Genomic DNA, 113,670 nt, shown 5'->3' with positions numbered 1-113,670 from the left:
GCATGATTCCTGCGGTTGGCCGGGGGATCGCAAGGGATGTGCCGATGTTGAACAGACGAGCGCTTCTGAAGGGGACGGCCGGCTTTGCCGTGCTCGGTCTTTCGCTCGACGAAGCCTCGGCGAAGACGGCTACGCGCGGCTCGATCGACGCCACGGAGCTTGGCGTGCAGCCGAACGCGCCGGACGACCAGAGCAAGGCGTTCATCCGAATGCTTGCCGAGGCCAGCGAGCGCAACGCGCCGGTGTTCCTGCCGCCGGGAAACTATGTCGTGTCCAACCTGACCTTGCCGGCCCGCGTCCGGCTTTCCGGCGTGCCCGGCGCCTCGCGCATTATCTACGGCGGCAACGGCCATTTGCTGACCGCCGAACAGGCGGAGCATATCGAGCTCACAGGGCTGGTCTTTGACGGCGCCAACAGCTCTCTGGCCGACGATACGCAAGGCCTGCTCGACCTGCGTCGCGTCGCCCATCTTGCCATCGACAATTGCACGGTCACCGGCAGCGGCAAGCACGGGCTGGCGCTGGAGCATGCGGCTGGCCGTGTCGAACGCTGCGACATATCGGGTGCCGCGGACGCCGGCATCTACTCCGTCGAGGCCGCCGGCCTGGCGATATCCGGTAACACGGTCTCCGACTGCGGCAATGGCGGCATCCTAGTGCACCGCTGGCAGCAGGCGGAAGATGGCACCATCGTCAGCGGCAATCGTGTGCAGCGCATCAGTGCGCGCAGCGGCGGTACCGGCCAGAACGGCAACGGCATCAACGCCTTCCGCGCCGGCAATGTCTCCGTCACCGGCAATACCGTCTCGGACTGCGCCTTCTCCGCGATCCGCGCCAACAGTTCCAGCAATCTCACGATGACCGGCAACACCTGCTCGCGTTCGGGCGAAACGGCGCTCTATTCCGAATTCTCCTTCGAAGGCGCCATCATCGCCAACAACATCGTCGACGGTGCGGCCAACGGCATCTCGATCGTCAATTTCAACGAGGGCGGCCGCATGGGCGTCTGCTCGAACAACATCGTGCGCAATCTCTCGACCACAGGCCCCTACCCCGCCGATGCGCCGGGCTTCGGCGTCGGCATCAGCGTCGAGGCCGACACCACGGTCAGCGGCAACGTCATCGAAAACGCGCCGCTTTACGGCATGCAAATCGGCTGGGGCGCCTACATGCGCAATGTGGTGGCGACGGGAAACATCATCCGTCAGGCCGGAACCGGCATTGCCGTCACCGTGGTCGAGGGCGCGGGAAACGCCATCATTTCCGACAACGTTATCGACGGCACCAAGAACGGCGCCATCATCGGCCAGCGCTGGGCCGAACCGGCTACCGGCGACCTCGCAAAATCAGGCGATAGCGGCTATGCGCATCTGACGGTTGAACGCAACCGCGTCAGCTGAGCGCCGCTGTCGGGCGTAGCGAGCCAACCTTGGCACCGATACGGCTTTCGATGGCCGGATTTGCCTGTTCGGTGAGACTTGCGGCCAGCGCGTCGTCGGCGCTTAGAAGTTTTGCGAGCACTGCAGCAATCATCACCTCGGCGGCGCGGCCGGCACCGTCGTCGCATTTCAGCGCGATGCCAAGGCCAAGCTCAGGAACGGCAGCGCAATAGACACCTTCGGCGCCGGTCTTGACGAAGATGCGGCCGGGCGCCGCCTGCATCAGCGCTACATCCGCCTTGCCCGTGCCGGCAACCAGGAAAGGCTCGGCCATGCAGGCCGACAGCAGACGCTTGGCCGCCTTGGCGCGTTCAGGGCCAAAGCTCCTGCCTGTCGCCATGCGGGCAAAGCCCAGCGCAAAGCTTTTCAGCGGTACGGCATAGGTCGGGATCGAGCAGCCATCGGTTGCCCGGTCGTCGGCATCGTGGGCAGCGCCGGTCACCGCCTGCATGGCGTCGCGCACCATCTCCTGCAAGGCATGTCCAGCCTTGACGTAGCCCTGATGGCCAATGCCTGCGTGCACGCAGGTGCAGAGAAAGCCGGAATGCTTGCCGGAGCAATTGTTGTGCAGCGCGTTCGGCGAACCGCCGGCGCGCGCCAGTGCAATCTCCGCACCATGGCTCGACGGCCAGTGCGCGCCGCACTCCAGCGCCGATTTGTCGAGGCCGGCCTTGGCCAGCATCGCTTGCGCCAGTTCGACATGCGCCGGCTCACCCGAATGCGAGGCGCAGGCCAGCGCCAGTTCGCGGTCGCCGAAGCCATACGCATCGGCAGCGCCCGTTTCGACCAGCGGCAGCGCCTGGATCGCCTTCACCGCGGAGCGCGGAAACACTGGTCGCGCCGTATCGCCGATCTCCAGGACAGGCTTGCCGTCACCATCGAAGATCGCGACAGCGCCGCGATGGGCGCTCTCGACGATCGCGCCGCGCAAGACTTCGACCAGAACCGGATTTGTCATGTCACCTCCCAGAAATGCAGGGCGGTTTATCTGATCCGGTCGAGAATGGAAACGTAGTTGGCGACCGCCGCGCCGCCCATGTTGAAGATGCCGCCGAGCTTTGCACCGGGCACCTGGATGCCGCCGGCTTCGCCGGTCAACTGCATGGCGGTCAGCACATGCATCGACACGCCAGTGGCGCCGATCGGATGGCCCTTGGCCTTCAGCCCGCCCGAAGGATTGACCGGCAGCCTGCCGTCCTTTGCCGTCGTGCCGTCCAGCGCCAGCTTCGCCCCCTCGCCGGGCTTGGCCAGGCCCATCGCCTCATATTCGATCAGTTCGGCGATGGTGAAGCAGTCATGCGTCTCGACGAAGGAGAGATCGTCGATCGTCACGCCGGCCTTCTTCAAGGCCTGGTTCCAGGCCTGTTCGCAGCCTTCGAACGAGAGAATGTCGCGCTTCGACATCGGCAGGAAGTCCTGGACATGTTCGTTGGCGCGGAAAGCGACGGCGCGGCGCATCTTCAGCGCCGTCGATGTGTCTGTGAGGACAAGGGCGGCGGCGCCGTCGGAGACCAGCGAGCAGTCGGTGCGCTTCAACGGACCCGCAACGAAGGGGTTCTTCTCGCTTTCCTGACGGCAGAACTCGTAGCCAAAATCCTTGCGCATCTGGGCGTAGGGATTGTCGACGCCATTTTTGTGGTTCTTGGCGGCGATCATTGCCAGCGCATCCGACTGGTCGCCATAGCGCTGGAAATAGGCCTGCGCGATCTTGCCGAAGACGCCGGCGAAACCGGCGGGCGTGTCGCCGTCCTCCGGCAGATAGGACGCCTTGAGCAGGTTCTTGCCGATTTCGGGACCGGGCGTCGTCGTCATCTGCTCGGCGCCGACCACCAGCACGACGCGGGCAGCATTGGCGTCGATGGCGCGGATGCCTTGGCGGACCGCGGCCGAGCCGGTGGCGCAGGCATTCTCAACCCGGGTCGCCGGCTTGAAGCGTAGCCGGTCGTCGGCCTGCAGCACCAGGCTGGCGGTAAAATCCTGCGGGGAAAAGCCGGCGTTGAAATGGCCGAGCACGATCTCGTCGACCTCGTCCGGGCCGATGCCGGCATGGTCGAGCGCGTCGACCGCAACCTTGGTGATCAGGCCTTCCAGCGTCTCGCCTTCGAGCTTGCCGAAGCGCGAATGCGCCCAGCCAACGATGCATGCGGTCATGGCGGTCTCCATCCTTGGCGCCAGCCTAACATGTGGGCTCAAATGGCGCACTTCGCCTTTATTGTTCAAATATAAACAATCCCTCGAGCGTCGAAAAGGGCCGCAAGCCGACAATCGCTTGGTGCAGGCGGCAATCGAGTCGATTTTTTGTTGATTGACGGATCAATAAAAAATAATCATGCCGGCCAGGAGCCGGGAACAACAATGCCGAAAGTCGGAATGGAACCGTTGCGCCGCAAGGCGCTCATCGACGCGACGATCTCCGCGATCGGCGAGCGCGGCTCGCTGGACGTGACCATGTCGGAGATCGCCGGGCGCGCCGGCGTGTCCTCGGCGCTCGCCCATCATTATTTCGGCGCCAAGGACGAACTGCTGTTCGCCACCATGCGGCACATCTTGGCCGAGCTGACGTCAGACATGCGGCGCGCTCTGCAATCCGCCGCCACGCCGCGCGACCGCGTCTCGGCCGTGGTCTCCGTCAACTTCTCCGACATCCAGTTCCAGTCGGAAACCATCGCGGCATGGCTCGCCTTCTATGTCGAGGCGCAGCAATCCTCGGCCCTGCGCCGGCTGCTCAGGGTCTATGCACGGCGGCTGCATTCCAACCTGATGAGCGGGCTGACCGGCATACTGCCGCGCAACGAAGCCGACCGCGCCGCGGAAGCGACCGCGGCACTGATCGACGGGCTCTACATCAGGCGCGCGCTGAAGGACGGCGTGCCGGATGCGGCGACCGCGATCGCGCTGGTCGAAGACTATCTCGAAATCAAACTCGGCGGGCGGCAGACACAGTGACAGGCTCAGCGACACAAAGGCGACCCAACATCCTGATCGTCATGGTCGATCAGCTCAACGGCACGCTGTTTGCGGACGGGCCGGCGGATTTCCTGCATGCGCCACATCTCAAGGCGCTGGCTGCGCGGTCGGCGCGCTTTGCCAACAATTACACGGCATCGCCGCTCTGCGCGCCGGGCCGCGCCGCCTTCATGAGCGGGCAATTGCCGTCGCGCACCCAAGTCTACGACAACGCCGCCGAGTTCGCCTCGTCGATCCCGACCTATGCGCATCATCTACGCAGCGCCGGCTACTACACCTGCCTGTCGGGCAAGATGCATTTCGTCGGACCCGACCAGTTGCACGGCTTCGAGGAGCGGCTGACCACCGACATCTATCCCGCCGATTTCGGCTGGACGCCAGATTACCGCAAGCCCGGCGAGCGCATCGACTGGTGGTATCACAATCTGGGTTCGGTGACCGGCGCAGGCGTCGCCGAGATCAGCAACCAGATGGAGTATGATGACGAGGTCGCCTTCCACGCGGTGCAAAAACTCTACGATCTGGCACGTACCTCCGATGATGCGGCGAGCCGGCCCTGGTGCCTGACCGTATCCTTCACGCACCCGCATGACCCCTATGTCACACGGCGGCAATATTGGGATCTCTATGAAGACTGTCCGGCGCTGGAGCCGGACGTGGAATTTATCCCCTATGCCGACCAGGACCCGCATTCGCAACGGCTCTACCGGGCCAGCGACTACGACAGTTTCAACATCACGGCGGAGCAGATCCGCCGCTCGCGGCGCGGCTATTACGCCAACATCTCCTATCTCGACGACAAGGTCGGCGAGCTGGTGTCGGTGCTTGAGCGCACGCGCATGCTGGACGACACAATCATCCTGTTCTGCTCGGACCATGGCGATATGCTTGGCGAGCGCGGCCTGTGGTTCAAGATGAATTTTTTCGAAGGCTCGGCGCGAGTCCCGCTGATGATCGCCGGCAATGATATTCCGGCCGGACTGGTCAACGCGCCGGTCTCCAATCTCGACGTGACGCCGACGCTGTGCGACCTCGCCGGTATCGACATCTCGGCGATTGCGCCGTGGACCGACGGCCAGTCGCTGCTGTCGCTGCTTGCGGGCACGAAACGCGACGCACCGGTGCTGATGGAGTATGCCGCCGAGGGCTCCAACGCGCCTTTGGTGGCGATCCGCGACGGCCGCTACAAATTCATCCACTGCGAGATCGACCCGCCGCTTCTGTTCGACCTCGAAGCCGATCCGCGCGAACTGACCAACCTCGCCGCCGATCCGGCGCATGCCGATCTGGTGGCTGCTTTCACCCGAGCCGTGCGGGCGCGCTGGGACATGGCCGCCTTCGATGCGGCCGTACGCGCCAGCCAGGCGCGGCGCTGGGTGGTCTATCCGGCGCTGCGCAACGGCACGCACTACCCCTGGGAATTCCAGCCGCTGCAAAAAGCGTCCGAGCGCTACATGCGCAATCACATGAACCTCGACAATCTCGAGGACCAGAAACGCTTTCCGCGAGGCGAATGATGACCATTGTCCCCTCCCTCGACCATCTCAGACAGGCCTATGCCGTCACATCGAAGGCGACGCAAATCACGCCTTTGCTTGAATCGGCAGCCTTGGCCAAAGAGACGGGTGCGGCGCGCGTCTTCATCAAGCCGGAATCGCTGCAATGGGCCGGCTCCTTCAAGGTGCGCGGCGCCTATTGGCGGCTGAAGCGGCTGTCGCCTGAAGAAGCCAGGAAAGGCGTCGTCGCCTATTCCTCGGGCAATTTTGCGCAAGGGCTGGCGGCTGCCGGCCAGGCGCTCGGCATTCCCGTCACCATCGTCATGCCGATCGACGCGCCAGCCGCCAAGCGCGATGCCACGGCGGGCTATGGGGCGCGCGTCGTGCTGACCGATCATGGCGACCGCGCTCGTGAAGAGGTCGCGGCGGCCAAGGCGCGCGAGATTGCCGAGACCGAGGGGCTCGCCTTGCTGCACCCGTTCGACGATCCCGAGATCGTTGCCGGCCAGGCCGGCGCCGGACTGGAAGCGCTTGAGCAGCTTGAGGCGAAGAGTGCCAGCGCCGACCTCCTGTTCTGCTCGGTCGGCGGCGGCGGGCTGATCGGCGGCGTCTCGCTCGCCTTCCACTATCTGTCGCCGGAAACCGAGATCATCGGTGTCGAGCCGGAAGGCTTCAACGGCATGGGAGCGTCATTGGATCACGGCGCCATCGAAACCATGCCGATAGCGCCGAAGTCGATCTGCGACGGGCTGATGTCGCGGCGGCCGGGCGATGCGCCCTTCGCGGCGGTCAAAACTGCAGGTGTACGCGGCATCACCGTCGACGACGCCTCGGTGCGCCGCGCGATGAAGATTGCCTTCGAGCGGATGAAGCTGGTGCTGGAGCCGTCGGGCGCCGCATCGCTGGCGGCGCTGCTCGGCGGCAAGGTGAATGTGGCGGGTAAAACCGTCCTGGTTGTGGCTACCGGCGGCAACGTTTCGCTCGCCGATTTCATGGCGCATATGAACAATGCTTGAAGCAGATTTCGTCATCATCGGCTCCGGCTCGGCCGGCTCGGCCATGGCCTACCGGCTGTCGGAAGACGGCAAGCATTCGGTGATCGTCATCGAGTTCGGCGGCACCGATATCGGCCCGCTGATCCAGATGCCGTCGGCGCTGTCGATCCCGCTCAACATGAGCCTTTACGACTGGGGCTTCGCCAGCGAGCCGGAGCCGCATCTCGGCGGCCGCGTGCTGGCGACGCCGCGCGGCAAGGTGATCGGGGGTTCGTCCTCGATCAACGGCATGGTCTATGTCAGGGGCCACGCGCGCGACTTCGACCACTGGGCCGAAGAGGGTGCGACCGGCTGGGGGTTTGCCGACGTGCTGCCCTACTTCAAGCGGATGGAAGACAATGACGGCGGCGAGGATGGCTGGCGCGGCCACGGCGGCCCGCTGCACGTCCAGCGCGGCCCGCGCAAGAATCCGCTCTACGGTGCTTTCGTCGAGGCCGGCCGCCAGGCCGGGTTCGAGCTGACCGATGACTACAATGGTTCGAAGCAGGAAGGCTTCGGGCCGATGGAGCAGACCATCCGCGGAGGCCGCCGCTGGTCGGCAGCGAGTGCCTATCTGAAGCCGGCTCTTAAACGGCAGAATGTCAGCGTGGTCAAAGGTTTCGCCCGCCGCGTGATCATCGAGAATCAACGCGCCGTCGGCGTCGAGATCGAAGCTCACAAACAGATTCAAGTCGTTAAGGCGCGACGTGAGGTGATCGTCGCCGCATCGTCGATCAATTCGCCCAAGATCCTGATGCTTTCCGGCATCGGCCCGGCTGCGCATCTTGTCGAAAACGGCATCCAGGTGGTGGCGGACCGGCCCGGTGTCGGCCGCAATCTGCAGGATCATATGGAGCTCTACATCCAGCAGGAATCGACACAGCCGATCACGCTGAATTCGGTTCTCAACCCTTTCTCCAAGGCGCTGATCGGGGCGCAGTGGCTGTTCTTCAAGACCGGCCTCGGCGCCACCAACCATTTCGAGGCGGCAGCCTTCGTGCGCTCCCAAGCCGGCGTCGACTACCCCGACATCCAGTACCATTTCATTCCGGCGGCGGTGCGCTATGACGGCAAGGCGGCAGCGAAGTCGCATGGCTTCCAGGCGCATGTCGGGCCGATGCGTTCGAAGTCGCGCGGCTCGGTGACACTGCGCTCGCCCGACCCGAAAGCGACGCCGGTGATCCGCTTCAACTACATGTCGCATCCAGACGACTGGACCGAGTTCCGCCACTGCATCCGGCTGACCCGCGAGATCTTCGGCCAGAAGGCTTTCGACAGTTTTCGCGGCGAGGAAATCTCGCCGGGCTCGCACGTCCAGTCGGACGAGGATCTCGACGCCTTCATCCGCGATCATGCCGAGAGCGCCTACCATCCGTGCGGCACCTGCAAGATGGGCCGCGCCGATGATGTCATGAGCGTGGTCGATCCGGAGTGCCGTGTCATCGGTGTCGACGGCCTGCGTGTCGCCGACTCCTCGATCTTCCCGCGAGTCACCAACGGCAACCTGAACGCGCCGTCGATCATGACCGGCGAGAAGGCATCCGACCACATTCTCGGCCGCACGCCGCTGGCGCCGTCCAACCAGGAGCCCTGGATCAATCCGCGCTGGCAGGTCGCGGATCGATAGGGCATTGTCCCAGCGAAAATCATTGGAGAAGAGCATGCGCGCCCAGCCAACGGCATCGCACTATGTCAACGGCCGCTACATCGAGGACGAAGGCGGCGCGCCGTTGCCGGTGATCTATCCGGCGACCGGCGAGGTCATCGCCACGCTGCATTCGGCGACGCCGAATGTGCTGGAGCTCGCCATCGAAGCAGCGCGCGCGGCACAACCGGCCTGGGCGCGGATGAAGCAGGTGGAGCGCGGCCGCATCCTGCGCCGCGCCGCCGACATTCTGCGCGCCCGCAACGCCGATCTCGCCCGCATCGAGACGCTCGATACCGGCAAGGCGATCCAGGAGACGCTGGTGGCGGACGCGCCCTCGGCTGCCGATTGCCTCGAATATTTCGGCGGCGCGGTCGCCGCCTTCAACGGCGAGGCCATCGATCTCGGCGGTCCCTTTGCCTATACGCGCCGCGAGGCGCTTGGCGTTTGCGTCGGCATCGGCGCCTGGAACTATCCGATCCAGATCGCCGGCTGGAAATCCGCCCCCGCACTCGCCATGGGCAACGCCATGGTGTTCAAGCCGTCGGAAAACACGCCGCTGTCGGCGCTGGCGCTGGCCGAGATCTACTCGGAGGCCGGCCTGCCCGACGGGCTGTTCAACGTCGTGCAGGGCTATGGCGATGTCGGCGCCGGCCTCGTCGGCCACGATGTCGTTGCCAAGGTTTCGGTGACCGGCTCGGTGCCGACCGGCCGCAAGGTGCTATCGCTTGCCGGCTCGAAGATGAAGCACGCGACGATGGAGCTCGGCGGCAAGTCGCCGCTGATCGTCTTCGATGATGCCGATCTCGAAAACGCCATCGGCGGCGCCATGCTCGGCAATTTCTATTCGACCGGACAGATTTGCTCGAACGGCACGCGCGTGTTCGTGCAAAGCGGCATCCATGACCGCTTCGTCGACCGGCTGGTCGAGCGGACGAAAAAGATCCGCATCGGCGATCCGCTCGATCCCGAGACGCAGATGGGCCCGCTGGTCAACAAGGCGCAGCAGGAGAAGGTCGTTTCCTACATCAAGGCCGGCCAGCAGGATGGAGCAACCCTCGCCTGCGGCGGCAATGTGCCGTCGCTGCAAGGGTTCGATGGCGGCTTCTTCGTCGAGCCCACGGTGTTCACCGGCGTCACCGACAATATGCGCATTGCGCGTGAGGAGATTTTCGGGCCGGTGATGAGCGTGCTGAAATTCGACGGCGAAGACGAGGTCATCGACCGCGCCAACGACACCGAATTCGGCCTTGCCGCCGGCGTGTTTACTCGCGACCTGCAGCGTGCGCATCGGGTAATCGCCGAGCTGCAGGCTGGCACTTGCTGGATCAACGCCTACAATCTGACACCGGTGGAAATTCCCTTCGGCGGGGTGAAGCAGTCCGGCATCGGGCGGGAAAATTCGCTGGCTGCGCTGGCGCTCTATTCGCAGCTGAAGGCGGTGTATGTCGAGACGGGGGATGTGGCGAGCCCGTATTGAGAAGGCGATTGGCGAAAGCCGAAGTGACGGCTGATCCCCCCCCTTGCGGGGGAGATGGCCGGCAGGCCAGAGGGGGGTGTGCCGGATCGCCAACCTTTGGTCTAATCTTCGAGTAGCTGAGACGTCGGCGGGACAGCACCCCTCTCTGCCTTGCCAGGCATCTCCCCCGCAAGGGGGGAGATTAGCAGCTTCAACGCCTCACCCCTTCTGCGCCGTTCCATCCAGATACTGCGTCAGCGCGCAGACCAGGTGATAGAAGATGCTCGCCGGCACATCACTCGCCAGCGAACGGCCGCGTTCGTCGATGCGGTCGATCCACAGGCCGAGCGGGGCCGGGTCGATGTGCCAGCGGAACAGACGGCCGACGCGCGCCTCGATCTCGGGCTTGAGGTCGGGGCCGCCCGAACCATCCAATGCAATCGCTGCCTTGATCGCTTCGGCCTGTGGCCAGCTGCGCGAGACAAGGTCGAGCGGCAGGCCCTGTCTTGAGACCGCGCCGTAAGCAAGGCCGGTGGCGCGGTTGAGGCCGTTGGCGATGGCCGAGGCATAGAGCTTGCGGGCAAAAGTGCTCAGCTCGCTCTGGCCGCTGCGGGCGGCGAAGTCGGTGAGCAGCGAGGCCCATTCGAAATGGTGGCCGGGCTCGGTCCAAGTGCCCTTCTCGCCGGCAGCCGGTTTCCAGCCAGCGTCGAAATACTCGCCGAGCGTCCAGCTCTCGGCGTCGAAGAAATGGCTGCGGAAGAGGTCGATGATGCGGGCGGCGCGGCGCAGATAGGTGCGGTCGCCTGTCGCCTCGTACCAGGCGAGGAAGGCTTCGAGCAGATGCATATGCGGGTTGGAGCGCCGCTCGCCCTCGCCGTCCGACGTTTCGAGAAAGCCGGTCATGCGGCTGTCCTCGAGATGCGCATCGAGGAAGGAAAAGGTTTCCTCACCCAGCCGCAGCGCCTCCGGGTTACCGCACATATGCGCGTGCGCCAGCGCCAGCAGCACGCAGGAATGGTCGTAGGCGTCCTCGGTGGTGTCGGCGACGGAACCGTTGACGTTGAGCGTGCGCACCCAGCCGCCTTTTTCGGTGCGGCCCTTGCCGGCCATGAAGGCGATGCCATGGGCAATCAGGCGATCCGCCGGACCGTCCCAGCCGCGCGCCTTGGCGACGGCGAAGGCATAGACCTGCCTGGCCATGGTGCGCATGCGCTTGGGCTTCATCAGCGGCTGGGCATCGAAGCCGAGCGCCTCATGAAAACCGCCATGGCGCTCGTCGACGCCTGCCGTCGACCACAGCGGCAAGGTCTCCTCGAACAACCAGTGATGCACACGCCGCCGCCAGGCGCCGCTTTCGATGACGCGATCATGCGCCGGCGTGAATCGTGTTTCCAGCCGTCCCGATTTTTCCAGCTGCTCGACGATCTTCTTCACATGCTGGCTGTGGCTGACCGGCGCGACGAAGGTGGCGTCCGCCGTCGAGACGATGGCGACATCCTTCATGCCGATCGCCGACAGCAGCCGGCCATCGCTTCTGATGTAGGAGTTCTCGCAGTCGATGGCGACGACATCGCCGACAAGCACATTGCCCTTGGCGTCAGCGGGGCCGACATCGAGCAGCGACTGCCAGGAGCCGAGATCGTTCCAGCGGAAGCCGGCCGGCACCATGGCGATATCCTTGGCCCGTTCCATGATGGCGTAGTCGATCGAGTTCGACGGGATGGCGGCGTAGAGGTCCAGCGGCATATAGAGGCCGGACAGATCCGACGTCGCCGCTTTGTAGGCGGCTTCGGTGGCAAGCCAGATATCCGGCTGGAAGGCCGCGAAGGCGTCGCGCATGGCGCCGGCGCGAAACAGGAAGATGCCGGTGTTCCAGTAAAAGGTGCCGGCTTTGAGGTAGCTCTGCGCGGTGGCGAGGTCGGGCTTTTCGACGAAGCGCGAGACATCGAAGACGCCACCGCTTTCGGCTGCAACCTCGATATAGCCGTAGCCGGTCTCAGGCTGCGTCGGCTTGATGCCGAACACCACCAGCCGGCCGGCAAGGGCTGCCTTGCTGCCCGCCTCGACGCTCTGCCAGAATTGCTTGGGCGTGGCGATCTCGTGGTCGGACGGCACGACCAACACCAGACTGTCGCCATATTCGGAGAGCGTGCGCAGGGCGGCCAGCGCGACGGCGGCGGCGGTGTTGCGCCCGGTCGGCTCGAACAGCGGGCCGCCGCCTGAAAGGTCGAGGCCGGCAAGGTCGGCATGGACGCGCTCGGCATGGCGCTCGGCGGCGATCAGGAAGATCGGCGTTTCGCCTTCCGGTCGCGCCGTCAGCCGGCGCAGGGTCTTGGCCAGCATCGAGCCGTCGCCGGAAAAATCGTGGAACTGCTTTGGATTGTCCTCACGCGACAGCGGCCACAGCCGCGAACCGACGCCTCCACTCATGACAAAACTGACAATGCGCTCGGTCATTCGCGTCTCGTGCTCAAGGGTTGTTGGTCGATTGGGTAGCACGCATGCCTTTAAGCCGTGTTTACCTGGCTGGAAATCCGCTCGGCTGCCAGCTCGATGAAGGCCTTGACCACGGGCGAAAGGTGGCGGCTGCTCGGATAGAGGACATGCAGACCGCTGGCCGGTGTTGTGTAGGCCTTGAGAACACGCTGCAGGCGCCCGTCATTGATCGGTCCTTCGACGATCGCCTGGGGCAATTGGGCGATGCCAAAGCCTGCGAGCGTTGCCGCGACGACCGCCTGCATTTCATTGGCGGCGAAGCGCCCGGCCACAACAATCATTTCCTGCCCACCTGGCCCGTCCAGCACCCAATGAGCGCCTGAAGCCGTAGGGCCTGCGATGACACATTGATGGTGCGTGAGGTCCGTCGGGCTTTCCGGCATGCCGTACCGGGCGAGATAGTCCGGGCTGGCACAAAGCAGCCTGTGCGCGGAGCCGAGCTTGCGGGCGATCAGCGTCGAATCCTGGAGCGCACCGGTGCGGAAAGCGAGATCGATACCGTCCTCGACCAGATTGAGCCTGTCGTCGGTCAGGCGGAGCTCGACCTTGGTCTTTGGATACATTGCGAGGAAGTCGACGACGGCGCCGATAAGGAAATGGCCGCTAAAGCCGACCGGGGCCGAAATGCGAATCGTGCCCGACGGCTCCGCCCTGGTTTCGGCAAGACGCAGATTGGCTTCCTCGATCGTCCGCAGCGCCTGGCTGCTCTGCTCGTAATAGAGGCGCCCGGCATCCGTCATGTTGAGGCTGCGCGTCGTGCGCTGCAGCAGGCGGACCCCCACCTCGCGTTCGAGCGCGGCAATGCGGCGGCTGACTGTCGTCTTGGGCATGGCCAACAAGCGCGCCGCAGCCGTGAAGCTGCCAGCTTCGACGACGCGCGCAAATACGACGATGTCGTTGAGGTCGAGCATTGTATCCAAAAACGGGACGATGTTTTCCAATTATAGGTAATAATGCATCAATGCGACAGACCCTAATTCTACTCCAGCGAACAAAAAGGAGCAGACGAGATGATCAGCAAACGAAGCATTCTGGTGACCGGCGCTACCGGCCAGCAAGGCGGCGCCGTGGCGCGCGCCCTGCTGTCGAAAGGAAATCGGGTGAAGGCGCTGACGCGCAAGCCAGACAGCGAAGCCGCTCGGCATTTGGCGGCGGCGGGCGTCGAGGTGGTGGCCGGCGATCTCGCCGATGGAGCCTCCGTCGTGAGGGCCGCCGGAGGCGTCGACACCATGTTCCTGATGGGCAACAGCTATGAGGCCGGCATGGAAGAAGAAACCCGGCAAGGGATCCTTGCCGCCGATGCGGCGAAGGCTGCCGGCGTCGGGCATCTGATCTATTCATCAGTTGCCAGTGCAGACAAGAAAACCGGCATTCCGCATTTCGACAGCAAGTATCTCGTCGAAAAACATGTCGTCGAGCTCGGCATCCCCTACACGATCAGCGCGCCGGTTGCCTTCATGGAGAATGTCGTCGCGCCATGGTCGATCAGCGCGCTCAGCCAAGGCACTTATGCCTTCGCGGTGCCGCCGAAGCGGCCCCTCCAGCTGGTCGCTCTGGCTGACATCGGCGCCTTCGTTGCGGCCTTGGCAGAGCGGCGAGAACAGGTGTTCGGCAAGCGCTTCGATTTCGCCGGGGACGAACTGTCGGGTGACGACGAGGCGAAAATCCTGTCGCAGGCCATTGGCCGCCCGATCCGCTATCAGGAAATCCCGATCGCCGTGGCACGCCAGCAGAGCGCGGACGCCGCGCTGATGTTCGAATGGTTCGACCGCATCGGCTACGACGTGGACATCGGCGCCTTGCGCAAGGAATTCCCGGAGGTCCGCTGGCACAGTTTTGCCGATTGGGCACGAGAGTTCGATTGGAGTGTGCTTGGGCAGGCATCAGCGGCGGCCAACCGCTGATCCTAAAAGGTCTGGTTGTAGGCGCCGACATCCGGGCTGCGGCGCAGCACGGCATCGACGGCCTCGAACATCTGCCGGCGACGGTCGGACGATACCGGGCTTTCGACGACCACGACAAGCTCCGGCTTGTTCGACGACGCCCGCACCAGGCCCCAGGTGCCATCCTCGGCCACAACGCGTACGCCGTTGACGGTGATCAGATCGGCGATCTTCTGGCCGGCAAATGTTTCGCCAACGCGCTGCATCGCCTGAAAATCCGCAACCACCCGCTCGACGACGCCGTATTTCACCTCGTCGGCGCAATGCGGCGACATGGTCGGCGTGCCATAGGTCAGCGGCAGCGCGCGGTAGAGGTCGGCCATCGAATTTTTCGGGTTGCGGTCGAGCATCTCGCAAATGGCTATTGCCGTGATGAGACCATCATCGTAGCCGCGGCCGATCGGCGGGTTGAAGAAGAAATGGCCCGACTTCTCGAAACCGGCGACGGCGCCGAGTTCGGCGACGCGGCGCTTGATGTAGGAATGACCGGTCTTCCAGTAGTCTGTGCTCGCGCCATTGGTGCGCAGAACGCTGTCGGTGTGGAACAGGCCCGTCGACTTGACGTCGACGACGAAGGTCGAGCCGGGATATTGGCTAGAGATGTCCCGCGCGAGCATGACGCCGACCTTGTCGGCAAAAATCTCGTTGCCCTCATTGTCGACCACGCCGCAACGGTCGCCGTCGCCATCGAAGCCCAGTCCGACATCGGCACCGGTCTCCAGCACCTTGTCGCGGATGGCGTGCAGCATCTGCATGTCCTCCGGGTTCGGGTTGTAGCGCGGAAACGTGTGGTCGAGCTCGACGTCGAGCGGGATGACCTCACAGCCGATGCGCTCCATCGCCTGCGGCGCGAAGGCACCGGCGGTGCCGTTGCCGCATGCGGCCACAACCCTGAGCTTGCGCGCGATGCGCTTGTTGCCGACCAGATCGTCGAGATAGGTCTCGCGAAAACCGGAGACGAAATCGTAGGAGCCGCCGCCGGCAAGATCGAAATCGCCCGACAGCACGATCTGTTTCAGCGCGCTCATCTCCTCCGGGCCAAAGGTCAGCGGCCGCGCCGCGCCCATCTTGACCCCGGTCCAGCCGTTTTCGTTGTGCGACGCCGTGACCATGGCGACGGACGGTGTGTCGAGGGCGAACTGGGCGAAATAGGCCATCGGCGACAGTGCGAGGCCGATGTCTTTTACCTTGGCGCCCGCAGCCATCAGGCCGGACACCAGGGCCAGCTTGATGCCGAGCGAATAGGCACGGAAATCGTGGCCGGTGACAATGTCTGGCCCGGCGCCAAGACGCCGAATCAACGTGCCCAGACCCATGCCGAGCGCCTGGACGCCGATCAGGTTCAGCTCCGGCGGCTGCGCGGAGCCGGGGTGACCGAACCACCAGCGCGCATCGTATTCGCGAAATCCCGACGCCTTGATCAGCGCTGCGGTTTCGAATTCGAAGCTGTTGGGCCGGGCGTCACCTACGATTTTCAGGGGCAAGACAGCAGAGCTCCAGATGGCGAAAACACGATTTGTCGAGGCTGCTCCCTAGCACGCAAGGCTTTAAGCCGGGTTTATCCGCGGCGGGAAATTCAAGCTTTGCGGCAATGCCCGACGAAAGCCAACGAAATGCGACAGAAGCGCTGCCATTGCCGCTTGCAGGAACGAAGTACGGCAGCTATAAGCCCGCGGTCTGGTCACGGAGTGTAGCGCAGCCTGGTAGCGCACCTCGTTCGGGACGAGGGGGTCGCAGGTTCAAATCCTGCCACTCCGACCAGAAAAAACAGACACTTAGGTGTTTGTTTCTCCCGACACCCCCACAAGATAGCTCAAGGGCAAATCCGCCGCATCGGCGTCCGGTGTCGGCATGGTATTTTGACGCGACAACCATCTGCGCTACCTCGATAATAGGACTGCCGCCGAAACAGCGGCTGGGAACGAGGTGTGCGGAAGATGAATTTGTTGATTTCGAGCGCAGGCCGGCTGTCAGCGCTGCTTGTTCTGTCCCTGGCGGCAGGTTGCTCATCGCTGGGTGGTACGGTCAACGCGGCGAAATACGACAGCATGACCTGCGCTGAGCTCAACACTGCCGTCGGCGATATCGCGCGCGAGATCTCGCAAACCGCCATCACCCGCGGCAAGGTTGCCAACACCAGCGTGCCGAACTGGCTGCTCGGCGGCGCACGCGTGAAGACCGCTGTCGCCAACCGGGAGACGGCCAGGATCGAAAAGCTGAAGCAACAACAAGATGCGCTCGTCGCGACAAGAGCCAACCGGTGTTCGACGTCGACAGGATAGCCGAGCTGCGTGGTTTAGGTTCGCCCGACAAGTCCGATCAAGCGCGCCGGCGCATCCATTCAGTCCTCGTCAACCAGCTGATCGACAGGCACCCCCAGCGCGCGCGACAGTCGCAGCCATAGTCCGACATCACCGCCGCGCTTGCCGTTCTCGATCGCTGACAGCATGTTTTGTGAAATGCCGACTTCCGCCGCCAGGGCCGTCTGAGTCTTGCTCCTTCTCCCCCGCCAGAAAGCTAGCGGCGATGCGGCATTGGTAAAGGCGAGAGCCTCCTCGGCGGTGAAGCCAGGAGCCTCGCCGGCCCTGTAGCTCGCCACCTCGCGGGCACGCGCAGCCCGGTCTCGCAGCGCATCGAGCTCTGCACGCGGCAGGACCGCCATTTCGTCGCCCTTGGGCGTGGTGAAGTAGTGGATGCTCATTGCCGCTTCCTATTCGCGCGGCAAAAATATCCCACATTGCGATATCTTGATCAACAATAATCTCATAGTGAGGTATCCCGCAACCTCAAGCACTCAACCGAAACCGCGTGACATCGATCGCTGCAGCCATCAGCGTCTGCGTGTAGCCCGCCTGTGGGTTGCTGAAGATCTCTTCGGTCGGGCCTTCCTCGACGATCTTGCCCTGTTTCATGACGATGATGTAGTCGGCCATGGCGCGCACGACCGCGAGATCGTGGCTGATGAAGAGATAGGACAGTTCGTGGTCGGCCTGCAGCTTGCGCAGCAGTTCGACGATCTGTTTCTGCACCGAGCGGTCGAGGGCCGAGGTCGGCTCGTCCAGCACCACCAATTTGGGCTTCAGGATCATGGCGCGCGCAATGGCGATGCGCTGGCGCTGACCGCCGGAGAATTCGTGCGGGTAGCGGTTGCGCGCGTTGGGATCGAGGCCGACCTCGAGCAAGGCCTCGACCGCGCGTTGATCGCGCTGCTTGCCTGACAGGTTCGGCTCATGCACCAGCAGCCCTTCGGTGATCACCTGGCCGACGGTCATGCGCGGCGACAGCGAGCCGAACGGATCCTGGAAGACGAGTTGCATCTCGCGCCGCAGCGGCCGCATCGCCTGGCGGTCGGCGGTGGAAATATCACGGTCGCCGAAGCGGATGACGCCATCGCTCGGCAAGAGCCTGAGCAGCGCGCGGCCGAGCGTCGATTTTCCCGATCCGGATTCGCCGACGATGCCGATGGTCTGGTTGCGCTTCAGCCGGATCGAAATGTGGTCGACGGCGCGTAGCAGTAGTGGATCACCAGCAAGGAAGCCGCCGCCGATCTTGAAGGTCACCTCGACATTACGGCCCTCGAGCAGCACCGGCGCATTGGCCGGCGGCGGCGACTTGGTGCCGGTCGGCTCGGCGGCGAGCAGCATTTTCGTATAGGCATGCTGCGGGTTGGCGAACAGCGCTTCGGCCTCGCCCTCCTCGACCACCTCGCCATAGCGCATGACATAGACGCGGTCGGCGAAGCGTCGGACGATGCCGAGATCGTGGGTGATGAAGACGATGGCCATGCCGAGCTTGCGCTGCAGTTCGGCGAGCAGCATCAGGATCTGCGCCTGGATGGTGACGTCGAGCGCCGTCGTCGGCTCGTCGGCGATCAGGATGTCGGGATCGTTGGCCAGCGCCATGGCGATCATGACGCGCTGGCGCTGGCCGCCCGACATTTCGTGCGGATAGGATTTCATCCGCCGCTCGGGATCGGGGATATGCACCAGCCTGAGCAGCTTGAGCGCCTCTTCGCGCGCCTCGGCCGTGTTCAGCCCGCGATGTTTTTGGATCGGCTCCATCAGCTGGTTGCCGATCGAATAGAGCGGATCGAGCGAGGTCATCGGCTCCTGGAAGATCATGCTGATCTTGGCGCCGCGCACCTTGTTGAGATCGCTCTTGGTCATGGTCAGCAGATTGCGGCCGCGATAGTCGACATGGCCCGTCGCCTCGCCGTTCGAAGCGAGCAGGCTCATCGCCGCCATCATGGTCTGGCTCTTGCCGGAACCGGATTCGCCGACCACGGCAACCGTCTCGCCGGCATTGACGTGGATGTTGATGCCCTTGACCGCTTCGACGGCGCCGTCGAGCGTGCGGAAGCGGACGCGAAGGTCCTTGACGCTGAGGATCGTTTCGGGAGCAGCAGCCATCTAGCGGTCCTTTGGGTCGAGCGCATCGCGCAGGCCGTCGCCGACGAAATTCAAGGCAAACAGCGTCGAGACGAGGAAGAAGGCCGGAAACAAAAGCAGCCAGTTGGCGGTGCCGATGTTCTGGGCGCCGACCGAGATCAGCACGCCCCAGCTGGTCATCGGCTCCTGCACGCCAAGGCCGAGGAAAGACAGGAAGCTTTCCAGGATGATAACCTGCGGCACCAGGAGCGTCATATAGATCACCACCGGTCCCAAAAGATTGGGGATGACATGGCGGATCAGGATGCCGCGCTGGCCGATGCCCATGGCCTCAGCGGCCTGGACATATTCCTGGCGGCGGATCGACAGCGCCTGGCCGCGCACGATGCGCGCCATGTCGAGCCACAGCACCGCCCCCACCGCCAGGAACATCAGCACGAAGTTGCGACCGAAGAACACCACCAGCATGATGACGAAGAAGATGAAGGGCAAGGAATAGAGCACGTCGACGATGCGCATCATCACCTCGTCGATCTTGCCGCCGGAAAAGCCTGCCGTAGCGCCGTAGAGCACGCCGATGACCACGGCGACCAAGCCGGCCAGCAGGCCGATCGCCAGTGAGATGCGCCCTGCCATCAGCGTGCGGGACAGCAGGTCGCGGCCGGTGTTGTCGGTGCCGAACAGGAAATATTGCTGCTTGACTGACGCAGTCATCGTCAATTCGAGCCCGTCGGGCGATTTGCTCTCAATCTTGGTATCATCGAAGGCATCGGAGCGGTCGAGATAGCGGATGTTGCGCTCGTCGATCGGCTTGGTCGAGGTAACGGTTACCGTGACGCGACTGCCGTCCTGCTTCCACTCCTTGAGATCGACGCGCATGCGCTTGATCGCGTCGATGAGCGCTGTCTCGATCATGTCGGGCTTCGGATAGGCTGAAAAGCTTGGGGGCGTGCGCACATAGTCGGCATAGATGGTGGTGTATTGATGCGGCACCAGCCAAGGGCCGAACACGCTGATGACAGCGATGAAGGCCAGGTAATAGAGGCTGAACATGGCGGCGCGGTTGGCCTTGAGCCGTGCCCAGGCATCGCCCCAGAGCGAGCGGCCAACGACGGCCGGCGGAGCGGCGGTGGCTGCGATATCAGTCATAGCGCACCCTCGGGTCGACGACGGCGTACATGACATCGACGATCAGGTTGAAGATGATGGTGAACAGCGCGACCACCACCACCGTTCCCATCACCAGCGTGTAGTCGCGGTTGAGCGCGGCAACAACGAAATGGCGACCGACACCGGGAATGGAGAAGATGGTCTCGACGATGACCGAACCGGTGAGCAGCGCCGCGGCCGCCGGACCGGTGAAGGAAACGATCGGCAGGATGGCGCCGCGCAGCGCGTGCTTGACCACCACAGACCAGTCCGACAAGCCGAGTGCGCGCGCCGTGCGGATATGATGCGAGCGCAAGCTCTCGATCATCGACCCGCGCATCAGGCGGGCGACGATGGCGATCTGCGGCAAAGCGAGCGTCAGCACCGGCCCGACCTTGTTGATGAAGGCGCCGTCGCCCCAGCCGCCGATCGGCAACAGTTTCCAGCTCAGGCCGAAGGTTAGCTGGATGATCGGGGCGATGACGAACGTGGGGATGGTGCTGCCGGCGGTCGCCAGCGCGATCACCGTATAGTCGCCCAGCTTGTTCTGGTTGAGCGCGGCAACGATGCCAAGCAAGGTGCCGAGCATAAGCGCCAGGACCAATGCCGACGAGCCCAGTTGGATGGAGATGGGCAGGCCTTCCCTGAACAATTCGGTAACGGTGAAGTCCGGCATATTATAGCTCGGCCCGAAATTGCCGCGCAAAAGATTGCCGAGGTAGTGGGCATATTGCAGCCAGAGCGGATCGCCGAGGCCGAACTGGGCTTCGAGATTGGCTCTGATCTCGGGGCTGAGGCCCCGCTCCTGATTGAACGGGCCGCCCGGTGCGACGCGTATCAGGAAGAACGCCATGGTCACGATGACGAATAGCGTCGGTATGGCGGTCAAAAGCCGCCGGAGAATATATCGCAGCATCGGCGCCCCGTTTCGGCCAGAGCGACATCACGTCCGTGCGGACGCATTTGCCATGCTCCGGCGCCAAATCTTCGCACCGGGCTTGCCGAAAATCGAGCACGACTTTCGGACCGGTGCGATGACCGACCAGCCCGCCGCGCCCGTATGGGGCGCGGCGGTCCAGTCAAGGATGATTTTAGTCCTTGGAGACGAAGCGGGACGGATGGATGTCCATCACATTGTCGTCGAAGCCATGCAGCTTCGAGGAAACGATATCGTGGAAGCTGTAGTAGAGAAGCGGGATCTGGCCGACATCGTCGATGAGGACGCGCTCGGCCTCAGTGAGGTCCTTCATGCGCTCTTCCGGCTTGCCGCCGGCAGCCGCAGCCTTGTCCATGGCCGCCTCATATGCCGGGCTGATATAGTTCGAATAGTTGTTGCCGCTCGCTTTGCGCGAGATGCCAAGGAAGGTTTCCGGATCCTTGTAGTCGGCGATCCAGGCGGCGCGCGCCACGTCGTAGCTGCCCTTCTGCTCGAGGAAGGAATAGTGGGTCTTGGTGTCGGTGTTGAGCAGCGTGACCTCGACGCCGAGCGGCTTCAGTTGCTCCTGGATGGCGACCGCGGTGTTCTTGTGGTTTTCCGAAGTGTTGTAGCGGATTTCCATCTTCAGCGGATGTTCGGGCGTATAGCCGAGCTTCTCGAGGACTTTCTTGGCGGCATCCTCGCGGTCGATCTGCGGCATGTCGGCAAATTTGGCCATTGCCGGCGTGTAGCCCGCGATGCCCGGAGGCACCATCGAATAGCCCGGCAGCATCGAGTTCTGCCAGACCTTCTCAGCCAGGAAGTCGCGGTCGATCGCCATCGAGATGGCGTTGCGCAGCTCGACATTGTCCCACGGCGCCTTGTCGGTCTTGATCGCGTAGTAGTAGGTGCCGAGATACGGCCCGACACGGACCTGATCGCCGAACTTGGTCTTGAGGTCGGCGAGCTGTTCGGTCGGCAGATCGCCGTAGCTGTCGAGTTCGCCGGCTTCGAAGCGCTTCATCGCCGATGAGCGGTCTTCTGTCGGGATGTAGTTGACCACGTCCATCTTGACGGTCGCGGCGTCCCAGAATTTCGGATTCTTGACCAGCTTCATGTGGTCGTTGGGAATCCACTCGGCCAGCGTATAGGCGCCGTTCGAAACGAGTTTGCCGGGCTTGATCCACTCGGCGCCGTCCTTTTCGATCGAGGCCTTGTTGACCGGATAGGTCGCCTGGTGGGTCAGCATCTCGAGGAAGTAGGGAGTCGGCGCCTTCAGCGTCACTTCCAGCGTGTTGGCGTCGATCGCCTTGACGCCCATATCCTCGGGCTTGCCTTTCTTGGTGTTGACCTCCTCGGCGTTCTTCACCGGATAAAGCATGGAGGCGTATTCGGCGGCGGTGGCCGGATCTTCCAGCCGACGGAAGGAATAGACGAAGTCGTCCGCGGTCACCGGGCTGCCATCCGACCACAAGCCGTCCTTGCGCAGCTTGAAGGTGTAGACGGTGCCATCATCGGACACGGTCCAGCTTTCGGCGGCGCCCGGAATGAGGTTCGTCTTCTGGTCGTGCATGACCAGTCCCTGGAACAGGTCGCGAATGATATCGGCTTCGTAGACGGTCGAGGTCTTGTGCGGATCGACGGTCTCGGCTTCGGCGGCGCTGCCTCTGTTGTAGACGGTCTCGGCAAGGGCCGGCGTCAGGAACGTGCCTGCAGCAAAGGTCATGGTCGTGGCGACCAGCGTCGCCTTCAGCATATTTTTCAGCATCATGAAGTCTCTCCCTGTGGCGCGGCCAGCGGCTCGCGCCTTTCGAGTGTTGACGCTCCGGAACCGATTCTGGCCCCTTTGAGCGCGCCGCCGGTTCCCGTTCCGGCAGCTGGTGGCAGGAGACTAGACAGACGGAAATATTATTTCAACCGCCCGCCGCTTGACGTTGAGTGAGAAGTATTCAGCTAAAGTAGGGCCAGCTAAAATTCAGGCACTTTTCAACTGACTGCACCTTGCGGTTGCTTTATCGGTTTTCTGTTTCTGCTACCGGGGTTTGGCATACTCAGCAGTATGCTGCAGAACCCAAAAATCCGCGCTTTATGGTGTCGTTTCCGGGTGAACGCCTCGGGGACGTCGGCGATCGAATTTGCAATGCTGGCGCCATTGTTTATCCTGCTTCTGCTCGGAATGGTTGCATATGGCATCTATTTCGGCGCCAGCCACTCGGTCCAGCAAATCGCAGCCGATGCGGCGCGAACGGCGATTGCGGGACTGAACGCCACTGAGCGCAAGACGCTGGTGACCAATTTCATCAACAACGATGTCAACGGTTATCCCTTCGTCGATGCCACGAAACTGACGGTCGACGCCAAGGACAGCGTCGCCGGCGGCAGTCAGTTCGTGGTCTCGGTCAGCTACGACGCACGGAATTTGCCGATCTGGAATCTGTTCCCCAATCTGCCGATGCCGGGCATGACCATTCACCGTCAATCGACGATCCGGGTCGGGGGCATCTGATGCGTAGTGCCGTCGCTGGAATGCGGCAGATATGCCGGCGGCTGCTGCGCGACCAGCGGGCCAATTTCGCTGTCATGACGGCGCTCAGCGCGCCCGTCGCGCTGGTGCTGACGGCGTTCGCCGTCGACCAGGGTGCGCTGTTCAACGAGCGCCGCGCCGCGCAGTCGATCGTTGACCTGGCGGCGATCACCGCCGCGGCCAATCTCAACAACGCCGAAACGGCGGTGCTGACGACGCTGAGCGACAATGGCATCTCCTCCGTTACCGTGCAGAAAGCCGGGACAACCATCGCGCCGACAGCCACCAAGGCGGTGGTCCAGATTGTGCCCGGGCGCTACACCGGCTTGAGCTCAATCGCCACCGGCAGCCGGTTCGAGGCGAACAAGCTGCCCTACAACGCCGTGCGCGTCTTCCTGAAGAAGCAGGGCACGCTCTATTTCGGCGCCTCGCTCATGGCCCCGCCGGTCATCGGCACGACGGCCACCGCAAACGCCCAGGCGCAGGCGACCTTTTCGGTCGGATCGAGGCTGCTTGCCGTCAATGACGGCCTGCTCAACGCGCTCCTCAAGGGGCTGGTGGGCGGCAACATCTCGCTCAGCGTGATGGACTATAATTCTCTGATCGCGGCCGACATCAACGTGCTTTCCTTTGTCGACGCGCTCGCGGTTCAGTTGAACATGACCGGTGTGTCCTATTCGGATGTGCTGGCTTCAAAGGCGAGCATCGGCCAGATCGCAACCGCCATGGCCAACGTCCCGGGGCTGGGCAACACGGCCAAACTGGCCTTGCAGTCGGTGGCCTCTAAGGCCACCAGCACGGTCCAGATTCCGCTCAGCCACCTTGTCGACCTCGGCACGGTCGGGCGCCTGGCTCTTGGGCAAAAGCCGTCGGGGCTGGGTGTCGATGCCAGCGCCATGAGCATGCTGACGGCCGCGGCCTCGCTTGCCAACGGCAGCAACCAGGCCCAGCTCGACCTGGGCATCACCGTGCCTGGCCTCACCGCCACGACGCTCAACGTCGCCATTGGCGAGCCGATGCAATCGTCGCCATGGCTGGCTGTCGGCGAGGCCGGTACCGTGGTGCGCACCGCGCAGACACGCATCAAGCTTCTGGCGTCGGTCACCGTCGGCAACAGCAATATCGGCGGCGGCACCAGCCTGCTCTCCGTCACCCTGCCGCTGCATATCGAAATCGCCTATGCGGAGGCCAAGCTGACGGACATAAGCTGTCCGACAGGCCCCGAGAGCATCAAGGTCACCATCGCCACGCGTCCCGGTGTCGTCGAGGCGCATCTCGCAGCCAGCAGCGCCGACGGCAATCCCGGCGCCTTCGCCGATTTCACCAAACCGCAATCCTTCTACAACACCGAAATCGCGGCGGTGAGGCTGCTGCTCGTCCCGCTCTTGTCGGTGAAGGGCTCTGCGGCGTTTGCGATGACCAACATGAACTCGACGGACCTGGTCTTCAACTATAGCGACATCGCCGCCAAGACGATCAAGACCGTCTCAACGCAGAACCTGACGCAGTCGCTGACCACCTCGCTGGTCAGCAATCTGTCGCTGACGGCCAACGTGCTGGGACTGCCGATCAACCTCAACGCCCTGCTTGGAACGGTGAAGCCGGCTGTGGTGGCGCTGCTGAACAGCGTGACAGCGCCCGTCGACACACTGGTCTACAATGTGCTCGCAGCGCTCGGTGTAAGTGTCGGCCAGGCCGACGTCCGGGTGACCGGCGCGACCTGCGGCCGCTCCGTTCTGGTGCAATAGGCCGGGTTAGCCGGCTCGTCCGACAAACCAGCCCAGCGCCGGTAGCGACAGCCCCTTCTCCTGCAGGACCGTGTCGCCACCTGGAGCGATCGCGACGAAGGGCCCAAAATCCGGCGGCAGTGGCCAGTCGGCCGGCTCGTCGCCGAAATTGAAGACACAGAGCAATGTCTCGCCCTCGCCCTGCCTGATGAAGGCAAGGGCATCGCCGTCGGTATCGAGAAAGCGGATCGACCCGTTGACCAGGGCCGGATGCGCCTTGCGCAGGGACAGCATCGTCCGGTAGCCGGCGAGCACGGAATTTTCGTCGCCATCCTGGATGTCGGCCGCCTGGGCGCGGTGGCTTGCCGGCACCGGCAGCCAGGGTTTTCCGTAGGAAAAACCGGCATTGTCGGCGCCCGCCTCCCAGACCATCGGCGTGCGGCAGCCGTCCCTGCCCTTAACCGTCGGCCAGAAGCGAATGCCGACGGGATCGCGCAGGTCCTCGAAGGTCAGTTCCGCTTCCTGCAGCCCGAGTTCCTCGCCCTGGTAGAGGCAGATCGATCCGCGCAGGCATGAGAGAAGGGCAATCGAGAATTTTGCCACCGCATTTGGATCGCCGTCGGCCCGAGTCCAGCGACTGACATGGCGCACGACATCGTGGTTGGAGAACGCCCAGCAGACCCAGCCGTCGGCAACCGCTGCCTCGAAGGCCTCGACGCAGCCGCGCACATGGGCAGGCGAGAATTGCGACCCAAGCAGATCGAACGTGTAGCACATATTGAGCTTGTCGCCGCCGGAGGTGTAGGCGGCGAGCGTCTGCAGCGAGCGGGCTTCGTCGCCGACCTCACCGACGCTGGCGCGGCCGCCATACTCGTCGAGCAGCGCGCGAAAGCGCCTGAGGAAATCGAGGTTTTCCGGTTGGGTCTTGTCGAACAGATGTTCCTGGAAAAGATAGGTGTTGGTTTCGCCATTGGTACCGGCAACGCTCGACGCCAAAGGCGGATTGCTGCGCAGCCAGCGGTCATGGACATAGTAGTTGACCGTGTCGAGACGGAAGCCGTCGACGCCGCGCTCGAGCCAGAACCGCACCGTCTCCAGCAGCGCGTCCTGGACCTCCGGATTGTGGAAGTTGAGGTCCGGCTGCGAGGCCAGGAAATTGTGCATGTAGTACTGTCGGCGGGTGGCATCCCACTCCCAGGCCGGGCCGCCGAAAACCGACAGCCAGTTGTTGGGCGCGTTGCCATCGGGTTTGGTGTCGGCCCAGACGTACCAGTCGGCTTTGTCATTGTCCCTGCTGGCACGACTTTCAACGAACCATTCGTGCTTGTCGGAGGAGTGCGACAGAACCTGGTCGATGATCACCTTCAGGCCGAGCCGGTGCGCCTCGGCCACCAGCGCGTCGAAATCCTCCAAGGTGCCGAACATCGGATCGACAGCCTGATAGTCGGAGACGTCGTAGCCCATGTCGGCCATCGGCGACTTGAAGAACGGCGACAGCCAGACAGCGTCGACGCCGAGCGAGGCGACGTGCGCCAGCCGCGACGTGATGCCTGAGAGGTCGCCGCTGCCGTCGCCGGTCGTGTCCTGGAAGGAGCGCGGATAGATCTGGTAGATGACGCAACCGCGCCACCAGTCGGGGCTCTGTTCGGGTCCCGGCTGGGCATTGTCGTCGGCCATCACGAACCCTTCCTGGCGCGGCCCTTTGCGGTCCGGCGCTCGATCATGAAATTCACGCTACGGCCAGGCAGCGGGCGCGCAAGGTCGATCGCCTGCATTTCGATCGCCGGCTGCCATTGGAACCCTTCCCGCACGGGCAGCGTGAAGACGCATTGGCGACGGTCGCCATTGACGATAACGGCGAGGCGCCCGTCCCCGCTGTCGGCGAGCAGCATGACGAGGCGATGGCGCGCGGCATCGTTCCAGTCGGCCTCACTGAGCTGCGCCCCGGTCTCGGTCAGCCAGGCGACATCGGGCACGTCCGAACCGCCTTGCGGCTCTCCGGTCAGGAAGCGTGGATCGCCGAGCGCCGGCATTGCGCGGCGCAGTGCCGCGAGCGCCGACACATGGGCTTCCAGTGCGAGGTCGCGCCCCGCCCAGTCGAGCCAGGTGATGGCATTGTCCTGGGCATAGGCATTGTTGTTGCCCTTTTGCGTGCGGCCGAATTCGTCGCCCGCCGTCAGCATGATCGTGCCGCGCGAGGCAAACAAGGTGGCGAGCAGCGCCCGGCGATCACCGGAACGGGCCTCGGCAATCGCCTTGTCTGAGGTCTCGCCCTCGACGCCATTGTTCCAGGACAGGTTCTCATTGTGGCCATCGCGGTTCTTCTCGCCATTGGCCTGGTTGTGCTTGGCTTCATAGGCGACGATATCGGCCAGCGTCATGCCGTCATGCGCGGCGATGAAATTGACCGTGCGGCTGGCCGGTTGACCCTCCCTGCCGAACACATCCGACGAACCGGCGAGCCGCGTCGCCAACGCACCGACCGTGCCTGCATCGCCACGCCAGAAGCGCCTGACGTCGTCGCGGTAACGGTCGTTCCATTCGAGATATGGCGGGTGGAAATTGCCGAGCTGGTAGCCGTTCGGGCCGATGTCCCAGGGCTCGGCGATCAGCACCCTGTCGGCGAGGATCGGATCGGTTGCGATGGCCCCGAGCAGTGGCGCCGCGGGATCGAACGCGCCATCGACGCGACCGAGAACCGGCGCCAGGTCGAAGCGGAAACCATCGACGCCGGCTTGGGCAACGAAATGGCGAAGTGTGTCGAGCACCATCTCCTGAACAACAGGATGATCACAGGCGACGGTGTTGCCGGTGCCGGTATCGTTGGCCAGCCTGCCACCCGCCTCGTGCCGGTAATAGGCGTTGGCATCGAGGCCACGCAGCGACAGCGTCGGGCCCAGCCGATCGCTCTCACCGGTGTGGTTGAAGACGAGATCGAGGATGGTGCCGATGCCGGCCTTGCGCAGCGCAGCTACCGTGTCGCGCAATTCGGCGAGGCCGCCCGGCGCCAGGCGCGGATCGAGCGCCATGAAGGTGACAGGGTTGTAGCCCCAGGCATTGCTCAAGCCAAGCGGCGGCAGATGGCGCTCGTCGATCGAAGCGGTGATGGGCATCAGCTCGACGGCGGAGACGCCGATCTTCTTGAGGTGTTCGCCGATGGCTGGATGGGCGAGCGCTGCAATGGTGCCGCGTTGTGCTTCCGGCACATCCGGATGCAGCCTGGTGAAGGAGCGGACGTTGAGCTCGTAGATCAGACCGCCGGGCGCAAACAGCGGCGGCTTGGACGGCAGCGGCTTGGGTAGCGCGCGGGCGACGGTCTTGGGCATCAGCGACGCGGTATCGGCGCCTTCATTGCGCCGCGCCGCAAGCCGCCAGTGGTGGACATAGGGCCGGTCGATCTCGATTGCATAGGGATCGGTCAGCAGTTTCTCTGGATCGAACCACAGGCCGCGCTCGGGCGCGTAGTCGCCATCGGCGCGAAAGCCGTAGCGGGTGCCGGCCGCGAGGCCGGCGGCGAACAGCGCGTAGACGCCCTCGCCTTCGGGCAGGAGCTCAAGCCGGTCGATTTCACGTGCACCGGTGTCGTCGAAGATCGAGACCCAAACGCGCCGTGCGGATGACGACCAGGCGGTGAAGCGGATGCCATCGCGAGTGATGGTGGCGCCGAGTGTGGTCATGCTGGCGCCTTCCACCCTCCCCCTTGTGGGGAGGGTCGCGAACGAAGTGAGCGGGGTGGGGGTCGGCGCGACGAAAGCGCTTTACGAGCACCCCCACCCCGATCCGCTACGCGGATCGACCCTCCCCACAAGGGGGAGGGTAAAGCAGCCACCACCCTCAAGTAATCACGCTCGGCTTGTTGCGGCCGGTGTGGCTCTTGATCCCGGCAATATCATCAGCGGCCGCAATCAGATCGGCGAGCGCCTCTTGCGTGTCGAGATCGTGCCTCGCTCTGTCCGGCTCGTAGCGCTCGATGTAGACGCGCAGCGTCGCTCCGGAAGTGCCGGTGCCGGAGAGGCGGAAGACGACGCGCGAGCCGCCTTCGAACAGGATACGGATGCCCTGGTTCTTGCTCACCGAACCGTCGACTGGGTCGTGATAAGCGAAGTCGTCGGCACTGGCGATCTTCATGCCGCGCACGCTGGTGCCGGGCAGCGAGCCAAGCTTGGCGCGCAACTCATCGACCAGGGCGTTGGCGCGTTCGGTCTCGACCTCTTCATAGTCGTGACGCGAATAATAGTTGCGGCCATAGGTCGCCCAGTGTTCGGTGACCACCTGCTTGGCGCTTTCGCCGCGCACCGCCAAAATGTTCAGCCACAACAGCACCGCCCACAACCCGTCCTTTTCGCGGACATGGTTGGAGCCGGTGCCGGCACTTTCCTCGCCGCAGATCGTCGCCATGCCGGCATCGAGCAGATTGCCGAAGAACTTCCAGCCGGTGGGCGTTTCGTAGATGCCGATGCCGAGCTTTTCGGCGACGCGGTCGGCAGCGCCACTGGTCGGCATCGAGCGGGCGATGCCTTTGAGACCATCCTTGTAGCCCGGCGCCAGCTGCGCGTTGGCGGCAAGCATCGCCACCGAATCCGACGGGGTGACGAAGATGCCCTTGCCGATGATCAGGTTGCGGTCGCCGTCGCCGTCGGAAGCGGCGCCGAAATCCGGCGCGTCCGGGCCCATCATCTCGTCATAGAGATGCTTGGCGTGGACAAGATTGGGGTCCGGGTGATGGCCGCCGAAATCCGGCAGCGGCTTGTAGTTGCGGCAAGTGCCGTTCTCCGCGCCAAGCCGACGCTCGAGGATCTCCTTGGCATAGGGACCGGTGACCGCATGCATGGCGTCGAAGCGCATGCGAAAGCCGTATTTGAAGTTGGCGCGGATGGCGTCGAAGTCGAACAGGCTTTCCATCAGTTCGGCATAGTCGGTGACCGGATCGATCACCTCGACCGCCATGCCGCCGGCCTCGACAGTGCCGATCTTGTCGATGTCGATCGCAGCGACATCGGCGGTCTTGAAGCTCGAAATCGTCTTGGTCTTTTCGAAGATCGCGTCGGTCAGCTTTTCCGGCGCCGGGCCGCCATTGCCGGCATTGTACTTGATGCCGAAATCCTCATGCGGGCCGCCCGGATTGTGGCTGGCCGACAGGATGATGCCACCGAAGGTCTTGTATTTGCGGATGACATGCGAGGCGGCCGGCGTCGACAATATGCCGCCCTGCCCGACCATCACCTTGCCGAAGCCGTTGGCCGCAGCCATGGCGATGGCTTTCTGAATGACCTCGCGGTTGTAGAAGCGGCCGTCGCCGCCGATCACCAGCGTCTTGCCCTTGAAGCCGTCCAGCGCATCGAAGATCGACTGGATGAAGTTCTCGGCATAGTGCTCCTGCTGGAAGACGGGTACCTTCTTGCGCAGGCCGGACGTGCCGGGCTTCTGGTCAAGATAGGGTTTGGTGGCGACGGTCCGGATCATGCTTCAGGCAACCCTTTTCGAAAGCAACAGGCGGTAGAGTTCAACGTATTTGTCGGCGCTCTTGTCCCAGGAGACATCAGCCTTCATGCCCTGGCGCTGGATCTGTTCCCAGACGGCGGGACTTGAATGCGCATCGACCAGCCGGCGGATGGCGTGCAGCATCGCGCCGCCATTGTTGGGCGCAAACTGGAAGCCGGTGGCCACACCTGCCGAGATCGCGGCTTCGTTGGCATCGATGATGGTGTCGGCAAGGCCGCCGGTGCGGGCGACGACCGGCACGCAGCCATAGCGCAGACCGTAGAGCTGGGTCAGCCCGCAGGGCTCGAAGCGCGACGGGATGACGATGGCGTCGCAGCCGCCCTGCATGATGTGGGACAGGCCCTCGTCGTAACCGACGACAACGCCGACGCGGCCGCGATGGCGGGCGGCGGCCGCGAGCAGCGCGCCTTCCAGCCCGGCATCGCCGGAGCCGAGGATCGCCAGCCGCGCGCCGGTGGCGACGACGCCGTCGACGACCGCCGCCAGTATGTCCATGCCCTTTTGCCAGGTCAGCCGGCTGATGACGCAGACGATCGGGCTGTCATCATGCTCCAGATTGAAACGGTCCTCGACAACGGCCCGGTTGGGAAGACGAGCCTTGAGCGTCTGCGCGGAATAGGCCGACACCAGATGCTTGTCGGTCTCGGGGTTCCAGATGTCGACGTCGATGCCGTTGACGATGCCGTAGAGGTCCGAAGATCGCATGTTGATCAGGCCGTCGAGGCCCATGCCGAATTCCGGCGAGCGGATCTCCTGCGCATAGGTGGGGCTGACCGTGGTGATCGCCCATGCAGCCTGCAGGCCGGCCTTGAGGAAGCCGACGCCGCCATAATACTCGACACCGTCGAGCGCCATCGCCACCGCCGGCAGGCCGAGCTCACCAAAGATGCCGGCGCCGAACTGGCCCTGGAAGGCAAGGTTGTGCACGGTGATCAGCGACGGCACGCCGACCGCCTTGCCGTAGCGCATATAGGCCAGCGTCATCGCCGACTGCCAGTCATGGGCATGCACCAGATCCGGCTGGTAGCCTGAGATGGCGCCGCCGGCGATATCGCCGCCGACCTGGCTCAACGCCGCGAAACGCCGCCAATTGTCGGGCCAGTCGGCACCGGCCGCATTGCCGTAGGGGCCACCGGGGCGATCGTAGAGATGCGGCGCGTCGAGCACGAACAGATCGAGCCCGGCGATCTGCACGGCATGGACCGAAGCCTTGCCGCCCTGCAGCAGCGGGTACTGGTAGACGGCCTTCTTTTTCTTGAAGGCGTCCATCACCTGCGGAAAGCCGGGGATGAGCGTGCGCATCGTCACGCCCTTGGCGGCAAGTGCGATCGGCAATGCGCCGGTCACGTCGGCAAGTCCGCCGGTCTTGATCAGCGGGAAGATTTCGGGCGTGACCGACAGAACCTGCATGCTTCTATGGTCCGATCTACAGTTTCAGTTTGTCGATCATGTCCTGCGTGACCAGGCAGATGCCCTTTTCCGAGACGCGGAAACGCTTGGCGTCCAGAGCCGGGTCTTCGCCCACCACCAGCCCTTCCGGTATCCTTACACCGTGGTCGATGACGACGCGCTTCAACTTTGCGTTCCGGCCGACATGGACGTCGGGCAGCATGACGACTTCTTCCAGCGTCGAATAAGAGTTGATGCGCGCGCCGGTGAAGATCAGGCTGCGCTTCAGCGAAGCGCCCGAGACGATGCAATCGCCCGACACCAGCGAGGAGACGGCCGAGCCGCGGCGGCCGTCCTCGTCATGCACGAACTTTGCCGGCGGCTTCAATTCAGCGTAGGTCCAGATCGGCCAGTCGCGGTCGTAGAGGTCGAGTTCGGGAGTGATGTCGGTCAGGTCGATATTGGCTTCCCAATAAGCGTCGACCGTTCCCACATCGCGCCAATAAGCCTCGTTCTCAGCGGTCGAGCGGACGCAGGATTTGGCGAAGCGATGCGCGATCGCCTTACCGTGCTGGACGATGTAGGGGATGATGTCCTTGCCGAAGTCGCGGCTGGAGCCCGGCTCGGCGGCATCGCGGCGCAGCTGCTCCATCAGGAACTTGGTCTTGAAGACATAGATGCCCATCGAGGCCAGCGCGAATTCCGGCTTGTCGGGAATGCCGGGCGGATCGGCGGGCTTTTCGACGAAGGCGATGATGTTGTCCTTGCCATCGACATGCATGACGCCGAAGCCCGTCGCTTCCATGCGCGGCACTTCGAGGCAGCCGACGGTGACGTCGGCATTGGCGTCGACGTGCTGGCGCAGCATCAGCTCGTAGTCCATCTTGTAGATGTGGTCGCCGGCCAGGATGACCATGTATTCCGGGCCATAGGCCTCGATGATGTCGATGTTCTGGTAGACGGCGTCGGCCGTGCCTTCATACCACTGGGTTTCCGAGACGCGCTGCGAGGCCGGCAGGATGTCGAAGCTTTCGTTTCGCTCCGGGCGCAGGAAGTTCCAGCCGCGCTGCAGATGGCGGATCAGCGAATGCGCCTTGTACTGGGTGGCGACACCGAGGCGGCGAATGCCGGAGTTCAGCGCATTGGACAGCGCGAAATCGATGATGCGCGTCTTGCCGCCGAAATAGACAGCGGGCTTGGCGCGCCGGTCGGTCAATTCCTTGAGCCGGCTGCCGCGGCCGCCGGCCAGCACATAGGCCATGGCATCGCGCGCCAGCGGCTGGGTTCTCTTCAAGTCTGCCATTTTTTACCCTCCCAAATTACCAGTCTGGAGCATCGCTCAGTCGACGGCCTTAGTCCGCAACGAGTTCCAACATGATCGTCGACAGCGGCGGCAAAAGCATTGTTGCCGAAATGCCTCCTCCCTCCGCCCTGGCTTCGACCACGCCGCCATTGCCCTTGCCCGAACCACCATAGTCCGAAGCGTCGGTGTTGATGATTTCGCGCCATTTGCCGACCTTGGGCAACGGCACGCGATAATTGTCGCGCGGCACCGGCGTGAAGTTGGAAATGACGGCGATGGGATTGCCGTCCGGCGCGCTGCGCAGCCAGGCGAAGACGGAGTTTTCCTTGTCGTCGACGATCAGCCAGGAAAAGCCATCCGGCTCGCAGTCGCGCGCATGCAGCGCCGGGCGCGAGCGGTAGAGGTAGTTGAGGTCGCGCACCGTCTGCCAGACGCCGCGATGCGGGCGAAAATCGAGCAGGTTCCAGTCGAGCGCGCGCGCCTCGCTCCACTCGCGGCGCTGGGCGAACTCCTGGCCCATGAACAACAGCTTCTTGCCGGGATAACCCCACATGAAGGCGTAAAAGGCGCGAAGCGTCGCAAACTTCTGCCAGTCGTCGCCGGCCATCTTGCCGAGCAGCGTGCCCTTGCCGTGCACGACCTCGTCATGGGACAGCGGCAGCACGAAATTCTCTGAAAAGGCGTAGGTCAGGCCGAAGGTCAGGTCGTTGTGGTGGTGCTTGCGGAAGATCGGCTCCTTGGCGAAATACTCCAGCGTGTCGTGCATGAAGCCCATGTTCCACTTGAAGCCGAAGCCCAGTCCGCCCTCATGCACCGGTGCCGAGACCTTCGGCCACGAGGTCGATTCCTCGGCGATGGTCATCACGCCGGGATGATGGCCGTAGACCTCCTTGTTCATCTTCTGCAGGAAGGAGACCGCCTCGAGGTTTTCGCGGCCGCCCTTCTCGTTGGGGATCCATTCGCCGGCCTTGCGCGAATAATCGAGGTAGAGCATCGACGCCACCGCATCGACGCGCAAACCGTCGACATGGTATTTCTCGGCCCAGAACAACGCATTGTTGACCAGGAACGACACCACCTCGCGGCGGCCGAAATTGTAGATCGCGGTGTTCCAGTCGGGATGGAAACCCTTGCGCGGATCGGCATGCTCATAGAGTGCCGTGCCGTCGAAATTGGCCAGGCCATGCGCGTCGACCGGGAAATGCGCCGGCACCCAGTCGAGGATGACGCCGACGCCGGCGCGGTGCGCACCGTCGACGAAACGGGCAAAGCCGTCCGGGTCGCCGAAGCGCGCCGACGGGGCATAAAGTCCGGTTGTCTGATAACCCCATGACGGGTCATAGGGATGTTCGGAGATCGGCAGGAATTCGATGTGGGTGAAGCCGGTTTCGACGGCATAGGGAATCAGCTGGTCGGCGAGTTCGTCCCATGACAGGAAGCTGCCGTCATCGTGCTGCTGCCACGAACCGGCATGGACCTCGTAGATCGAAATCGCTTCGCGCCGGGGATCGGCCTTGCGCCAGTAGCTGCGGTGCGCCTCGTCGCCCCATTCATGCGCCGGCGGCACCGCCGTCACCGAAGCGGTGGCCGGGCGCAGTTCGGATTTGAAGGCGAACGGATCGGCCTTGAGCGGCAGGCGCACGCCGTCAGGGGCGATGATCTCGTATTTGTAGGGCCGGCCGGCGCCGATATCGGGGATGAACAGCTCCCAGATGCCGGTGTCGCGGCGATCGCGCATCGTGTGCCGGCGGCCGTCCCATTCGTTGAAATCGCCGACCACGGAGACGCGTCGCGCATTGGGCGCCCAGACGGCGAAATGCACGCCCGAGGCGCCTTCATGGTCGATGAGATGGGCGCCGAGCTTGTCGAACAGCCTGAGATGCGACCCTTGCGCGATGTAGTAATCGTCCATCGGGCCGAGCACCGGGCCGAAGGAATAGGGATCGGTCAGCCACCAGTCGCCGCCGGCATTTTTGGCGTGATAACGCAGCGCCTGGCGTTTTTTGATCGAAACCTTGCCCTCGAAGAAACCGGCATCGTCGCGGCGTGAGAGTTCGCCGACCTCCTTGCCGGTCAGCGTATAGGCGGTGACGAACTCGGCATTGGGCACGAAGCAGCGGGCAACGAAGCCCTTGCCGGCTTCATGCACGCCCAGGATTGCAAAAGGATCGCCATGCGTGCCGGCAACAATCGCCGCGACATCGCCGGCTGGCGCCAGCCCGTCCGGCCCGCTTGTCGCAGCGGTCACGCGCGGTTTCCTCATCAGCCGATTTCCCTCCCGGGGAGCCAGTTCTTGTTCTTGTGCATAAGACCCTTTGTTCGTGGCCTCATGCAATCATATCAGGCGGGTACGTTCCAGATTTCTTTCGCATATTGGCGGATCGTGCGATCGGAAGAGAACCAGCCGCCGCGGGCGACGTTGCGGATGGCGCGGGCGTACCAGTCGGGACTGTTGCGCCAGACGGCGTCGACATCGCGCTGGGTAGCTGCATAGGCGTCGAAATCTGCAGCAACCATGAACCAGTCGGTGTTGTAGAGACCGTCGATCAGCTCGCGGTAGCGATCCGGCTGATCGGGCGAGAACACGCCCGACGAGACGGCGGCGACAGCCTGCGCCAGTTCCGGCGATCCTTCGATCACGGCGCGCGGGTTGTAGCCATTGTTGCGCCGCTCGGCGACTTCGGCCGTGGTCAGGCCGAAGATGAAGATGTTGTCGTCGCCGACATGCTCCTTCATCTCGACATTGGCGCCATCGAGCGTGCCGATGGTCAAGGCGCCGTTCATCATGAACTTCATGTTGCCGGTGCCCGACGCTTCCATGCCGGCGGTCGAGATTTGCTCGGACAGGTCGGCTGCCGGCATCAGCACTTCGGCCAGGCTGACATTGTAGTTCGGCACGAACACCACTTTCAGCAGGCCGCGCACCGACGGGTCGCTGTTGATGACCTTGGCGACGTCGTTGGCGAGTTTGATGATCAGCTTGGCGTTGTGGTAGCTGGGCGCCGCCTTGCCGCCGAAGAATTTCACGCGCGGCATCCAGTCCCGCTCGGGATGCGAGCGGATCTGGTCATAAAGCGCGATGGCTTCCAAGATGTTGAGCAGCTGGCGCTTGTATTCGTGGATGCGCTTGACCTGGATGTCGAACAGCGCCGACGGATCGAGCCTGATGCCGAGCCGTTCCGCGACGAGATTGGCGAGCTTGACCTTGTTGGCGCGCTTGACGGCGGCGAACTTGTCGCGGAAGGCGGCGTCGTCGGCAAAGGCATCGAGCCCCTTGATGGCCTCGATATTGTCGAGGAAGCGGTCGCCGATCGCCTCGCGGGTGAGCGCGGTCAGCCCCGGATTGCACTGGATCAGCCAGCGCCGCGGCGTGATGCCGTTGGTCTTGTTGTTGATGCGGTCGGGATAGAGCTTGTGAAGGTCGGCAAACACCGTCTCCTTCATCAGCTCGGTGTGCAGCGCCGACACGCCGTTGATCGAGTGCGAGCCGACAAAGGCGAGGTTGCCCATGCGTACGCGGCGGTCGCCGGCTTCCTGGATCAGCGAGATGCGGCTGATCTGCTCGCCCGAGAACTGGTTGGTGGCGCGGGCTTCGAGCAGCACCTGCGCGTTGATGGCGTAGACGATCTGCATGTGGCGCGGCAAAAGCCGCTCGAACAGCGGCACCGGCCAGCTTTCCAGCGCCTCGGGTAAGAGCGTGTGGTTGGTGTAGCCGAAAGTGCGCTTGGTGATGTCCCAGGCCTGGTCGAAATCCATGCCGTGGATGTCCATCAGCAGCCGCATCAGCTCCGGCACGGCAATCGCCGGATGGGTGTCGTTGAGATGGATCGCCGCCTTGTCGGGCAGCGAGACAAGATCGCCGTATTGGCTGAGATGGCGCTGGACGATGTCCTGCAGCGAGGCGGTGGAGAAGAAATACTCCTGGCGGAGCCTGAGTTCCTGCCCCGCCTTGTGGGAATCGGCGGGGTAAAGCACGCGCGACAGCGCATCGGCCTTGTTGCTTTCGGCGAGCGCGCCGATGTGGTCGCCGGCGTTGAACTTGTCGAGCAGGATCGGATCGATCGGCATGCCGGACCACAGCCGCAGCGTGTTGACGCGGTTGGCGCGCCAGCCGACCACCGGCGTGTCGTAGGCGACGGCCTGGACATGTTCGGTCGGCTTCCAGACATGGCGTTCGAGCCTTCCGTCCTTGGAGGTGATCGATTCCACCGAACCGCCGAAACCGACCTCGAAGGCGCGTTCGCGGCGTTCGAACTCCCAGGGGTTGCCGTGGTCGAGCCAGGTTTCGGGCAGTTCGACCTGCCAGCCGTCATGGATCTCCTGGCGGAACATGCCGTTGGCGTAGCGGATGCCGTAGCCGTGGGCGGGAATGTCGACGGTGGCCATGCTTTCCATGAAGCAGGCGGCGAGCCGGCCGAGACCGCCATTGCCGAGCGCGGCGTCCGGCTCAAGCCCTGCGATGAGGTCGAGGTCGACGCCGAGCGACTTCAGCGCCTCGCGCATATTGTCCATCAGGCCGAGATTGGAGAAGGCATCGCGCATCAGCCGGCCGATGAGGAATTCGAGCGACAGGTAATAGACGCGCTTTTCCTGCTGGGCGTAGGCCTCCTGCGTCGCCTGCATCCAGTGATCGACGATGCGGTCGCGCACGACCTTGATCGAGGCGGTCAGCCAATCATATTGCGTGGCGACGTTGGTGCCCTTGCCGACCCGGTATTTGAGGGCAAGCAAGACTTCGTCGGCGAGCGTCTTGGGATCGGGGATTTCGAGAACAGGGGCTTTGGCTGTCATTGTTCGCGTCATACTGCCTCTCGTGATCGTGCTGCGATCATACCGGCTTTCGCTCTCAGTCCCAGCCCATCCTAGTGCATTGCAACATACATTCAATCGATTTAGGTCGAATAGCCGCCGGTTCCCCTGCGGCAATTTATCCGCAGAGCGGATCAGGCCGCGAGCGCCGCTTCCGGCGGAACCTTGGCTCCGGTCATGAAAGCCACGGCGTCCGACATCGTATATTGCTTGGGATCGATGACGCAGAGGCGACGTCCCAGCCGATGGATGTGGATACGGTCGGCGACTTCGAAGACATGCGGCATGTTGTGCGAGATCAGCACGATCGGCAGGCCGCGCTTCTTGACGTCGAGGATCAGTTCAAGCACGCGACGGCTCTCCTTGACGCCAAGTGCTGCGGTCGGCTCGTCCATGATCACCACGCGGCTGCCGAAAGCGGCGGCTCGCGCCACCGCCACGCCCTGACGCTGGCCGCCGGATAGCGTTTCCACCGCCTGGCTGATGTTCTGGATGGTCATCAGGCCAAGTTCGGTGAGCTTGTCGCGGGCGCGCTTTTCCATCGCCGGCCGGTCGAGCATGCGCAGCCAGTCGCCGAGGAAGCCGGGTTTGCGGATTTCGCGGCCGAGGAACATGTTGTCGGCGATGGAGAGCGCCGGCGACAAAGCCAGGTTCTGGTAGACCGTCTCGATGCCGGCTTCGCGCGCCTCCATCGGCGACTTGAAGGAAACGGCTTTGCCTTCAAGCCGGATCTCGCCCTCGTCGGGCACGGCGGCGCCGGAAATCGCCTTGATCAGCGATGACTTGCCGGCGCCATTGTCGCCGATGACGGCCAGGATTTCGCCCGGGTAGAGGTCGAAATCGGCATTGTCGAGGGCGGTGACGCGGCCATAGCGCTTGATCAGGCCGCGCGCGGTGAGGATGGGTTCCTGGGTCATGATTATGCCGAAACCTTTCTGATCCATTGGTCGATGGCCACGGCGCCGATGATCAGCACACCGGTCAAAAGCACCTTCCATTGCGGATCGGCGCCCAGCATGTTGAGTCCCATCGAGACGACACCGACGATCATCGCGCCGAAAAGCGTGCCGAGGATCGAGCCGCGGCCGCCGAACAGTGAAATACCGCCGATCACCGTCGCGGTGATCGCCTGCAGATTGTAGTCGGTGACGGCGGCTGACGGCGAGATCGAGCCGTTGCGGCCGATGGAAACCCAGGCCGCGAAAGCGGCGATCAACCCGGCAAGGGTGTAGACCGTCATCAACACCTTCTTGGTCTGGATGCCAGAAAGCTTCGCCGCTTCCTGATCATCGCCAACGGCGTAGACATGGCGGCCCCATGCCGTGTGGTTGAGCACGTACCAAAGCACCATAACGAGCACGACCGTGGCGATGACGCCGAGCGTCAGCACCGCCGTACCGATCTTGAAGCTCAGGGCAAACAGATGCAGCAGCGGCGCCTGGGTGTCGACGTCGGTGTCGCGGATCGTCTCGTTGGCCGAATAGATGAAATTCGTCGCCATGACGATGTTCCAGGTGCCGAGCGTGACGATGAACGGCGGCAGCTTCATGTAGGCGACCAGCAGGCCGTTGAGCAGGCCACAGGCTGCGCCCGCGGCAAGTCCGATGGGCACCGCGAGCACGGCCGGCATACCGTAGCTGACCGCGCAATTGCCCATGATCACGGCCGAAATCACCATGATCACGCCGATCGACAGGTCGATGCCCGCGGTCAGGATGACCAGCGTCTGCGCGGCACCGAGGATGCCGACGATGGCGATCTGCTGCAGGATCAACGTCAGCGTATAGGATGAAAAGAAACGCCCGCCGATGGCGATGCCGAAAATGATGATCGACAGGACCAGCACAATCAGCGGCACCGCCGCCGGCGTGGAGTGCAGGAAATGCTGGATGCGCTTGACGGCCGATTTGTGCTCGTCAAAGGCGGCAACGCTTGTGTCACTGCCCGAGAGAACTTTTTCGAATTCCTGAGCCTGAGCCATGTTTCCTCCCCTGGGCTTCAGCTCCATGCCGAAACCCGTTCGCGCCTGTCCGGTCTGCCGCCGGGATTATTCGCGTTTACAGTGACACATCGTCCACCCGAAGCGGCCGGGGATCAAGCCCCCGGCCTCAGGTTCTTGCTGCTGTCAGACAGCCATCAGCCCCAGCACTTGGCGAGGCCTTCCTTGGTGTCGATCGACTTCACGCCGTTTGCCGGCTTGTCGGTAACCAGGTTGACGCCGGTATCGAAGAAGTTCTTGCCTTCGGTCGGCTTCGGCTTGGTGCCGTCCTTGGCGAAAGCAGCGATCGCCTCGATGCCGAGTGCCGCCATCTGCAGCGGATATTGCTGCGAGGTAGCTCCGATGACGCCTTCGGTCACCGACTTCACGCCGGGGCAGCCGCCGTCAACCGAGACGATCAGCACCTGGCTTTCGAGACCGACAGCCTTGAGCGCCTGGTAGGCGCCGACAGCGGCAGGCTCGTTAATGGTGTGGATGACGTTGATGGTGTTGTCCTTCTGCAGAAGGTTCTCCATCGCCTTGCGGCCACCCTCTTCGTTGCCGTTGGTTACGTCATGGCCGACGATGCGCGCGTCGTCCTCGTCGCCGATCTTGTTGGGATCCTTCACATCGATGCCGAAGCCCATCATGAAGCCCTGGTCGCGCAACACGTCCACGGTCGGCTGCGACGGCGTCAGGTCGAGGAAGCCGATCTTGGCGTCCTTGGCCTTGTCGCCGAGGGTCGCGGCAGCCCAGGCGCCGATCAGTTTGCCGGCTTCCAGATTGTCCGTCGCGAAGGTCGCATCAGCGGCATCGATCGGGTCAAGCGGGGTGTCGAGCGCGATCACCAGCAGGCCGGCGTCACGCGCCTTCTTCACCGTCGGCACAATGCCCTTGGTGTCGGACGCGGTGATCAGAATGCCCTTGGCGCCGTCGGCGATGCAGCTTTCGATCGCCGCCACCTGGCTTTCGCTGTCACCGTCGATCTTGCCGGCATAGGTCTTGAGGTCGACGCCAAGTTCCTTGGCCTTGGCGGTCGCGCCTTCCTTCATCTTGACGAAGAAGGGGTTGGTGTCGGTCTTGGTGATCAGGCAGGCGCCGACGCCGGCGGCAGATGCCGTAGAGGCAAACGCCATCAGGCCGAGGCCCGCCGCGGCGAACACGGTGGAGTTCAAAAATGCTTTGGTCACGATCTTCCTCCCATGGAACCATGCGGATGCCGCCAACCGGCATCTCGAGCGCATCCACTGAAATTCTCCCAGTGTGGACGCGCCCTCAAATGACACCAGTGGGGGGCACCTGTCAATAATTAAATCACTCTTATTTATTATTGACAGCATTGCACGGTTCACTCATTCTGCCGCAAAAGCAGTAAGAATAAACCAAGGGAAGGAACAAGGGTGGAGACCGGCATTGCGAGGCACGGTTCGCCCGAGGCGGCCGCCAGTCGTCTCCACCGTGGCACCAATCAAAGCGGCATGCGCGACCACAATGAGCGGCTGGTGCTGTCTCTGGTGCGCCAGCATGGCAGCCTAGCCAAATCAGACATTGCGCGCATGACCGGTCTGTCGGCGCAGACGGTCTCGGTCATCATGCGCGAACTGGAGGAAGACAGCCTGCTGGTGCGCCAGGCGCCATTGCGCGGCAAGATCGGGCAGCCTTCCATCCCGATGGCGCTGAACCCCGAAGGCGCCTTCTTCATCGGGCTCAAAATCGGCCGCCGCAGCGCCGAACTGGTGCTGATCGATTTCCTTGGGCATGTGCGTTCCATGCTGCAGCACTCCTACCGCTATCCGGCGCCGCGCGAGACGGTGGAGTTCGTCACATCGGGCATGAAGACGATGCGCGCCGAACTGACACCGGCGCAGGACAGGCGCATTGCCGGGCTCGGCATCGCCATGCCGTTCGAACTGTGGAACTGGGCCGACACCGCCGGTGCGCCGCGCGACATCATGGATGAGTGGCGCCACCGCGACATCCGCACCGACATCCAGGCGCAATGCGAATTCCCGGTCTATCTGCAGAACGACGCGACGTCGGCCTGCGGCGCAGAATTGGTGTTCGGCCAGACCGGCGGCGCGCGCGACTTCGTCTATTTCTACATCGGCGCCTTTGCCGGCGGCGGCATCGTGCTCAACGGCCGGCTTTTTGGTGGACCGACGGGCAATGCCGGAGCGCTGGGCTCGATGCCGGTACCGGGACCGGACGGCAAGCCGACGCAGCTCATCGACGTCGCCTCGATCGCCATGCTGGAAAAGGCGCTCAGCGCGCGCGGCATCGACGGCTCCTATCTCTGGACCTCGCCGCAGGAATGGGGCGACATCGGCGCCGACTTGGACGACTGGATCGCCAACGCCTCGCGGGCGCTTGCCTATGCCATCGTCGCTGCGTCCTCGGTGATCGACTTCGAGGCCGCGGTGATCGACGGCTGGATGCCGCTCGCGGTGCGGCGTCGCCTCGTCGATGCCGTCAGGCAGGCGATCGGCACGATCGACGGCGAAGGCCTGAAGCTGCCGGTTGTGCGCGAAGGCACCGTCGGCATCCACGCCCGCGCGCTGGGTGGCGCCAGCCTGCCGCTGTCCGAACGCTTCCTCATCGGTTCGACAACGATTTCCAGGAGCACCTGAATGCTGATCGGTATTCCGTCGCTGCTCGGTCCGGAGCTTCTGGCGACCTTGCGCGCCATGGGCCATGGCGACGAGATCGCGCTCGTCGATGGCAACTACCCGGCGGAAGAACAGGCAAACCGGCTGGTGCGAGCCGACGGTCATCAGCTGATACCGGTGCTCGACGCCATATTGAGCGTGTTGCCGGTGGACGACTTCGTGCCGGAAGCGCTGTTTCGCGCCTCGGTCAGGGGCGATCCCTCGGTTGCCGATCCGGTCCACCGCGAGATCGAGGCGATCTGCACCAAGCGTGCGCCGGGCCGCAAGGTGGTTGCGCTGGCCGGCGCCGACTTCTATGCACGCGTCCGGTCGGCGTATGCGATCGTCGCGACCGGTGAACCCAGGCTCTACGCCAACATCATCATCCGTAAAGGCGTGATCTATCCGCCGGAAAGTCCTGAGACATGATCCTCTGCTGCGGCGAAGCCTTGATCGACATGCTGCCGCGCACAACGACGCTGGGCGAGCCGGCCTTTGCGCCCTATGTCGGCGGCGCGGTGTTCAACACGGCGATCGCGCTCGGCCGGCTCGGCGCGCCGGCCGGCTTCTTTTCCGGCCTATCGTCGGATCTGTTCGGCGGCCAGTTCCGCGAGGCGCTGGGGGCAAGCAAGGTCAGCTCCACCTATGCGCACACCTCCCCTCGCCCCACCACGCTCGCCTTCGTGCGGCTCACCAATGGCCAGGCGACCTACACTTTCTATGACGAGAACACCGCCGGGCGCATGCTGACGATCGAAGACCTGCCGGAACTCGGCGCCGAGATCGAGGCCATGCTGTTTGGCGCCATCAGCCTGATCTCGGACCCGGCGGGCGCCGCCTATGAGGAATTCATGAAGCGCGAGCACCAGCGCCGCGTCATGATGCTCGATCCCAACATCCGGCCGAACTTCATCCCCGACAAGGCCAAGCATCTCAGGCGCATCCGCTCGATGATGGCAATGGCAGACATCGTAAAACTGTCGGATGAGGATTTGCACTGGTTCGGTGAGGCCGGCTCGCATGAGGACGTCATCCGCAACTGGCTGGACCGCGGGCCGAAGCTGATCGTCGTCACCCATGGTAGCGAAGGCGCCGTCGGCTACAGCAAAGACCACAAGGTCACGGTGATGCCTGAGAAGGTTGAGGTGGTCGACACGGTCGGGGCCGGCGACACGTTCAATGCCGGCATTCTGGCCTCGCTGCACGAGCAAGGCCTGCTCACCAAGGCTGACATCGGCGGCCTTTCCGAGGACGCGATCCGCCAGGCGCTGGCGCTCGGCGCCAAGGCAGCGGCGGTGACGGTGTCGCGGGCCGGCGCCAATCCGCCCTGGCGGCATGAAATCGCCTGATCCACGCTTTATCCGGCCGCAAGCCGCCACGAGAACCGATCACTTTATGTTTCCACGAGCCGGAAAGACGCGATAAATTAGCCACGTCACGGCCTGGAAAGCCCGGATTTCCGGCATCTTGCTGCAGTGCGGCAAAAACCAGCGGTAACAGGCTGCGACACCTCGGCCACTGGCCGGTTGGCCCGTCCGGCTTTCTCGACCGGCCCAACTCTGGTACCAGCGGGCCGGTTAAGTTGTTGTTTCTGCGCGTATCGTTGTCCCTTGGACCGCGCGCATTACCGTTTTGAGGCCGACATGCAGTTCATCGATCTTGGCGCGCAGCGCGAACGTATCCGCGACCGGCTGAAGGCCGCGATCGACAATGTCGTCGAGGAAGGCCGATACATCCTCGGGCCGCAGGTCACCGAATTCGAAAGCAAGCTCGCCGCCTATATCGGCACCAAGCATGTCGTGGCCTGCGCCAACGGCACCGACGCGCTGCTTTTGCCCTTGTTTGCCGCCGGCATCGGCCCGGGCGATGCGGTGTTCGTGCCGAGCTTCACCTTCGCCGCAACGGCGGAAGTGGTGGCGTTGGCCAAGGCCGAACCGGTGTTCGTCGATGTCGACGCCGAGACCTACAACATCGACATCGCCAGCCTCGAGGCGGCGATCGCCATGATCAAGAAGGAAGGCCGGCTGAAGCCGAAGGCGATCATTCCGGTCGATTTGTTCGGGCTTGCCGCCGACTACGAGGCGATCATGGCGATTGCCAAGCGCGAAAACCTGCTGGTGATCGAGGATGCGGCGCAGTCGATCGGCGGCTCGGCCGATGGCAAGATGTGCGGCGCCTTCGGCCATGTCGGCTCGACCAGCTTCTATCCGGCCAAGCCGCTGGGCTGCTACGGCGATGGCGGCGCGATGTTCACCAATGACGATGCGCTGGCCGACCAGCTGCGTTCCTTCGCTTTCCACGGCAAGGGCGAAACGCAATACGACAATGTCCGCGTCGGCATCAATTCACGCCTCGACACGATCCAGGCGGCGATCCTGATCGAGAAGCTCGCCATCCTCGAAGACGAGATGGTCGCCCGCCAGGTGGTTGCAGACCGTTACGCAGCGGGCCTGGGCGACATCGTCAAGGCGTCGCGCAATCTGGGCCACGGCCGCTCGGCCTGGGCGCAGTATGCCATCGAGACGCCGAAGCGCGACGGCTTGCGGGCGCATCTGACCGAAAAAAAGATCCCGTCGGTGATCTACTATGTGAAGCCGCTGCACGAGCAGGTCGCTTACAAGAACTTTCCGCGCACGCCGACCGGGCTGACCGTTTCGGAAGCGCTGCCGACGCGGATCCTGTGCCTGCCGATGCACCCCTATCTCAGCGAAGCCGACCAGGACCACATCATCGAGACGATCCGCAATTACATCGGCTCGAACTCGGCGCATGTAGCGGCGGCGTAATTCTTACGCCGCCTCCGCCGCCTTCCCGCTGGCAATAAAATGCGGGTTGGCGAAATCCTCGTCGTGGCTCTGCTGGCGCTTGCCATAGGCGAGCGGCTCGCCGTCCAGCGTGCGCGTCATGCCGCCGGCGGCGCGCAGCACGGCGTCACCGGCCGCGGTGTCCCATTCCATGGTGCGGCCGAAGCGCGGATAGATGTCGGCTTCGGCGGCGGCGAGCAGGCAGAATTTCAGCGATGAGCCGACCGAGACGATCTCGGCGGCGCCGAGGTCCCTGATAAAGGCTTCGGTCTCCGGCGTGTTGTGCGAGCGGCTGGCGACGACCGCGAGCGGCGTCGCCGCCGTCCTGACCGAAATCCGCCGCCGGCCGACGATGCGGAAGTCGCTATCGACGTCGATTGCTTCGGCCCTGCCCGGCCGTCCAGAGAAGAAGCGTCCGCTGCAGGGCGCGAAGACGACGCCGACTTCGGGCACGCCATGCCGGACAAGTGCGATGTTGACGGTGAAATCGGTCCTGCGGTTGACGAATTCCTTGGTGCCGTCGAGCGGATCGATCAGGAAGAAGGCGCCATCGAGATCAGGCGGCACGATGCCGGCGGCGACCTCTTCCTCCGCCACGCAGGGAATATCGGGATAAGCCGCGCGCAGGCCGGCCAGGATGATCGTCTCGCTCTCGCGATCGGCTTCCGTCACCGGCGAGGAGTCGGACTTTTTGTCGACCGCGCAGCCATCCCTGAAGACCCGCATCACCTCGCGCCCGGCATCGAGCGCCAGGCGCTCGAACACGTCGAGCATCACCTCGTCGTCAGATGCCGCCGCCGGCTTCGTATTGGTCTTCAGCAATGTCGCGCTCGTTCAGCCAGTGTTCCAGAGCCTCTACCATCTCCTCGGCCGTCTTGCCGAGCGTCTTGAGATGGATTTCGGGATTTTCAGGCGCTTCATAGGGTGAATCGACGCCGGTGAAATTCTTGATCTCGCCATTCAGCGCCCGTGCATAAAGGCCTTTCGGGTCACGCCGGGCGCATTCCTCGAATGGCGTGTCGACGAACACCTCGACGAACTCGCCCTCGGCCATCAGTTCCCTGGCCACGCGCCGCTCGGCAGCGAAGGGCGAGATGAAAGAGACGATGACGATCAGCCCGGCATCGGCCATCAGCTTGGCGACCTCGGCGACACGTCGGATGTTTTCGACGCGGTCGGCATCGGTGAAGCCGAGATCGCGGTTGAGGCCGTGGCGGACATTGTCGCCGTCAAGAATGTAGGTGTGGCGCCCCGAGGCGAACAGCTTCTTCTCGAGCAGATTGGCGATGGTCGACTTGCCCGAACCGGAAAGCCCGGTGAACCAGAACACGGCCGGGCGCTGGCCTTTCAGGTCGGAGCGGCCGCGCTTGCCGACATCGAGCGACTGCCAATGGATGTTTTCGGCGCGGCGCAGCGTGTGCAGGATCATGCCGGCGCCAACCGTGGCGTTGGTGATGCGGTCGATCAGGATGAAGGCGCCGGTGGTGCGGTTGTCGGCGAAAGTGTCGAAGGCGATCGGCGCGCGGGTCGAGATGTTGCAGATGCCGACCTCGTTCATGTCGAGCGACTTTGCCGCCTCGCGGGCGAAATCGTTGACGTTGACGCGGTATTTCAGGTCGGTGACGGTTGCGCTGGTCTGGTCGGTCTCGGTGCGCAGGATGTAGGAGCGGCCGGGCAGCAGCGCTGCCTCGTCGAACCAGACTATGTTGGCGGCGAACTGATCGGCGACCTGCGGTCTAGCTGCGGGCGACACCAGCATGTTGCCTCTGGAGACTTCGACCTCGTCGTCGAGCACCAGGGTGATGGCCTGGCCGGCGACGGCCTGGGCGAGATCGCCGCCATGCGCGACGATGCGCTTGACCCGCGAGGCCTTGCCGGATTTGGCGACGACAACCTCGTCGCCCTGCGCAACCTGGCCGGACGCGATGGTGCCGGCAAAGCCGCGGAAGTCGAGATTGGGCCGGTTGACATACTGCACCGGAAACCGGAACGGCAGTTCGACCGCGGCCTCGTCGACCGATACGGTTTCGAGATGCTCGATCAGCGATGGGCCGGAATACCATGCCGTCTTGTCGGAGCGGCTGGTGACGTTGTCGCCGTAGCGGGCCGACATCGGGATCGGCACGATCGTCTGGAAGCCGAGCTCGTGCGAGAACTGCCGGTATTCCTCAACGATGCGGTCGAACACCGCCTGGTCGAAACCGACGAGATCGATCTTGTTGACGGCAAGCACGATGTGGCGGATGCCGAGCAGCGAGGCGATGATCGAGTGGCGCCGGGTCTGGCGCAGTACGCCCTGGCGCGCGTCGATGAGCACGATGGCGAGATCGGCGGTCGAAGCGCCGGTCGCCATGTTACGGGTGTACTGCTCATGGCCGGGCGTGTCGGCAACGATGAACTTGCGCTTGGGCGTGGCGAAGAAGCGGTAGGCGACGTCGATGGTGATGCCCTGCTCGCGCTCGGCCTCAAGGCCGTCGACCAGCAGCGCGAAGTCGATGTCGTCGCCGGTGGTGCCGTGCTTGCGCGAATCGCGCTCGAGTGCGGCAAGCTGATCCTCGAAGATCTGCTTGGTGTCAGACAGCAGGCGGCCGATCAGCGTCGACTTGCCGTCGTCGACCGAGCCACAGGTGAGGAAGCGCAGCAGCGACTTCTTCTCCTGCGCCGCCATGTATTCGCGGATCTGATCGGTGGGGGCGAGGCTCTTGGCCAGAATGTGGCGCATGCTCAGAAATACCCCTCGCGCTTCTTCTTTTCCATCGAGCCTGCTTCATCGCGGTCGATGAGGCGGCCCTGGCGCTCGGAGGTGCGCGCCGTCAGCATCTCGCCGACAATGGCTTCCAGCGTGTCGGCCTCGGATTCGATGGCGCCGGTCAGCGGATAGCAGCCGAGGGTGCGGAAGCGCACCAGGCGGTTCTCGACCGTCTCGCCGGGGCGCAGCACCATGCGGTCATCGTCCTTGAGGATCAGCATGCCGTCGCGCTCGACCACCGGCCGCTCCTTGGCGAAATAGAGCGGCACGATCGGAATGTTCTCCTGCAGAATGTACTGCCAGATGTCGAGCTCGGTCCAGTTCGACAGCGGGAAGACGCGGATCGATTCACCCGGCGAAATGCGGGTGTTGAAGATCTTCCACATTTCCGGCCGCTGGTTCTTCGGGTCCCAGACATGCTGGGCGTTGCGGAAGGAAAAGATGCGCTCCTTGGCGCGCGACTTCTCCTCGTCGCGCCGTGCCCCGCCGAAGGCGGCGTCGAAACCGTATTTGTCGAGCGCCTGGCGCAGCGCCACGGTCTTCATCACATGAGTGTGGGTGTTGGAGCCGTGGTCGAAGGGGTTGATGCCGTCACGCACGCCGTCTTCATTGACATGGACCAAAAGGTCGAAGCCGAGCTTCTGCGCCATCTGATCGCGAAAGGCGATCATCTCGCGGAACTTCCAGGTGGTGTCGACATGCAGGAAGGGGAAAGGCGGCTTGGCCGGATAAAAAGCCTTCATCGCCAGATGCATCAGCACGGAGGAATCCTTGCCGACGGAATAGAGCATCACCGGCTTGGAGAAGGAGGCAGCAACCTCACGGAAGATGTGGATGGATTCGGCCTCGAGCCGCTGCAGATGCGTAAGCGCGATGTTCATGGACTGTGAGCGTTCTCTCGTGCCATCCAGACCTTGCATCAGATGGATCGGGCGTCCTTTTCGGCCGCCCGGTTCAAGCTTCACTGCTGGACACTATCGGTTCGTGCCGGCGTTCTAGCAGATAGCCACCTGATATAACAACGCTGGAAAGGCCGGCGACCAAGCCGATCGGGAACGAATTTTCCATGAAAAGCCCGGAATCCGGAAATTCCTGCCCGGGAGATTGATCGCCGCCAAAGGGCGGGAAAAATCTTGCCGGAACCCTGGGAAAACGGCCGGGCCCGTCGATGCTTCCGCTATGCGATGCGGCCACGCCACCGATTTCGATGGCTGCAAGATCCTCGCCGCACTATCGAAAACCCAACCCAGCGGCTATACCGGCTCCTGAACCCGCATCGCCCGGGATGCCGCAAAAGCCGCCGCCAAAACACTCTCCGTCGCCAAGCGACCCCAGCGCATTGTGAACCAGAGCATTGACCCCGATTTCCGCCATCAAGCAGCATCTCTCGCCGTCACGGATCAACATCACCTTCTCCATTCTCTGCTTCTTTTGCCCGCCGGTGCTGGGGTCGGCGGTCAGCTTTGTGTTCAATGGCGGCGGCCTGTGTTCGGTGGTTCTGCTTGCGCTGAAAAGACGGCGCTTCAACATCGACCGGCCGATGGTCGCCATGACGGTGGCTATCTATGTCTATTGCGCAGCTTGCGTGCTTGCCTCCATCGTCAACAATTCGATCGCCAGGGATGCGCCGAATCTGGTGGGGCTGATCACCTTCCTGTTTTTCCCCGTCTCATACGCGACCTGGAGCATCACCGAGAAAACCACGCTGGCGCGCATCGTCGTGCTGGCGAGCGCCGCAGCCTGCTTTGGCGCCCTGCTGCTGGCGATCGTGCAATATTACTGGCTGGGCATACGGGCCGAAGGCGGCGCCGGCAATGCGATCGTGTTTGCAACGGTCGCTTGCCTCAGCGTGATGATGTGCCTGGCGGGCGCCTTGTCCAACATCGAAAAGAACAAAGCCTTTCTGGCCTGCGCGGTGCTGGCCGGGACTGTCGCCATCCTCTATTCGGGATCGCGGATCATCTGGCTGGCGATGCTGGTGGCCGGCATCGCCGTCCTGCTGATCAACCGTCGCAAGCTCAACAACAGAAACGCCATTCGCCTTTTGCTGATTGCGGGCGCGACCGGCATCGTCATCGCTGTCGTCGGTCTGCCCATCATTTCCGAGCGCGCGGCCTTCCTGTTCAGCGACTGGGATGCGCTTGCCACGAAGGGTGACCACACAACCGCGCTCGGCTTGCGCGCAGCCCTTTGGCAGATCGGCCTCGGCGCCTTCCACGACATGCCGATTTTCGGTCACGGCATTGCTGCAAGCCGTGAGCTGATAAAGGATGGATTCCATAATCAGTTCAACATGCCGTCCGTGGGCTTCAGCCATTTCCACAATGGCTTCCTGACGGCATTGGTGCAGGCGGGGCTGCTTGGCGCCATTACGCTCGCGGCTGTTTTCGTCGTTGCCGCGAGAAACGCCGCCATCGTGCTGCGCACCAGCACCGATACGATCGAGCGGTTCGGCGCCACGATGATTGTCGTTACCGTGATCACCTATCTCATCGGCGGCCTGACCGGCATCCTGGTCGGCCACGACATCCTCGATTCGACACTGATGGTGTTCCTGGTGTCCGGGACCTACCTTGCTTCGGGCCGGCAACAGGCGTTGCCGGAACCAGCCTTTACGCCGCAGGCAAGCCCGCCGTGAAAGTGCTGGTCACAGGTGCGACCGGTTTCATCGGCAGGCAGGTCGTCAACCAGCTTGGCGAAGCCGGGTTCGAGGTGCGCATGGCATCGCGTCACCCAAAACAGCTCGATGCCGCGAGCGATGTCGTGCTGTTGCCGGACTTCGACGCGCCGGCCCAGGCATTCCAGGCGCTGATGCAAGACATCACCCATGTCGTCCACTGCGCGGCTCTCAACAATGACCGCAAGGCGAGCGAGGCCGATTTTCTCGCCGCCAATGCGACGCTGACCGCCCAGCTGGCGCGCGCTGCCGCCTGGCGGGCAAGCGGGCGCTTCATCTATCTGTCATCGATCCGGGCAGTCGCCGGTCCCGGTTTCAGTGGAACGATCAGCGAGGCGACGCCGCCTGCCCCGCAATGCGCCTATGGCCGCTCGAAACGCGAAGGCGAGATCAGGATGCTGGAAGCCTATGCCTCCAGACCCGTCGATGCCACGGCGCTGCGCCTGCCGCCGATCTATGGCGAAGGCATGAAGGGAAACCTGGCGAATCTGATGCGCTTGGGCGGCATGCCTGTGAGCATAGCGCTGCCGGCGGCCGTCTTCAGCGGCGTACGATCGCTGATGTCATGCGAGAGCGCGGCGCGCACCGCTGTTTATCTGCTTAGCCGTCCGGAGCCACTTCGCCCCGTCTATGTCGTCTGCGACCTGCCGCCGCTGCCGGCCTCGGCCATCATCCGGGCTTTCCGGGACGGTTATGGCTACTCGTTGAAACTGTCCAAAGTGCCCGCAGGTCTGATGCGGACAGTATTGACCTTGATTGGCAAGGCCAAGGCGTGGGAAGCGATAACTGCGACGCAGATATGCGATCCGTCGCTGCTGGTATCCGAAGGCTGGGTGCCACGGACCGACACGCTCGAACAACTGACCGAGCTCGCGCGCCGCTACAAATCCGGCGTTGCTCGGCTGTCTATTTGAGCATGATCTCGTCCGAAAATCGGGGCCACTTCCAGGGATCATGCTCTGGTTAGAAGATCGTACCCACAAGAATACGGATATCGAGGCCGATCGAGGCCGCTTTGAGATATTCGGCATCGGTCTCGGCGCAGAGTTTTGGATCCGACATGTCGATGCCTTTCATCTGCGCCAGCCCGGTAATGCCCGGCAGGGCCGCAAGCACGCCAAATTGCCTGCGGCGTTCGATCAGCTCGGTTTGCGTGGGCAGGCATGGACGCGGCCCGACCAGGCTCATCTCGCCCTTCAGCACATTCCACAGCTGTGGCAGTTCGTCGATCTTGAATTTTCGCAGCACCGCGCCGACGGCGGTGACGGAGTTTGACGGCGCCTGATGCGAGGGCAGAGACGGCGTTCCCACCACCATTGTCCGCAGCTTGTGGCAGGCAAACAGCACGCCATTTTGTCCGACACGGGGTTGCGAAAACAAGGCGGGTCCAGGCGACGACAGCCTGATTGCCAGCATGGCAAGCAGGATAACCGGCGAGGTCAGCGGCAACAGAACCGCCGCCACGACGAGGTCGAAAGCTCGTTTGGGTCCCGTCATAGCCAATCTAGATCCGCCGCCAGATGAAGGCCAAATAGAGCCCAAGCGTACCAGTCAGTGTCTGCCGATAGACGCCGCTTTTTCTGAGAAGACGCAGGCGTCGCAAGACACCCCCCTTGCGCGCCCTGATGAACAGGCCAAGGCAAGCGGCGGCATCCTTGCTGAGGATGTCGCGATTGACCGCCAGACCGCTGAGATTGTGATCGGTCCAGACGGCGAACTCGCCCTTGAACAGGCGCCCCAGCCGCGACAGCCGCGCCTTCCACGACACGTTGGCGCCGACCAGGTTTGCCTCATGCTGGCGGTAGCGCACCAGCGGTCGAGGGTCATAGCGGACAATGCCGCCGGCGGCGGTGACGATCAGATAGGTCCACCAGTCATGGCTGACGAACTCTGTTCTTGCCGATGCTTTCGCCAGCAACTTTCGCGCCGTGCGGTTGATCATCATGGTGTTGCCGCCGGCAATGCTCTGCACAAGCGCATTGCGAAACGACGGCGGCTTCAGGAACAGCGGCGAATGCCCTTGCGCCGCCCCGGTTTCGGACATGGTCGCGGTCCTCGAGCAAAACAGCAGCGGCGTTCCGGCATCGTGTTCCTGCATCCAGGCAATGGCGCTCGCCAGCCTGTCCGGCTCCCAGATGTCGTCCTGATCGCAGAAGGCGTAGTAGTCGGCATCGATGCGCGAATCGATGATCATCGAGCGGAAGTTGGCGGCAAAGCCCTGGTGAGGACCGCTGGACAGGGTCAAGCGACCCTTAGACCAGCGGCTCCGCCAGGCGCCGATGATGGCAGAAGTGCCATCCGTCGAACCGTCGTCGGAGACCCAGAGGTCGACAAGAGGATGCGATTGCGCCAGCAGCGAGGCGAGCTGCTCGTCAAGGAAAGCCGCGCCATCTTTGGTGCCCAGCAGCACGGCCACGCGCTGATCTTGTCTGCTCACTGGTTGAGAATCATCTGCAAGCGCCTGGGAAAGGCCATCGGTTGGTTTCAATAGCCAATCCCGGTCGATCAGGACAGGGTTTAACCGGCTTGTCCGACTGTTTTCGCGATAGTTTCGCGGCGCGCATCGGCTTGAGGCTGTTCGACCTGATGCAGCCCGGCCATGACGGCGAGTGCTGCGGCCTTGTCCTGATCGCGCATGGTCGCCTGCAGCGATGTCAGCGCCGCCTGAACCTTGGGCCATCCGACGACATCGGTTCGCAGGCCGAAGATCTTGGGGATATCGAGCGCGACAATCTCCTCATTGCCGCCATGCAGCACCTCGTGAAGCTTCTCGCCCGGCCTGATCCCGGTGAAACGGATCGGAATGTCGGTGTAGGGGCTTTTGCCGGCCATGCGGATCATGGTTTCGGCGACTTCGAGGATCGGCACCGGCTTACCCATATCGAGCATGTAGATGGCGTAATCGTCCTTGCCCTGGCGCCGCTCGGCATCGGCCGCCGACATGATGACGAGGTCGACGGCTTCGGCCACCGTCATGAAGTAGCGGGTCATGCGACGATCGGTGATGGTGACCGGACCGCCGGCCTCGATCTGCGCCTGGAAGATGGTGGCGACCGAACCGTTGGAGCCGAAGACATTGCCGAACCGCACGGCGATGAACTTGGTGCCGGAGCGACGGCCATTGGGTTCGGTGGCGTGCGTTTCGTGCAGCGAAGAGACGATCTGCTCGGCGGCGCGTTTTGTCATGCCGAGCACCGAGGTCGGATCGACCGCCTTGTCGCTGGAAATCAGCAGAAACTGCGGCACCCCGCATTTGGCGGCAACCTCGGCGCAGACGAGAGTACCCAAAATGTTGGTCTGAATCGCCGATTCCCAGTTTTCCTCGAGCAGCGGCACATGTTTGAGCGCGGCGGCGTGGAAGATGATGTCGGGCTTGAAATCGCTGACGACGCGGGTGATCTGGCGCCGGTCGGTGACGTCGACGATGCGGCTCTTGAGCCGGGCATGATCCTTTTCGTCGACCTGCTGGTCGAGCTGGAAAATCCCGAACTCCGAGATGTCGGCAACCAGAACTGCCTCGGCGCCGAGTTCCAGCGACCGCTTGACCAGGATGCGGCCGATGGAGCCGGCGCCGCCGGTCACCAGGACGCGCTTGCCGCTGACGAAGCCGCCAATGCGCTCAACATCCGACGGAACCGTGGAGCGGCGCAGGATGGTTTCCATCTCGACAGCGTCGAGAACCAGCTTTCCGCCCTGCCCGAGTTCCGAGACGCCGGAGAACTGGACGACGGCGATGCCGCTGTGGCGGGCAACGCGGACCAGCTCCGAATATTCCTCGATCTCGCGTTCGGTGCCATTGCCGAAAATCAGCATGTCGAGGCTTTTGGTGCCCCTTACATATTCTTCGAGGACCTCCACGAGGCGGGGCCGCACGGCCACCACCGGGACGCCCTGGATCTGCGTGCCCAACGGCGCGCCGTTCTCGATGGCCATGATGCCGGCGATGGAATATTCGGCCGGCTCTGCTGTGCGCGTGAACCGAATGATGACGTCTGCTTCGCCGAGCCTGCCGACGAACAACGCCTGCTTGATCGCCACATTGCTCGCGTTGCGGCTCAGGATTCGCCAGCTCGCCCCGTCGCGCAGGAACCGGTAGTAGAGCCGCGGCGCCGAAATGATGGTGAAGGAGACGAGGAAAAAGACAATGAACTGGCGCTCGTTGAGACCCGTCACCGGCTGAAACCATCGAACCGCCAGCGAGACGACGTAGAGCGTGACGGTCAGGATCGCGCAGCTCTTCAGAATGTTGAAGAAGTCCGGCGTGGAGGCGAAACGCCAAACGGTGTTGTAGAGGCCGCAATAGCGAAACAGGAGATGGCTGAGAAAAACGATGCTCCCCCAGCACGCCAGGCCCGGCCAGGAGAGCGCGTCGAATGAAAGTCTCGACTGCGAAAGCCCGAGACTCAGCGCCACCGCCACCAGGACCATGACAATGTCCTGGATCATTATAATGGCGCGCCGCATCTTCGGACGAAGTCCGGACACGACTTCTACATAGGATGTCATCGGGTAGTACTGAACTCCAGGCGCAAGGACATGGACACTAACGTGATGCGAGAGCGACGGAAACCCGTCACCGATCACCTGTTTAGAGTGCCAATCCCCAGCCCCGCCGCTTTTGTATCGCATAGCGTGGAGTTGAGGCCATCGCCAGATATTTTTTTGGAACTGCCCTTAGCTGACCGTCAATCTCGACGGTCGGACGGGAGGCGTGCGCCAAGATCCAGACGCGTTTTCTCAAAGCGCACGTCACCGATCAGATTGTTCCACTCGTAGGGGTCGGCGCTCAAATCATAGAGTTCTTCCGACAAATCGGAGTAGCGCGTGTAGCGCCAGCGGCTTGATCGGACGGAATGATTGCCGCGCAACCATGTCATGATCGCACAATGGTCTTCCATCTCGCCGCCCTGCGCCAAAGGCATAAGGGAACGACCGTCTATGTCGGCCGGCGGCTCGAGCCCGCAAAGATCAAGAAGCGTGGGAAACAGGTCAACCAGGCTGACCGGCTGTTCGACACGAGGCAACGTCGCCATGCCCCGAGGCGGTACCAAAATGAAGGGCACTCGCGTTGCTTCCTCCCACAGCACGAATTTTCGCCAATGCAGTTTTTCGCCAAGGTGGAACCCGTTGTCTCCCCAAACGACCACGATTGTATTGTCGGCCGCGGGCGAAGCATACAGGGCGGCAAGCACGCGTCCGATCTGGCTGTCGCAGTAGGAGATGGCGCCGAGATAGCCCTGGACGGCGTTGCGCCATTGGCCGTGCTTCAGGACGGTTTCGTGGTCGGGCGGCGAGAGGGCCCAGGCCTTTGCGATGGCGGGAACGTCGTCGAGGTCGTCATTTTTGACAAAGGGCAGGCTGACCTTGTCGAGAGGATAAAGATCGAGGAACCGCTGCGGAACGTACCAGGGTAAATGCGGCTTGTAGAAACCCGTCGCGCAAAAGAACGGCTGCTCGTGCGGTCTTTCGAGGAAGGCGCAAACTGCGTCTGCGGTCTTGAAATCGGGCATCTCCGGCTCACGGGCAGGCTCGATGGCGCCCCAGTCGAAGTGATGATTCATCGACGCTACATTCTGGAAATCATCGAAGTCGAACATGCGGTTGAGCGGCCGATGCAGCGGCATCGGCTCGGCGACGGGCGTATGGAATTCGTCCCACAATGCCGGCCGGTTCGAGAATTCGTTCCATTTTGCCGACAATGCCTTGTTGCGCCCGGCATCGGCGTAATCGAAGCTGCCATGGAAGACTTTGCCCGCACCCATGCAGAAATACCCGGCCTCGCGCAGGCGCTCGAGCAGCGTGACCCTGCGCAGCGGCGCCTCCCAGAATGGCTCGTTCTGGTAGACGCCGGTTGTCGTCGGCAGACATCCGGTGAACACGGACATCCGGCTGGCATTGCAATAAGGTGCCGTGCAGTAGGCGCGCAGGAACGTCGTTCCGCGCGATGCGAGCCGGTCGATTGCAGGCGTCTTGACGTCCGGATGGCGGCCCAATGGCGCAATCCAGGAATTGAGGTCGTCAGCCACGATGAAGAGAATATTTGGCCGCTTCATCAGCCTTCCACCGTCATGCTCTGATCCATAGTCGGCCAATCGGAAACCGACAGCCCTGAAAGTCTGGAGAATTCGGCGGTGTCATCGTAAAAAATCTCGCGCAAATAGGTCACATCCTCCGGCCGAAGCTCGTCCTTGCATCGTCTCCCAAGATGGTCGGTTCGCGCGGCAAGGGAAGGAAACGGTTGGATGGAGAGGAAACGGGCAACGGACTCCAGCGTAGCTTGATGATCCCTCAGCAGATCCTGTGAACGCAGGAGCAGGACATTCTCCCTTGGGAACAAGGCAAACAGCCGGCGCAGCTGGCGTGCGTAAAAGCCCCGTTCGACATAGCTATACACACGCCACGCCGGATCGGTCTGATCCAACCCCTTGAGCCGCCAGCGGCCTTGTCGGATCGCCAGGTGAAAAGGCAGATGCTCCGACCGGTTGCCTGTCTCCATGCGCCATTGCGACCACGCTCGCTCGATCGGATCGCGAAAGATGAAGACAAGTTTCATTCCGGGATTGTATCGCTTTATCCTTTCCAGCGATGGCGGCCAGAACAGATAGATCGGGGTCACGTCAAATCCGATGCCTCCCCCGGCATCTTCGGAAAAATAGCTTCCCAACTTGCGATAGTCCGGCGCTGACCAGTCCTGCGTTTCGTCGTCAAAGAAATGCATCTCCTTGACGGACGGCGTCGCCAACTGCGGGTGTTGCCTGAGATAGCCGAACAGGCTGGTGGTGCCGGATTTCTGCACACCACCAACGATGAAGCCCAACACAGGCTGGTCCAATGCATGCGCCCCCATGCCACGGCCACTTCTCTGTCACCACTGTCCCTCGCCCCTTCGGCGAAAGCCCCCCGAAAGCCTGCAAACAAGCCTAGACAGCAGCGTCTGCCAAGTCCAGTTGCTGATAATCCCGCCCGGAAGCGAACCTCTTGATGAGATCACGCTGTTTTTCGCTGGGAAGCTCAAGTCCAAAAAAATCCGCGATCTCGCACAACATTGCCTCGGGATTCAGCAGCGCACGCTCATAACTGAGAAGGAGCGTCGGCCACTGCAATCGCTGCAGCAACTCCCAATATCTGCTGTATCGGATCAGCGCCAGGTCATAGGCTTGCTCGATCGAGGATTGCATCTGCTTGACTTCGGACTGGGCGACCGCGGCCATGTCGCGGTTGACGAACACGATGAACGGGTTCCTCACCACCTCTGCTATTGCCCCGAGATAGAGATCGGCAGACGGATCTTTCCAACCCCAAAGATCGTTGGCGTCATTTCTCGCCTCGATGATCTCTTCCAGCTTCTGCAAGCCGACATCTGCAGAGCCATCGATCAGGTGGCCATCCAGGTCCCGACCCTGAGCCGCATAAACAAGCTCCAGATCCTCATGGATGACGGAGTCGGGTGACGATCCCATGGGCACACCCAGGATTATCGCCGCTCCGGCCACGAGGCTGGTACCGCCCCGTCCACATCCGACCACTATCAAGGTTCGTGGCCCGTCCGGCGACGCAAGTCTGATCGCTTTGTGTGATGTAGCCATCGCCACCGTCTTACGCTCCTAGTATCCCGATGTTCGCAGTCGCCCCGCCGATCGCGGTGCCGGCCCATCGAAAAAATCATGACGGCTAATGTTTGTCGACGGCTTCTTTTTGCGCGCGAACCTGCAGGCGGCGCTTGAAGAAATTCAGATGCTTGGCAGTGAGCGACTGGTCCCAATCACGTGGGTACCTCATTGCCTTGGCAAATCTATATCTCTCCTCCAGGTCCCCACTCCTCGACTTTGCCAGCTCTAAAGCTGAAACGATTTCATTCAATTCCGGAGCGGCCGGGATGATATTCTCGCTAAGACCCTTCAAATAGTCGTCAGTCTTTGTCTTGAAGGTATTTGTCACCACGACACAGCCGGATCCGGCAAGATCCATCGGGATCATGCTCGGATGCGGAGAAGCCATCAGCGTAAGACAGATATCAAATCCCGAGACCTCCTCGATGTATTTGCTGAGGTCCATCCTGGGCAGCGAAACCGATCGGACCCCGGGCTTCAGCTCGACGACACCTTCTCCCAGGCCCATACCCACGCAATCCCATTCCTCGGGGTCAAAGATGCCCCGTCTGAAGGCCGTCGTAAGGGCCAAAGCTGTCAGCTCGAACATATTCCGATCCACAACCGGCCGAGAATAGAAGACGATCGTCTTCTTTTTCTTCTCAAGATTGCGCTGGATGAACATGTCCTTGGGCAGGAGATTGGACGAGCAGGCGTTGTTGAAAAACGTATGCGACATGCCGCGAGATTTTATGCCGCCGATGTCGTTGGAAACGAAGAACTGCATAAGGCTTTCGCTTGAAAATATCGCGTCGTAGTCCATCGCATAGGTACGATCTGCAACGGCGTAGAGACTATTGGCTGGATAAAACACGGCCTCATAGTCCTGAATCAGGTAGATAAATTTCTTGTTCTCGGTGCGTGCCGTTATTTTGTCCGCGAAATAGGCCGAATACCAAACGGTCGCCACAGCGTAATCGTATCGCGATATAGCAAGAGGTTTCCGCCTCTCGCCGATATACTCAACTTCGAGGTCGTCGAAGATGCCCTCCATACCGGGGTATTTCAAAACCTTTTCCCGGAAGTCGGTGATATTGAAATAGAAGTTATCGAACAGGACAAGGCGAACGTTGATGCCCGTCTTGCGCAAGAACAGTGCCATCTGGAAAACGCCGAAGAACCCGGCCGAGATCGATTTGAAGTCGAAAGCAGGAACCAGGACATTGATCGTCTGCGGCCGGCGCTCGTCTATTTCGACATCCGGCAAGTCATAGATGCGATTCAGCCGCAGGTTCAAGAACTCGTGATCATAGACATGGTTCGGCGGAGCCACCGCCGGGACGAGCGGCAGTTGCGACAGATAGGACAATTGCAGGTCGGAGAGCATGCCAAGGCGATGCGCCGCCGACATGCACCAATAGGCAAGCCGGCTCTTGTAGCTTTGCAGGGGAACGGCGGGGTCGAAGACCTTGTGGTAGGATTGTTTCAGATCCTGGTGCCCGAAGATTCGAGCACCGGCGCCGGCGAGCGTGGCAGTCAGCTGACGACGCATTAGCCAAACGTCTCCTCTCTCACGACGCGCCCCTTCTCGAGAAACACCGCCGAACTGCACATCGACCGGATCAGGGCATCGGAATGCGATGCCAGCACGACGATGGCAGCATTGTTGAGCCAATGCTCCATTCTTTCGCTGGCCTTCTTTTGAAATGACGCGTCGCCGGTGCCCAGCCCCTCGTCGAGCAGCACAATATCGGCCGGATAAGCAGTGACAACCGAAAACGACAGCCGGGTCTGCATGCCGGACGAGTAGGTACGCACGGGCAAATCTATGAAGTCGCCCAGTTCCGAAAATTCGATGATCGAATCGGTCTGACGTTCGATTTCCCGCGGCGCTATCCCGGTCATGAGACTTTGCAGCCGGATGAACTCCCGACCCGTAAGCTCGGGAGACAGGCCCATGGACGGCTTTATCAAAACGGCCGTGTCGCCATGTATGACTGCCGTCCCGCTGGTGGGCTTGAGAATGCCGGCCAGGACCCGCAACAGGGTCGTCTTGCCGGCGCCGTTGTGGCCGCTCAGCCCCAACCGCGTGCCGGCCTTGAGATCGAGCGACACGCCATCGAGAGCGGCGACCTCGAAGCGGCCGGAGTCACCGGCCAGCAGCCGCCCGCCCGTGGTGAACCGGAGCGCGGCCTGCTTGAGGGAGCGATTTGCCGGAGCGGACCAGACCGGAATTCGAACGGTGACGTCGCTTAGGTGGATGGATGGCGATGACATGAGATCCAATACGATTGTGTGACGGGCGCCGGGGTTCAGAGCCAGTAGGGGATTCGGTGCTCTGTCCTTCGATACAGAAGGTAGGCGGCGATGCTGCCTGCGACGGCAAGGATGGCGGATACGAGAACGCTCATATAGTCGGTGCCGCCGGCCAGCAGCGGGGTTCGCGCCGCATCGATGATGTAGGTGACAGGGTTGTAGACCAGGAATGGCGAGCCTGCGGGAACTACCTTTGCCGTCCAGATGATCGGCGAGAGCATGAACAGAAGCTGCATAACAGCAGCGGTGATCATCGGCACGTCCCTGAACCGCACCGAGACTATCGATACGATCGTCGATATCCAGGCCGCGTGAACCGTCAACAGCGCGGTTCCGACGATGAACATGGGGATATTATAGCTCGAGTTCGGGTAGGCAATTATAAGCGTTACGAAGACGATCAATACGTTGTGCATCAATATGATTGCGTTCTTGGAGACGCAACGAAATATGCACGAGGCCGGTGAAATCCGGGTGTTCAAAAGGAGATCATGAGAGTTTATGAGAGTCTCGGATCCCTCTGTAATCGTCCCGGATAGAAACTGCCAAAGAACTATGCTCGTCGCCAGATGATGTATGAATTCCGCTGCCGGCTGCTTGAACAGAACGGCATACAGAAGCCCAACCGAAATGGCGAATATCGCCGTGTTCAGCGTGATCCACAGGGGTCCGAAGGTCGAGTTTCGGTACCGAAGCCGGATGTCGAACTGCGCGAGCCGCAGCCAGATTATTGATACACCCGCGTTCATGACGGTTCCTTTGAGGTGGCAATATTAGGTGCGGAGATACAGCATAGGCTGATTCCGAACGGTCGCGTTGCTTGTTGTCTGTGCATCCGTCAGCCTTGTAAGATCCCGTGCACCACAAGCCCGGTCGATTGCCGCCAATCCGGCACCGTCGATGCGAATGCAGCTGCAAATTTCGCCGTCGACAGGCGCGAATTGGCCGGACGTCGGGCCCTGGTCGGATAGTCCACTGTCGCGATGTCGCGCACCCGCGCGGTTGGCCCGCCGTATCGCGCGCTTGTGTCGAGTATATGACGGGCAAAGCCGCTCCAGTTGGTCTCGCCGGTGCCGGCCAGATGATAGATGCCGTAGCCGTCAAACGCCTTGTCGTCGCGCAACATCGCCGCCGCATGCAGGATCGCATCGGCAATATCAAGCGCCGAAGTCGGATTTCCCCACTGGTCGGCGACGACAGCGATCTCGTCACGGTCGCCCGCCAGCCGCAGCATGGTCTTCACGAAATTCTTGCCGAACGGGCTGTAGACCCAGGCCGTGCGCAGGATCAGGTGGCGCGGATTGAGCGCTGCCACCGCCTGTTCGCCGGCAAGCTTCGAGGCGCCGTAGACGCCGAGCGGCGCGGTGGCGTCAGTCTCGACATAGGCGTCGTCCTTCGAACCGTCGAAGACGTAGTCGGTCGACAAATGGATGACGGGGACGCCGAGCTGGGCCGCCGCCTCGGCGACCTTGCCGGCGCCGACGGCGTTCACCGCGAAAGCCAGTTCGGGCTGATCCTCGGCCTGGTCCACCGCGGTGTAGGCGGCCGCCGATACCACGACATCCGGCCGCGCTGCTGCGATGGCGTCGAACACCGTGTCGGGTTGCGCCAGGTCGAAGGCCGGCCGGCCGACTGCGACGACCTCGATGCCATCGCGGCCTTGCCCAGCCGCCAGCAGGCTGGTGGCGACCTGGCCGTCGCGTCCGGTGACAACCAGCCTCACGCCGCGCCCTTCCTGCCTTCGACATGGCCCCGGGACTGGACTTGCCCCAGACGCTCGCCGGCATAGCGCTGCTCGCGGATCGGCCCCCACCACCACTTGTTGTCGAGGAACCAGTCGACCGTCCTTGCCAGACCACTGTCGAAACTCTCCGCCGGCGCCCAGCCGAGATCCCTAGAGATCTTGGAGGCGTCGATGGCATAGCGGCGGTCATGGCCGGGCCGATCGGTGACGAAGCTGATCAAATCGCGGTAGCTGCGGCCGCCGCTGCGCGGACGCCTGACGTCGAGCAGATCGCAGATCGTCTCGACGACGCCAAGGTTGGTGCGTTCGGAATTGCCGCCGACATTGTAGCTCTCACCCGGCTGACCCTTGGTGGCGACCAGCTCCAGGGCGCGGGCATGATCCTCGACGAACAGCCAGTCGCGCACATTGGCGCCGGCGCCATAGACCGGCAGCGGCTTCTCGTCGAGCGCGTTGAGGATCACCAGCGGGATGAGCTTTTCGGGGAAGTGATACGGCCCGTAATTGTTCGAGCAGTTGGAGAGCACGACCGGCAGGCCGTACGTCTCGTGCCAGGCCCGCACCAGATGGTCGGACGCCGCCTTCGAGGCGGAATAGGGCGAGGACGGCGCATAAGGCGTCTCCTCGACGAACATGCCGCCGTCGAACGGCAGATCGCCGAACACCTCGTCGGTCGAGACATGATGGAAGCGGAAGCGGGCTTTCCTGTCCTCGCCAAGGCCGCGCCAATATTCGAGCGCCGAATTCAGCACCCGGTAGGTGCCGACGATGTTGGTCTCGATAAAGGCGCCGGGTCCGTCGATCGATCGGTCGACATGGCTTTCGGCGGCGAGATTCATGACGACATCGATCTCGTCACGGTGGAGGATGTCGAGGACCGCCCGCTCGTCACAAATGTCGGCCTGCGCAAATTTGTAGTTGTGCGCATTCTCGATCGTGCGCAGCGAGGCGAGATTGCCGGCATAGGTAAGCTTGTCGAGATTGGTCACATGGTAGGCCGGATTGGCGCACAAATGCCGGCACACCGCCGAGCCAATGAAGCCGGCACCGCCTGTCACCAGAAAATTCATGGCGCTCTCCTCACATCGTCGCGCGTCATGCGAACACCTCGGCATTGGCAAGCGTCGGCGCCTTGAGGTCTTTGGCCGAGAGCTCGAAGGCGCCGGCTGGCGAGGGCCAATCGATGCCGATGTCGGGATCGTCGAAACGGATCGATCGGTCGTGCGCCGGCGAATAAGTGTCGGTGACCTTATACAGAACCTCGGTGTCCGGCACGAGCGTGACGAAGCCGTGCGCGAAACCCTTCGGCACCAGGATCTGGTTGCCTTTCTCGGCCGATATTTCGAGCGCGACCCATTTGCCGAAGCTTTTCGAGCTGCGGCGAATGTCGACCGCGACGTCGAGGATCTTGCCTCTGATCACACGCAGCAACTTGTCCTGCGCGCGTGGAGGCAGCTGATAGTGAAGCCCGCGCACGACACCCGCGGCCGCCGAATAGGAATGATTGTCCTGGACGAACGCCAAGTCGATGCCGGCCTCGGCAAAGCCCTCGGCATTCCAGGTTTCGGTGAAAAAGCCGCGCGCGTCGCCGTGCCGCTTCGGCACGATCTCCAGCACGCCGTCCAAACCGAGCTGCCTGACTTCCAGCACTTTAATTCTCCGTCAGCTCGGCGACACGCCGGCGCAGATAGGCGGCGTATTCGTTCTTGCCCAGGCGCGTGGCGCGCTCAAGCACCTTGTCGGCGGTCAGCCAACCCTGCTCGAAAGCGATTTCTTCAGGACAGGCGACCTTGATGCCCTGGCGATGCTCGATGGTGCGCACGAAAGACGAAGCTTCATGCAGGCTGTCATGCGTGCCGGTGTCGAGCCAGGCATAGCCGCGGCCGAGCTGATGCACATGCAGCTGCCCGCGCTCAAGATAGACGTTGTTGACCGCCGTGATCTCGAGCTCGCCGCGCGCCGAGGGCTTGATCGTCGAAGCGATGTCGACGACATCGTTGTCGTAGAAATAAAGGCCGGTGACCGCCCAGTTGGACTTCGGCTTCTCCGGCTTCTCCTCGATCGTCAAAGCGGTGCCGGTGAGCTTGTCGAACGACACCACGCCATAGCGCTCCGGATCCTCGACATGGTAGGCGAACACCGACGCGCCGTTTTCCCGTTGCGCAGCGGTGCGGCAGAGCTGCGACAGGCCCTCGCCGAAATAGATGTTGTCGCCGAGGATCATCGACACATTGTCCTTGCCGATGAAGTCGCGGCCGATGATGAAGGCTTCGGCAAGCCCGTTGGGCTGCGGCTGTTCGGCATAGGACAATTCGAGCCCGAATTCCGAACCGTCACCCAGCAACTCGCGAAAGATCGGCAAGTCGCGTGGCGTCGAAATGATCAGAATCTCCCGGATCCCCGCGAGCATCAAGACGCTCAGCGGGTAAAAAATCATCGGCTTGTCGTATATCGGCAGGATTTGCTTAGAGATCGCTAATGTTAAGGGATAAAGACGCGTCCCGCTGCCTCCTGCAAGGATGATTCCTTTCAACAAGCTCTCCTTGAATTGCCGAGGCCCCCGCCCTGAAATCAAGTTGCCCGTGCTTAGGTATCGCGCAATGTCTTGTCAATTCAATCTCGGCGCTGGATCTGCACCAGAATTGCTCTGCATCTGCCATCTCGCGGCAATTTTGACCGACCGGCCACAAGCTGCTGCCCGACTGGCCACAGACTGGCGCTGCAATGGGCGCGGCGATTTGGCAAACTGGCCTCCCGCCATCGTGGTGGACGCGTGACAACAAAAAGCCGGCGGGCTTGGACCCGCCGGCTCATTTCTGTTGCCTAGTCTCAGGACTGCTTCGGCAGCAGCGACCATACCGCCGGCACCAGGCTGGCGGCGAGCGCAACCTTGATCAGGTCGCCGAGGATGAACGGCAGGACGCCGAACTGCCACGACTTTTCCACGCCGATCAAGGTAGCCAGCCAGGCAAAGCCCATGGCCATCATGACGATTTCGGCAACCAGCATGGCGTTGAACAGCTTGATCGGGTGGCGATCCCAGCCGCGATCGGCGGCCCAGCCGACGATTGCCGCCATGACGACGAAGCCCGCGAGATAACCACCGGTGCCGCCGATCATGTAGGCGATGCCGATGCCCTTTTCAGGCGTGCTCTGGAAGACCGGGAAGCCCATGGCGCCTTCGGCCATGTAGAGAAGCAAGGTAGCGACGCCAAGCCGCAGGCCAAATGCGGTGGCGATGAGCAGGACGGCCAGCGTCTGCATCGAGATATCGACCGGCCCGAGCACGACTTTCGTCTTGGCCGACAGGGTCAAAAGCAGCGTTCCGGCAATCGCCAGCAAAAGCTGGGTTGCCAGGCGCAGCGCACCCTCCTGGGGCAAAGCGAGAGAAACAAGCGGGCGCATCGTCGTTGCAAGTGCCATGGTCTTCCCCAATCCGGATTGCCGCAGGTCGCGGCCTCGCTTTTTCCTATATTGGCTTCCGTGTTATGCGGCAATCAGTTTTGCCGTCTTCCTGAACAGGGATTCAACGACACCGCCATGGCGCTCAAATTCGACACCAGCTTCGATCCGGCCTATGGCCAGGGCGTCACCGTTGCGCCGGACGTTTTGCGCGTCACCGCCAAAAACCCCAGTCCGTTCACCTTTCACGGCACCAACAGCTACATTGTCGGGCATGACACGCTGGCGGTGATCGATCCGGGTCCGGATGATGGGGCGCATTTCCAGACCCTGCTCGAGGCGATCGCAAACCGGCCGGTCAGCCATATTTTCGTCAGCCACACCCATCGCGACCATTCTCCACTGGCCGCGCGGCTGAAAGCGCACACCGGGGCCGACGTGCTGGCCGAAGGCCCGCACCGCCCGGCGCGGCCGCTGCGGATCGGCGAGATCAATCCGCTCGACGCCAGCGCCGACACGGCTTTCGTCCCGGACATCGCGCTGCCCGACGATGCGCTGATCGGGGGTGACGGCTGGGCGATCCGAACCGTGCTGACGCCGGGCCATACCGCCAATCACGCGGCGTTTGCGCTGGAAGGCACCGGCATCCTGTTTTCGGCCGACCATGTGATGGCGTGGGCGACCTCGATCGTGGCGCCGCCCGACGGGGCGATGGCCGACTACATGGCCTCGCTCGACAGATTGATCGCGCGCGGCGACCGCCTGCTGCTGCCCGGCCATGGCGGCCCGGTAACCGCGCCGCGCAGCTTCATGCGCGGGCTGAAGACGCATCGCAAGATGCGCGAACGGGCGATCCTGGAGCGGATCCGGGGCGGCGACCGGACTATTCCCGACATGGTCAAAGCGATCTACCGTGACACCGACCCGCGTCTGCATGGTGCCGCCGGCCTGTCGGTGCTAGCCCATCTCGAAGACCTGGTGGCGCGCGGCCTGGTCAGCACTGAGGGCGATCCGGCCATCGACGGCATTTTTGTGCCGCTTGGCTAGAAGCGGCTGGAACGTTCTTCCGGTTGAGGCGATTTCAAACCGTGGCAAGAGCATTCCGGATTGACCGGAAGTCGTGCCGCGGTCTCCAGCGCGACCCGCGAGGCTGTCATGGAGAGGCTCGGCAACACGTCCTCCTGCAACAATTTCTGGCGATTGCGGTCCATATAGTCGTTGAATCCGGCGGTTACGAACGCCAAGGGCACGAAGCATGCACCGATCTCGCGCGACAAGGTCGCCTCAGGGGCGATCGAATGGTTGAGCACATCCGCGCCCATGCTGCGAAACGCCAAGGCTTCGGCGGGAGTTGTCAGTCGCGGCCCGTAGCAGTGGGCAGCGACCAACTGCTGTTCGATGCCATGGACGCGGCATTCGGCAGGCCAATGGCGCCGGGCGGTTTCGACCAGAACTGCCGCACATCTGGGACATACGATCTGCTTGCCCGAGCAGTCGAAGCTCTGGCGGCCAGGCAGCAGTGAAAACGGGGTCTGCGACAGTTCGATGATATCGGCGTTCACCACCATGTCTCCGGGCTGGATCGCCTTGTTGACGGCGCCGATGGTGGAGCAGGCCAGGACTTGCCTTACACCCGCCTGCATCAAGACCCAGAACGCCCGGCGATGGCAGGAATGGTCGATATGGTCGCGGGGATTGCCGTGCGAATACATGCACAAGGCATGTTTCGCTTTGCCTTCGGCTGTAATCGACGCATCGAACTCGAGCAGCTTCCAGTTGTCGGTGCGACCGAAAGGCGTTTCGAAACTCATGTCCCGCCGCAAGGTGCGCACACCCTCGAATTCGACATCTTCCGGGAAGGCAAGCCCCCAGTTTGCCGAGCCGGTGATGATGGCCAACCCCACCTGAGGGATTTCCGCTGATTGATCCGCCGGAGCAGCGGCTGCTTGATGATCTGTAGGCATGTTTCCAGTCTCTGTCAGGATTTTTGGCGAAGACTCACGATCAGGACGGCGACCAAGACGATGACGGTCCACAAGGTCGAAATCGCCGCAATGGTCGGATCGATCTGATCGCGCAGCGACAGGAACATGAGCTTCGGCAGCGTGCTGTTTTGACCGCTGGCTACGAAGATCGAAATCACGGACTCGTCGAGCGAGGTTAGGAAGGCCATCAGCGTGGCCGACAACAGACTGATCTGAAGCTGCGGGACAACTATTCCGCCAATGGCTCTCGCCCAGTTTGCGCCGAGGCTGCGCGCTGCCTGAACCTGGTTCCAGTCAAAGCGGGCCAAAGCGGGCAACAACACAATGCAGGCGACCGGAATGGCCAGCACCACATGCCCGACCAGCACGCCGAACAGCGTTCCGACCAGACGTTGCGCCGCGAGCACAAAGAAGAGGCCGATCGCAAGCAGGATGCCCGGCACGATGGACGGGGTGAGCAGAGCGCCCTGAATGGCCAAGGCGGTCCTTCCGCCGAGCCGGTTGATCGAGATGCAGGCCAGCAGCGCCAGAGGCACTGCGAGCGTCGCCGTCAATGTCCCAAGGATCAGGCTCGTCCTGAGCCCGGCCATCCATGTCGCCGAACCGAAGAAGTTCTCGTACCAGCGCAACGAGTATGCGCGCGGCGGAAACTCGAGGAGATCGGAGGCTGAAAAGGAGAGCGGCACGACCACCAGCGTCGGCAGCATCAGGAACGCCAATATGAGCGCGCAAAAACTCCACAGGAGGATGCGGGCCAGCCTGTTGTCCGGATATGCTTCAAGCATGGGCCGCACCGAATTTGTTGCGCGCCATCAGTCGGCGCGCCGCCAGGAACATCACGCCGATCAGCGCCATGAGAATGAGAAGCAGAATGCCCAGGACGCTCGCCGATCCCCAGTCCTGAAAGGTCGACAGCGTGCGCTCGATCCGGATGGAGAGAGGATTTACCTTGCCGCCGCCGAGCACCGCCGGCGTGATGAAGAAGCCTATGGTGTAGATGAAGACGATCAATGAGCCCGAGTAGATGCCGCCGGTCGAAAGCGGCAAGATGACGGTGCGGATCGTTTGCCCGAGCGTGGCGCCCATGCTCGCCGAAGCGCGGACAAGGTTGGCGTCTATATCGCGCATCGCGGCATAGACGGGCAGCAGGAAGAGCGGCAGCATGTAGTGAACCATGCCGATGAGCGTTCCGGTGAAGTTGTAGACCAGCGGCAATGGCTCCGCTGTCAGGCCCGAACCTGTCAAAGCCGCATTGATCAGGCCTTCGCGCCGCAAGAGCACCAGCCAGCCATAGGTGCGCACCAGAATGGAGGTCCACAATGGCAGCATGACAAAAGCCATCAGCAGATTGGCGACCCTTGGTCTGGCGCTGGCCAGGGCGAGCGCCAGCGGGGTACCGAGAAGAATGCAGATCGCCAGCGTGCCAAGGGACAACTCAAGGGTCGTGACGAGTGCCGACCATGTCAGTCCGCTCGACAGCACCTTCTCGTAATTGCCGACAGTGTATTCACCCCCGGTGGTCAGAAAGGATTGCCGGATGATCCAGACGATGGGCAGGATCGCCGCCATCCCTACGATGAAAAGCGCAGGCAGTGAAAGCGAGAGGAAGAACCGCCGCTCGCGTCGTGCGTCTGCCACCAGCGCAGGATCGAAGGTGACGGTCACGCTACCGCTCCGGGTATCGCATGAACTTTCGCCGCCGGCGCATAGGCGGTCAGTCGCTGACCGGTGGCAAGCTCGGCGCAGCCGCCGGCCAGCGCCGCCGGGATGCAGACGAGAATCTCCTGACCGCCGTCAAGCGCCAGCGTCAAAAGCCAGTTCTCGCCGCGAAACGCCTTGGCGCGCAGCGTTCCCTCAAGCGCCACCCCGTCTCGCCCGACGAGCTTCGCATCAAGATGGAAGCTTTCCGCGCGGATCATCAAAGCTTCGCCTGACGCATCGGCGCCGTCTATTCTGCGCACCGCGCCCGGGGCCACAATGTTGGCCTCGCCCATGAACTCCGCGACAAAGCGGGTCGATGGACGATCATAGATCCGCTGTGGCGTGTCGATCTGCTGAATGCGGCCGGAATTCATCACCGCAACCCGGTCTGACATGATCAGTGCTTCGCGCTGGTCATGCGTCACATAGATCGTGGTGATCCCCAGATCATCGTGCAGACGCCGGATCTCGTATTGCATGGTTTCGCGCAGATTCTTGTCGAGCGCCGACAACGGCTCGTCCATCAGCATCACGCGTGGTTCGAAGACGATCGCCCGCGCCAGCGCCACCCGCTGACGCTGGCCGCCGGACAATGCTGCAATGTTGCGTTCCGCCAGACCGTCCAGCTTCACGCGGGCCAAGGTGTCAAGCGCCCGCTGACGGGCCTCCGCTTTCGGCGTCTTGCGCAGCGCCAACGGATACTCGACATTTGCCAGAACGTTCATGTGGGGAAACAGGGCGTAGTTCTGGAACACTATGCCGATGTCGCGCTTGTTGGGCGCCAGACGGGTAATGTCGCGATCGCCCAACAGGAGTTTGCCGGAATCGGGCCGGACAAACCCGGCCAGAGCCATGAGCAGCGTGGTCTTGCCCGACCCGGACGGCCCCAGCAGCGTGAGGAACTCGCCAGCATGAATGTCGAGCGAGACATCGTCCAGCGCGACGTAAGATCCATAGGTCTTGCGCACGCTGTCGATGGTGATCGGGAGCGACTTCATCATGTGCTGCAGCCTTGGAGCTGATGAATTCGAGACTCAGCGGTTCATCATTTCATCGAAGGCTTTTTGGGCGGCCTCGCCGTTCTTGACCCACCAGTCGGCATTCGAGAACACCGAGGTGCCGGCATTTTCAGGCGCGGTCGCCAGGGTCTTCAGCCGATCCTCGGGAATAAGGCCACCCTCATAGCCGGCAGGATTGACCGGGCCATAGGCGATGAAGTCGGTCAGCTTCGCCACGCGCGCCGGCTGCGTCATCGCCGCGATGAGCTTCATGGCTGCTTCCTTGTTCGGCGCCCCCTTCGGCACCGCCAGGCAGTCGGTGCCGATGACCGAACCCTTGAACGTATAATCAACCGTGCCGCCATCGGCTTTAACGGTCTGCGCCCGGCCGTTCCAGGTAACGACCAGATCCGCCTCGCCGTCTTTCAACAACTGCGCGGACTGCGCTCCCGAGGTCCACCAGACCGAGACATTCGGTTTGATCGCCTCAAGCCGCTTGATAGCGCGCTCCAGGCCGTCCGGCGTGCTGAGCACGGGATAAACGTCCGCCGGCGCCACGCCATCGGAGAGCAGCGCGATCTCGATCAGGTCCTGCGCATTGGCGCGCAGGGCGCGACGGCCCGGGAATTTGGCGACATCCCAGAACTCCGCCCAGGTCTTCGGCGGGGCCTCGCCATAGGTCTTGGTGTTCCACGACATGACGGTGCCATAGGAGTCGAACGGATAGCAGTAGTCGGACTTCGCGCCGGCGGGCACGGAATTGGGATCGATGATCTTGTAGTCGAGCGGCTCCAGCAGCGACTGTGCGGCTGCCTGCGCGCCTTCCGGCGAGCCGAGATGGACAATGTCGGTCGTAATAGCCCCCGAGGTGACCTGCATCTTCAGCGCGGCCAGGCCGTCGCTTTGCGTCTCCTCGCGGACATCATAGCCGAGCTCTTTTGCAGCGGGGGCCCACATGGCCTCCTTGATGGCGTTGCCGTAGTCGCCGCCCGCGGTGGTGATGGTGACTGTCTGGGCATAGGCGGGCAAGGCAACCGAGACGGCGATCGCTGCCAGGGAAATGCGTAGTAAACGGGACATGGTTTCTCCTCCTCCGGATTCATCAAAATGCCGATAAGATCGGCTTTTTTGTTAATCGTAACGTTACGATTGCCTAAAATAATCCTGGAGTCAAGCTGGCGCCAGGCAGGTCCGTTTTGTTCTGTGAGCCTGGGTTTGACCCTCGGATCGAATCCGGTAACGTTGCGATGCCCAGCAAGATCAGCCGGCGCTCTCGCAAATGAAGTCGGGCGATATGGCCAATCTAAAACAGATCGCGGCGGAACTTTCCCTTTCGGTGACCACGGTGTCCCGCGCTCTGAAGGATGGGCCGGAGGTGCTGCCCTCGACCATAGCCCGCGTCAAGGAGGCGGCGAAGCGGCTCGGCTATGTCCCGAACCATCATGGTCGCGCGCTGAAAACCGGACGAACCCTGACGCTGACGGCAGTGCTGCCGATGGAGACGCGCGACTACCTTTCCGATCTGTTGAAGCTTCCTCTAATCGAAGGCATGACGCTGGCGGCGCGGCAAGCGGGTTATAGTCTGTCCATCTATTCGACCACTCCCGACGACGATCCCGTCGAGAGTGTGCAGCGGCAGCTTCAGGCGCGCAGCTCAGACGGACTGATCATCACCCGCATGGTGTCGGGTGATCCGCGCATCAAGCTGCTGCTGGATGAACGCATGCCGTTCGTCGCGTTTGGAAGAACCGACCTGGATACCGCGTATCCTTATGTCGATGTCGACAATGAACAGATTGCCTACGAGGCGACCCGACGGCTCATGGACAAGGGCTGTCGACGCATTGCGCTGCAACTTCTCGTTCCGAAGGACCAGGCGAGCGCCATGCGTCTTTCCGGATATGGAAGGGCAATGGCCGAGGCCGGCATTCCGATCGACCAATCGCTGATCGGTCATGGCATGTTCACCATGGAATCGAGCGCGGCCTGGTTCGATCGCCTGCTGGCGTCGTCAGATCCGCCGACGGGCCTGGCATGTGCCAACGAACTGGGCCTTCTGGGAGCGTTACACGCTCTCGGCAAGCGGGGTCTTGAGCCTGGCCGTGAGGTCCACATCGTCACTCGTGACAGCACGCGGCTTGCACGCTTCCTGCCGGCGAAGATTGAAGTTCATTTTGTGGACATGGCCGGTGTCGGACGCAAACTTATCGAAGTCCTTGAGCGCCGGATCGCTAATCCGCTCGGGCCGGTGGAGACAATCTTGTTGAAGGGTAATTTCGACCCGGGCGAATAGTCTGTGCGCAGACTCGAGCCGCATTGTTGCGGCGCCAAGCGATTCCGATTGGCCGTCCGGTGCTCGGGATGTCACTCCGCCGGCGCAGCACCCACCTGCCAGGCGTCGTCGCCGAGGTCGCAGCGGCCGTAGCGGGAGGCCGAGCGCATGTCGACGACGATCGTGTCGTCGTCATTGCTCACCCGGATCGCAACCGTCGGCGGGCAGGCCGACCACGAAGCTGCGGGCGACGGCAAGGCGATCTACCGGGACACCGATCCACGCCTGCATGGCGCCGCCGGGCTGTCGGTGCTCGCCCATCTCGAGGATCTGGTCGCGCGCGGTCTGGTCGCCACCGAGGGAGATCCGGCCATCGACGGCGTTTTTGTGCCGTGATGTAGCTTGTTCCAAAAAAGTTCAGTCAACTACGTAGCGTACGTCGTCGACGCTCGAAGTGTATTTCTTCAGAAACGTCGTGACCGCGTCACATGCCTTCTGGTAATCAGAAAAGTAAATCGACTTTGGCATCTTTACCTGAACACCCCAGCCATCAAAATGCATGTATACGTCGCATCTTCTCTCAATACTGTCATCTCTGTTACAAACACGGATACTCGACTTTTGTTTGCCTAAAAACGCATCCACATCATCATTGCGCAAACACTGATTCGTCGAAGAAAACTTTTTTCGAACCGGTCCATTGTCTAAGGAAATGAAGAAGCCACGGGCAGAACTGTCTTTGGTGCTTGAAAAGATAGAAGGCGAGAAATCGCCATTGCTTGGGTCGATTACCGCAGCTATGTCAACGGAATGATAGCGATGATTGGCACCTCCCCCCACGCTGCTATTGCCGCCAAGCTCATTCCACACAAACGCCCTTGGCAGCTTGAGGTGCCACTCCACCAGCGAGGCGTTGCCACCTTGCGCTCCGGACACATCGAATTTGAAAGCCAATTCATAGGGCTCCATACTTCGGGATGCTGAGGTTGGCATCCCGGGCAAGATCGACCTGGACAGTTGACTGAACCTTCCCGCCACGCAATAGCCAAGGCCAAGCAACACGGCCAAGCCAAGCGTAGACGCCAGCAAAGTGGCCGATTTCTTCATGGATAGCTCGCCCCAAGCCGATAGCTCGTAAAACCACAACGGCACCAACCCGGAAAAGCTCCAAGTTTTGTATTGTAGGCTATATTACACACTTTCATCATCATCTCTTGGACATTGAGTATCTATCGATTGACGCACGACAGCCATTTAAAATATTTATAGTCTCTTGATGCGCCTCATCCAAATCAGGATGTTTTCTTGGATAAACCAAACTGACAGCGAACCCACGTTGCCCGCTCAGCGCTGCTAAAAACGGATTCGTCATCAGCGGATGATCCCATCGCTCCACCTTGCAGCAGTCGGGATTATTTTTTAGGTACTCGCTTGCAACTGCTGGGCTTGAAATTGCATAGGGAAACTCTGGCTGTCGAGCCTCAAGAACCAGCGCACTTTCAACCAGCTCTGCGTCAGAGGCAAGAACTTTGGTTTTTCTACAGTAACCATTTATCTCATCCGAATACCAAGACGCTATGCCAATAGCCAAAATCAGCATTGGAGCTCCGATATCTATCGCTAATATTTCTTTCTCATTCATACGATCTTTCTCTTTTATTCATAATGCATGATACTGAACCGTATCGGGTGATCCTGTTCCTATTATTGAATCAGGATTGACAGATTATTTCTGCACAACCTAAAACTTTATCGATGCCATGCGGTAAGGGCCGATCGTTGACGGTTGGCGTGCATCATCCAAACGCCCCAGCTGGTAGTTCGTCGGCCTGGTCACGGCGCGTTGCGCACGCCAGTTGGGATCAACACTGCGATTGAGCACTGGACAGAGAACCTTTTTCACCATCCCGGCACTACGCACAAAGGGCGGACCATTCGTGGCAAGACCTTGCAGGATTTCAGCGTTTTCTGCTGGTTTGCGTAGTAACGCCGTCATGCGTTACCACCTCGTTCAAGCAGTGGATTGTGGCCGAGGCGGCATTGACGCGCGCGTTGGATGCCGAGATCGCCAGCCGCTAGAGCAAGCGGCGCCTGCGCCCACCCCCTAGCAGTGCCTTGGCGCCACCTCTCACTCAGCCGGCGCCGCACCCACCTGCCCTGCGACCTCCTGGTCCAGCTCGGCGAGGAATCCGACAATGCGCGCGGCATTGTCGCCGAGGTCGTAGCGGCCGTAGCGCGAGGCCGAGCGCATGTCGACGACGATGGTGTCGCCGTCATTGCTGACCCGGATGGCGACATCGGCTGGCAGCCCCACGACGAAGCTGCGGGCCACGGCTGATATCGTCACCTCGTCCTGGCCGTCTGTCACCGGGTACGGTGCTGTAAGCTGCCAGTCGCGGCGGTCGAGCACGGTTTCGACGGCGTCGACGACAGTTTCGAACGGCAGATTGTAGCTGCGGCCGGTGACCAGCGGATAGGCATCCTGCTGCAGGCGCGCCTCGCCCGGCGTCGGCAGCGCGAGCACGTTCATGTCCTTGGTGCGATCGCTGGTGTCGAGCACAGGCGGATTGTCGAGATCGGTCGAGATATCCCTGAGCGGCGGCGTGGTCGCCGCCCAATAGGCGGCGATGCCGTAGGGCGTCAGCACCAGCAGCGCCAGCAAGGCGCCGACCGAGAGGTCGCGGCCGCCACGGTCGCCGAAATGCCACAGCCTGGATAAAGCGAGGCCGGCAAACAGCAAGGCGAACGCGGCAAGCAGGGCGACGATCGCCAGCACCCACAGGAAGGCCGGCGTTTCGACCAGTTCGAAATGATGGCCGGCCAGCACGGTCAAAAGCAGCACCAGGGCAAAAGCACCCGTGCGCCGCGACCAGCCGGCCGCCCTCGATGTCTGCCGCTCGTGAACGTCCATTGTCTTCAGCACCGCCCCAACCCGCACAGAGGCTTAGAACGGTTCAACGGTTGATGGAACCGTTGAACCGTTCAAGCTCTTCTTTTTGCGCGCAATTCCGGACGGAAAACCGCTGCGCACTTTTCCTAGAATTGCTCTAGAGCAAAGGATGCTCAAATTGAACATCCCCTGCTGGTTGTTTCCACGCATGTCGTTGCCCCAAAACCGCTTCGCACTTTTGGGCGACATGCTCCAACGTTTTTGAACGCCAAAGGAATCGCACGGTCCCGATCAATCCGTCGGCAGGCGGTAGTCGCTGAACTGCTTGCGCAAGGTGGTCTTCTGAATCTTGCCGGTGGCGGTGTGCGGGATTTCACCGATGAAGGCGATGTCGTCGGGCATCCACCACTTCGCCACCTTGCCGTCCATGAAAGCCAGGATGTCGGCCTTGCTCGGCTCCTTGCCCGGTTTGGCGACCACGACCAGCAAGGGCCGCTCGCCCCATTTCGAATGATGGACGCCGATGGCAGCGGCCTCGGCGACGTCGGGATGGCCGACGGCGAGGTTCTCCAGGTCGATGGTCGAGATCCACTCGCCGCCCGACTTGATGACATCCTTGGCGCGGTCGGTGATCTGCATGTAGCCGCCAGGATCGATATGGGCGACGTCGCCGGTATCGAACCAGCCGTCCTTGTCGAACTGCTCGGAGCCGACGCCGCCATAGTAGGCGCGGGCGATGGCCGGACCGCGCACCTTCAGCCGACCGAAGGTCTTGCCATCCCAGGGCAGTTCCTTGTCGTCGTCATCCGTCACCTTCATCTCGACGCCGAAGGGCGGGTAGCCCTGCTTGCCCTGGACATCGAGCCGCGCCTCGCCCTCGAGCCCCAGATGTTGCGGCTTCATGGTGCACAGCGTGCCGAGCGGCGACATCTCGGTCATGCCCCAGGCATGGATGACCTCGACGCCGTAATTGTCCTGGAATTTTTTCGTGATGGCGCGCGGGCAGGACGAGCCGCCGATGACGACCTTCTTGAGATGCGGAAGCGTCTTGCCGGTCTCCTCCAGATGCTGCAGCAGCATCATCCACACGGTCGGCACGGCGGCGCTGAAGGTAACCTTCTCGGTGTCGAGCAGCTCGTAGATCGAGGCGCCGTCCATCTTGCAGCCGGGCATGACCAGCTTGGCGCCGATCATCGGCGCGCTCTGGCCAAGGCCCCAGGCGTTGGCATGGAACATCGGCACGACGGGGAGAATCGTGTCCCGAGCGGAGATGCCCATGGCGTCGGGCATGGCGGCGATCATGGCGTGCAGCACGTTGGAACGATGGCTGTAGAGCACGCCCTTGGGATCGCCCGTCGTGCCGGAGGTGTAGCACATGCCGGCGGCGGTGTTTTCAGGGAACGTCTTCCAGGCGAAGTCGCCATCGGCCTCGTTCAGCCAGTCCTCATAGGCGACCACGTTCGGCAGCGTCGTCTCGGGCAGATGCGCCTTGTCGGTCAGAACGATCACCTTTTTCAGCGATTTGACCGCGCCGGCGATCTTTTCCAGGAGCGGCATGAAGGTGAGGTCGACGAAGATCGCCCGGTCCTCGGCATTGTTCATGATCCAGACGATCTGCTCGGGAAACAGCCGCGGGTTCAGCGTGTGGTAGATGGCGCCGACGCCCATGATGCCGTACCAGGCCTCGATGTGGCGCGCCGTGTTCCAGGCGAGCGTCGCGATGCGGTCGCCGAGCACAAAGCCGTCGCGTTCAAGCCTTTGGGCAACCTTGAGCGCACGGCGATGGATCTCGGCATAGGTGGTGCGAACGATCGGACCTTCGATCGAGCGCGATACGATCTCGCGTGTGCCGTGCTGCCGCTCGGCATTGTCGATCAGCTTGTGGCAGAGCAGCGGCCATTCCTGCATCAGTCCGAGCATCTGGTTCCTCCCATTGGTTCCTCGTTCTCTTAGTCTTTTTGTTCCATTGTGAGACGAACGGGCGGATTGTCCAGTCATCAAGTCTCCAACCGTTAACGGCTGAAGCAAGCAGTGATCGAATCCCTGGGAAAACCGCCACAATCCGGCCATCGTCGGCGTTAACGTCCGTTAACGGGGCAAGGGGTGCGATAGGCGACTGAAAGAGGTTCGCATGGACGCGCAGCTCGACGACACGCAGGTGGAAGACAGGCCGTTGGACGACAACCAGGCCGAGGACGTGCTGCTGGACGATATCCAACTCGACGACAAAGAGCTTGAGGACACGCTGGCCGCAAGCCTGGCCGATCTTGTGCCGGAGGCCAAAAAGGTTTCCGAAGACGAATTTGTCGAAGTGGTCGGCGGCGCCCTGGAGGCGGTCGGCGGCACGCTGCTGTTCAAGATGTGCGTCCAGAACGAAGGCGAAGGCCAGCATGTCGCCGCCGCATCGATCGGCGACGGCGGCAATCGCCAGTTCCTGCTGCTCACCTTGCCGACCGGCGGCGGCGCGCTGAAGGTCGAGACCACGTCAAGAAGCACCAACCCGGTGGCCGGCATTGCCGCTGCCTATGCCGGCCTGATGGACGTCTTCAAGACCGCGGCCTGACGTTCGCATAGATGTGATCGTTTCAACCACCGACCAGGCACGCCTGCCTGTCACGATGGCCTTGCGCGACAGGTTCTCCGAACACACTTGAGGGATATGGGAAGCAATCCCCCCTCGTGCTCCCAATTGGACAACGCTCCCAATCGGACAAGGAGAACCCCTCGCATGGACCAGATCGCCAACCCCGCCCCCGGCTTCCAGAACAATCCCGGCAAGGTCATCACCGTCGAGCCTTATCGCGGCACCGTTGTCGTGCGTGCCGGCGATGCGGTGATCGCCACGTCAACGCGGGCGAGGCTTCTGTCCGAACCGCCCTACCCCCAGCATTTCTATATCCCCTTCGAAGACATCGATTTCACGCAGCTCGGCAAAACCACCCTTTCGACGCACTGCCCCTACAAGGGCGACGCCAGCTACTGGAGCGTGCTGCCGGCTGGCGAGACCGGCAAGGACGCGATGTGGGCCTATCAGCAGCCCTTCGACGAAATGGCCGAGATTCGCGATCACGGCGCCTTCTACGCCAACAGGGTGACGATCGAAGCCACGCCTGCCTGAGGACTCCGGCAGCTGCATCGATGGCTACCCGTCAGACTTGTGCCAGGCCGCCATCGACCTGGATGTCGGCGCCGTTGATGTAGCTCGCCTGATCCGAGGCAAGGAATGCGACGGCATTGGCGATTTCCGAAGGCTCGGCGTTCCGCCCCATCGGAACCAGTGTGCCGAGATAGTCGTAGAAACTGCCGAGGTCGGCGCCGCCTGCCAGATTGTCGAGGCCAGGCGTCACGGTCGTGCCCGGGCTGATCGCGTTGACACGAATGCCACGGCCCTTGAGATCCAGCACCCACGTCCTCACCAGATTGCGAAGCGCTGCCTTGGTGGCGGAATAGATGCCGAGTCCGGCTCCGACCTTGAAGCTGTTGATCGAGGCCGTGACGATGACCGACGCGCCTTGCGACAGCAGCGGCAAGGCCTTTTGGACGGTGAAGACCGTGCCCTTGACGTTGATGTCGAAATGCCGATCGAAGTGATCCTCCGTCGTCTGCTCGAGTGAAGCGGCTTCCGCGATCGCAGCGTTGGCGAATACGATATCCAGCCTGCCCTTGTTCGCCTTCACCGTCGCAAAAAGCCTATCGAGATCGGCAAGCTTGGTTACGTCACCCTGCACGGTCGTGACCTGATTGCCGATCGCCGCAGCCGCGGCGTCCAGCTCAGCCTTGCGGCGGCCGAAGATGAAGACGTGAGCCCCTTCTGCTGCGAATTTCCTGGCCGTTGCCAAGCCGATGCCTGTCGCGCCGCCGGTGATGACCGCGACCTTACCTTCCAGCATCCTTGCCATTTATGCCTGCTCCCGTGATGAGGCCCTGGCGTCGAGGCTCGGCACATCCGGAATGGCCGCGCCAAATGACGTTCGGTTTTCCATCATGTAGCTGGCTGTGAGCGATGCGACCTCGTCCAGCCGCGTGTCCATGGCAAAATGCCCGGCGTCCAGGATCGCAATCTTCGCGTCTGGAATATCCCGTTTGAAGGCTTGCGCACCGGCCACCGTGAAAGCGAGGTCATGCTTGCCCCAGACGATCAGCGCCGGCAGGCGATGCGTGCGCAGCCATGTCTGCCAGGCCGGATAGGCAGCGATGTTGTTTTGATAATCGTAGATCAGGTCGGCCTGAATTTCGGCCTGGCCAGGTCTGTTCAAATAGGCATGCTCGTCCATCCAGAGATCGGGATTGTATGCCTCGATATCAGGATCGCTACCGACGTGACGGGCGCGAGTGACCTCCAGTGATAAATGTGCACGGCGGACCTCCTGTTCGTGCGCGGCGCGATCTGCCCAGAATGCCTTGCGCTTTTCCCACATCACGCCGAGGCCTTCCTCGTACACATTGCCGTTTTGGAAGATTGTCCCCTGAACCGCGGCGGGCCGCGCCGTTGCGAGACGCATTCCGACAGGGGCGCCATAGTCCTGCATGAACAGCACGTAGCGGGCCAGGCCAAGCGCGTCAGTGAACTTCTGCATGACATCGGCGAGATGATCGAATGTGTAGGAAAAATTCGCCGGCGCATCGCTGTTGCCGAAGCCGGGATAGTCGGGGGCAACAAGGTGAAAGCGGTCACCCAATTTCTGCATGATGCCATCATACATTCGCGAAGAGCTCGGAACACCGTGCAGCATCAGCAGCGTGGGCCTGCCTTTGGTGCCAGCCTCCCGGTAGGCGATTTTCACACCGTCGATGACAACGCTGCGATAGCCGATGGCTACGCTGCGATACGAGACCGGGGCGCTGGCTGCGGCGGATCCCCCCGTCGCGCGTGTCGTCATTGGGTTCTCAGGCATTTCTCTCTCCGGCCATCACTCTGCTGTTCAGATTGTCAATGGCTTTAAAGCTTGGCGGCGGCGCCCAGCTTGACGACGAATGCGTCGCCGAACTCATCCGACGAAAATGGCTGCTGGCCGCTGACCAGTTCGCGGTCCTCGATGACGTTCGGCTGGAAAGCGGCGATACGATCGACATGCGCGCCGGCCTGCGCCAGCGCATCGGCGGCGTAGAACTGGACGAAACCGCCAAGCTGCTTGCCTTCGCCTTCGATGATCTGCTCCTCGCCAGTGGCAAAAACAGTCAGCCTGTAGCCGGCATAGGGCCAGCCTTCAGCAAGCTTGCTCGCCGCGAAGATGTCACCGTCCACCATCGCCTTGTGATAGGCAACAGGGTCCGAGACCGTGGACAGCAGCGCCGTCGGACCATGGCAGATGACCCCGGTGGGGCGGCCGTTTTCGTGGAAGGCCCTCAGGATTTCGCCGAGTTCCTTGTTCTGCCCGAGATCCTGCATCGGGGCATGTCCGCCCGGGATGAAGATGCCGATGTATCCGGCAGTGCCCTCTTTCAGGATCGTGGCGAGGGTCTTCGGCTTCTTGATGTCGGCAAAGCTGTCGACCAGCTTTACCGCAGCCGCGCGCGCAGCGTCGTCATTGCCGAAAAATACCTTGTCGTTCGAGACGGGATCGAAGGTCGCGGCGTTGCCTTTCGGATTGGCAAAAACCGGCGTGTAACCGGCCTCGACCAGCTTGCGCAGCGGGATGGAGAGTTCGTCCAGGTAAAAGCCGGACTGATATGTCTTGCCGTGCTTGAGCTCAAGCTTGTCGACGCTCGACAGGATGATGAGGACCTTGCCCCCTGCCGCCATGGCGACACTGGACGACAGTGCCAGGGCCGCAACCGTCGCGGCGATGCCGCCGAGGATCGTGGCGCGAAGCCTTCGCTTGAGGGAGTGCGGGGTAGAGGGTTCGATCGTTGAAGTCGTCATCTGCGTGATCCTGTGATGTCGCCGCTCAAGCGGCGCGCGGTGAGGTGGTAATCATTCGATCCTGAATCAATCTGACCGGTCACTTTGTTTTTGGAGCGGATTTCGCCCCTGCGCCGTCAAGTTTGGATTCAGAACACGATTTAATATGACCGGTCACTTTATTCTGTCAAGCGCGATTCACCCTCAGGGACAAAAATCTGCGCCGTCTATCTCAGAAGAATCCGGAAGGTCACGGCCAGGAACTCATCGACCGGGCCTCTCGATCGCGCAACTTTCAACTGCATCGCGATCCCCTCCCAGGCGTTCACCAGATATCGGCCCATCTGATCGGCATCGATGCGTGGATCGACCTCGCCCGCCGCCTGGGCATCTCTGATGACCTGCGCGACAGCGCCGCTCCATACCGCATAGATTTCCTGCAGAGCCGAGCGCATCGCCGGGTGCGATGCCGCCATTTCGGCGCCGAAATTGCCAAGCAGGCAGCCTCGTTCGAACCCGTGTCTCTCATACCCATCGGCAAGGAACGTGAAATGGGCTCTTAGCCTCTCCAACGGGGTCCTGGATTGATCGAAGAGCATGTCGACCCGGCTGGACTCGCCATACGGTCCAAGAACTTCGAGGGCCAGGGCCTCCTTGGTCTTGAAATGATTGAAGAACGAGCCCTTCGGAACGCCCGCGGCCTCGGTAATGTCCTGGACGGAACAGCCATTGAAACCCTTGGCATGCAACGTCTCACGGCCTGCCTCAATCAGCTTTCCTCGCACACTGGGTCTTGGCATTCCGGGCTCTCCTTCGACAGCCCAGATATATGACCGGTCACTTTAACGTGCAAGTTCCTAAGAGGCGCACGGCGGCGCCTGCTATCCCCCCTTTCGGCTGGCTCAGTGGTGATGTTCAGCGCAGGATTAAAGCACTAGAGTTGCCCATCATGAATCACATGATCTCTCTGTCGCGCGCACGTTTGCAGAAAATGACGCGCGGTATCGGGTTGCGCCAGCTCCGCCTGATCTCGGGCACGATCATGTTCGCTTATCTGATCAGCCACTTCCTCAACCATGYGCTCGGCAACATCTCGATGGAGGCGCTGGCGACCGGCATCCACTACCACACGATGCTCTGGCACTTTCTGCCGGTCGCGATGCTGTTCTACAGCGCCTGTCTGGTGCATACCGCGCTCGGCGTCTGGGCGCTGTACCAGCGCCGGGAATTCAGTTGGAAGGCGATCGAGCCGCTGCAGCTGGTGCTTGGCCTCAGCATCCCGATGCTGATCGTCGCCCATGTTGTCGGCGTCAGGCTCGGCCAGGTCTTGTACGGGCATGAGAAGTACTACCCGCAGCAGTTCTATGTGTTGTTCATCGCCTCGCAGTACCGCATCTGGGTCATGCTCATCGTGCTGGTGGTGGCGTGGGTGCACGGCTGTATCGGCCTGTATTTCTGGCTAAGGCTGCGGCCTTTCTTCAAACGCGCTGCGCCGTTCCTGCTTGCCGCAGCCGTACTGGTGCCGACGCTGGCGATGCTCGGCATCTACCAGGGCGGCCGTACCACGGTGTCCGATTCCCAGGATCCCAACTGGCGCCGTCAGGAATTGTCGACGCAGAAGCTCGGCACGCAGGCGCAGGGAAACAAGCTCGACCGCATCACCGGCGGCCTGATGATCGGCTATCTCGGCCTGCTCGGCCTTGTCCTGGTCGTACGCGGCGCGCGCGCCCTGCTGGAGGTTCGCGACGGCATGATCACACTGTCCTATGGCAACGGCCGCACCGTCCGGGTGCCGAAGGGATTGAGCGTGCTGGAGGCCAGCCTGCGCAACAACGTGCCGCACGCCAGCATCTGCGGCGGCCGCGCGCGCTGCTCGACCTGCCGCATCCGCATCATCGGCGACCACACCGCCCTGCCTGACCCGTCGCCGCGCGAGGCTTTCGTGCTGCGCCGGCTCGGCAGCGCCGATCCCTCGATCCGGCTGGCCTGCCAGTTGCGGCCGGCCACCGATCTGACCTTCTTTCAGTTGTTCCTGCCGCACATGATGTCAGCGCATACGTCCGGCAAGGCGCCTGCGCGAATAGGCGAGGAGCGTTATCTGGTCAGTCTGTTCGTCGACATGCGCGGCTCGACCCGGCTTGCAGAGAAGCGGTTGCCGTTCGATACCGTGTTCATCGTCAATCGCTTCCTCGGCGTGGTCTCGCAGGCGGTGCTGGAATCCGGCGGACGGCCGAACCAGTTCCTCGGCGACGGCATGCTGGCATTGTTCGGGCTCACCACCGGCCGGACGGAAGCCTGCCGGCAGGCGCTCAAGGCAGCAGCTCTGATTGCGGCCAATGTCGACGAACTGAACCAGTTCCTCAGCCACGATCTGCACGAGCCGATACGCTTCGGCATCGGCATCCATGGCGGCGAGGTGATCGTCGGCGAGATCGGCTATTCCGACCACATGGTGTTCACCGCGCTCGGCGATGCCGTGAACGTTGCGGCCAGGCTGCAAGACATGACGAAGAGCCTCGAATGCGAAGCCGTGATCTCGGACGAGGTCCGCGCGACCGCTGAAGTGGCCGAGGATGCCCTGCCGGCGCAGGAGGTCGCGATCCGCGGCCGCAACGAGCCGATGACCGTGCGCACCGTCATGTCGACGCGCGTGTTGTCGGCACTCGTCAACACCAAGCGTGCCGTCGTGGCCTGACCGGTTCAACGCCGCTTCTGCGAGGGTGACCTATTCCGTGGTGCCGTCATTGCCGACGCCATCGGCGTCGTCGAGGCGAACGAAGGTGAGGCCCTTGGCCTTGAGTGCCAGCAGACCTTGCACGACGCCCTCGCCGGCGGCGTGAGTGGGCTGGTTGATGTGGGCGATGATGACATCGCCATCCTTGGCGGCGCCGATGCGACGGGCGGTTTCCTTGGCGCCGAGCAACGAGCCGCCATCGCCGTTTATCGAAAAGCCGGCGATCTTGAAGCCGAGCTTGCGGATCATGGCGATGGCCGACGGGCTGTATTCGGCGGTTGCGCCGCGGAACCATTTCGGCGCCGGTTCGCCGGTGCGCGCAAGAGCGGCCGCGCCCGACTCGACTTCGGCCTGCACCGCTTCAGGGCTGCCGGCGCTGCGGATGCCGTAGATTTTCCGCGGCGTGTCGACGGCCGGGATATGCTGGCCGCCATGATTTTCCAGTTCGAACAGATCGGGATGCGCGCGCATGATCTCGACGGCGGTGGCGTTGCGCTTCAGCCAGATACCGGTGACGAAGATCGTCGCCGGAATCCGGTTGTCCACCAGGGCCGAAAGTATCCGCGTATCAGTCTGGCCGCCGCAGGCGTCGAGCGTGAGCGCGACGCGGCCCACACTGCCGCCATCAGCCTTGAGGCGCAGCGTCGGCTCGACAAGCGGTGCCGCATGGGCCGCAGACGCGGCCCAGACCGATAAAGCGATGGCGCAAAGCAGTTTTTGCAAGGGATGCCAGTTCTGTTTCCGGATCGGCGCTGTGATAGCCGCATCCCAGGACCTGCAACAAGGCGGAAATCGGGATATCGGCCATACAAAAAGCCGATATCCCGACAATGTGACCGCCGCGCACCATCAGACGGCGTGTTCCAGCTCCACTTGCGTGCGCGACAGGATCTCGCGCACCGCGGCGACGACCGGCTCGACCTCCAGGCGCCAGACGCAGCAGGCCTTGCTGGGATCGAGCGGATTGCACAGGCTGCCCGCCACGCAGTTGCACGGCATGGACGGCTGCAAAGCCAGGCTGGGCACGCCGACCGGCCCCCAGATGGCCGGGCTGGTCAGGCCGTACAGGCCGACAACCGGCGTTCCGGCGGCGGCTGCCATATGCATGGGGCCGCTCTCATTGCCGACAAACATGCGCGCCTGCTGCAACACCGCCAGCAGCGTTTCCAGCGACAGCGCACCGACGAGGTTGACGATCGGCGCGCCACTGGCGAGGATCTGCTCGGCGGGCTTGCGCTCGTCCGGACCGCCGACGAGCACAAAATCCAGTCCGGTTTCGCGCGCAATCGTGTCGATCACAGCGGCAAAGCGTTCATGCTGCCAGCGCCGGCCGTGAAAACTGGCGCCGGCATGCACGGCGATGAAGCCGTTCGGCCGCAAATGGTGCTTTTCCAGCAATGCCTGGGCCCTCGCCGTCTCCAGCGGCAAGGGCCGGATCGATGGCGTGCGCACGCGCAGACCGACGCCAAGCGGCTCGAGTGGCGAAAGATAGCGGTAGAGATAGTGCTGCTCGCCAAAGCCGAACGGCTCGGCAAACAGATTGGCCGGCTGACGCTCATGCCAGCGCAGCGGCCTTTCCGGTGGATTGTAGCCGACACGGGTCCTGGCATTGAGGAACCTGACGATGATGCGCGAGGTCTTTGAATCGGTGAGGTCGATGGTCAGATCGAAGCGAAATTGGCGCAGCTTGCTGATCATCGAATAGAGTTCGCGCCCACGCTCCAGCGGGGTGCCGCGCATGGCCGCGCGGCGGAAGGTGACCACCTCCGAGGCGATGCCGTGCGCAGTCACGAAACTGGCGAGGCGGGCCTCGCAGAGGAAGACGATCCTGACGCCGGGATATTCGAGTTGCAGGTTCCTGGCGAGCGTGGAGGATAAAACAATATCGCCGATGAACTTGGTCTGGATAATCAGGATCGAGCGGAAGGGTGTGGGCGAAATCTGCAACATCTGTTTTCGGCACCGGGCGGGTTGGGGGGACCGCGAAGGTGGGTAGAAACGATGTCGGGATTGCGTGCCAAAACGGGCAAATCAGCGTGAATTTCCATACAAATTCGTAAGCTTAGCCCTGAGCGGCCACCGTACAGGTGGCCGTCTCGTTGACGCCGACGGAACTATGTCGAAATCAGGATGCCGCGGCGCTCTTTTTGGGGCGCGGCGCCGCCATTTTGGCAATCTGCACCGCGGCCTGCGCGGCAGCCAATCGTGCGATCGGCACGCGGTAGGGCGAGCACGAGACATAGTCGAGGCCGACCTCTTCGCAAAAGCGGATCGAGGCCGGATCGCCGCCATGCTCGCCGCAAATGCCGAGCTTGATGTCGGGCCGCGTCGCCCTGCCCTTTTCAGCCGCCATGCGCACCAGTTCGCCGACGCCGTCTATGTCGAGCGAGACGAACGGATCCTGCTCGATGATGCCCTTCTGCCGGTAGGTCTCGAGGAAGGACGCCGCGTCGTCACGCGAAATGCCGAAGGTGGTCTGGGTCAGGTCGTTGGTGCCGAAGGAGAAGAATTCGGCCGACTCTGCGATGACATGGGCACGGATCGCGGCGCGCGGAAGCTCGATCATCGTGCCGGTGAGATAGTCGATCTTGACGCCGGTCTCCTCCATCACGCTCTTGGCGACAGCATCGATGCGCGCCTTGACGTAATCGAGCTCCTTCACCAGACCGACCAGCGGCACCATGATTTCGGGAACCACCAGCGCGCCGGCCTTCTTGCCGGCCTCGACGGCAGCCTCGAAAATGGCGCGCGCCTGCATCTCGGCAATCTCGGGATAGGAGACGGCGAGACGGCAGCCGCGATGGCCGAGCATCGGATTGAACTCGTGCAAGGCCTCGGTGCGCTGCCTGAGCTTCTCCGGCGAGACGTTCATGGCGGCGGCAACCTCCGCCACTTCCGCTTCCGTCTTTGGCAGGAATTCATGCAGCGGCGGGTCGAGCAGGCGGATCGTCACCGGCAGGCCGGCCATGATCTCGAACAGTTCGAGGAAATCCGAGCGCTGCATCGGCAAAAGTTTGGCAAGGGCGGTGCGGCGGTCCTTCTCGGTATCGGCGAGGATCATCTCGCGCATGGCGACGATGCGCTCGCCGTCGAAGAACATGTGCTCGGTGCGGCAAAGCCCGATGCCTTCGGCGCCGAAGGAGCGCGCCATGCGCGCATCGAGCGGCGTCTCGGCGTTGGTGCGCACCTTCATGCGGCGCGTCGCATCGGCCCATTCCATGATGGCGGCGAAATCGCCGGACAGTTCGGGCTGCAGCATCGACACGGCGCCTTTCAGCACCTGGCCGTTGCTGCCGTCGATGGTGATGATGTCGCCTTTGCGGAAAGTCTGGCCCATCGACATCAGCGTGCCGGCCTTGTAGTCGACGCGCAGCGAGCCGGCGCCCGACACGCAAGGCTTGCCCATGCCGCGTGCCACCACGGCGGCGTGGCTGGTCATGCCGCCTCGCGTCGTCAGGATGCCTTCCGAAGCGTGCATGCCGTGAATGTCTTCGGGGCTGGTTTCGATGCGCACCAGGATCGCCTTGCGGCCTTGCGTCTTCAGTTCTTCCGCATCGGCGGACGAGAAAACAATCTCGCCGGTCGCCGCGCCCGGAGAAGCCGGCAGGCCGACGCCGATGACGTCGCGCGGCGCCTTCGGATCGATGGTCGGATGCAACAGCTGGTCGAGCGAGGCCGGATCGATGCGAGCGACCGCCTCTTCGGTGGTGATCAGCTTGTCGCGCGCCATTTCGACGGCGATCTTGAGCGCCGCCTTGGCGGTGCGCTTGCCGGAACGCGTCTGCAGCATCCACAATTTGCCGCGCTCGATGGTGAATTCGAGGTCCTGCATGTCGCGGTAGTGCTGCTCGAGACGGTCGGAGATGTCGACGAAGGAGCGGAACGCGTCCGGCATCAGCTTCTGCAGCGACGGCTTGTCGGAGCCGGCGGCGATGCGCGCCGCCTCGGTGATGTTCTGCGGCGTGCGGATGCCGGCCACGACATCCTCGCCCTGCGCGTTCACCAGGAACTCGCCATAGAGCATCTTTTCGCCGGTCGAGGGATTGCGGGTGAAGGCGACGCCGGTGGCCGAGGTGTCGCCCATATTGCCGAACACCATGGCCTGGACATTGACTGCCGTGCCCCAGCTTTCGGGAATGTCATGCAGCCGCCGGTAGGTGATGGCGCGGTTGTTCATCCAGCTTGAGAAGACAGCGCCGATCGCGCCCCAAAGCTGCTCGTGCGGGTCCTGTGGAAACGGCTTGTCGAGCTCCTCCTCGACCTTGGCCTTGTAGAGCGCGATGACGCCCTGCCATTCCTCAGCCGTCAGTTCGGTGTCGAGCTCGTAGCCGAAGCTCGCCTTCTGGTCCTCGAGGATTTCCTCGAACACTTCGTGGTCGAGGCCCATGACGACATCGGAATACATCTGGATGAAGCGGCGGTAGCTGTCATAGGCAAAGCGGGCATCGCCGGAATCGGCGGCCAGTGCCTCGACCGTCTCGTCGTTGAGGCCGAGATTGAGCACCGTGTCCATCATGCCCGGCATCGAGGCCCGGGCGCCTGAGCGGACCGAGACCAGCAGCAGCTTCGACGGATCGCCGAAGCGGCGCCCGGTGAGCGCGCCGATATGGTCCAGCGCCTTGACGACATCCGCCTTCAACGCGGCCGGATAGCTGTTGCCGTTGGCGTAATAGGCGTTGCAGACGTCAGTGGTGAGGGTGAAGCCCGGCGGCACCGGCAGGCCAAGACTGCACATTTCGGCCAGATTGGCGCCCTTGCCGCCGAGAAGATTGCGGTCGCCCGCACGTCCCTCCGCGGCGCCGTCGCCGAAGGTGTAGACCCATTTGGTCATGCTCGCCCTCCAAGTCCTGGAAGATAGACAACACCGGAGCCAAAAGCCCGGTTCCTCCGCGTTACGACCCGAGCGTTATTATGCTGCAGTGCGAAAGGCAAGGCGTGGCCAGCCAAGCCCGGCCACTACAATCGATTAAGCAAAAGCTGCGTCAAAAAGACTTGCCGGCTAGCCGCCCGCGATATAGAACATATCATGAACAAGTTGGGAGTAGCGTAATGAAACTCAACGGAAAACTCGACTATCTCGAATTGCCCGCGACCGGCGGGACGCTGGACAGCGTCAAGGCTTTCTACAGCGCGGCCTTCTCATGGTCGTTCACCGATTACGGGCCGACCTATTCGGCCTTTGGCGAAGGGCTCGACGGCGGCTTTCAGGCCGACGGCGCGGAGGCGCCGGCCAAACCGCTACCGGTGCTTTATTCTCAAGACCTGGAAGCAACCCTCGACGCTGTCGAAAATGCCGGCGGCACGATCGTCAAGCCGATCTTCTCGTTTCCAGGCGGCAGGCGGTTCCACTTCACCGATCCGGCCGGCAACGAGCTGGCGGTCTGGGGCGAATAGCGCGCACCGCCAGCTGGCGGTGGATCAGTTTTGCACAGGGACCAACTCGGCATTGAGCTTTCTTGCGGCTCGTCCTATAAGGCCGCGCGCAGCGGGCAAAGCCCGCCTGCTGGGGCGTCGCCAAGTGGTAAGGCATCGGTTTTTGGTACCGACATTCCCAGGTTCGAATCCTGGCGCCCCAGCCAATTCATACGCCTTTTTGAAATCAGTGATTTGCAGGGTCGATGAATAGCTGCCGTCAGCTTCTATCCGCCCCCACGCGACCCGACTCCATCCACAGAGCCGGGCCGTGCGAAGAGGATCAGTAGTCGCTGTCGTCCTGGATGATGACGGGATGATGATGCCGATGATGGCGACGCTCGATCGAGCCGGTGACGATGACGGTGTCCGGGCGATGATGTCTGCGACCGTGGTCATAGAAGGCAACCGTGCCGTGCTTACGGTGATGAAGACGTTGACCCTGGTCGTTGATGATCACTGTATCCGGGCGATGATGTCTGCGGCCGTGGTCATAGAAGGCAACCGTGCCGTGCTTACGGTGATGAAGACGTTGACCCTGGTCGTTGATGATCTTGACGTGGGTTGTGATGATGACGTCAGCTTCGGCTGCCGACGCTATCGTCGGCATCGCTATGAACAGCGCCAAAGCGCTCACGATCATTGTTTTCATTGCAATATATCCATCTGTAATTATCCCTTCGCGGGGATAACCGCGTCCCATCCCTTTGGTTCCGATCGGCGTCGTCGGGTCACGCGGCGCGATCAATGACGGCTGCTTCCGCGCATCTGTGGCGTGAAGCATGTGTCTTGCGAGGAAGACTTCACATCCGTCTTTTCAGGATTTCCGGGAGGGAGGACCAACCAGGCCGTCTCAGATCCCGTAGGAAAGTGCAACGTAAACCACCGGCGCCAAGATCAGAAAAATCCCCATAGCGATAAGCACGGCGATCCCCAGACGCTCTGTTCGCCTGACAAGGTCAGCGACCGTGTTGTCATCGGCCGCCGGTATGAGGTCAAGGACCGAAGAAACGTCCGGGGTACTGCTGTCGTTGTCATTTGCGGGTCGGGTGGTTGCGTGGTCACGCACAGATCTCTGGACAAAGGTCACTATCAGCCTCGTTGTTGAAACGTCACGCCGCTTGGCGGTCCCACGACAATCGGGTGCCCGCTGTCGCTTAGGAATGGCGGGCACCCGATTGACCGCCGATGAAGGGACTCATACTCGGCAGCCTGGTTGGAATGTATTGAGAGGGCATAGGTTGCCCGCCTTCGACCTATAGCTCTGACGACAGGACTTCAGTCATACCCTGCTCGGACCTTGGTCTTACATCCGACGAAAGGGATGGCGGCCATTTGTTTCGACGCAGGAAACGCGGGAACATTAGTAGGCTCTGACGAGTTCACTCCCAGCAACACATTTTTGGGAGAGATATCGTGAACAACATAATTTGGCTCGTCGGAGCGGTCGTCATCGTGATTGCGATACTGAGCTTCTTTGGCCTCCGATAAACGGGCGTCTGCCGAACGCAGACAAACACGAACTCGTTTCGCGCAACTTTCTTGGACAATGAGTGAGTTGAGGGCGCCACGCGTCGCATCATTTTCAAGCGACCCGAGTTGCGCGTTGATCCGACAAGACAATCAGTTCGTCTTGCGGCCAAAGATGCGTGCGACGCGGCCGAACAGGCCGGGACCCGCTTCAGTCGGTTTGGCTGGCGATGCTTGCATCGTCGTCGTCTCGCGCGCGGGACGATTTCTCGGGTCGGAGACCATTGCCATCACCGCGTTGTTGACGTCGAATTTCGATGCCGGCCGGGCGTTGCTCATTCTCTGCCGGGTCAAATCCGAACATGTCGGCTTGCCGTTCGCATCGAGAATCTCGCCCATGGTCAGCTTCTTGGCAAGAGATGAAGGTGATGCACGGCGTTACGGACGGCTTCCGCACCATAAGCGCCACTGGCGGCCTTGGCATGGATTTCCATCAATTTGGTGATCAGAAAGTGAGCCTTGCCTGCATCCGCTTCGCCTTCGTAAGGCAGTGTGCTCCAGCCCGCCTTTATGATCATCGATCTCAGTTCCGAGCTCTCACGCCAGAGCGCAACGGCGGTTGCCGGATCGACAAAGGCCGTGACGTAGTTGCCTTTGATATTGTGGGCGATCCTCTGCCCGTCGAGCAGCCCCTTGCATTCCGGGACAAGCCAGACGGCCTTCGGAAAGATCGACTGCATCTCAAAATCGTAGTTCAGGTCCACCGCAAGCCTCCCGCGCTGTCGCCTTGACGTAGCGTTAGTCTCGCAGCTTGCGCTTGAATTTCCATCCCTTCGGCCGCGAAAATCCCACCGAATGGGCGGCGGGCAGCTTGTTGTTCCCGCGACCCGCCATTTTCGGCAATCAGCTTTTTGTCGACTTTGCCATCCATTCCGACCGGTACCAGTCGACGAATTTCTTCAAGCCGTCCTCGATCGAAACGCTGGGCCGGAAGCCGAAATCGCGCTCCAGCGCCGTCATGTCGGCATAGGTCTGCTCGACATCGCTGGTCTGCATCGGCTCGCTGTTGCGGATGGCGGTGACGCCGAGCAGGCGCTCCAGCGTGGCGATGAAATCGTCGAGCCGCTCCGGACGGTTGTTGCCGACATTGTAGATCCGGCATGGCGGCACGTCCGCCGGCGGCTTGTCGAGCACGGCGACAATGGCGCGCACGACATCGTCGACATAGGTGAAGTCGCGCCACATCTCGCCATCGTTGAAAACCCGGATCGGCCTGCCCTCGAGCATCGCCTGGGTGAACAGCCAGTAAGCCATGTCGGGCCGGCCCCACGGGCCGTAGACGGTGAAAAAGCGCAGACCGGTCTGCGGCAGGCCGAAGAGATGGGCATAGGTGTGGCTCATCAGCTCGTCCGCCTTCTTGGTGGCGGCGTAGAGCGAGACCGGCCTGTCGACCTGATCGGTCTCCGCAAACGGCACCTTGCGGTTACCGCCATAGACTGAGCTCGACGAGGCATAGACCAGATGCTCGAAGCCGACTGTTGCGCGGCAGAATTCGAGCACTTCGAGGTGGCCGACGACATTAGAGCGGACATAAAGCCGGGGATTGTCCAGCGAATGGCGCACGCCCGCCTGTGCCGCCAGATGAACGACCTTGACGATGCCTTGCCCGGCCAGCGCATCGGCCAGCGCGCCGGGTTCGGCGATGTCGAGCTGGTGAAAGGAAAAGCCCTTGTTCGGCGTGAGGCGGGCGAGCCGACCCTCTTTTAGCGCCAGGTCGTAATAGTCGTTCATATTGTCGACGCCGACGACGGCTTCGCCGCGGTTCAGCAAGTGATGGCAGACATGGCTTCCGATGAACCCCGCGGCTCCGGTGACGAGTACAGGCAACAACGTTCTCCAGGCACATGACCAAGCCAGCCATCAGCGGCGATTGGCTGCATTCTATTGGTGCTATAGTCGAAAGCCGGGATCGAGGCCATTGGCCAAGCTGACGCGTCAGCTCGCCTCGCGCATCGCCTCGGCGGCCTGCAGATCGACCGAGACCAGCTGGCTGACGCCTTCCTCGGCCATGGTCACGCCGAACAGGCGGTTCATGCGCGCCATGATGATCGGATTGTGGGTGATGATGACGAAGCGCGTCTCGGTGGTCGCGGCCATTTCGTCCATGAGATTGCAGAACCGCTCGACATTGTGATCGTCGAGCGGCGCGTCGACTTCGTCGAGCACGCAGATCGGCGCCGGATTGGTCAGGAACACGGCAAAGATCAGCGACATGCCGGCAAGCGTGAAAACCGACCGAACCTAGCGGTTTCGCTAGTTGTGGACGCGCGGCCAGTCGGCGATCCTTCCCTATGGGGCATCCGGTGCTTTGCGCTGCCGCCATGTGCCATCAGCGCACGGGCGCGGCGAATGCCGCCGGCGACGGGTTCGACGAAACGGCAAGGGCGCGGAAATACTACAATGAGCTTCACAAAGGTGATGTTGGCCGCCTGCGGCATAGCGATATCGTCGCCGGCCGCAGCCCAGAATGCAGTATGCCTCAATCAGCAATCGGGGCAGATCGATGCCGCCGCCACCCAAGCCCTGAACGATATGGCGGCCCGCAGGGATCCGCAACTCGTGCAGGCCATGGCCGGCACCTGGTACAGCGAAACCAACTCGCCGGCCACCGGCCAGATCAGCCGTCTCTACGTCAGCTACGGCCAGGGCGGTCAGCTCCAGTATCAAAACCAGGTTTGCGATTCGACCGGTGCCTGCAGCGGCTATCAGGGCAACGGCCTGTGGGCGGCGATACCCCTGGGCAACGGCTCGTTTTCGGGAATCCAGATGATCAGCGACCAGAGCCGAAACCAGGAATGCACGGGTTTTAGCGGCCGGTTCCTGAATGCGCAGACCATTCAATCCGGCGCCGGCGGCATTTCGCGACGCGTTAATTGAGATTGCTCGCTGAACGCGTCATGCGTTGGGACGCAAGCCCGAGCTCAGAAGTAGCGGGATTTGGCCAGCCTCAAAGCCGCTGGCGATCAAACCGCGAAAATCGTCTCAGCTCGCCTCGCGCATCGCTTCGGCGGCCTGCAGATCGACCGAGACCAGTTGGCTGACGCCCTGCTCGGCCATGGTCACGCCGAACAGGCGGTTCATGCGCGCCATGGTGATCGGGTTGTGGGTGATGATGACGAAGCGCGTCTCGGTGGTCGCGGCCATTTCGTCCATGAGATTGCAGAAGCGCTCGACATTGTGATCGTCGAGCGGCGCGTCGACTTCGTCAAGCACGCAGATCGGCGCCGGATTGGTCAGGAACACGGCAAAGATCAGCGACATCGCCGTTAGCGCCTGCTCGCCGCCGGAGAGCAGCGTCATGGTCTGCGGCTTCTTGCCGGGCGGACGCGCCAGGATTTCGAGCCCGGCTTCGAGCGGATCGTCGGATTCGATCAGCTGCAGTTCCGCCGTGCCGCCGCCGAACAGATGCGAGAACAGCCGCTGGAAATGGCCGTTGACGACATCGAAGGCAGCGAGCAGCCGTTCGCGGCCCTCGCGGTTGAGGCTCTGGATCGCTTGCCTCAGCTTGCGGATCGCCTCGATGATGTCCTCGCGCTCGGAAACAATGGTCTCCAGCCGGTCGGACAGTTCCTTTTGCTCTTCCTCGGCGCGAAGGTTGACGGCGCCCAACCGTTCGCGCTCGACCTTCAGCCGGTCGAGCTGACGCTCGATTTCGGCCATTTCCGGCATCGGGCTGTCGGCTTCCAGACCGGTGTGGCGGATGACCAGATGCGGCGGCGTGTTCAGCGTCTCCTGGATGCGCGCCTCGACCTCGAGCCGGCGTTCATCGGCCGCAGTCAGCCGCTCTTCGGCGCGGACGCGGGTTTCGCGGGAGTCGGCCAGCGACTGGATCGCCGCGGTGGCGGCCTTGTCCAGTTCCGCCTGCTTGGTCTCGGCCTCCTGCAGACGGTCGGCAGCCGCCTTGCGCAAGGTTTCGGCTTCGGTCAGCTGCGACAGCAGCGCGCGCCGCCTGGCATCGATTTCGTCGGGGGCGTCGGCCAGCGTTTCGCGCTCGGCTTCGGCTTCGGCCCTGCGCTCGCCAAGCGAGGCGATCTGGGTCGAGGCGTTTTCGGCCCGGTGCAGCCAGCTGCTGCGCTCGGCGCCGATGGCGTCGAGCCGGCGCGTGCGCGCTTCGGCCTCGCGCCGCAGGCCCTCATGCACGGCGCGCGCGTCGGCGAGTGTTGCACGGTCCCTGCCGACATTGGCGGCGGATTGTTCAAGCTGCAATTGCAGGTCGCCGAGATCGGGCGCGTCCTGCAGCAGCATTTCTGCTTCGGCGAAGGCGGCGGCCGTCTCTTCGTGGCTGTCGACGATACGCGCGCGAGCCTCATCCAGAGCGGCGCGGCGGCTCGCCAGCTCGCCGCCGGCCTTTTCGGCTTCCGCCAGCGCATTGCGGGCGGCGTCCAGCCCGTGCTGGGCATCGCGGCCGGCCTGGCGGGCGTTGCGCTCGGCTTCGCTTGCCTCACGCAGCGCCTGTTCGGCCTGGGCAAGGGCGGCTTCCGCCTCGCGCACGATCTGCGTTGCCTGCACCGCCTCGGCATCGAGTTCGGCCAGCCGGTTCTTCTGCGCCAGCCGCTGCGCGGCCGCCGTCGGTGCGTCAGCACTAGCCGTCAAGCCGTCCCAGCGCCAGAGCGCGCCATCGCGGCTGACCAGCCGCTGGCCGGGCGCTAGCAGCGCCTGCAGGCGGCGGCCATCGGCGGCATCGACGATGCCGATCTGCGCCAGCCGGCGGGCAAGCTGCGAAGGCGCGCCGACCACGCTGGCGAGGCTCTTGATGCCTTCCGGCAAAGCCGCATCGCCGGGCTGAACCTGGCTTTCGCCCCAATGAACCGGCGCGCTGCGGTCGAGCGGCACGTCGAGATCTTCGCCCAATGCAGCGCCAAGGGCCGTTTCATAGCCGCGCTCGACGCTGAGCTGTTCCAGTACGGAGGGGAAAAGATCGCCGCTGGCGGCGTTGAGAATCTTGGCCAGCGTGCGCGCTTCGGTCTCGATGCCGGCGAGTTCTGAGCGGGCGTCCTGCAGCGGCGGACGGGCCGCACTCTCCGTGGCGCGCGCTTCGGCAACCGCCTGTTCGGCAGCAATGGCGTTGGCTTCGGCCTCCTCCAGTCGGGCGAGCGCATCCTCGACCAAGGCACGCTTCTCCGCGGGGTCCGGCAAGCCGGCGACCTTCGACAGGATCTCGGAAAGTTCGCGGTCTACATCGGCCAGCTGGCGGGCAAAACGGTCGCGGCGTTCGGCGGTTTCGCGCAGCGTGCGCTCGATCTGGTTGCGCGAGGCGGCGGCCTCAGCCCGTTCAGCGGTCAGCGCGGCGAGTTTTGCTTCACTCTGGGCAAGTGTGGCGCCGGCCTGCTCGAAAGCGGCGCGCGTGGTGGCTTCGCGTTCGGCGGCCCCGGCATTTTCGGAATTGAGGGTCGCCTCTTCCTCGCGCAGGCGCTCGAGAATATCCGCGTTGTCGCGCACCATGCGCTCCTCGCGGGCGATGTCGCCGTCGAGCTGCTGCAGGCGGCGTTCGAGCTCGGCCTGGCGGGCGCGGATGCGGCCTGCCTCCTCCTCGATCTGCGACTTGGCGATCGACAGGCGCTGGAAGGCAGCGGCCGCCGCGGCCTCTGCGTCACGCAGATCCGGCAGCCGGTGCGCGGCGATGCCTTGCTCGCGGGCGGCGGCCATCTGCGCCGAGGCGCGGTCGCCGACCAGAGCGGTGGCAACGGCAAGTGCCGAGCGCGCCTCGCCTTCCTGGGTCTTGGCCAGCGTCCAGCGCAGATGCAGCAGCGTGGCTTCCGCCTTGCGGATGTCGGCTGACAGGTTCTTGAAGCGGGAGGCCTGGCGGGCCTGGCGCTTCAGGCTTTCGATCTGGCTTTCCAACTCGCCGACGACGTCGTCCAGCCGCTCGAGGTTCTGCTCGGCCGCCTTCAGCCGAAGCTCGGCCTCGTGCCGGCGTGTGTGCAGGCCGGAAATGCCGGCGGCCTCTTCGAGCAGCGCGCGGCGCGCCTGGGGCTTGGCCTGGATCAGCTCGCCGATGCGGCCCTGGCCGACCATGGAGGGCGAGCGCGCGCCGGTTGACTGGTCGGCAAACAGAAGCTGCACGTCCTTGGCGCGGGCTTCCTTGCCGTTGATGCGGTAGAGCGAACCGGCTTCGCGCTCGATGCGGCGCGACACCTGCAATTCATCGGCGTCGTTGAAGGCGGCGGGTGCGGTGCGGTCGCTGTTGTCGAGGAACAGCGTCACTTCGGCGGTGTTGCGTGCCGGGCGCGTTCCCGAACCGGAAAAGATCACGTCGTCCATACCGGACGCGCGCATGTTCTTGTACGAGCTTTCGCCCATCACCCAGCGCATTGCCTCGACAAGGTTCGACTTGCCGCAACCGTTCGGCCCGACAATACCGGTCAGGCCGCGTTCGATGACGAACTCGCCGGGTTCGACGAAGGATTTGAAACCGAGGAGGCGGAGGCGCGAAAACTTCATTCGCGCCTGCCTACAGGTCGCAGAGGTGCGCAGTCGCCAAAGCGCAGTCGCTCCGGCGCCGCCTGGACGTCAGAGCAGAGGGTCGATGATGGCCGATATTTCCTCAATCGACATCGCACCTTTGTAGGTCTTTCCGTTGATGAAGAAGGTCGGCGTCGAGTCGACCTTGAATTCATCGGCGCCGCGCTTCTGGACCGATCTCACATCGTCCAGAAGTTTCTGGTCCGTCAAGCAGGCCTCGAAGGACTCCTGTGTAAAACCGGCGAGCTTGGATATCTGCAGCAAGGCATCCTTGGTATTGTTGACGCCGACCCAGTTGGCCTGCTGCTTGAACAGCACGTCGACCATCGGGAAATAATTGTCCTTTGAACAGCGCGCCAGCATGAAACCGGCTTCGGCGCTCGGATCGAACGGGAATTCGCGCAGGATGTAGCGGGCCTTGCCGGTGTCGATGTACTTGGTCTTCAACTCAGGGAAGGTTGTCGCGGCGAAATGCGCGCAATGCGGGCAGGTCATCGAGGCATATTCGACGATGGTAACCTTGGCGTCGTCCTTGCCGAGCTGCTTGTCGGGCAGAGCGCCGGGCTTCAGCAGCTCCGTCATGTTGACGTCGCCGGAAGACTCCGGAACCTTGGCGGCGGCCGGTGTGGCGGGCGTCGCAGCAGGCACGGCAGGCGTTGCAGGCTTGACGTCCGCCGCCTTGGCGTCCTCGCCGGAATCGCTGCATGCGGCGAGCAGTGCCACTGCCGGGATGGCTGCCAGCGACGACAGGAGGTTTCTGCGGGACAAGCTACGGTTCATGCGAATCACCTGACTATGGTTGGATTTTGCAATGCAAAGGCTAGAAAAGGCGAGAGTTGGCGGGAATTAAGGCATCGCCGTCCCCATTCCAATCGCCTAACTCTACATGCATCATCACGAATGCGCGAGATTGGCGACGGGTTCATGACCGGCTGATTACCCTGGCCGCTTCCTCTCACCGAGAATGGTGGCGCCCAGCCGCTCGAGTGAAGCGCGCAGGCCTTCATCCTCGATCTTGCCGACAGTATCGGACAATTTGGCCTTTTCGACAGCCGTCAGCGGCCGAGGAGCGGGTTTCGGCCGGGCTTTCTCCGACAGCACCGGCTTCTGCACGATCCGGATGCGGCCGATCGCGTTGAAGCCGAGGAAGGCGTTGACGCGGTTGATGATTTCGCCGGTCTCATGCTGCAGATGCAGTGCCGCCATGCCTTCGCAGGCGATGACCAGCGTCGCCGGTTCGAACGGATCGTCTTCATGCATGCGGCGCGGCCACTGGATTTTTTCCGGGCGCGAATGGCCGGCCAGCCTGGGCCCGGCGATCTCTTCCCACGACTGCACCAGCCCGATCGAAATGCCGGCCCGCTTGCGCAGCACGGGATCGAGGATCTGGGTGGCGAGATCGCTCACCGGAACGGGATTGCCGTAAGGCGTTCTCCCTGCCATGTACGTTCTCCAGCCACGCTGCCCACCAGCCCCAGACCTTACCAGCCAAGAGCCAGCCCGCGATCAATGGCACTGCACGAACAGACCCGCAAGGCCGCATCCGGAGACATTAGCACCCGCCTGCTTGCCTGGTACGACGCGCACCATCGCGAGCTGCCGTGGCGCATCGCGCCGCGCGCGGCCGCCGGTGGCGTACGGGCGGATCCCTATCGCATCTGGCTGTCGGAAGTGATGCTGCAGCAGACCACGGTCGAAGCGGTAAAATCCTATTTTCGCGCTTTCGTCGAAAAATGGCCTGATGTCGAGGCGCTCGCCGCAGCACCGACCGAGGATGTGATGAAGGCCTGGGCCGGGCTCGGCTATTATTCACGCGCCCGCAATCTCAAGGCCTGCGCCGATCTTGTTGCGCAACGCGGCGGGCGCTTTCCCGACAACGAAGCGAGTTTGCGGGAATTGCCGGGGATCGGCGCCTATACGGCGGCGGCGATTGCGGCGATCGCCTTCGACCGGCCGGCGGCGGTCGTCGACGGCAATGTCGAACGCGTCATCTCGCGGCTCTATTCGATCGCAACGCCGCTCAGCGAGGCGAAGCCTGAAATCCGGGCGCTGGTCGAAAAACTGGTTCCGCAGACAAGGCCGGGCGACTTCGCGCAGGCGATGATGGATCTGGGCGCCACGATCTGCACGCCCAAGCGGCCGCGCTGCATGCTGTGCCCGGTGCGCGAGGATTGCAGCGCCATCCTTTCCGGCGACCCCGAACGCTTTCCGGTCCGCCTGCCGAAGGCCGACAAGCCGCTGAGGCGCGGCGCCGCCTTCGTCGCCGAACGCGGCGACGGCGCCATCCTGTTGCGCAAGCGGCCGGACAAAGGCCTGCTCGGCGGCATGACCGAAGTGCCGACCACCGGCTGGACCGCGCGGATCGATGGCGCGACGACTGCGGAAGCGGCGCCCTTCCCTGCCGACTGGCGGCGCGCCGGTGAGATCGCGCATGTCTTCACCCATTTCGCGCTCGAGCTCGAAGTTTTTCACGCCCACATCGGAAGTGATGCTCCTGAAGGGTATTTTTGGTCGCTGGCCCATGACATTTCCGGGGAAGCGCTGCCGACCGTCATGAAAAAGGTAATCGAAGCGGCGATACCGGGAGCGACCAAAGCGCGTCGCGCGTGACGCGATCGTACGCGACGCGCTTTGGCTTCTTTGTTTGTGCATGTCGTTYCCCCAAAACCGCCCCACACTTTTGGGCGACATGCACCGAAAAGCGTCCGCACTGAAGGAATAGAAATGACTGAAATTCGCCATATCGTGTTCGACATCGGCCGCGTGCTGATCCACTACGATCCCAACATTCCGTTCAGCCGCCTGATCCCGGATGCCGAGGAGCGCAAGTGGTTCTTCGACAATGTCTGCACGCATGACTGGAACATCGAGCAGGACCGCGGCCGGACATGGGAAGAGGCGGAAGCGCTGTTGATCGCCGAACACCCCGATCATGCCGAAAACATCCGCAATTTCCGCCGCCACTGGCACGAGATGGTGCCGCATGCCTATGAAGACAGCGTCGCCATCATGCTCGGCCTGATCGAGAGCGGCCACGACGTGACAATGCTGACCAATTTCGCCGCCGACACGCTTGCCGAGGCGAGGCGGCGCTTCGACTTTCTCAGCCGCCCACGCGGCGTGACCGTGTCGGCCGACATCCGTGAAATCAAGCCCGACCGCGCCATCTACGACCATCACGTCGCCGCCTTCGATCTCGAGCCCTCCGCCACACTGTTCATCGACGACAGCCAGAAGAATGTCGACGGCGCCAAAGCGGCCGGCTGGCAGTCAGTGCTGTTCACCGACGCAAAAACGCTCAAGGCGGACCTTGAGCGTTTTGGGATAAAAGTCTGAGGCGGTAGCGGCGGGGCCGATCAGGCCCCTGCCCGCTCCATGCCGAGCCTGGCGATGCGGCGCAGTTCGTCGATCGGGGTCAGGCCTCCGCTGCGCTCATAGTGCCAGAAGGTCCAGCCGTTGCAGGCGTCCAGCCCCTGCACTTCGGCGCCGATCTTGTGGATCGAGCCGGCGCTGTCGCCGATCGCCACCGTGCCGTCAGCGCGCACCTTGGCGGCCCAGCGCTTCTTGGAATCATAGAGTGTTGCGCCGGGCTGCATCAGCCCGGTGTCGAGGAGACTGACAAAGGCGACGCGCGGCTCGGCGCGTTTGCCGGTAAGCACAGTGAGATCGGCGGTTTCCAGCGGCCGCACCGCGTCGATGCGCTCATTGGCGGCGTCGATATAGGCCTGCTCGCGCTCGATGCCGACGAAGTGGCGGCCAAGGCGCTTGGCGACGGCGCCGGTGGTGCCGGAGCCGAAGAACGGGTCGAGCACGATGTCGCCGGGCTTGGTCGAGGCCATCATGATGCGGGCGAGCAGCGCTTCCGGCTTCTGCGTCGGATGCAATTTGTCGCCATTGTCGTTCTTCAACCGCTCGCCGCCGGTGCAGATCGGAAACAGCCAGTCGGAACGCATCTGGATGTCGTCGTTCGACGCCTTCATCGCTTCGTAGTTGAAAGTGTAGCCCTTGCCCTTCTGATCGCGCGAGGCCCAGATCATGGTCTCATGCGCGTTCTGGAAACGGCGGCCGCGGAAATTCGGCATCGGATTGGTCTTGCGCCAGACGACATCGTTGAGGATCCAGAAGCCGAGATCCTGCATCTTGGCGCCGACGCGGAAAATGTTGTGGTAGGAGCCGATGACCCAGATCGTGCCATTCGGTTTCAGCACGCGGCGCGCGGCCAAAAGCCAGGCGCGGGTGAAGGCGTCATAGGCTTCGAAGCTCTCGAACTGGTCCCAGTCATCGTCGACGGCATCGACCTTGGACTGGTCGGGCCGGTGCAGATCGCCGTCGAGCTGCAGATTGTAGGGCGGATCGGCGAAGATGACGTCGATGGATTTTTCCGGCAGCCGGTCGAGTGCAGCAACGCAATCGCCCTTGAGGATCGTGTCCAGCCACTCGGATTGCTGGGGGGCGTGGGAGAGGTCGTCGAGAAGACGCACGGCAGACATGTTTACACCCAAAGCACGCGTTACTGTTTACTCTCCGTTATGGTTACCGATCAGCGTAAATATTCGGTGAAGGGCGCAACCGGCGCGGAAGTCTCAGTTTAAAAATATCGTCCGCATTAGCCGTCAGTCTGCCGCAGACTCTCTGGTCGATGGTCGGCCTTCGTGACAAGCTGGACGCCGTTGCGCCTGAGCCCGGCGATCCGCAAGAAAACGCGATACAGCTGACTGATGTCTCCCAAGTACCTTAGAGACCGTTACGATGTTGAAGGGATCAGGCTTAAGCCCGAGGCATCCTCTCGCGACTTCGCCCTGATCGAAGCCGTCTCCTCGCTTGGAGTACACGGCACCGTGTTCCACCTCATCAAAGAGGTGCCAGATCAATTCGATGACGAGTATGTCGTTCTGGTCGACGCAAAGCTCGTTGTTCATTTTGAGATGCCGCGGGGCGTGGCCAGAGCCTCTCCTGAGTACGTGAAAATCTGGTTCTTTTCGGACTATCGACGCGAGATAGGGCAAGGACACGGTAGAATTCTGCTCGACAGCGCGGCCGATGCTGCGCGCAAAATTCTCGAGCGATGAAGCGCTGGCCGGGCCTTTGGGTTCAACCTGAGACCTATCGATCGGCTTCCTTAATTTGCGCAGCCCGGCCTGTTGGTGTATGCCGCGCCGCCTGAGCCCTCTCGGGCTTGCCCCCTCGCCCCAGTTCCGGATTGCCATGCCCCAGCCAGATCTTGTCATCTTCGATTGCGACGGCGTGCTCGTCGATTCTGAAATCATCGCCGCCCGCGTCGAGGCCGAGTTGCTGACCATGGCCGGCTTCGAAATATCGGCCGAGGAGATCGCCGAGACCTATGCCGGGCTGACCTTCAAGGACATCATGATGCGGGTCGAGGAGAAGTCGGCCATCCCGTTCCAGGCTTCGATGATCGACCGCGCCGAAGAACTGGTCGACCGCAAATTGCGCAGCGACGTGCGCGCCATCGACGGCGTGCGCGAAGCGGTGGCGGCGGTGACCGCGCCGCGTTGCGTGTGCTCGAACTCACGCTCCGAGCGGATCGAATTCATGCTGGAGAAGGTTGGCCTGCTGCCGTTCTTCGCCGGCCGGATTTTTTCAGCGCTGGAGATACCGAGCAAAAGGACCAAGCCCGCCCCCGACGTGTTCCTGCTCGCAGCGGAGAAGCTCAAAGCCAATCCGGCAAACACCTTCGTCATCGAGGATTCCGTGCACGGCGTCGCCGGCGCCAGGGCCGCCGGGATGCGCGTGATCGGCTTCACCGGGGCCGCGCACAGCTATCCCGGCCATGCCGATGCGCTGACCGAAGCCGGCGCCGAAACGGTCATCCGCCGCTGGGCCGAACTGAAAAGCGTGATTGCCGCGCTGTCCGAGTGGTCGGACGCCTGAACTGCCTCAGTCCTTGCCCTTGGCCGACTTGGCTCGGGCCGGTTTCTTCTTTGCTTGATTGTAAGCAATCGCGGCGCGGACGAGTTCTTGCAGCGCATCCGCATCGATCGCCTCGCCCTCGGACACATCGATCGCCCGCCACACTTTGCCGTTGAGGCCGTTGTTGAACAGCTTGTCGGGGTCCGGCAGGCTGGCGCCGTGCGAGAAGGTGAGCTTCACCTTGTCCTTGTGGGCGTTGCCGACGGCGATCATGCCGTCGCGCGACCACACCGGGCTGCCCATCCATTTCCACTCCTCGATGATCTCAGGATCCGCGTCGAGGATGGTCTTGCGCAGGCTGGCCAGCGTCTTGCCGCGCCAGTCGTCCAGCTCGCGGATTCTGGCGTCTATCCGCTCGGAGGCAGAGGGGCCTGCCTCTGACTTGTTCGCACCGCTGGTCTTCATGGTCTCCTCCGTTCACATCTTCTCGCCGGGCAATTTGCTGGCCTGCTTCACCCAGCTGGCAAACCTGGCCTCGTCGATCTCTTCACCTTCATGGATGTCGAGATAGCGCACGTCCTTCTGCTTAGAGCCGCCGGGAGGAATGGGATCCAGCGACATGCCGCGGAAGAAGGCGACTTTGACGTAGTTGGTGAAGCAATGCAGGCTAAGGAACCAGCCCTCGCCCTCGATGCCATAGAACGGTGAGTTCCACTTCACTGCCTTGTAGACGCCGGGAACGGCGCCGACGATGAGCGCGTCGAGGCGGCGCCCGACATCGTTTTTCCAACCCGGCATGGCCGCGATATAGGCTTGCACGGGCGCATCCCCATAGGCCTTGGCGATCTGCGGGTTGCCGCCTGAAAGCAGGACCGGCTTGGCGGACGTTGGTTTGGCCGGGGCCGGCTTTGCGGCCTTCGATTGTCCGGGTGCCTTGGCCATCGTCGCTACCCTTGCGCGCGTTGCTCGCCGCCCGATTTCGCGACATAGGGCAGCACGAACATGTAGAGCCCGCTGAACAGCAGCAGGAACAACGGCAGCAGCGGCGAATAGACCACCCATGCCGGAGGCTGCCCGAATGCCATGGTGGCGAAATTGGCTGTCACGGTCGCCGTAAAGATGATCGACAGCCAACGGTGGGTTTGGCGTATCCATTTGCTCAAGTTCATTGCCTCCTCCTTTTGAAAACGCGCGCTTACCAGCGTGCCAGCTGGGTGATCTGGATGAGATTGCCGCAGCTGTCGTTGAGCTGGGCAATGGTCGAGCCGGTCACTTCGGTCGGCGCCATGGCGAACGCACCGCCGCGCCCCTTGATGCGCTCATAGTCGCCCTTGATGTCGTCGGTGAACAGCATGAGCGCGGGCTGACCTTGCTTGAAGATAGCCTGCTGATAGGTTTTGGCGGCCGGATTGTCGTTGAGCGCGAGTTGCAGTTCGGTTCCTTCGGGCTCATCGGATGAGGTTACGGTCAGCCAGCGAAAAGGCCCATTGCTGAAGTCGGCCTTCACGGCAAAGCCCAGCACGTCGGTGTAAAAACGCAGGGCGTTGTCCTGGTTGTCCACGTAGACGCTGGTCAGCTTGATCTTCATCGATTTTCTCCATTGTAGCGTTCGGTGGCCCCACGATCAGGGCACGGCGTTGAAGTGTGCCGGCAGGCCTCAATCTGGCTTCGCCAGAAGCTGCTCCAGCCTGGTGAGGAATTGCTGCCACCCGGCCCTGGCGCCGCCATAGGCCTGTTTCTGATCGGGGTGGAAGCCGGACTGTTCGACGCGCAGACGAGTGCCCGTGCTCGTTGGTGTGAGCGTGAACGTCACCACGCTCTTGAGATTGTAGGCCGCATCCTCATGGGCAAAATCCCAACTGTAGGACAGCGTCCTGTTTTGCTCGATGGTGAGGACCTCACAGTCGAGCACGCCGCCCCAGTCGCCGCGAAGATTGAAGCTGTGGCCGATAACAGGCTTGAAATCGTTCTTCATGAGCCATTCCTCCATCAGATGCGGCTGCGTCAGCGCGCGCCATACCTTCTCCGCCGGCCACGATATTTCACGTTCCACGACGACGGTGCGCAGTTCCGGCTTGCTCACTGGTCCATCCTTTTCAGCAGGTTCTCGAGATCATCGAAGCGGCTCTCCCAAAACCCCGTCATCTGAACTGTCCAGTCCGTCAGCGGACCGAGTGCCGCTGGCTGCGCGCTGTAATGGGTCTGCCGTCCGGCGTGTCGGTCGAGCACCAGGCCGGCCTGCTTCAGGACGCCGAGATGCTTCGACACTGCCGGCTGCGAGACCCCGGACTGCGCCGTCAGCGCCCCAACGGTCTGCTCACCCTGGCGGCACAGGCGCTCGAAAATGGCCCGCCGGGTCGGGTCGGCAAGCGTTCTGAACAGAGTGTCGTGGGCGTCTGGCATCGGGATCAATAACCTGCGAGCTATTGATTGACGTATAACCGCCGGGATATGAATGAGTCAAGTGTGCTGGTGGAATGGGTCAGGATTTAGAGCGCAAGACGCCACCCGCCTGCAGGCGCACACCTGCAGGGTAAGGTCCGATCGTTTCGATCTTTCAGAGAGTTGACCGCCACCGTCGCGTCAGCGACGGCGCTCAGGCGACGCCTAGAGCATTTCACCGTTTCACGGAAACGGTGAACCGCTCTATCTCTTTGTTTTTACGCAATTCCGGACGGAAAAACCGCACACACTTTTCCTGGAATTGCTCTAGTTCGTTGCGGGAGCCCGCTTCTTTTTCTTGCCGGACTTCTTGTCCGCTGCCGCCGGCGCGGTGTCGTCATAGCCGGCATAGACCTGATAGTCCCTGGCTGACGGTTCGGGCACCACGACGTTGGAATCGGTGTACACGAACTGGGTCGCGGTCGACGGATCGCTGACCTGGATCTGATACGGGTGGATCTGCGAATAAAGCACGTCGGTGCCGTGCATGACGGCGATGCGGATCGGCATGGTGATGGTGCCGGGGGCGAACATCGGTCCCGGCACGATCTTGCCGGCAACGCCAACCTTCATCGTCAGCTGGCCGTTGGCGCGGCTGCAATCGCGGCTGACATCGCTGATCGAGGCCTGGTAGATGATCTTGGTCGGATCCTTGTTAGGATCGACGATGGTTCCGTCCGGCGCCGTCGGCGCGGCGGCAGCGGCCTCGGCCTCTGCGTCAGCCTTTTTCTTTTTCGGCTGCGGCGCACCCTTGGCGTAAGTGTTGAAGTAGGCCGTGCCGTCGCGCACCGTCACTTTCGGGCAATAGGCCTGCAACTGGCTGGCGAGAATCTTAGGGTCCTGCGGCGGTATTGGCGCATTCGGGTCGGTCTTCTTACCTATTCCGAGGTTGAGGATGCCATTGTCGCTCGATTGGCAGCCGGCGGCGGCAAGCATAAAGCCGGTGAGCGCCAGACCCGCGACAAAGCGACGGTCGAACTTATAAAACGCCATGAAACTGCACTTCCCTCTCGCAAAGCTGGTGACGTATAGCAACGGCGCGGCAAAAATGCGACTGAGCCAGCGCAGAAATTAACCACTCTGTGGTGAACGGAAACGCCAAGCGGCAACGGGTCTGTGACATGCAATATGTGAGTACTCGCGGGGAAGCGCCCGCGCTGGGATTTTCGGACGCTGTGCTGGCCGGACTGGCACGCGACGGTGGGCTCTATGTGCCGCGCGAGTGGCCGGAGTTTTCGGCAGCCGATATCCGCGCCATGCGCGGCCTGCCTTACGCCGACCTCGCCATCCGCGTGCTGACGCCGTTCCTCGGCGGCGAGATCGCGCCACCCGTTTTCGAGCGCCTGGTGCGCGAAGCCTATGCGACCTTCCGCCATCAGGCCGTCTGCCCGCTGGTGCAGACCGGCCCGAACACCTTCATCCTCGAGCTCTTCCACGGTCCGACACTGGCTTTCAAGGACGTCGCCATGCAGCTGCTTGCCCGGCTGATGGACCATGTGCTGGCCGAGCGCGGCCAGCACGCCACGATCGTCGGCGCCACTTCGGGCGACACCGGCGGTGCGGCCATCGACGCCTTTGCCGGCCGCGACCGCACCGATATCTTCGTGCTGTTCCCGCATGGCCGCGTCTCGCCGGTGCAGCAGCGGCAGATGACGACATCGACCGCCGCCAACGTCCAGGCGCTGGCCATCGAAGGCAATTTCGACGATTGCCAGGGCTTGTTGAAGGACATGTTCAATGACCATGCCTTCCGCGATGGCGTCTCGCTGTCGGGCGTCAATTCGATCAACTGGGCCCGCATCATGGCCCAGATCGTCTATTATTTCTCCTCGGCGCTTTCGCTCGGCGCGCCGGACCGGCCCGTTTCCTTCACCGTGCCGACAGGCAATTTCGGCGACATTTTTGCCGGCTACGCCGCCAAGAAGATGGGCCTGCCGATCGAGCGGCTGATCGTCGCCACCAACGACAACGACATATTGGCGCGCACCTTCGCGACCGGCGAATACCGCACCAAGGGTGTGTTTGCGACGACGTCGCCATCGATGGACATCCAGGTGTCGTCGAATTTCGAGCGGCTGCTGTTCGAGGCCTCCGACCGCAACTCCGAAACCGTGCGGCGCTACATGGCCGGGCTGAAACAATCCGGCGCCTTCACCATCGAAACGGCTGAAATGGCCAGGATGCGGGCCGAATTCGACGCCGGCCGCGCCGGCATGGATGAGGTTGCCGCCACCATCCGCTCAACGCTTGAAACCAGCAACTATCTGCTCGATCCGCACACGGCCGCGGCAGTGCATGTCGCCGCCGGCAAGGCTGACGGCGCCGTGCCGATGGTGGTGCTGGGCACGGCGCATCCGGCCAAGTTCCCGGCGGCTGTCGAAGCCGCCTGCGGCGTGTCACCGGCCCTGCCTGCATGGCTGGGCTCCTTGATGTCAGCCGACGAAAAATACACGGTACTTCCATCCGACCTGAAAATGGTGGAAGATTACGTGAGCCGCCACTCAAGGGCAGCGCGTTAGGGAGTACTTGCCATATGGGTGTTGAGGTAAGCCGTCTGTCGAACGGCCTGACAGTCGCCACCGAAACCCTTCCAAGCCTCGAATCCGTTGCCCTTGGTGCCTGGGTCAAGTCGGGCGCTCGCAATGAGCGTGACGACGAGCACGGAATGGCCCATTTGCTCGAGCATATGGCCTTTAAGGGCACGAAAAGGCGTAGCGCCTTCGAAATCGCTTCGGAAATCGAGGATGTCGGCGGTGAGATCAATGCCGCCACCAGCGTCGAAACGACGTCGTACTATGCCAGGGTGCTGTCCGACGACGTGCCGCTGGCCGTCGATATCCTTGCCGACATCCTGCAGGAGTCCGAGTTCGACCCGCAGGAACTGGAGCGCGAGCAGCATGTGATCCTGCAGGAGATCGGCGCCGCGCACGACACGCCCGACGACATCGTCTTCGACCGTTTCACCGAAACGGCGTTCCGCCACCAGACGATCGGCCGCTCGATCCTTGGCACGCCGGAAACCGTCAAATCCTTCACCTCCAAACAGCTGCACGATTTCATCGAACGGCAATATGGCGCCGAGCGCATGGTGATCGTGGCGGCCGGCGACATCAAACACGACAATTTCGTGCGCGAAGTGGAAAAGCAGCTAGGTGGCTTCCGCAGCAAGGCCGACAGCACCATGCCGCAATACGCGCAGTATGTCGGCGGCGATTTCCGCGAGGATCGCGACCTGATGGACGCGCAGATCGTGCTCGGCTTCGAAGGCCGCGCCTATCATGTGCGCGACTTCTACGCCTCGCAGGTGCTGTCGATGATCCTCGGCGGCGGCATGTCATCGCGCCTGTTCCAGGAAGTGCGCGAAAAGCGCGGCCTGTGTTACTCCGTCTATGCCTTCCACTGGGGCTTTTCCGACACCGGCATTTTCGGCGTGCACGCCGCGACCGGGCAGAGCGACATTGCCGAACTGGTGCCCGTCATCATCGACGAGTTGCAGAAGGCCGGCGAGAACATCCTGCAGGAAGAACTCGACCGGGCGCGTGCGCAATATCGCGCCGGACTGATCATGTCGGCGGAAAGCCCGGCCAGCCGCGCCTCGCAAATCGCCAGGCAGCTGCTTTTGTTCGGCCGACCGATCGCCAAGGAGGAGTTGATGGAACGACTGTCGGCGCTGACCATCGAGCGGCTGACCGACCTGTCGTCACGGCTGTTTTCGACCAAGCCGACGCTGACCGCCGTCGGCCCCGTGGGTACGCTCGCGCCCTATGAGGCGATCCTCGATTCGCTTGCGGGCACGCACACCACGGCCCGCAAGCTCGCCGTCTAAGTCCCCTCAAGGCGCGCCCCGTGTTCGCGCTCCCTTTCTTTCGCCGTGACCTGCCGGCACTGAAGGGCGACCGGGTCACGCTGCGCGTGCCCTACACCAACGACTATCGCGAATGGTCGGCGCTGCGCGGCGAAAGCCGCGCCTTCCTCGAACCGTGGGAGCCGCGCTGGACGCCCGACGAGCTCGACCGCACCGCATGGCGGCTGCGCATCGGCCGCTACCGCGAAGACTATGCACAGGGAACCGCGATCGCCTTCTTCATCTTCGAGAAGGCAAGCGGCAAGCTCGCCGGCGGCATTACGCTGGGCAACATCCGCCACGGCGTCTCGCAAAGCGGCCATGTCGGCTACTGGATCGGCGAGCGGTTTGGCGGCCGCGGCCTGATGACCGACGCGGTCAAGGTGGTCTGCCGCTTTGCCTTCGATACGCTGAGGTTGCACCGGATCGAAGCTGCCTGTATTCCCGACAACGCCCGGTCGATCCGAGTGCTTGAAAAAGCCGGATTCCGGCGCGAAGGACTTTTGCGATCCTACCTCAGGATCAACGGCATCTGGCAGGACCACTACCTCTACGCCCGGATCGCGGACGATCCGCCGGGCGCTGGAACGAAGGACTGATTTTTGACGAATTTCCTGCGAAACGGGTCGCTGTTGGCCGTTGTTCTGGCGGCTGTCGTCACGCTCTGCGCGGCGCTCCCGGCCTTCGCCGTTGAACCGATCAAGATTGCCCGCGACGATGTCGCGCTCGACCTGTCGCGCGCCGTCGAGATCTACCGCGACCAGGGCGAAAACTTCCAGGTGTCGACCGCGCCCGGCCCCGACGGCATCGTGCGACGCATCGAGGTCGAGGCCAATGATGCACGCTCGACCGGTGACTGGGCGGTGTTCGCGCTGGCCAACACCACCGACCAGCAGCTCGACCGCCTGATCGTGGCGCCGCATTTCCGGCTGGTGAATTCCGGTATCTTCTGGCCCGATCTCGGCGCCACGCGCATCGCCGCGATCACACCCAGCGAGGGCTTCGCGCTCGACCGTCAGTCGAGCCCCGACGCCGACGTGTTCCGGGTGACGCTGAACCCGGGAACCGTCATCACCTTCATCGCCGAACTCGCCTCGCCCAAGCTGCCGCAGGTCTATCTCTGGGAGCCGGAATCCTACAAGGACTCGGTCAATTCCTACACGCTGTTTCGCGGCATCGTCATCGGTATCGCCGGCCTTTTGGCGCTGTTCCTGACCATTCTTTTCGTCGTCAAGGGAACGTCGATGTTCCCGGCAACGGCAGCGCTCGCATGGGCGGTGCTTGCCTATATCTGCGTCGATTTCGGCTTTCTAAACAAGATCATAGAGATATCGCCCGGCAATGAGCAGATGTGGCGGGCGGGCACGGAGGTGGCGCTTGCGGCGACCTTCGTGGTGTTCCTGTTCGCCTATCTCAACCTAAACCGATGGCACGGCCATTTCAGCTATGGCGCGGTGGTCTGGATCCTCGGCCTGCTGCTGATCGCGGGCGTGGCCATCGTCGATCCGGCGGTCGCCGCCGGCATCGCGCGGCTGTCCTTTGCCGCCACCGCGCTGACCGGCCTCGGTCTGATCATCCTGCTCGGCATACGCGGCTACGACCGTGCCATCATGCTGGTGCCCAGTTGGGTGATGGTGCTGCTGTGGCTATGCGGATCGTGGATGGCGATCACCGGCATGCTCGACAACGACATCGCCCAGCCGGCCTTGGGCGGCGGGCTGATCCTGATCATCCTTTTGATCGGCTTCACCGTCATGCAGCATGCCTTTGCCGGCGGCGCTTTGCATCAGGGCCTGTTCTCCGACCTCGAGCGCCAGGCGCTTGCCGTGGCCGGTTCCGGCGACACGGTGTGGGACTGGGATGTGCTGCGCGACCGCGTCGTCACCAAGCCCGACGTCAGCATCCAGCTTGGCCTTGCGCCGAACAGCCTGGGCGGTGCCGCCCGCAACTGGCTGCCGGTGCTGCATGCCGATGACCGCGACACCTTCCGCACCACGCTCGACGTGGTGCTGGAACACCGGCGCGGCCGGGTCTCGCAGAATTTCCGCCTGCGCGGCGCCGACGGGCACTACCACTGGTTCTCGCTAAGAGCCCGGCCGGTGATCGGCTCGGACGGCGAAGTGATTCGCTGCGTCGGCACCATGGTCGACGTCACCGAGCAGAAAAAGTCCGAGGAACGGCTGTTGCACGATGCCGTTCACGATAATCTGACCGGCCTGCCCAACCGCGAACTTCTGATGAACCGGCTGGAAGCCATCATCTCGATCGCACGCACCGAAGAGAAGGTGCGCCCAACTGTCTTCGTCATCGACATCGACCGCTTCAAGCAGGTCAATGACGGGCTTGGCATCTCGGCCGGCGACACCATCCTGCTCACCATTGCGCGCCGCCTCCACCGGCTCTTGAAGCCGAAGGATTCGCTGTCGCGCTTTGCCGGCGACCAGTTCGCGCTGATGCTGCTGTCCGAACAGGACCCGTCCCGCATCGCGGCGGTTGCCGACGCCATCAAGCACGCCATCAACAACCCGATCACCTTCGCCAAGCGCGAGATCGTGCTGACCGCCTCGATCGGCCTGATCACCTGGACTTCGGCGCAGACTTCGGCCGAGGACATGGTCAAGGACGCCGAGCTTGCCATGCACCAGGCCAAGCGTTTCGGCGGCGACCGGATCGAGCCGTTCCGGCCGGCCTTCCGCACCGTCGGCACCGATCGTCTGCAGTTCGAATCCGATCTGCGCCGCGCCATCGAGCGGCGCGAATTCACCCTCGCCTACCAGCCGATCGTGCGGCTCGAGGATGGCAGCATTGCCGGCTTCGAAGCGCTGCTGCGCTGGGACCATCCGCGCCGCGGCATGATCCCGCCGGGCGACTTCATTCCGGTCGCCGAAAGCTGCGGCCTGATCGTACAGCTTGGCCTGTTTGCCATGCAGCAGGCGGCCGAGGACCTCGCCGGCTGGCAAAAGCAGATCGGCGACACGCCGCTGTCGGTGTCGGTCAACCTGTCCAGCCGCCAGCTGATCCGCCGCGACCTGGTCAGCGACGTCCGCTCGGTCATCGCGCGTGCCAATCTGAAGCCGCGCTGCTTCCGGCTGGAACTCACCGAATCGCTGGTCATGGACAATCCGGAGCAGACCTCGCATGTGCTGACCAAGCTGAAGCAGCTCGGCATCGGCCTGTCGCTCGACGATTTCGGCACCGGCTATTCCTCGCTCGCCTATCTGACGCGCTTCCCCTTCGACACCATCAAGATCGACAAGAGCTTTGTTGACGACGCGACGCCGAAGCGCGCGGTGCTGCTCAAATCCATGGTCAACATGGCGCATGAGCTTGGCCTGTCAGTCGTGGCCGAGGGCATTTCGGATGAGAGCGATGCGCTGGAACTGCGGCAGATGGGCTGCGAATACGTCCAGAGCTTCATGTTCGGCGCCCCGATGCCCGGCGATCAGGTGCTGAAGGCGCTGAAAGAGCAGTATCCGATGACGCAGGCTTGACGCGTTCAGGCGCATTGCCTGGGCGCATGGTGGCTTGGGCAGAGGCCTCGGCTAATCTCGAAGGTGGACGAAGGCGAGGCTCGAAGGCGAAGGCTCTACGCGTGTC

At 62.6% G+C, this 113,670-nt stretch carries 101 protein-coding genes, 2 tRNA genes and 3 pseudogenes (1 of these 106 cut by a window edge); 34 read left to right on the top strand and 72 right to left on the bottom strand.

Features of this window, described 5'->3' with window-relative positions:
- The first annotated feature begins 44 nt into the window (after window positions 1-44).
- On the top strand, window positions 45-1,400 hold the full coding sequence (locus AC1DYJ_RS17985; RefSeq protein WP_477285694.1) for a TIGR03808 family TAT-translocated repetitive protein: 1,356 nt from the start codon (window positions 45-47) through the stop codon (window positions 1,398-1,400).
- Here AC1DYJ_RS17985 and AC1DYJ_RS17980 read toward each other — a convergent pair.
- Together AC1DYJ_RS17980 and AC1DYJ_RS17975 are read right to left on the bottom strand one after the other, a co-directional pair.
- Window positions 1,393-2,397, bottom strand: a complete 1,005-nt coding sequence (locus tag AC1DYJ_RS17980; RefSeq protein WP_477285692.1) for an asparaginase — start codon at window positions 2,395-2,397, stop codon at window positions 1,393-1,395. The two genes, AC1DYJ_RS17985 and AC1DYJ_RS17980, sit on opposite strands and share 8 nt — an antisense overlap.
- 26 nt (window positions 2,398-2,423) lie before the next feature.
- The gene (locus AC1DYJ_RS17975; protein WP_477285690.1) at window positions 2,424-3,590 is read right to left on the bottom strand and encodes an acetyl-CoA acetyltransferase; all 1,167 of its coding nucleotides are present in this window, start codon (window positions 3,588-3,590) and stop codon (window positions 2,424-2,426) included.
- A 204-nt stretch (window positions 3,591-3,794) separates the two neighbouring features.
- On the opposite strand from AC1DYJ_RS17975, the gene betI reads away from it, so the two are divergent.
- Genes betI through betB form a run of 5 tightly spaced genes read left to right on the top strand, consistent with a single transcriptional unit; the run spans window position 3,795 to window position 10,061 of the window.
- Window positions 3,795-4,385 carry a choline-binding transcriptional repressor BetI gene (betI, locus tag AC1DYJ_RS17970; RefSeq protein WP_477285689.1) on the top strand — a complete coding sequence of 197 codons (591 nt, stop codon included), beginning with the start codon at window positions 3,795-3,797 and terminating at the stop codon, window positions 4,383-4,385.
- Window positions 4,382-5,923 (top strand): choline-sulfatase, encoded by a 1,542-nt coding sequence (gene betC / locus AC1DYJ_RS17965; protein ID WP_477285687.1) that lies wholly within the window; start codon window positions 4,382-4,384, stop codon window positions 5,921-5,923. Before betI ends, betC begins: the two co-directional genes overlap by 4 nt.
- Entirely contained in the window at window positions 5,920-6,918 is a 999-nt protein-coding gene (locus AC1DYJ_RS17960) for a threonine/serine dehydratase (RefSeq protein ID WP_477285685.1), read from the top strand. The genes betC and AC1DYJ_RS17960 overlap by 4 nt, the downstream gene beginning before the upstream one ends.
- Window positions 6,911-8,563 carry a choline dehydrogenase gene (gene betA / locus AC1DYJ_RS17955; RefSeq protein WP_477285683.1) on the top strand — a complete coding sequence of 551 codons (1,653 nt, stop codon included), beginning with the start codon at window positions 6,911-6,913 and terminating at the stop codon, window positions 8,561-8,563. The genes AC1DYJ_RS17960 and betA overlap by 8 nt, the downstream gene beginning before the upstream one ends.
- Before the next feature lie 34 nt (window positions 8,564-8,597).
- Window positions 8,598-10,061, top strand: a complete 1,464-nt coding sequence (gene betB, locus AC1DYJ_RS17950; protein ID WP_477285681.1) for a betaine-aldehyde dehydrogenase — start codon at window positions 8,598-8,600, stop codon at window positions 10,059-10,061.
- Between the two features lie 198 nt (window positions 10,062-10,259).
- Here the strand turns inward: betB and AC1DYJ_RS17945 are convergent, their stop codons facing one another.
- Both AC1DYJ_RS17945 and AC1DYJ_RS17940 read right to left on the bottom strand, forming a co-directional pair.
- On the bottom strand, window positions 10,260-12,497 hold the full coding sequence (locus AC1DYJ_RS17945; RefSeq protein ID WP_477285679.1) for a mannose-1-phosphate guanylyltransferase/mannose-6-phosphate isomerase: 2,238 nt from the start codon (window positions 12,495-12,497) through the stop codon (window positions 10,260-10,262).
- 50 nt (window positions 12,498-12,547) lie between these two features.
- Window positions 12,548-13,447: a LysR family transcriptional regulator gene (locus AC1DYJ_RS17940; protein ID WP_477285677.1), complete on the bottom strand. Its 900-nt coding sequence runs from the start codon at window positions 13,445-13,447 to the stop codon at window positions 12,548-12,550.
- Window positions 13,448-13,546: 99 nt separating this feature from the next.
- On the opposite strand from AC1DYJ_RS17940, the gene AC1DYJ_RS17935 reads away from it, so the two are divergent.
- Window positions 13,547-14,440: an NmrA/HSCARG family protein gene (locus tag AC1DYJ_RS17935; protein WP_477285675.1), complete on the top strand. Its 894-nt coding sequence runs from the start codon at window positions 13,547-13,549 to the stop codon at window positions 14,438-14,440.
- A gap of 2 nt (window positions 14,441-14,442) precedes the next feature.
- Here AC1DYJ_RS17935 and AC1DYJ_RS17930 read toward each other — a convergent pair whose 3' ends face one another.
- On the bottom strand, window positions 14,443-15,963 hold the full coding sequence (locus AC1DYJ_RS17930) for a phosphomannomutase/phosphoglucomutase (protein ID WP_477285673.1): 1,521 nt from the start codon (window positions 15,961-15,963) through the stop codon (window positions 14,443-14,445).
- 200 nt (window positions 15,964-16,163) lie between these two features.
- Between AC1DYJ_RS17930 and AC1DYJ_RS17925 the strand changes: the two genes are divergently transcribed.
- Window positions 16,164-16,240: transfer RNA gene (locus AC1DYJ_RS17925), tRNA-Pro, on the top strand.
- Window positions 16,241-16,416: 176 nt separating this feature from the next.
- Window positions 16,417-16,761, top strand: a complete 345-nt coding sequence (locus AC1DYJ_RS17920; RefSeq protein ID WP_477285671.1) for a hypothetical protein — start codon at window positions 16,417-16,419, stop codon at window positions 16,759-16,761.
- Between the two features lie 59 nt (window positions 16,762-16,820).
- Here AC1DYJ_RS17920 and AC1DYJ_RS17915 read toward each other — a convergent pair whose 3' ends face one another.
- From AC1DYJ_RS17915 to AC1DYJ_RS17895, 5 genes are all read right to left on the bottom strand, one after another.
- Window positions 16,821-17,180, bottom strand: a complete 360-nt coding sequence (locus tag AC1DYJ_RS17915; protein WP_477285670.1) for a helix-turn-helix transcriptional regulator — start codon at window positions 17,178-17,180, stop codon at window positions 16,821-16,823.
- Window positions 17,181-17,265: 85 nt separating this feature from the next.
- On the bottom strand, window positions 17,266-18,888 hold the full coding sequence (locus tag AC1DYJ_RS17910) for an ABC transporter ATP-binding protein (RefSeq protein ID WP_477285668.1): 1,623 nt from the start codon (window positions 18,886-18,888) through the stop codon (window positions 17,266-17,268).
- Window positions 18,889-20,016 (bottom strand): ABC transporter permease, encoded by a 1,128-nt coding sequence (locus tag AC1DYJ_RS17905; protein ID WP_477285667.1) that lies wholly within the window; start codon window positions 20,014-20,016, stop codon window positions 18,889-18,891.
- Window positions 20,009-20,932: an ABC transporter permease subunit gene (locus AC1DYJ_RS17900; protein WP_477285665.1), complete on the bottom strand. Its 924-nt coding sequence runs from the start codon at window positions 20,930-20,932 to the stop codon at window positions 20,009-20,011. Before AC1DYJ_RS17900 ends, AC1DYJ_RS17905 begins: the two co-directional genes overlap by 8 nt.
- Window positions 20,933-21,107: 175 nt before the next feature.
- On the bottom strand, window positions 21,108-22,700 hold the full coding sequence (locus AC1DYJ_RS17895) for a peptide ABC transporter substrate-binding protein (RefSeq protein WP_477285925.1): 1,593 nt from the start codon (window positions 22,698-22,700) through the stop codon (window positions 21,108-21,110).
- Window positions 22,701-23,072: 372 nt separating this feature from the next.
- Here AC1DYJ_RS17895 and AC1DYJ_RS17890 point away from each other — a divergent pair, with 372 nt between their 5' ends.
- Complete coding sequence (locus AC1DYJ_RS17890; RefSeq protein WP_477285663.1) at window positions 23,073-23,438, top strand: TadE/TadG family type IV pilus assembly protein; 366 nt, start codon at window positions 23,073-23,075, stop codon at window positions 23,436-23,438.
- Window positions 23,438-25,204, top strand: a complete 1,767-nt coding sequence (locus tag AC1DYJ_RS17885) for a pilus assembly protein TadG-related protein (RefSeq protein ID WP_477285662.1) — start codon at window positions 23,438-23,440, stop codon at window positions 25,202-25,204. The genes AC1DYJ_RS17890 and AC1DYJ_RS17885 overlap by 1 nt, the downstream gene beginning before the upstream one ends.
- A gap of 6 nt (window positions 25,205-25,210) precedes the next feature.
- On the opposite strand, the gene bglA is transcribed toward AC1DYJ_RS17885, so the two are convergent.
- The 10 genes from bglA to AC1DYJ_RS17835 all read right to left on the bottom strand — a co-directional run bounded on the left by bglA (window position 25,211) and on the right by AC1DYJ_RS17835 (window position 41,300).
- The gene (bglA, locus tag AC1DYJ_RS17880) at window positions 25,211-26,860 is read right to left on the bottom strand and encodes a beta-galactosidase BglA (RefSeq protein ID WP_477285660.1); all 1,650 of its coding nucleotides are present in this window, start codon (window positions 26,858-26,860) and stop codon (window positions 25,211-25,213) included.
- Window positions 26,860-28,860, bottom strand: coding sequence for a glycogen debranching protein GlgX (glgX, locus tag AC1DYJ_RS17875; protein ID WP_477285658.1), 2,001 nt, complete (start codon window positions 28,858-28,860; stop codon window positions 26,860-26,862). The genes bglA and glgX overlap by 1 nt, the downstream gene beginning before the upstream one ends.
- A 157-nt stretch (window positions 28,861-29,017) precedes the next feature.
- Window positions 29,018-30,646 carry an alpha-D-glucose phosphate-specific phosphoglucomutase gene (locus AC1DYJ_RS17870; RefSeq protein ID WP_477285656.1) on the bottom strand — a complete coding sequence of 543 codons (1,629 nt, stop codon included), beginning with the start codon at window positions 30,644-30,646 and terminating at the stop codon, window positions 29,018-29,020.
- 3 nt (window positions 30,647-30,649) lie between these two features.
- Window positions 30,650-32,095 (bottom strand): glycogen synthase GlgA, encoded by a 1,446-nt coding sequence (glgA, locus tag AC1DYJ_RS17865; protein ID WP_477285654.1) that lies wholly within the window; start codon window positions 32,093-32,095, stop codon window positions 30,650-30,652.
- Window positions 32,096-32,111: 16 nt separating this feature from the next.
- Window positions 32,112-33,377, bottom strand: a complete 1,266-nt coding sequence (gene glgC, locus AC1DYJ_RS17860; RefSeq protein ID WP_112564064.1) for a glucose-1-phosphate adenylyltransferase — start codon at window positions 33,375-33,377, stop codon at window positions 32,112-32,114.
- A 49-nt stretch (window positions 33,378-33,426) separates the two neighbouring features.
- Entirely contained in the window at window positions 33,427-35,640 is a 2,214-nt protein-coding gene (gene glgB / locus AC1DYJ_RS17855; RefSeq protein WP_477285652.1) for a 1,4-alpha-glucan branching protein GlgB, read from the bottom strand.
- 77 nt (window positions 35,641-35,717) lie between these two features.
- Window positions 35,718-38,180, bottom strand: coding sequence for a glycogen/starch/alpha-glucan phosphorylase (locus AC1DYJ_RS17850; RefSeq protein WP_477285650.1), 2,463 nt, complete (start codon window positions 38,178-38,180; stop codon window positions 35,718-35,720).
- Window positions 38,181-38,320: 140 nt separating this feature from the next.
- Window positions 38,321-39,103 carry an ATP-binding cassette domain-containing protein gene (locus tag AC1DYJ_RS17845; protein WP_477285648.1) on the bottom strand — a complete coding sequence of 261 codons (783 nt, stop codon included), beginning with the start codon at window positions 39,101-39,103 and terminating at the stop codon, window positions 38,321-38,323.
- A gap of 2 nt (window positions 39,104-39,105) precedes the next feature.
- On the bottom strand, window positions 39,106-40,167 hold the full coding sequence (locus AC1DYJ_RS17840; protein ID WP_477285646.1) for an ABC transporter permease: 1,062 nt from the start codon (window positions 40,165-40,167) through the stop codon (window positions 39,106-39,108).
- 155 nt (window positions 40,168-40,322) lie between these two features.
- Window positions 40,323-41,300: a sugar ABC transporter substrate-binding protein gene (locus AC1DYJ_RS17835; protein ID WP_112564261.1), complete on the bottom strand. Its 978-nt coding sequence runs from the start codon at window positions 41,298-41,300 to the stop codon at window positions 40,323-40,325.
- A gap of 264 nt (window positions 41,301-41,564) precedes the next feature.
- Here AC1DYJ_RS17835 and AC1DYJ_RS17830 point away from each other — a divergent pair, with 264 nt between their 5' ends.
- The 4 genes from AC1DYJ_RS17830 to AC1DYJ_RS17815 all read left to right on the top strand — a co-directional run bounded on the left by AC1DYJ_RS17830 (window position 41,565) and on the right by AC1DYJ_RS17815 (window position 45,595).
- Window positions 41,565-42,791 (top strand): ROK family transcriptional regulator, encoded by a 1,227-nt coding sequence (locus tag AC1DYJ_RS17830; protein ID WP_477285644.1) that lies wholly within the window; start codon window positions 41,565-41,567, stop codon window positions 42,789-42,791.
- Window positions 42,792-43,238 (top strand): RbsD/FucU family protein, encoded by a 447-nt coding sequence (locus tag AC1DYJ_RS17825; protein WP_477285642.1) that lies wholly within the window; start codon window positions 42,792-42,794, stop codon window positions 43,236-43,238. It abuts the gene before it with no gap.
- Window positions 43,235-44,158, top strand: a complete 924-nt coding sequence (locus AC1DYJ_RS17820) for a carbohydrate kinase family protein (protein ID WP_477285640.1) — start codon at window positions 43,235-43,237, stop codon at window positions 44,156-44,158. The genes AC1DYJ_RS17825 and AC1DYJ_RS17820 overlap by 4 nt, the downstream gene beginning before the upstream one ends.
- A 294-nt stretch (window positions 44,159-44,452) precedes the next feature.
- Window positions 44,453-45,595, top strand: a complete 1,143-nt coding sequence (locus AC1DYJ_RS17815) for a DegT/DnrJ/EryC1/StrS family aminotransferase (protein ID WP_477285638.1) — start codon at window positions 44,453-44,455, stop codon at window positions 45,593-45,595.
- 3 nt (window positions 45,596-45,598) lie between these two features.
- Here the strand turns inward: AC1DYJ_RS17815 and cysQ are convergent, their stop codons facing one another.
- From cysQ to cysD, 3 genes are read right to left on the bottom strand one after another with little or no spacing between them, the layout of a single operon-like run.
- Complete coding sequence (gene cysQ / locus AC1DYJ_RS17810) at window positions 45,599-46,387, bottom strand: 3'(2'),5'-bisphosphate nucleotidase CysQ (protein ID WP_477285923.1); 789 nt, start codon at window positions 46,385-46,387, stop codon at window positions 45,599-45,601.
- A gap of 10 nt (window positions 46,388-46,397) precedes the next feature.
- Window positions 46,398-48,335: a sulfate adenylyltransferase subunit CysN gene (gene cysN / locus AC1DYJ_RS17805; RefSeq protein WP_477285636.1), complete on the bottom strand. Its 1,938-nt coding sequence runs from the start codon at window positions 48,333-48,335 to the stop codon at window positions 46,398-46,400.
- A gap of 2 nt (window positions 48,336-48,337) precedes the next feature.
- Complete coding sequence (gene cysD, locus AC1DYJ_RS17800) at window positions 48,338-49,243, bottom strand: sulfate adenylyltransferase subunit CysD (RefSeq protein WP_477285634.1); 906 nt, start codon at window positions 49,241-49,243, stop codon at window positions 48,338-48,340.
- 473 nt (window positions 49,244-49,716) lie between these two features.
- Between cysD and AC1DYJ_RS17795 the strand changes: the two genes are divergently transcribed.
- Entirely contained in the window at window positions 49,717-51,000 is a 1,284-nt protein-coding gene (locus tag AC1DYJ_RS17795; protein ID WP_477285632.1) for an O-antigen ligase family protein, read from the top strand.
- Window positions 50,997-51,953, top strand: a complete 957-nt coding sequence (locus tag AC1DYJ_RS17790; RefSeq protein ID WP_477285630.1) for an NAD-dependent epimerase/dehydratase family protein — start codon at window positions 50,997-50,999, stop codon at window positions 51,951-51,953. The genes AC1DYJ_RS17795 and AC1DYJ_RS17790 overlap by 4 nt, the downstream gene beginning before the upstream one ends.
- Window positions 51,954-52,002: 49 nt before the next feature.
- Here AC1DYJ_RS17790 and AC1DYJ_RS17785 read toward each other — a convergent pair whose 3' ends face one another.
- From AC1DYJ_RS17785 to AC1DYJ_RS17720, 14 genes are all read right to left on the bottom strand, one after another.
- Window positions 52,003-52,536: a sugar transferase gene (locus AC1DYJ_RS17785; RefSeq protein WP_477285628.1), complete on the bottom strand. Its 534-nt coding sequence runs from the start codon at window positions 52,534-52,536 to the stop codon at window positions 52,003-52,005.
- 7 nt (window positions 52,537-52,543) lie between these two features.
- Window positions 52,544-53,476: a glycosyltransferase family 2 protein gene (locus AC1DYJ_RS17780; RefSeq protein WP_477285626.1), complete on the bottom strand. Its 933-nt coding sequence runs from the start codon at window positions 53,474-53,476 to the stop codon at window positions 52,544-52,546.
- Window positions 53,477-53,556: 80 nt separating this feature from the next.
- Entirely contained in the window at window positions 53,557-55,545 is a 1,989-nt protein-coding gene (locus AC1DYJ_RS17775; RefSeq protein ID WP_477285624.1) for an SDR family NAD(P)-dependent oxidoreductase, read from the bottom strand.
- A gap of 179 nt (window positions 55,546-55,724) precedes the next feature.
- Window positions 55,725-57,092: a sulfatase gene (locus tag AC1DYJ_RS17770; RefSeq protein ID WP_477285622.1), complete on the bottom strand. Its 1,368-nt coding sequence runs from the start codon at window positions 57,090-57,092 to the stop codon at window positions 55,725-55,727.
- Window positions 57,092-57,871, bottom strand: a complete 780-nt coding sequence (locus tag AC1DYJ_RS17765; RefSeq protein ID WP_477285620.1) for a sulfotransferase family protein — start codon at window positions 57,869-57,871, stop codon at window positions 57,092-57,094. Before AC1DYJ_RS17765 ends, AC1DYJ_RS17770 begins: the two co-directional genes overlap by 1 nt.
- Window positions 57,872-57,959: 88 nt before the next feature.
- Window positions 57,960-58,625 (bottom strand): sulfotransferase, encoded by a 666-nt coding sequence (locus AC1DYJ_RS17760; protein ID WP_477285921.1) that lies wholly within the window; start codon window positions 58,623-58,625, stop codon window positions 57,960-57,962.
- An 85-nt stretch (window positions 58,626-58,710) separates the two neighbouring features.
- Window positions 58,711-60,180 (bottom strand): rhamnosyltransferase WsaF family glycosyltransferase, encoded by a 1,470-nt coding sequence (locus tag AC1DYJ_RS17755; RefSeq protein WP_477285619.1) that lies wholly within the window; start codon window positions 60,178-60,180, stop codon window positions 58,711-58,713.
- A complete protein-coding gene (locus AC1DYJ_RS17750; RefSeq protein WP_477285617.1) occupies window positions 60,180-60,905 on the bottom strand; it encodes an ABC transporter ATP-binding protein in 726 nt (241 codons plus the stop codon). The genes AC1DYJ_RS17755 and AC1DYJ_RS17750 overlap by 1 nt, the downstream gene beginning before the upstream one ends.
- 35 nt (window positions 60,906-60,940) lie before the next feature.
- Window positions 60,941-61,693: an ABC transporter permease gene (locus AC1DYJ_RS17745; protein WP_477285615.1), complete on the bottom strand. Its 753-nt coding sequence runs from the start codon at window positions 61,691-61,693 to the stop codon at window positions 60,941-60,943.
- A gap of 89 nt (window positions 61,694-61,782) precedes the next feature.
- The gene (rfbD, locus tag AC1DYJ_RS17740; RefSeq protein ID WP_477285613.1) at window positions 61,783-62,667 is read right to left on the bottom strand and encodes a dTDP-4-dehydrorhamnose reductase; all 885 of its coding nucleotides are present in this window, start codon (window positions 62,665-62,667) and stop codon (window positions 61,783-61,785) included.
- Window positions 62,664-63,758 carry a dTDP-glucose 4,6-dehydratase gene (gene rfbB / locus AC1DYJ_RS17735; RefSeq protein ID WP_477285611.1) on the bottom strand — a complete coding sequence of 365 codons (1,095 nt, stop codon included), beginning with the start codon at window positions 63,756-63,758 and terminating at the stop codon, window positions 62,664-62,666. Before rfbB ends, rfbD begins: the two co-directional genes overlap by 4 nt.
- A 25-nt stretch (window positions 63,759-63,783) precedes the next feature.
- Complete coding sequence (gene rfbC, locus AC1DYJ_RS17730) at window positions 63,784-64,338, bottom strand: dTDP-4-dehydrorhamnose 3,5-epimerase (RefSeq protein WP_477285610.1); 555 nt, start codon at window positions 64,336-64,338, stop codon at window positions 63,784-63,786.
- Window position 64,339: 1 nt separating this feature from the next.
- On the bottom strand, window positions 64,340-65,221 hold the full coding sequence (gene rfbA / locus AC1DYJ_RS17725; RefSeq protein ID WP_477285608.1) for a glucose-1-phosphate thymidylyltransferase RfbA: 882 nt from the start codon (window positions 65,219-65,221) through the stop codon (window positions 64,340-64,342).
- A gap of 296 nt (window positions 65,222-65,517) precedes the next feature.
- On the bottom strand, window positions 65,518-66,111 hold the full coding sequence (locus tag AC1DYJ_RS17720; protein WP_477285606.1) for a biotin transporter BioY: 594 nt from the start codon (window positions 66,109-66,111) through the stop codon (window positions 65,518-65,520).
- Window positions 66,112-66,228: 117 nt separating this feature from the next.
- Between AC1DYJ_RS17720 and AC1DYJ_RS17715 the strand changes: the two genes are divergently transcribed.
- Window positions 66,229-67,137, top strand: coding sequence for an MBL fold metallo-hydrolase (locus AC1DYJ_RS17715; RefSeq protein ID WP_477285604.1), 909 nt, complete (start codon window positions 66,229-66,231; stop codon window positions 67,135-67,137).
- Here AC1DYJ_RS17715 and AC1DYJ_RS17710 read toward each other — a convergent pair.
- The 5 genes from AC1DYJ_RS17710 to AC1DYJ_RS17690 form a co-directional block, all read right to left on the bottom strand.
- A complete protein-coding gene (locus tag AC1DYJ_RS17710) occupies window positions 67,134-67,994 on the bottom strand; it encodes a phosphorylase family protein (protein ID WP_477285919.1) in 861 nt (286 codons plus the stop codon). The two genes, AC1DYJ_RS17715 and AC1DYJ_RS17710, sit on opposite strands and share 4 nt — an antisense overlap.
- Before the next feature lie 74 nt (window positions 67,995-68,068).
- A complete protein-coding gene (locus AC1DYJ_RS17705) occupies window positions 68,069-68,782 on the bottom strand; it encodes an ABC transporter permease (RefSeq protein ID WP_477285602.1) in 714 nt (237 codons plus the stop codon).
- Window positions 68,783-68,852: 70 nt separating this feature from the next.
- A complete protein-coding gene (locus AC1DYJ_RS17700; RefSeq protein WP_477285600.1) occupies window positions 68,853-69,740 on the bottom strand; it encodes an ABC transporter permease in 888 nt (295 codons plus the stop codon).
- A complete protein-coding gene (locus tag AC1DYJ_RS17695; protein ID WP_477285917.1) occupies window positions 69,737-70,774 on the bottom strand; it encodes an ABC transporter ATP-binding protein in 1,038 nt (345 codons plus the stop codon). The genes AC1DYJ_RS17700 and AC1DYJ_RS17695 overlap by 4 nt, the downstream gene beginning before the upstream one ends.
- 36 nt (window positions 70,775-70,810) lie before the next feature.
- Window positions 70,811-71,854 carry an ABC transporter substrate-binding protein gene (locus AC1DYJ_RS17690; RefSeq protein WP_477285598.1) on the bottom strand — a complete coding sequence of 348 codons (1,044 nt, stop codon included), beginning with the start codon at window positions 71,852-71,854 and terminating at the stop codon, window positions 70,811-70,813.
- A 199-nt stretch (window positions 71,855-72,053) separates the two neighbouring features.
- On the opposite strand from AC1DYJ_RS17690, the gene AC1DYJ_RS17685 reads away from it, so the two are divergent.
- Window positions 72,054-73,067 carry a LacI family DNA-binding transcriptional regulator gene (locus AC1DYJ_RS17685; RefSeq protein ID WP_477426173.1) on the top strand — a complete coding sequence of 338 codons (1,014 nt, stop codon included), beginning with the start codon at window positions 72,054-72,056 and terminating at the stop codon, window positions 73,065-73,067.
- 71 nt (window positions 73,068-73,138) lie between these two features.
- Here AC1DYJ_RS17685 and AC1DYJ_RS17680 read toward each other — a convergent pair.
- Window positions 73,139-73,301: pseudogene (locus tag AC1DYJ_RS17680) on the bottom strand (DUF1499 domain-containing protein); the annotation flags it as partial.
- Here AC1DYJ_RS17680 and AC1DYJ_RS17675 point away from each other — a divergent pair.
- Window positions 73,302-73,442 (top strand): annotated as a pseudogene (locus tag AC1DYJ_RS17675) (MBL fold metallo-hydrolase); the annotation flags it as partial.
- Between the two features lie 21 nt (window positions 73,443-73,463).
- On the opposite strand, the gene AC1DYJ_RS17670 reads toward AC1DYJ_RS17675, so the two are convergent.
- The 5 genes from AC1DYJ_RS17670 to AC1DYJ_RS17650 all read right to left on the bottom strand — a co-directional run bounded on the left by AC1DYJ_RS17670 (window position 73,464) and on the right by AC1DYJ_RS17650 (window position 77,856).
- Entirely contained in the window at window positions 73,464-74,153 is a 690-nt protein-coding gene (locus AC1DYJ_RS17670; protein ID WP_477285594.1) for a hypothetical protein, read from the bottom strand.
- 100 nt (window positions 74,154-74,253) lie between these two features.
- The gene (locus tag AC1DYJ_RS17665) at window positions 74,254-74,688 is read right to left on the bottom strand and encodes a hypothetical protein (protein WP_477285592.1); all 435 of its coding nucleotides are present in this window, start codon (window positions 74,686-74,688) and stop codon (window positions 74,254-74,256) included.
- 99 nt (window positions 74,689-74,787) lie between these two features.
- Window positions 74,788-75,042: a hypothetical protein gene (locus AC1DYJ_RS17660; RefSeq protein ID WP_477285590.1), complete on the bottom strand. Its 255-nt coding sequence runs from the start codon at window positions 75,040-75,042 to the stop codon at window positions 74,788-74,790.
- 132 nt (window positions 75,043-75,174) lie between these two features.
- The gene (locus AC1DYJ_RS17655) at window positions 75,175-75,957 is read right to left on the bottom strand and encodes a DUF1499 domain-containing protein (RefSeq protein WP_477285915.1); all 783 of its coding nucleotides are present in this window, start codon (window positions 75,955-75,957) and stop codon (window positions 75,175-75,177) included.
- A 270-nt stretch (window positions 75,958-76,227) separates the two neighbouring features.
- Complete coding sequence (locus AC1DYJ_RS17650) at window positions 76,228-77,856, bottom strand: fatty-acid--CoA ligase (RefSeq protein WP_477285588.1); 1,629 nt, start codon at window positions 77,854-77,856, stop codon at window positions 76,228-76,230.
- Between the two features lie 211 nt (window positions 77,857-78,067).
- Here AC1DYJ_RS17650 and AC1DYJ_RS17645 point away from each other — a divergent pair, with 211 nt between their 5' ends.
- Window positions 78,068-78,499, top strand: coding sequence for a hypothetical protein (locus tag AC1DYJ_RS17645; RefSeq protein ID WP_477285586.1), 432 nt, complete (start codon window positions 78,068-78,070; stop codon window positions 78,497-78,499).
- Window positions 78,500-78,664: 165 nt separating this feature from the next.
- Window positions 78,665-79,054: a DUF427 domain-containing protein gene (locus AC1DYJ_RS17640; RefSeq protein WP_477285584.1), complete on the top strand. Its 390-nt coding sequence runs from the start codon at window positions 78,665-78,667 to the stop codon at window positions 79,052-79,054.
- A 31-nt stretch (window positions 79,055-79,085) separates the two neighbouring features.
- Here the strand turns inward: AC1DYJ_RS17640 and AC1DYJ_RS17635 are convergent, their stop codons facing one another.
- The 4 genes from AC1DYJ_RS17635 to AC1DYJ_RS17620 form a co-directional block, all read right to left on the bottom strand.
- Window positions 79,086-79,835, bottom strand: coding sequence for an SDR family NAD(P)-dependent oxidoreductase (locus AC1DYJ_RS17635; RefSeq protein ID WP_477285582.1), 750 nt, complete (start codon window positions 79,833-79,835; stop codon window positions 79,086-79,088).
- Window positions 79,836-80,831: an alpha/beta fold hydrolase gene (locus AC1DYJ_RS17630; RefSeq protein WP_477285580.1), complete on the bottom strand. Its 996-nt coding sequence runs from the start codon at window positions 80,829-80,831 to the stop codon at window positions 79,836-79,838.
- Window positions 80,832-80,875: 44 nt separating this feature from the next.
- On the bottom strand, window positions 80,876-81,799 hold the full coding sequence (locus AC1DYJ_RS17625) for a type 1 glutamine amidotransferase domain-containing protein (RefSeq protein WP_477285578.1): 924 nt from the start codon (window positions 81,797-81,799) through the stop codon (window positions 80,876-80,878).
- Between the two features lie 206 nt (window positions 81,800-82,005).
- Window positions 82,006-82,563, bottom strand: coding sequence for a TetR/AcrR family transcriptional regulator (locus tag AC1DYJ_RS17620; protein ID WP_477285576.1), 558 nt, complete (start codon window positions 82,561-82,563; stop codon window positions 82,006-82,008).
- Window positions 82,564-82,736: 173 nt separating this feature from the next.
- Between AC1DYJ_RS17620 and AC1DYJ_RS17615 the strand changes: the two genes are divergently transcribed.
- On the top strand, window positions 82,737-84,473 hold the full coding sequence (locus tag AC1DYJ_RS17615) for an adenylate/guanylate cyclase domain-containing protein (protein ID WP_477426200.1): 1,737 nt from the start codon (window positions 82,737-82,739) through the stop codon (window positions 84,471-84,473).
- A gap of 30 nt (window positions 84,474-84,503) precedes the next feature.
- Here the strand turns inward: AC1DYJ_RS17615 and AC1DYJ_RS17610 are convergent, their stop codons facing one another.
- The 3 genes from AC1DYJ_RS17610 to ppdK form a co-directional block, all read right to left on the bottom strand.
- Window positions 84,504-85,235 carry a polysaccharide deacetylase family protein gene (locus AC1DYJ_RS17610; protein WP_477285574.1) on the bottom strand — a complete coding sequence of 244 codons (732 nt, stop codon included), beginning with the start codon at window positions 85,233-85,235 and terminating at the stop codon, window positions 84,504-84,506.
- 126 nt (window positions 85,236-85,361) lie between these two features.
- Window positions 85,362-86,462 (bottom strand): glycosyltransferase family 9 protein, encoded by a 1,101-nt coding sequence (locus AC1DYJ_RS17605; protein WP_477285572.1) that lies wholly within the window; start codon window positions 86,460-86,462, stop codon window positions 85,362-85,364.
- Window positions 86,463-86,637: 175 nt separating this feature from the next.
- Window positions 86,638-89,343: a pyruvate, phosphate dikinase gene (gene ppdK / locus AC1DYJ_RS17600; RefSeq protein ID WP_025583593.1), complete on the bottom strand. Its 2,706-nt coding sequence runs from the start codon at window positions 89,341-89,343 to the stop codon at window positions 86,638-86,640.
- Window positions 89,344-89,561: 218 nt separating this feature from the next.
- Here ppdK and AC1DYJ_RS17595 point away from each other — a divergent pair, with 218 nt between their 5' ends.
- The gene (locus AC1DYJ_RS17595) at window positions 89,562-89,906 is read left to right on the top strand and encodes a VOC family protein (protein WP_025583591.1); all 345 of its coding nucleotides are present in this window, start codon (window positions 89,562-89,564) and stop codon (window positions 89,904-89,906) included.
- 110 nt (window positions 89,907-90,016) lie between these two features.
- Window positions 90,017-90,091 (top strand) — tRNA-Gln (locus tag AC1DYJ_RS17590).
- A gap of 116 nt (window positions 90,092-90,207) precedes the next feature.
- Here AC1DYJ_RS17590 and AC1DYJ_RS17585 read toward each other — a convergent pair.
- The 5 genes and pseudogenes from AC1DYJ_RS17585 to AC1DYJ_RS17565 all read right to left on the bottom strand — a co-directional run.
- Window positions 90,208-90,576, bottom strand: coding sequence for a hypothetical protein (locus AC1DYJ_RS17585; protein WP_477285570.1), 369 nt, complete (start codon window positions 90,574-90,576; stop codon window positions 90,208-90,210).
- A gap of 971 nt (window positions 90,577-91,547) precedes the next feature.
- Complete coding sequence (locus tag AC1DYJ_RS17580; RefSeq protein WP_477285568.1) at window positions 91,548-91,793, bottom strand: hypothetical protein; 246 nt, start codon at window positions 91,791-91,793, stop codon at window positions 91,548-91,550.
- Window positions 91,794-91,795: 2 nt separating this feature from the next.
- Window positions 91,796-92,158 carry a hypothetical protein gene (locus AC1DYJ_RS17575; protein WP_477285566.1) on the bottom strand — a complete coding sequence of 121 codons (363 nt, stop codon included), beginning with the start codon at window positions 92,156-92,158 and terminating at the stop codon, window positions 91,796-91,798.
- A 139-nt stretch (window positions 92,159-92,297) separates the two neighbouring features.
- Window positions 92,298-93,281: an NAD-dependent epimerase/dehydratase family protein gene (locus AC1DYJ_RS17570; protein WP_477285565.1), complete on the bottom strand. Its 984-nt coding sequence runs from the start codon at window positions 93,279-93,281 to the stop codon at window positions 92,298-92,300.
- A gap of 108 nt (window positions 93,282-93,389) precedes the next feature.
- Window positions 93,390-93,677: pseudogene (locus AC1DYJ_RS17565) on the bottom strand (hypothetical protein); the annotation flags it as partial.
- Between the two features lie 177 nt (window positions 93,678-93,854).
- Between AC1DYJ_RS17565 and AC1DYJ_RS17560 the strand changes: the two are divergent.
- Complete coding sequence (locus AC1DYJ_RS17560) at window positions 93,855-94,331, top strand: hypothetical protein (protein ID WP_477289352.1); 477 nt, start codon at window positions 93,855-93,857, stop codon at window positions 94,329-94,331.
- Between the two features lie 105 nt (window positions 94,332-94,436).
- Here AC1DYJ_RS17560 and smc read toward each other — a convergent pair whose 3' ends face one another.
- The 3 genes from smc to AC1DYJ_RS17545 all read right to left on the bottom strand — a co-directional run bounded on the left by smc (window position 94,437) and on the right by AC1DYJ_RS17545 (window position 99,359).
- Window positions 94,437-97,895, bottom strand: a complete 3,459-nt coding sequence (smc, locus tag AC1DYJ_RS17555; RefSeq protein ID WP_477289350.1) for a chromosome segregation protein SMC — start codon at window positions 97,893-97,895, stop codon at window positions 94,437-94,439.
- A 69-nt stretch (window positions 97,896-97,964) separates the two neighbouring features.
- Entirely contained in the window at window positions 97,965-98,696 is a 732-nt protein-coding gene (locus AC1DYJ_RS17550) for a DsbA family protein (RefSeq protein WP_477289348.1), read from the bottom strand.
- Between the two features lie 156 nt (window positions 98,697-98,852).
- Window positions 98,853-99,359: a DUF721 domain-containing protein gene (locus AC1DYJ_RS17545; RefSeq protein WP_477289346.1), complete on the bottom strand. Its 507-nt coding sequence runs from the start codon at window positions 99,357-99,359 to the stop codon at window positions 98,853-98,855.
- Window positions 99,360-99,425: 66 nt separating this feature from the next.
- On the opposite strand from AC1DYJ_RS17545, the gene mutY reads away from it, so the two are divergent.
- Together mutY and AC1DYJ_RS17535 are read left to right on the top strand one after the other, a co-directional pair.
- On the top strand, window positions 99,426-100,526 hold the full coding sequence (mutY, locus tag AC1DYJ_RS17540) for an A/G-specific adenine glycosylase (RefSeq protein ID WP_477289344.1): 1,101 nt from the start codon (window positions 99,426-99,428) through the stop codon (window positions 100,524-100,526).
- 114 nt (window positions 100,527-100,640) lie between these two features.
- The gene (locus AC1DYJ_RS17535; RefSeq protein WP_477289342.1) at window positions 100,641-101,252 is read left to right on the top strand and encodes an HAD family hydrolase; all 612 of its coding nucleotides are present in this window, start codon (window positions 100,641-100,643) and stop codon (window positions 101,250-101,252) included.
- Window positions 101,253-101,272: 20 nt separating this feature from the next.
- Here the strand turns inward: AC1DYJ_RS17535 and AC1DYJ_RS17530 are convergent, their stop codons facing one another.
- Window positions 101,273-102,406 carry a site-specific DNA-methyltransferase gene (locus AC1DYJ_RS17530; protein WP_142866729.1) on the bottom strand — a complete coding sequence of 378 codons (1,134 nt, stop codon included), beginning with the start codon at window positions 102,404-102,406 and terminating at the stop codon, window positions 101,273-101,275.
- Window positions 102,407-102,634: 228 nt separating this feature from the next.
- Between AC1DYJ_RS17530 and AC1DYJ_RS17525 the strand changes: the two genes are divergently transcribed.
- Entirely contained in the window at window positions 102,635-102,985 is a 351-nt protein-coding gene (locus tag AC1DYJ_RS17525) for a hypothetical protein (protein WP_477289340.1), read from the top strand.
- Window positions 102,986-103,121: 136 nt separating this feature from the next.
- Entirely contained in the window at window positions 103,122-103,808 is a 687-nt protein-coding gene (locus AC1DYJ_RS17520; protein ID WP_477289338.1) for an HAD family hydrolase, read from the top strand.
- A 6-nt stretch (window positions 103,809-103,814) separates the two neighbouring features.
- Here the strand turns inward: AC1DYJ_RS17520 and AC1DYJ_RS17515 are convergent, their stop codons facing one another.
- The 7 genes from AC1DYJ_RS17515 to AC1DYJ_RS17485 form a co-directional block, all read right to left on the bottom strand.
- The gene (locus AC1DYJ_RS17515; protein WP_477289337.1) at window positions 103,815-104,252 is read right to left on the bottom strand and encodes a DUF1801 domain-containing protein; all 438 of its coding nucleotides are present in this window, start codon (window positions 104,250-104,252) and stop codon (window positions 103,815-103,817) included.
- 12 nt (window positions 104,253-104,264) lie between these two features.
- Complete coding sequence (locus tag AC1DYJ_RS17510; RefSeq protein WP_477289336.1) at window positions 104,265-104,729, bottom strand: DUF1801 domain-containing protein; 465 nt, start codon at window positions 104,727-104,729, stop codon at window positions 104,265-104,267.
- A gap of 5 nt (window positions 104,730-104,734) precedes the next feature.
- Window positions 104,735-104,956: a hypothetical protein gene (locus AC1DYJ_RS17505; RefSeq protein ID WP_477289335.1), complete on the bottom strand. Its 222-nt coding sequence runs from the start codon at window positions 104,954-104,956 to the stop codon at window positions 104,735-104,737.
- 26 nt (window positions 104,957-104,982) lie between these two features.
- On the bottom strand, window positions 104,983-105,375 hold the full coding sequence (locus AC1DYJ_RS17500) for a VOC family protein (RefSeq protein WP_477289333.1): 393 nt from the start codon (window positions 105,373-105,375) through the stop codon (window positions 104,983-104,985).
- 69 nt (window positions 105,376-105,444) lie between these two features.
- Window positions 105,445-105,870, bottom strand: a complete 426-nt coding sequence (locus AC1DYJ_RS17495; protein WP_477289331.1) for an SRPBCC family protein — start codon at window positions 105,868-105,870, stop codon at window positions 105,445-105,447.
- Window positions 105,867-106,190, bottom strand: coding sequence for an ArsR/SmtB family transcription factor (locus tag AC1DYJ_RS17490; protein ID WP_181058304.1), 324 nt, complete (start codon window positions 106,188-106,190; stop codon window positions 105,867-105,869). Before AC1DYJ_RS17490 ends, AC1DYJ_RS17495 begins: the two co-directional genes overlap by 4 nt.
- Window positions 106,191-106,496: 306 nt before the next feature.
- Window positions 106,497-107,222: a hypothetical protein gene (locus AC1DYJ_RS17485; RefSeq protein WP_477289329.1), complete on the bottom strand. Its 726-nt coding sequence runs from the start codon at window positions 107,220-107,222 to the stop codon at window positions 106,497-106,499.
- 128 nt (window positions 107,223-107,350) lie between these two features.
- On the opposite strand from AC1DYJ_RS17485, the gene thrC reads away from it, so the two are divergent.
- The 4 genes from thrC to AC1DYJ_RS17465 are packed head-to-tail and all read left to right on the top strand — an operon-like array spanning window position 107,351 to window position 113,564.
- A complete protein-coding gene (gene thrC / locus AC1DYJ_RS17480; RefSeq protein ID WP_477289327.1) occupies window positions 107,351-108,748 on the top strand; it encodes a threonine synthase in 1,398 nt (465 codons plus the stop codon).
- Between the two features lie 14 nt (window positions 108,749-108,762).
- On the top strand, window positions 108,763-110,055 hold the full coding sequence (locus AC1DYJ_RS17475) for a M16 family metallopeptidase (RefSeq protein WP_477289325.1): 1,293 nt from the start codon (window positions 108,763-108,765) through the stop codon (window positions 110,053-110,055).
- 20 nt (window positions 110,056-110,075) lie between these two features.
- Window positions 110,076-110,672 (top strand): GNAT family N-acetyltransferase, encoded by a 597-nt coding sequence (locus AC1DYJ_RS17470; RefSeq protein WP_352584641.1) that lies wholly within the window; start codon window positions 110,076-110,078, stop codon window positions 110,670-110,672.
- Between the two features lie 3 nt (window positions 110,673-110,675).
- Entirely contained in the window at window positions 110,676-113,564 is a 2,889-nt protein-coding gene (locus AC1DYJ_RS17465; protein ID WP_477289323.1) for an EAL domain-containing protein, read from the top strand.
- Window positions 113,565-113,659: 95 nt separating this feature from the next.
- Here AC1DYJ_RS17465 and AC1DYJ_RS17460 read toward each other — a convergent pair whose 3' ends face one another.
- Window positions 113,660-113,670, bottom strand: the 3' portion of a protein-coding gene (locus AC1DYJ_RS17460) for a YqgE/AlgH family protein (RefSeq protein ID WP_023668405.1). Its footprint extends 598 nt past the window's final position; the window shows 11 of its 609 coding nt (coding positions 599-609); its start codon lies off the right edge, out of view — the gene reads right to left on this strand; the stop codon is at window positions 113,660-113,662.

The organism is Mesorhizobium sp. P2_B11 (assembly GCF_056404855.1).
The sequence above is the reverse complement of the archived record's forward strand: the minus strand, read 5'-3'. Positions and strand labels throughout refer to the sequence as shown.

What these genes read in the sequence shown, in the direction of transcription:
- AC1DYJ_RS17605 (WP_477285572.1), bottom strand. Translation starts at nt 86,462, where the DNA reads ATGTTGCAGATTTCGCCCACACCCTTCCGCTCGATCCTGATTATCCAG.
- AC1DYJ_RS17535 (WP_477289342.1), top strand. Translation starts at nt 100,641, where the DNA reads ATGACTGAAATTCGCCATATCGTGTTCGACATCGGCCGCGTGCTGATC.
- AC1DYJ_RS17640 (WP_477285584.1), top strand. Translation starts at nt 78,665, where the DNA reads ATGGACCAGATCGCCAACCCCGCCCCCGGCTTCCAGAACAATCCCGGC.
- AC1DYJ_RS17750 (WP_477285617.1), bottom strand. Translation starts at nt 60,905, where the DNA reads ATGTCATCGCCATCCATCCACCTAAGCGACGTCACCGTTCGAATTCCG.
- AC1DYJ_RS17550 (WP_477289348.1), bottom strand. Translation starts at nt 98,696, where the DNA reads ATGAACCGTAGCTTGTCCCGCAGAAACCTCCTGTCGTCGCTGGCAGCC.
- cysQ (WP_477285923.1), bottom strand. Translation starts at nt 46,387, where the DNA reads ATGCTCGACGTGTTCGAGCGCCTGGCGCTCGATGCCGGGCGCGAGGTG.
- AC1DYJ_RS17505 (WP_477289335.1), bottom strand. Translation starts at nt 104,956, where the DNA reads ATGAACTTGAGCAAATGGATACGCCAAACCCACCGTTGGCTGTCGATC.
- AC1DYJ_RS17650 (WP_477285588.1), bottom strand. Translation starts at nt 77,856, where the DNA reads ATGCTCGGACTGATGCAGGAATGGCCGCTGCTCTGCCACAAGCTGATC.
- AC1DYJ_RS17775 (WP_477285624.1), bottom strand. Translation starts at nt 55,545, where the DNA reads ATGACATCCTATGTAGAAGTCGTGTCCGGACTTCGTCCGAAGATGCGG.
- AC1DYJ_RS17900 (WP_477285665.1), bottom strand. Translation starts at nt 20,932, where the DNA reads ATGCTGCGATATATTCTCCGGCGGCTTTTGACCGCCATACCGACGCTA.
- glgA (WP_477285654.1), bottom strand. Translation starts at nt 32,095, where the DNA reads ATGCAGGTTCTGTCGGTCACGCCCGAAATCTTCCCGCTGATCAAGACC.
- AC1DYJ_RS17705 (WP_477285602.1), bottom strand. Translation starts at nt 68,782, where the DNA reads ATGCTGCCGACGCTGGTGGTCGTGCCGCTCTCCTTTTCAGCCTCCGAT.
- AC1DYJ_RS17485 (WP_477289329.1), bottom strand. Translation starts at nt 107,222, where the DNA reads ATGGCGTTTTATAAGTTCGACCGTCGCTTTGTCGCGGGTCTGGCGCTC.
- AC1DYJ_RS17665 (WP_477285592.1), bottom strand. Translation starts at nt 74,688, where the DNA reads ATGAATGAGAAAGAAATATTAGCGATAGATATCGGAGCTCCAATGCTG.
- AC1DYJ_RS17755 (WP_477285619.1), bottom strand. Translation starts at nt 60,180, where the DNA reads ATGCGTCGTCAGCTGACTGCCACGCTCGCCGGCGCCGGTGCTCGAATC.
- AC1DYJ_RS17595 (WP_025583591.1), top strand. Translation starts at nt 89,562, where the DNA reads ATGAAACTCAACGGAAAACTCGACTATCTCGAATTGCCCGCGACCGGC.
- AC1DYJ_RS17835 (WP_112564261.1), bottom strand. Translation starts at nt 41,300, where the DNA reads ATGGCGTTTGCCTCTACGGCATCTGCCGCCGGCGTCGGCGCCTGCCTG.
- thrC (WP_477289327.1), top strand. Translation starts at nt 107,351, where the DNA reads ATGCAATATGTGAGTACTCGCGGGGAAGCGCCCGCGCTGGGATTTTCG.
- smc (WP_477289350.1), bottom strand. Translation starts at nt 97,895, where the DNA reads ATGAAGTTTTCGCGCCTCCGCCTCCTCGGTTTCAAATCCTTCGTCGAA.
- AC1DYJ_RS17525 (WP_477289340.1), top strand. Translation starts at nt 102,635, where the DNA reads ATGTCTCCCAAGTACCTTAGAGACCGTTACGATGTTGAAGGGATCAGG.
- AC1DYJ_RS17785 (WP_477285628.1), bottom strand. Translation starts at nt 52,536, where the DNA reads ATGACGGGACCCAAACGAGCTTTCGACCTCGTCGTGGCGGCGGTTCTG.
- cysN (WP_477285636.1), bottom strand. Translation starts at nt 48,335, where the DNA reads ATGCGCCACATTCTGGCCAAGAGCCTCGCCCCCACCGATCAGATCCGC.
- AC1DYJ_RS17630 (WP_477285580.1), bottom strand. Translation starts at nt 80,831, where the DNA reads ATGCCTGAGAACCCAATGACGACACGCGCGACGGGGGGATCCGCCGCA.
- rfbB (WP_477285611.1), bottom strand. Translation starts at nt 63,758, where the DNA reads ATGAATTTTCTGGTGACAGGCGGTGCCGGCTTCATTGGCTCGGCGGTG.
- AC1DYJ_RS17690 (WP_477285598.1), bottom strand. Translation starts at nt 71,854, where the DNA reads ATGTCCCGTTTACTACGCATTTCCCTGGCAGCGATCGCCGTCTCGGTT.
- mutY (WP_477289344.1), top strand. Translation starts at nt 99,426, where the DNA reads ATGGCACTGCACGAACAGACCCGCAAGGCCGCATCCGGAGACATTAGC.
- AC1DYJ_RS17585 (WP_477285570.1), bottom strand. Translation starts at nt 90,576, where the DNA reads ATGAAAACAATGATCGTGAGCGCTTTGGCGCTGTTCATAGCGATGCCG.
- AC1DYJ_RS17715 (WP_477285604.1), top strand. Translation starts at nt 66,229, where the DNA reads ATGGCGCTCAAATTCGACACCAGCTTCGATCCGGCCTATGGCCAGGGC.
- AC1DYJ_RS17520 (WP_477289338.1), top strand. Translation starts at nt 103,122, where the DNA reads ATGCCCCAGCCAGATCTTGTCATCTTCGATTGCGACGGCGTGCTCGTC.
- glgC (WP_112564064.1), bottom strand. Translation starts at nt 33,377, where the DNA reads ATGGCAGACTTGAAGAGAACCCAGCCGCTGGCGCGCGATGCCATGGCC.
- betI (WP_477285689.1), top strand. Translation starts at nt 3,795, where the DNA reads ATGCCGAAAGTCGGAATGGAACCGTTGCGCCGCAAGGCGCTCATCGAC.
- AC1DYJ_RS17530 (WP_142866729.1), bottom strand. Translation starts at nt 102,406, where the DNA reads ATGTCTGCCGTGCGTCTTCTCGACGACCTCTCCCACGCCCCCCAGCAA.
- AC1DYJ_RS17560 (WP_477289352.1), top strand. Translation starts at nt 93,855, where the DNA reads ATGAGCTTCACAAAGGTGATGTTGGCCGCCTGCGGCATAGCGATATCG.
- cysD (WP_477285634.1), bottom strand. Translation starts at nt 49,243, where the DNA reads ATGAACATCGCGCTTACGCATCTGCAGCGGCTCGAGGCCGAATCCATC.
- AC1DYJ_RS17770 (WP_477285622.1), bottom strand. Translation starts at nt 57,092, where the DNA reads ATGAAGCGGCCAAATATTCTCTTCATCGTGGCTGACGACCTCAATTCC.
- AC1DYJ_RS17635 (WP_477285582.1), bottom strand. Translation starts at nt 79,835, where the DNA reads ATGGCAAGGATGCTGGAAGGTAAGGTCGCGGTCATCACCGGCGGCGCG.
- AC1DYJ_RS17645 (WP_477285586.1), top strand. Translation starts at nt 78,068, where the DNA reads ATGGACGCGCAGCTCGACGACACGCAGGTGGAAGACAGGCCGTTGGAC.
- AC1DYJ_RS17655 (WP_477285915.1), bottom strand. Translation starts at nt 75,957, where the DNA reads ATGGACGTTCACGAGCGGCAGACATCGAGGGCGGCCGGCTGGTCGCGG.
- AC1DYJ_RS17625 (WP_477285578.1), bottom strand. Translation starts at nt 81,799, where the DNA reads ATGACGACTTCAACGATCGAACCCTCTACCCCGCACTCCCTCAAGCGA.
- AC1DYJ_RS17510 (WP_477289336.1), bottom strand. Translation starts at nt 104,729, where the DNA reads ATGGCCAAGGCACCCGGACAATCGAAGGCCGCAAAGCCGGCCCCGGCC.
- betA (WP_477285683.1), top strand. Translation starts at nt 6,911, where the DNA reads ATGCTTGAAGCAGATTTCGTCATCATCGGCTCCGGCTCGGCCGGCTCG.
- AC1DYJ_RS17840 (WP_477285646.1), bottom strand. Translation starts at nt 40,167, where the DNA reads ATGGCTCAGGCTCAGGAATTCGAAAAAGTTCTCTCGGGCAGTGACACA.
- AC1DYJ_RS17885 (WP_477285662.1), top strand. Translation starts at nt 23,438, where the DNA reads ATGCGTAGTGCCGTCGCTGGAATGCGGCAGATATGCCGGCGGCTGCTG.
- AC1DYJ_RS17475 (WP_477289325.1), top strand. Translation starts at nt 108,763, where the DNA reads ATGGGTGTTGAGGTAAGCCGTCTGTCGAACGGCCTGACAGTCGCCACC.
- AC1DYJ_RS17695 (WP_477285917.1), bottom strand. Translation starts at nt 70,774, where the DNA reads ATGAAGTCGCTCCCGATCACCATCGACAGCGTGCGCAAGACCTATGGA.
- AC1DYJ_RS17670 (WP_477285594.1), bottom strand. Translation starts at nt 74,153, where the DNA reads ATGAAGAAATCGGCCACTTTGCTGGCGTCTACGCTTGGCTTGGCCGTG.
- AC1DYJ_RS17915 (WP_477285670.1), bottom strand. Translation starts at nt 17,180, where the DNA reads ATGAGCATCCACTACTTCACCACGCCCAAGGGCGACGAAATGGCGGTC.
- AC1DYJ_RS17960 (WP_477285685.1), top strand. Translation starts at nt 5,920, where the DNA reads ATGATGACCATTGTCCCCTCCCTCGACCATCTCAGACAGGCCTATGCC.
- AC1DYJ_RS17745 (WP_477285615.1), bottom strand. Translation starts at nt 61,693, where the DNA reads ATGAACGCGGGTGTATCAATAATCTGGCTGCGGCTCGCGCAGTTCGAC.
- AC1DYJ_RS17910 (WP_477285668.1), bottom strand. Translation starts at nt 18,888, where the DNA reads ATGGCTGCTGCTCCCGAAACGATCCTCAGCGTCAAGGACCTTCGCGTC.
- AC1DYJ_RS17975 (WP_477285690.1), bottom strand. Translation starts at nt 3,590, where the DNA reads ATGACCGCATGCATCGTTGGCTGGGCGCATTCGCGCTTCGGCAAGCTC.
- bglA (WP_477285660.1), bottom strand. Translation starts at nt 26,860, where the DNA reads ATGGCCGACGACAATGCCCAGCCGGGACCCGAACAGAGCCCCGACTGG.
- AC1DYJ_RS17685 (WP_477426173.1), top strand. Translation starts at nt 72,054, where the DNA reads ATGAAGTCGGGCGATATGGCCAATCTAAAACAGATCGCGGCGGAACTT.
- glgB (WP_477285652.1), bottom strand. Translation starts at nt 35,640, where the DNA reads ATGAGGAAACCGCGCGTGACCGCTGCGACAAGCGGGCCGGACGGGCTG.
- AC1DYJ_RS17945 (WP_477285679.1), bottom strand. Translation starts at nt 12,497, where the DNA reads ATGACCGAGCGCATTGTCAGTTTTGTCATGAGTGGAGGCGTCGGTTCG.
- AC1DYJ_RS17905 (WP_477285667.1), bottom strand. Translation starts at nt 20,016, where the DNA reads ATGACTGATATCGCAGCCACCGCCGCTCCGCCGGCCGTCGTTGGCCGC.
- AC1DYJ_RS17870 (WP_477285656.1), bottom strand. Translation starts at nt 30,646, where the DNA reads ATGATCCGGACCGTCGCCACCAAACCCTATCTTGACCAGAAGCCCGGC.
- AC1DYJ_RS17500 (WP_477289333.1), bottom strand. Translation starts at nt 105,375, where the DNA reads ATGAAGATCAAGCTGACCAGCGTCTACGTGGACAACCAGGACAACGCC.
- AC1DYJ_RS17890 (WP_477285663.1), top strand. Translation starts at nt 23,073, where the DNA reads ATGCTGGCGCCATTGTTTATCCTGCTTCTGCTCGGAATGGTTGCATAT.
- AC1DYJ_RS17845 (WP_477285648.1), bottom strand. Translation starts at nt 39,103, where the DNA reads ATGACCCAGGAACCCATCCTCACCGCGCGCGGCCTGATCAAGCGCTAT.
- AC1DYJ_RS17760 (WP_477285921.1), bottom strand. Translation starts at nt 58,625, where the DNA reads ATGGCTACATCACACAAAGCGATCAGACTTGCGTCGCCGGACGGGCCA.
- AC1DYJ_RS17815 (WP_477285638.1), top strand. Translation starts at nt 44,453, where the DNA reads ATGCAGTTCATCGATCTTGGCGCGCAGCGCGAACGTATCCGCGACCGG.
- AC1DYJ_RS17820 (WP_477285640.1), top strand. Translation starts at nt 43,235, where the DNA reads ATGATCCTCTGCTGCGGCGAAGCCTTGATCGACATGCTGCCGCGCACA.
- ppdK (WP_025583593.1), bottom strand. Translation starts at nt 89,343, where the DNA reads ATGACCAAATGGGTCTACACCTTCGGCGACGGCGCCGCGGAGGGACGT.
- AC1DYJ_RS17720 (WP_477285606.1), bottom strand. Translation starts at nt 66,111, where the DNA reads ATGGCACTTGCAACGACGATGCGCCCGCTTGTTTCTCTCGCTTTGCCC.
- AC1DYJ_RS17940 (WP_477285677.1), bottom strand. Translation starts at nt 13,447, where the DNA reads ATGCTCGACCTCAACGACATCGTCGTATTTGCGCGCGTCGTCGAAGCT.
- AC1DYJ_RS17935 (WP_477285675.1), top strand. Translation starts at nt 13,547, where the DNA reads ATGATCAGCAAACGAAGCATTCTGGTGACCGGCGCTACCGGCCAGCAA.
- AC1DYJ_RS17580 (WP_477285568.1), bottom strand. Translation starts at nt 91,793, where the DNA reads ATGGGCGAGATTCTCGATGCGAACGGCAAGCCGACATGTTCGGATTTG.
- AC1DYJ_RS17490 (WP_181058304.1), bottom strand. Translation starts at nt 106,190, where the DNA reads ATGCCAGACGCCCACGACACTCTGTTCAGAACGCTTGCCGACCCGACC.
- AC1DYJ_RS17660 (WP_477285590.1), bottom strand. Translation starts at nt 75,042, where the DNA reads ATGACGGCGTTACTACGCAAACCAGCAGAAAACGCTGAAATCCTGCAA.
- AC1DYJ_RS17825 (WP_477285642.1), top strand. Translation starts at nt 42,792, where the DNA reads ATGCTGATCGGTATTCCGTCGCTGCTCGGTCCGGAGCTTCTGGCGACC.
- betB (WP_477285681.1), top strand. Translation starts at nt 8,598, where the DNA reads ATGCGCGCCCAGCCAACGGCATCGCACTATGTCAACGGCCGCTACATC.
- AC1DYJ_RS17980 (WP_477285692.1), bottom strand. Translation starts at nt 2,397, where the DNA reads ATGACAAATCCGGTTCTGGTCGAAGTCTTGCGCGGCGCGATCGTCGAG.
- AC1DYJ_RS17895 (WP_477285925.1), bottom strand. Translation starts at nt 22,700, where the DNA reads ATGCTGAAAAATATGCTGAAGGCGACGCTGGTCGCCACGACCATGACC.
- AC1DYJ_RS17985 (WP_477285694.1), top strand. Translation starts at nt 45, where the DNA reads ATGTTGAACAGACGAGCGCTTCTGAAGGGGACGGCCGGCTTTGCCGTG.
- AC1DYJ_RS17515 (WP_477289337.1), bottom strand. Translation starts at nt 104,252, where the DNA reads ATGAAGACCAGCGGTGCGAACAAGTCAGAGGCAGGCCCCTCTGCCTCC.
- AC1DYJ_RS17920 (WP_477285671.1), top strand. Translation starts at nt 16,417, where the DNA reads ATGAATTTGTTGATTTCGAGCGCAGGCCGGCTGTCAGCGCTGCTTGTT.
- AC1DYJ_RS17545 (WP_477289346.1), bottom strand. Translation starts at nt 99,359, where the DNA reads ATGGCAGGGAGAACGCCTTACGGCAATCCCGTTCCGGTGAGCGATCTC.
- AC1DYJ_RS17850 (WP_477285650.1), bottom strand. Translation starts at nt 38,180, where the DNA reads ATGACGCGAACAATGACAGCCAAAGCCCCTGTTCTCGAAATCCCCGAT.
- glgX (WP_477285658.1), bottom strand. Translation starts at nt 28,860, where the DNA reads ATGACCACACTCGGCGCCACCATCACTCGCGATGGCATCCGCTTCACC.